The following is a 115,238-nucleotide window of genomic DNA, read 5'->3' on the forward strand; positions in this document are numbered from 1 at the left end:
TGAAAATTCAGGTTCTCAAATATCCGTTCAACTATTTTATCATATTAAAATTAACGCTAATAAGATACACAATACAGCCAGCAAACACATTATTATACCTATAAACGTAAAATATATGTCCTTTCGCCCTTCTAAACGATTATTACATAAATCGTATGCCTCATGCATGGATCTGGAATATGAAAGTGTATATTTTTTTCCAATTGGGTATTTTTTTACCTTAAAATCCTGTCCTAACACAATTCTTTTCTTACATAGCTCATATGGATCATAATACTCAACAATCAGCCTTCCATAGCCATGCATCGCTGTAGCATAACCATTCACTACATCGACAACCGTCCCTTCTATCTGCATATCCTCCATATTGTTCTCACGAATTCGAATTTTCCTCTTTATTTTCCGGAATTGCAGCAATGCAATCCCGCCTAACAACAAAATCGTTGCCTCAATAAATACCCATTCTGATTTACCATGTATATCTGGAATATATCCAAGTTCCATCATTTTTCTTATCATACTGACTATAACTACCAGAAACGATAAAATCTCAAATAATAGTATCCAGTATATTCTCTGCGGATCTTTTTTCAACCGGTATTTTGGATTCACATCCAACACCATTTTGTCAAATTCAGAACCAATCCCTCCCATTTGATTTACCATATCCATAATGGGATCAACCGATCCATCACGTTCTCTTTGTTTGCGTGATCGGATCATCCATATTGTAATAATAATAGCAAATAACATTACCAGAAGGAAAAATCCTGTTTTAATGAAATAAAATACACTCATACTTCATCCTTCTGATATTCTTATTCAAAATACTTCATCATTTCTGCCAGTTCATCCGACACCTTGCTGACATGTCCGGTTGCCGTGTTCATCTGGTCGATTGCTTCGGCAATACTTGTCACATTCGCAGATACTTCCTCGTTACTTGCCGCATTTTCTTCGGAAATCGCACTGAGGTCAGTAATATTGGCTATGATGGACTGCTTGATACCATCAAGCTGCTTTGACTTCTCGCTGATCCGCGTTACTGCCACAATATTGTCACTAATCGTCTTGCTGAGTGTTGCAAAGCTGCTGCATGTTGCAGAGATATCATCCTGCTCTTTTCTGAGCAATGTCTGTACATCATGTACCATACTCACACACTCATTTGATTTCGCAAAGATATTATCAGCCACCTGTTTGATCGTATCCACACCCTCGGCACTCTGCTCTGCCAGCTTCTTGATCTCACTTGCCACAACCGCAAATCCGCTTCCCGACTGTCCGGCACGTGCTGCTTCGATTGATGCATTTAACGCAAGCAGACTTGTCTGTCCGGTAATATCCATAATCAGGTTGACTGCCTCATTGATTGACAGAATCGCCTGGTTTGTCTCTTCAATCTGATTTGTGATCCGCTCAATAATCTCTGCCGACTGGTTTGAGCTGTCCAGTACAGTCTCCATGGACTTGGTTGCTGTGCTGTTCGCCTTGCCCATCTGCTCAGAATTTGCACTTAATACCTGCACATCATTATCGATATCCGTGATTGCATTTCCCATCTCGATGGACTTCGCATTGACATCCTGCACATTATCTGCCAGTGTCACCGCGGTCACAGACAATTCCTCCATCGCCTGACTGATCTGTCCGGCACCCTCATTACTGAAATCAGCGCGCTCATTCAGGGAAGATGTATCCTGCTGCAGATTCACAACATGATCATTTACACTTGTTACAATATTATTCAGTTTTTCCTTAAGTATCTTTGAGGAATCAATCAACGTGTCAATCTCCGCAATTGCCGAAGAGCCTTCCACGTCTTCTGAAATACTTCCGTTCGCAATCCGTTCAATATGTGCTGTTGTCTTCGCCAGTGACTTCCGGATCTTCAACGCAAGGAGAATCAGGGCACCCAGGTATAGAATGCCTATCGCCGCAGAGATCAGTAACAATGTACGCACAAGTCCCTTCTTTGCTGCGTTGACAGTCGCTGTTTTCTCGCCGGCAAATCCCATACCGATCACATCACCGGCATCGGAATACACCGGTGTGTAGTATACATAGTAATCTGCACCTGCAATCTGTACACCATCTGCGTGGTAATCCTTGCCCGCCTGGACAGTTTTCCAGATTGCAGCATCTGCCTTTGTTCCCTCCGGACGGTTTCCATTCTCATCAACAACCGAAGTGATGTATCGTTCATCTCCTTCAAAAAATGTAAGCTCGATATTGTCCTTTTTCAATGAATCGATAAACTCGTAGCTGACATCGTCCCTGCATAAGATGTCTTCGCGGACATCCCACTCAAAGTATTTCTCTACCGAAACCGCACATGCCTTTAGTCTTGCATATGTACTGTCTTCAAGTTCCTGTTCCATTTTTCTTGTAGAATAAATTGTCAGAATCAGAATTGCCGTGAGCAGCGGAACGCTGCCGATCAGGATAATCACCCATAAGATATTTAATCGTTTCCCTTTTGAATTTTTACTAGCTGCCATACATTATCAGAAGATATATAATCTTCTCTCCCCCTTTTCTATGTATTTTCTTTTTATTATACTCGTTTTTTTCGACGGGTTCTATCAAATATTTGAGGTTTTTGTGGTAGCTACTTGCGGGGATTGCAAGTCAACTTATACGGATTATCTGCGAATCTAGCACATGAACCTCCTCTACGCTTCGCTACGGCTCGGTCATCATCAATCCGCCAATAATCGCAACAAAAAAGCTCCAAGAGAATAAATTCTCTGGAGCTTTTTGCATGCGATTGCTCGCAAATTATCTCTTTGAAAACTGTGGTGCACGACGAGCTGCTTTCAAGCCGTACTGAAATTCTTTGATTGCCATTTTCCCTTGATATTCTGGGCTTTTTTGCCCTTTCGGTTCTCGGTTGTCCTATTCCTTAACCACAAAAATAGGTGCTTTTTACTCCTCCGTTTCAAGCTCCAGTCTCTGAAGAATGTCTCTCACAATACCATCATCCTCAAGCAGAGTAATTCCAAAACACTTTTTCCCAGCATCTTTTAAGGAAGCTCCTATATGGTAGGCATTTTTCTTATCTAGGATTAAAAAGCGATCATGAAACACTTTCGTGTACCGCACTTCCAGCGAAGGATACTGGCTATTGAAATTATCAACATCTCCTTGCGATAATTTGGTTCTTTTCAATGTGTACATCACAACAGATACATTCTCATTCTTTTTTGCGAGAAGATTCAGCGTTCCTACATCCACATAGCCATCAATTAAAACGATTTCCTTTTCAGCTTTTTGAATCAGATTAACAATCAGGCTAAAGGCATCATATATCTGGCCGTCAAAAAACACTTTCTGCTTTGATTCCTCATGGTCAGATATATATTCAAATATCTGATCCAATTTTTCATCCGTTTGCTTTTGATATTCCAGTTGTTTTAATTCCACATTACTGATGCGTTCAAAAAGCAGGGCATTATTTGCAATAAATCTCCTCATTTCCACAAATGCGCGCATAATGCCAATGCTTACCTTAATCGCTACTTCGCTATGCAGCACACTCGCCAACATAGAGATTCCCTGCTCTGTAAATACATAAGGAAGTGTCCTACGACCACCATAATTATTTTCGTCCTGCGCAAAACTTGAAATGCCAGTTTGGCATCTCAAGTTTTGATATTCCTCTTTCGTGAGCTGAAAACGAAAATCTTCTGGAAATCTACTAATATTTCTTTTTACCGCTCTATTCAGTGCCCCTGTCTCAACCTGATAAAGAACGGCAAGATCACTATCCAGCATGACCTGCTTGTCTCTAATAACATAAATCATTTTCTCAATCGACGGTTGAACGATTTCAACTAAATCATTTGTAATATCATCCGTCTTTTTTGCTTCTGGTGTAATTTCTGCCATAAATTCTCCCTATAACAACTTGAGATGCCAAACTGGCATTTCAAGTTTGGTAATTTATTATCTATCCTTTGCCAATGCTCGATTTACCACATCAAATAACTCCTCAGGTTTATTGTACTTTACCCTTGCATAGATGTCCATAGTTGTTTTGCTGTTTTCATGTCCTGCAAGGTACTGAACAGTCTTAGGGTCCACTCCTGCATAGAGAAGATTGGTTATGTAAGTGTGCCGAAGCTGATGTGGGGTCACATCAAAATCTATCGTATATTTGATTTTAGGTTGATTCTTCTGTGTCATGCCCAGCGTTGGAGTAACCGTATATTTGATACTCTCCCCATTTACATACTTATAGTAGTTCCGGGGCTTAGTGGAACGGACAACTACATACTGCCATACCCTTTGAAACTGTGAATATGCAAGCGGCTCTCCCTTGCTGTCAGCGATCACATAATTTGATATGGAATTTTCTTTCGCTTCCCGCAGACAATCTACCAAACACTTCGGTATCGGAATATCCCTTTTTGCTGCCGGAGTCTTTAGCACCGTAGAAACCACAGGTCTGTTATGCTCTGACCTCCATGCTCTCCGCACGGATATATACGGAGTAGGTGCGTCCAGGAATACACAATCCCATTGCAGTCCAAGCGCCTCCTCCCGGCGAAGCCCGGAATACAAGCAAATCATAATGAACAAATAGGGAGGCAGCCCCTTGACTGTATCCAGCAACACCTCAACCTGCTGGTCGGTTAATGCGTCTTTCTTCTTCGTTGGCCTTCCGCCCTTTGCAGATATTCCAACACAAGGATTATAGCTAATCAGCTCACTACGCTCTGCCGAGTAAAAAATACATTTGATGAGCATATTTACCGTATTGTATAAGCCCTCCGATTTTTTGGTCAGCGGCACAAGTGCCAGACGAATATCATCTGCGGTCACTTCCTCCATATACATATCACCTAAAGGCTTAATGATATAATTTCTCATGTCAGAGGTATAGCCCTTCATCGTAGCTGAAGATACCTTTGCTGATTGCATTAGCAGCCATTTCTCGCAATACTCAGCAACCGTGGGATGCTTCCGCCGGAAAATAATCTCCTCAACCTGCTTCTTCGCTGCCAGCTGCTTTTCATACAGTTCTTCACAGGTGGACGCATACAAACTGACCTGCTTGCCATCCGCATCCAAAATTCGAGTTCGATAATACAAGGTTCCCTTTCTCGTAACGGTTCCGTACTGCGGAACACTCCTATTTTTCTTTGCCATATTGATTTCCTTTCTTGATAATGAGCGTCGTTTACAACTTACACCCCCGTTTTATCAGAAAGCACGAATTTAATCAAAGATACGGATTAGGGAAAACAAAGAGCGAGACATCCTTGCCTCGCTCTTACTGCTTATGATATTCCATTACTTCTGTGCTTTAGGATCGAACACCATCCCACTGAGCAAATGCGCCACCCATACTTTTAACCAGCTCGTCCGGTCGATTGTATTTGACCTTGGCATAGATGTCCATTGTAATCTTGCTACTCTCATGACCTGCCAGATATTGAACCGTTTTGGGGTCTACCGACGAATGGATCAGGTTCGTGATATATGTGTGCCGAAGCTGATGGGGTGTTACCTCGAAGTCCAGACTGTAAACTACTTTCCCATTATGAGCGGCCTTTTCTCCCAAAACAGGCGTGACCGTATGCCTGACCCTTTTTCCATCTTCATACCGGTAATAACTCCGCTCCTTAACTGTTCTGGTAACGATGTACTGCCAGAGCCGCTTAAACTGCGTGTAGGACAATGGATCGCCATCCCGATTTGGAACAACATACTCCGAAGTGGAATTTGCCTTTGCTTCTCTCAGACAGTCTGCCAAGCAGATGGGGAGAGGAATGTTTCTCTCCGCTGCCTTTGTTTTCAATTCATCAAGAATGACCGGTCGGTTGCTTTCTGTGTGCCATGCCCTTCGTACTGTTAGGTATGGAGTATCCGTATCAAGATATACAGAATCCCATTGCAGGGCGAGGATTTCTTCTCTCCGCAATCCTGCATACAGACCAAGCATCACAAATACATACGGCGGAAGCCCTTGAATGGCATCCAATAAGCGGGCTGCCTGCTCATCTGTCAGAGCTTCTTTTTCTTTCTGCGGAACTCCTCCGCCTTTTGAGGTCAGATAGACTGTTGGATTTTTCTCAATGACCCTGCTTTCCTTTGCTGCCCGGAAAATAGATTTGTAAAGGACAACCACCGACTTATAAACCGAAGCCGATTTTTGGGAAACAGGAACGAGGGCAAGCTGGATGTCATCCAAAGTCACATCCGCCATCCGCATATCTCCCAATTCTTTGATAATGTGCCTTCTGACTTTAGATGTATAGTCGGTCATTGTAGTAGCTCGTACATGAACCGACTGCATCAGCAGCCATTTCTCACAGTAGTCTGCAACGGTGGGAGACTTTCGACAAAATGTATCATTGTCGATCTGCTCCAACGCATTCAGTTCCTTATCATATAATTCTTCAGGTGTCCTTGCATAAAGGGCCACCAATTTTCCATCTGCATCCTGAACTCTTGTCCTGTAATAGTCAAGACCGTTCAGCGTAACTGTACCGTATTGTGGAATCGCTCGTTTTCTATTTGCCAATTCCTCCACCTCCTAAAAAAGATCTCCAGCGCTGTACCTTTGTTTTATCAGGCATCCCTGATTCCATCAAGGATACGGACCTGCTCACGATCTTCCGCGAGGCTTGCGGTAAGTGGTGCTTCTTTCAACAGGCTTTGCCCTGTGCGTACATTTTGCAATATACTCCTGGAGACCTGCCGCAGTAAAATACACACAGCCATTCTGAACATACTGTACATAAGAGATCAGGCCGTTGTTACGGGCGGCATCCAGCGTTGCGATGCTGATTCCTAGGATTTCAGCAGCTTCTTTTCGTGTAATGAGTTTTTCCATAGTCCATATTCCCTCCAATCTGCCAAGGTTATCATCGTGCTTTCAAAATCACATGAATACGCTGGCAGCCGAAACTGCCAGCGCATGGTATCTGATTTTGAATAGAAAATGACCACCTAAGAAAGTAATCGCTTCATATTTTAATATGACTCAATTCTCGTCACATTTGCCACGCAACCCTGACGCTGGGAACATAGCAGGTCTCCGCTGGCGCGGTTGTCATAACTCCGCAGCGTCGTTTTACTCGTGCGCCGCAGGGTTCCCCCCAAGTCTTTAGGAGGCCGTGAGGAAGTATCTTTAAGCCCCCGTGCAGTCCTCGCGCCGGATCTGCCACCATCCGTTTTGTGAAATCGTAGATCGCTCCGAAACAGCTCTATTCATCACCTCCCTGACTGCTCCATCTTCGCGGCGTTCCACACTCGCTCGTACACGGGTTATGTACCTGTTATGCTGTCTATGAAATTGTCAAAGTGCTGTTGAAGGGAGAAAACTTGTCCTTCTATTAACTCTGACAAAAAGAGCAAAAAACGAGCGCACCAAACGAAACTTTTTCAAAAATACTTTGTCAGCTGTTTCAACCCACGCCGGATACTGTCTCGGACACGGCTTGGATCTACACCCTCCGCCGAGGCAATTTCGCTCACACGCATACCCAGGTAATACCGGGCATAGATTCGCTTAGCTTGCTTCTCCGGCAGAGTCATCACAGCGGCATAGAGCTTCTCCCTCAGCTGTTTTTCCTCCAAAATCATTTCTGGTGTCTGAGGTTTCAGCAGGATAGCATTCTCAATACCGTTGTCGCAGTCCAGGGAGTAGTATGCCTTATAGCGATACATTCTCCGGTCATAGGCAGCTTCTGCACGCTCAGCGTCACGGATCGCCTCCAGCACATCTTCGGTTACTTCTACAAAGTGATCGGTTTTATAAATATCGGGATACAGATCCCGGAGATTGACTTTTTTCATCGTGTACCTCCATTTCAATTCACGGGTAGTTAACGGGTGAATCGAATGGAGGCGGAGACCGGCAGCGGTAACAAACCGCTCGTCTATCTAAAAAACGGCAAGCAAAAACGCCAGCTCCCCACAAAGGGATACTGGCGCGACAAGAAAACCTATGATTATACTGGTTTACACAGATTGATAATACCGATATAAAAACATAATGCCCCGGTGGCGGGGCAAGGCTTTTTTTAACTGATGTAACTCATGGGTATTGTGAACCACTAACACAGACATGACGGCATCCTCCTAAAATGCCGCCCCTGCTGATTGCATGAGGGTCGTCGGGTTTCTGCTTTTCGCAAAAAGAAACGGCGGCTCTGTTTTTTCAAAGCCGCCTCAAAAGTGCATAACAATATAGTCACTGTACGACGGCTTTTTTTCTTTTGCCATCGTGCGGCAACTCTTACTCTTTTTCTTATCTTAACAGCTAATTCTCACAGAAATGTCACCAACACACTCCATCTGAATAAAATAATAAGCTGAAACCTCATAAATCTGCGAGGTTTTTCATTTTTAGAAAAGCCGAGAGGGAAGAAACCTCCCGGCTTTCATTCAATTCATACATCCTCTAACCTGTTCTATCGTCTTTGCAAAGACCTCCAGATTTACTCCGAAGTCCTCAGCCGCTCCACCACAGTTCCCTTGTTAAAGAAGTGGAGAACGATCAGCGGAATAACCGCAGCCAACAGCAGATAAAGCACACCAATGACCATAACAGGAACCAATGTAATGTTCAGAGTAAAGAACCACATGGAAGGTCCGTTCAAAGCGCTCTTTAGCACTGTGACTGCCAGGATCGCTGCGACTGCTCCGCCGATAATGTCCGCACCTACGGCATAGTAGATGCCCTCATAGACCATCAGGCGGCGAAGCTGCTTGCCGGTCATACCAATGCTCTGCATGGTGGCAAACTCATGGCGGCGGGTAATGATGTTGGTAATAATCATGTTGGTAAAATTAATCAGGCCTGCAAAGGCCATGATGCAGCCAATCAGACCGCCGATAACCAGAATCATGCTGCGGACCGAATCAAGCTGCTCTTTCAACAGCTTGGTGGAAGTATAGGCAACCGAAGTATTTTCACTCACATAGCTGCTCAAGAATTCTTCCATCTGCGGCTGCAAGGCTTCATCCACATTGAATCCATAAGTCAGCAGCGTGGGAGCGTCATAGATTTCCTTAAATACAGTGTCCGGCAGATATACAAAAGGAGCATCAGCGGCGATGTGCGCCTGGGCGGTGGTACCTGTCGGCGTTTCGGTTTCTGTTCCCACGAGAACCGCTTTTGCAAGAATGGTGCTGGTTTTGACCAGTTCCCCATCCTTGTAGAAGGAAATGCTCTCTCCAACCTGTAACTGATCGGTCAGCGGAGTGTTCCTTGGTTCCTCTGTCAGTTTGTCCATGGGGCAGCCAATAATGACATATTCTCCGGTAGCCATTTTCTGCGTTAGGGTTTCAGCATCTTTTTCGCCTTCAAAAATACGCATATCCGCCCAGAAATTTTCGGAGGCTCCCATCACATTACCAAAATAGCGCCTTTCGGTATCAGAACTGGTGTATAAGCTGTATCCCTGATAGCTTTGATTTACGACGCCTTCTTCCTCATGGAATAGCTCTATGCCGCTTAAATCTTCAAACCCATAGTCAACCAGCACATTTCTATCGTCTTTTGTATTTCGGTAAAGATAGCGTTCATCCTCAACTCCGGGCTGTCCGGCAATCAGATCCACTGCCTGCTGTGAGAGCGTATCTTCATGGTGCTGAACGCTTTCCATTACATTAAATGCGGCGGAGTTATAGACATTAAAATCTGTTCTGGTGACACGGTTTACCCACTTTTCTTCATCAAGGCTTTGCGTCACGATGATGATAGAGTTAAACAGGACAATGCACAGAAGCAGGGAAATAATGATAAACGCTGAACGCCGACGATTGCGCCCCAGGTTGGAAAAGGCCATACGGGACAGCTTTACCCCATTGGTACGCTTGGCACTTCTCTTTTTATAGGCATTCTGCTCGGTGTAGCGGATCGCCTCCAGAGGAGAAATCTTTGCCGCCTTTTTTGCAGGCTTCCGGGTGCTGATAAACACGGTCAGGATTGTAAAGAGAGCGGCAATAACAAAGATCAGAGGCGAGGTCGATACGGATGTACCAACCATAGAGTATTCAAGGTTAATGATCTCTGTTACGATAGGAAGCAGCACCCATCCGGCAAAGAAACCGGCGATCAGACCAATAGGCAGCCCAATCAGCGTGAGCCAGACCGCCTGACGGTTCACAATGCCCTTGATCTGCCGTGTGGAAGTTCCAATCGTCCGCAGCAGACCGTATTGCCGAACATCCTGCATCACGGAAATATCAAAGATATTGTAGATCAGCAGGTATCCGCACACGACAAACATCAGGATAAACACAACGGCGAACACGATAGACTCTGATGAAGTCAATCCTTGGGACATTTGGTTTTCAGAGGCGAGAATGAAATTGTCTGCGCCCATATCCTCTGGATTGCCGCCAATGGAGTAAACGAACTCATTCAACTGCTGCTGAACATTTGCTTTATTCTTCAGCACGACATCAGAAAAAGTAACGCCGGACATTTCATGATCTACCGCATAAGTGTTCTGAACCACATCGGGGTTTTCCTTTATAAACTGCTCTGAAACAGTCGCAACGCTCACAGAGTCATTGCTTGCTTCCCACCAGCCGGAAAGCACCATATCATAATGATAAGTTTTCCCACGCAGTTCAAATTCCAACGGAACCTCTGTGCCGATCTCAGGTTCTACACCCAGCGCCTTCAGCGCCAGATCCGTGGTGGCGATCTCATTCGCTTTCTCCGGTGCAGCTCCGTGAGTAGGCACACAGAAGGTCAGCTCCTGCTGCACACTGTCCGCATAATTGATCTCAATGGAATGGCTGGAAGTATTGCTTGCATAGCCAATGATACGCCGGTGGCCTGCCTGCTCCACAAAATCGCTGTTTACAAGCTGCTCGTACTGTTCCTCCGTCATATATCCTAAAGTGCCATCCGCCTTGCTGCCTTTCTGCATTTGCAGAGAGAGCTGGATGGAGGACGCCATATTGAACGCCAGGGAAGTGATAGAGGTAAATAGGAAAGCAGTAAGGATAATTGCCAACAGTGCAGCCAGATTGCGGACCTTATTCTTCTTAAAATAGCGTTTGGATAGCTTGGTAATCACTTTGGAATTATTGTTGCCAAATAAAATATCATTCATGTTGTTCACCACCTTTGCCTTTATTCATTTACCCGAAGCCGTTCTACGACACTTCGACTGTTAAAGAGCCGGAGTGCGACAACGGGAACGATAAACGCCAGTGCCAAAAACAGAATCAGCATAACCAGCGCCGGGAGCAGAGTCATCTGGAATGTCATCATAATACTGGTTGGACCGTTTTCTACAAAAGCCCTTACCAATGTCATACCAAGCGCCCCCGCAGCCAGTGTACCAGCAATCCCTGCCAGCAACACATAGGAGAAACTTTCAGAAATCATCATCTTTCTGAGTTGTTGGTTCGTCATACCGATACTCTGCATAGTGGCAAACTCATGGCGTCGGGTAATGATATTGGTCATGACCAGATTGATGAAGTTAATCAGGCCCACTAGGGCAAACACCGCACCGATCATTCCGCCAATCAGCAAGACAACATTTTTTATACTGGAAACAGTTGCTTTCATCGTTAAGATAGAGGTATAGGCAACATCTGTATCCTGCGCCAGATAGGTTTCCATCTCCTGCTGGTATTGTTCCTCTACATCGAAGAGGAAACCGTACAAGGTAGGAGTTTCATAAATCTCCTTGAATTTGTTTTCAGCCATAAAAATTTTAGGACCTTCTATTATTTGTGCGATATTTGCACCGCCGCCAGTCATAGTCACATCGCTATGAGTAGCGGCGGCTTTTGCGATAATGGTAAACTCCTCGGTTGGAGTTCCATTTTCATAAAATTGAATGGTATCTCCAACGGATAATCCACAATAACTGGCGGCATCTGCCCCACCAAAGTTACCATGATCGTTATATTCGCCCATTAAAATTACATTGTTACCATTCCAAAGTTTGTCTTTTAAGATAGATAAATCAGTTTCACCTTCGATAATGTCCAGCCGATTGAAAAAGTTTTCCGAAAAGCCAAATACATTTCCGAGGGGGTGGTTATCCGCAGTCAACCCAACAGTATGCCCACCATTTTCTGTTTGGTAAACACCTAAATTGAGGTGTTCCGGCAACATTCGCTGTTCCTTATTTGTGTTATCAACCACATAGGGAGTTCCCCAGTCACAAGAGATATGGTCATCTTCAAAAGTGTTCCGGTACAGGTAGGCTTCGTTTGTGACTCCGGGCTGTTCCTTGATTTCCTCCACTGCCTTCTCTGGAACAGCACTATCATGCCCAAAGTTATCTCCCCATGCAGCTTGAATGACTGGACTATATACTATAAAATCACTTCGGGTCTGGTTTTCGATATAGGCATCTTCGTCAAAGCTGCCGCTGAAGATAAACACCGAGTTCAAGAGGACAATGCTCAAAGTCAGGGAAATCACAATAAAGACTGTCCGGCGCTTATTGCGCTGAAGATTTGCCTTCGCCATGCGGGGAATAACTGCCTCGGAAATTGTCTTTTTTCGCTTTATGGAAACAGTGTCCTGCTCTACATAGCGGATAGCCTCGATAGGTGACACACGAGATGCCTTCTTCACCGATTTTCTGGTACTGATATAAACCGTAAGTCCCGAGAACAGAACCGCTCCTGCGATAATGCCCAAATACGGGAGTGTGCCGACCTCAATGTTTCCTCCGCTGAAATCAACCGCAAATATCTGGAGTACAGCAGGCAGAATACTGCGACCAAGCAATGTGCCCAAAAGCAGACCGAGTGGTGCACCGATCAGGAACAAGTACAGTGCCTGCCGGTTGACCAAACGCTTGATCTGCTGGGAAGTAGTCCCCACAGTCCTCAGCAAGCCGTATTGCCGAATATCATTTGTTACAGCAATCTCAAACACATTGTAGATCAGCAGATACCCACAGAACATGAACAAAATACCGAAAACACCGGCTACCAGCCACATCATAAGACCGCTGTCATTAGAGACAATGGGGTTAGGGGCAACGCGAACTGCATTGTCTGCATTGGCATCATCCGGATTACCGCCGATATTGCGGACAAGCTCTGAAATGCGATCCTTTACCATATAATTATCCCGCATTACTACATCGGCTGTATAAATACCACAGCCAACACGCCCCAAAGCAATATCACTCATCATTTCTGCGTTTTCTTCCAGAAAGGCTTTAGAAACAATGACCGATTCCGATTTTTCATTTGGTGTATCATAAATGCCGGATACGACCATATCAAAATGATAAACCTGATTACTTTGACGAACCTTCAATTCAACAGGAATTTCTGCACCGATTTTTTCTTCAATGTTCAGATCCCTCAGTATGTTGGCAGAGACCAAAACCTCATTTGCCTTTTGAGGGGCAGAGCCTGTGCGCGGCGTCAGCATCCGAATTTCCAACTGGGTATGGTCGGCATAATCGACCTCTGCAACACGCCGGTTTGTGTTGGTCATAATTTCGACTGGTATCCAGCAGCCTACCTTTTCAAACATGGCATTTTCTTTTAACTGCTGGAACTGCTCCTCGGAAAGTCCCTGCACCAGAGCATCCGCAGATGATCCCATCATCTTTGCCATGCTGTATTCCAGCGTTCCACTGGCACCCATGCCAATGGTCAGGACTGCCGTAAAGAGAAAGGTTGTCAGGGCAATCGCAATGACTGCAATCACATTCCGCATTTTATTGCTGCGAAAACTGCGGTTCGCCAGCTTTTTGATGACAGCCTTGTTGTTATTGCCAAATAGAATGTCATTCATAGTCCCGCCCCCCTTTACTGCACGATCTTACCATCCTCGATCCGAATGATGCGGTCGGCAAGCTGGGCGATCTCACTATTATGGGTAATCATCACGAGGGTCTGGTGGAATTTTTGGCTTGTGGTTTTCAGAAGCCCCAGCACATCGGCGCTGGTCTTGCTGTCCAGATTGCCAGTCGGTTCATCAGCCAGGACGATTGCAGGCTTTGACACCAGAGCGCGGGCGATGGCTACACGCTGCTGCTGGCCGCCGGAGAGGTTATTGGGCATATTGTTCAGCTTATCCTCCAGCCCCAGCATCTGGACGACTTCTTTCATAAACTTCTTGTCTACCTTGTTTCCGTCCAGTTCCACAGGCAGCACGATGTTTTCAAAGACATTCAGCACCGGCACCAGATTGTAGTTCTGGAAGATAAAGCCGATCTTTCTTCTGCGGAAAACGGTCAGTTCCTCGTCTTTGAGTTTGGACAGCTCCTTGCCATCCACGACCACCTGGCCGGAGGTAGGTACATCCAATCCGCCGATCATGTTCAGCAGCGTGGATTTACCACTGCCAGAGGTTCCTACGATGGCTACAAATTCTCCCTTTTCAATGGAGAGGGTCACACCATCCAAGGCCCTGGTAATGTTCGGCTCTGCACCATAATATTTTTTCAGTTCAGTCGTTTGCAAAATGCTCATAAAGAACACCATCCTTTCTTTTTGATAAACCCATTGTAACGACCAAACCTCACAGAAATGTCACGAGCCACAAAAAATTTCCGCTAAATTCGGCCCCAAATGTCACAAGTCTGTGACATTTCAATTTTGGGGGCGTGTCGGCGCTACTTTCGGAGCAGGAAAACAGAAAAGGTTGAGCCTTTCCCAACCTCAGATGCCACCCTGATATAACCGCCCTGCAAGGTCACAATCTCACGGGCCAGATATAACCCGATCCCAATACCATCCACATCATGCACCGCATCTTCCCGGTAAAACCGCTTGAAAATCGTCCCCTGGTGCTGCTCTGAAATGCCGATGCCGGTATCTGTAATGTCGATCTTCACATACATTTCCCAGCCATCCACCGTCACACGGATCTGCCCGCCTGCCGGGGTGTATTTCACAGCATTATCCAGAATGTTGAACAGGGCCTCACCTGTCCATTTTCTATCGTGGCACGCATCCAAATGCTCCGGGCATTCTACCTGCACATCTATTTGTTTCTTTTCGGCATTGAGCAAAATCCCGCCCAGGGCAGCGGCAAGGGTATCATAAACCGGCTGCTGTTTTTACTCCAGCGAAATGACTCCCGTTTCCAGACGGGAGGTTTTAATCATGGCCTGCATGAGGAAGTCCAGCTTATCAAGCTGGCTGGCCTGGGCTGTCAGAAATTCCTTTTGCTTCTGCGGGGGAACCTCGTTTTCGAGCAGTGTGTTGTTGATCATCTTCAAGTTGGCAATCGGTGTTTTAACTTGATGGGAGATGTCAGAGATCAGCTCTTGCAGGTCAGCCCGTTCTTTTGCGATGCTGTTTTTATTTTCCTGCATGACCTCGTACAGCCGCCCCAGCCGGTAGTTGATTTTATAGAACAGGCTTTCTTCCTCAACCGTCTGCTTTGGCTGCATATCCCCGGAGAGCATATCATCCATCTGACCACAAAAGGCATCGGAGAACCGGACCAGCTTCCGGCGGATCAACGCCACAAAGCAGATGACGCAGAGCAGCACAAAGAGACTGAACAGGAACACACACCGGACAGCGGTTATATTCCGGGTCAGCAGATAAACAGCGGTGCAGACTGCGCCAACCGCCAGCAGCAACAGCGTTCCCAAAAGAACGCAGGCTTTATTGATGGAGAGTTTCCGCATATTCATTTGAGCGCCCCTCCGATCCACATATAGCCCATGCCGTACACCGTCTTGATGTACTGGCGTCCATCCGTTTCAATTTTATTCCGCACCCGGCTGATAGCCGCAGTCAGGGCGTGTTCATCCACAAAGTTCCCATCGGCATCCCACAGCTTTTCAAGCAGCACCTGCCTTGTCAAAACATTCTGCGGATTTTTGGTCAGGATTTTCAACAACCGGTATTCCAGCGGAGTGAACACCAGCGCCTTACCGGACAGGGAAGCCGTCATCTCCGAGAAATTGATGGACAGCGCACCGTCCTCATAGCTATCACCGCCGCCAGACTGTTTCGCCAGCCGCCCCAGCACTACGGACAGCTTTTTTTGAAAGACGCTCATGGGAAATGGCTTGGTCACATAGTCCTCTGCGCCCAGCTCATAGCCTTTGAGCATATCGCTCTCCATATCATTTGCGGTCAGGAAGATCACCGCCGTGTCCGGCCGGCGCTCCTTTACCTCCCGGCAGAAATCAAAGCCGTTCCCATCCGGTAGGTTTACATCCAGCACGATCAGGTCATAGTCCTGTCTGGTCAGAAAATCACTGGCTGCTGATTTTGTCAGGGCAGAGTTCACAACATAGCCCGCAGCTTCCAGGTTATAGCACAAAGTATTATTCAAAAGTCGGTCATCCTCGACTACTAAAATTCGCATTGTATCACACTCCTTCATTCTTAGTGTAGCATCCAAATGTCACAGAAACCTCACGAGAGAATTATTTTTTTGTATTTTTGAAACGGCGGTCTGCCGGTTTCTCTGCATCCTTGGGAATCAGCCAAATGGTAGCCATCTTCACAGCGCCGGGGATACGCCCTCCGGCGCATAAATAATTGATCTGCCTTGGAGTAACACCCCATTTTTCACTTGCTTCTTTCAGCGTCATATAATCCATATAGTTTCCCTCCAATATGGCTTATTATATTTCTTTCGCTCGAAGAATACAAGGATGCAAATGGGGCGCAAGGCCATGTGCCAGAAGCACTTTGAGACCTTGCGCCCTTTGTTATTCTATCCTAAAAATACTTTGCCAGCTGCTTCAGACCACGCCGGATGCTGTCACGGACACGACTTGGGTCTACACCCTCCGCTACTGCTATCTCGCTCACACGCATACCCAGATAATACCGGGCATAGATCCGCTTGGCCTGCTTCTCCGGCAGGGCCATCACAGCGGCATAAAGCTGCTCCCGCATCTGCTTTTCCTCCAGAAGCATTTCCGGCGTTGCAGGCTTCAGCAGAATTGCATTTTCAATGCCATTATCACAGTCCAGGGAGTAGTGAGCCTTATAGCGATACCTCCTCCTGTCATAGGCAGCTTCCGCACGCTCAGCAGCTTGGATCGTCTCCAGCACATCTTCAGTTACTTCTACAAAGTGATCGGTTTTATAAACATCGGGATACAGATCCCTAAGATTGACTTTTTTCATTATGTACCTCCATTTCGATTCACGGGTGGTTGACGGGTGAACCGAACGGAGGCGGGGAACGGCAACGGTATACTTTGGGAGCTTCCCGGAAAAAGCAGCAATAGAAAACGCCAGCTCTCCATAAAGAGAAACTGGCGCAACAAAAAAACTCATTATTCTGCTGATTTAGATAGAATGATAATGCCGATTGGCAATCAGATTTCCCCGGAGGTGGCGCAAGGCTTTTTTTAGTTGGTGCAGATCATGGATATTATGAAAAAAAGCGAAAATAGACAAGGCGGCATCCTCCTTTATGCCGCCCCTGCTGATTGCATGAGGTCATTGTGTTTCTGCTTAGAGCAAAAAGAAACGGCGGCTCTGAATTTTTCAAAGCCACCGAAAGACAATATTAGGCGTGTTAATAGGTCTGCTTTACGACGGCTTTTTTTCTTTTGCCGTCGTGCGGCAAGTTGTTATTCAATATTCAATTCAATGCTTCCAGTAAAGTCCTCACACGCAATGCCGATATAATTTCCACCATCAGGAAGTGTAATTGTGTCACTATAAGTTCCGGTTGTTTCAATCAAAGTGACTGCTTCATCAGATCCAGAAATCCAAAATACTTTTGCAGTACCTTCCGTAACCTCCAAAGTGCAGTCAATAGACAGCTCCTTACCGGCTTCTCTCTTTATGGAAGTTCCTCCGAACAAATACTCTGTATCTGAAAAATTCTCATAATCAGCCGTATAAGTTCCCGTATAATCATCGATCCCTTTTTCTTTTGTTCCTTCCAAAGATAACTTTCCTGTAAGCTCTATGGCTCCAGCGGACTGAACGATATTATTATAATGATCGAGAATTTCATCTTTTGAACAGCCAGAAAGCATAAAACTTCCCAAAAGGACAAATGCCAATGCTAAAACTATTTTCTTCATGAAATCATCACCAGCCTTTCTTTGGTGCTACCTTTTTGGCCTTTTTCTTTGTTTGGGTTGCTTCTCGCTCTTTCATGCACAAAATCAAGATGGCAGAAATAACGACAGCAAGCACAAGACTGCAAGAACAGGTTCCGATATTCCAGTTGACTGCGGTATCATAGCTACGGTAGCCTACCATTCCGAGACTTGCGGTAATCGGATAAAGGTTTGCTAATGTCATATTTCCTGCGGCAAACATCCCTCCATATCCATAGACAAAAGCAATGATTACACCTACTAAAAAGCTGCTTGCCCTCCGACAAGTAAGAGCGATAATCGGCAGAACCGCAAGATATAAAAAGAAATTAACCGCGGTAATCTGCAAGGTTGCCTTTAGTGCTAAGGAAATTTCAAAGCCGGGAAATCCCACAATCATTTCTGCTATGATTGTAAACAGGCTGCATATCAGCCCGAAAATAATAGACAATACGCCGCACACAATCAATTTCCCGGTCAGCAGTTTCTTAAAAGAGATCGGCACAGTCAGAATATTTTTCAATGTGTCATCCGTCTGCTCACGAGAAATCATATATCCAGCAATTAGGCTGATACACATCGGAAAAATCATGGACATATTGTTTTTGATGACCTGTTCTGTAAGATAGGCGAAATCCCAAACGGAACCATCATTCGCCATAGAGGTAAACAAGGTCAGCAGGACGGATAGGAGCATGAGCGCAACGCCCGCCCAAAGGATATGATACCTTTTCAATTTATAAAATTCTGTTTTTACAATGCGAACCATGTTTATTCCCCCCTCTGCTTATATAATCTGTCAATCAGTAAGAACGAAACTAATGCCATGATCCCAAGAATGAATACAACTTGAAATGTTGAAGGAATTAGCCCTGTCATTTGCTCCAAGTCCATTTTTATTCCATGAGCCGCCATATCTCCCGCACTCCAAAATGTAGTCAGTGGCGTGGGCAGAAGCCATAACATGGTTTTAGGCAGTGTGTCAAACAATGCCGTAGCACTCATGTTCAGAACGCTGTAAAAGACACACAGCAAAATGGAAAAAACATAGGTCTTACTGAAAAAGACAACAAGGACAATCAACGGGAGTGTTCCTGCCGTAATGAAAATTCCTGTTTCAACCGCTAAAAACAATTTATAGCCTATTCCATAAACTTCTAATGTTCCAAATCCGCAAAGAATTGTTACAATGGTAGAAGCCACACAAAAAACAATTCCAAAGAGAAACAGGACAATAATTTTTGCAAGCACCATTTGCGTGCTGGTTACGGGAATTGTACGCAGATTTTTGAATGTGTCGTTGTCGCGTTCCATAAAAAACAGGATAGCGGCAATCACACCGATAATGCAGGGCAGTAAAAACTGAATACCATATCCTAACACCATGTTAAATAGTCCGTCGAAAGCATCTGCCTGATCCGTATATCGCTCCATCATAGAGGGCGTTGTCATCAGATAAGTCAGCGGGATCGGAAACAGGAAAGCCGCCAGAATAATCAGCGGAATAAATTTCTTCCGTTTCAATTTCAAAAATTCGCATTTGATTAGTTTAAGCAATTCCCTCGCCTCCCGTCACACGCTTGAAGTAATCTTCAAGACTTTCCTCACAAGTATGCGCCTCCGATACCTCCAATCCGTTTTCCACAAAGGCAGTTACAATTTTCCCAACAGGCAGATCAAGGTTGTGCAGGCGCAGATTGTGGTCGTCCTGTATGGAAAAATGGTTTTCATGGAAATTTCGTTCCAAAATTCTTGCCGCCTGCGCAGTATCAGAGAGTGTAAACCGGATATGCTTACTGCTTTTTTGCTCCAACTCAGCAAGGCTTTCTTCTTCCAGCAATGCGCCGTGGTCGATAATTCCAATATCGTCAGCCAGCAGGGAAATCTCCGAAAGAATGTGACTGGAAATCAAAATGGTTTTTCCTCTTGCGTCGCAAAGCTCCCGAATAAAGGAGCGTACTTCTGCAATACCGATGGGATCGAGACCGTTGATCGGTTCATCCAAAATTAAAAGTTCCGGATCGTGCATCACGGCAAGGGCAATGGCAAGCCGCTGCTTCATACCAAGAGAATACTGGGAAAAGAGCTTTTTATCTTTGTAAGGCAGTCCTACCAGATCCAGGGCATCTTTGATAGCATGATTGTTTGGTACGCCCCGCAGGGTAGCAAAGATACGCAGGTTCTCTGTGCCGGTCAGATTTGGGTAAAAGCCGGGAGACTCAATCAGACTGCCAATACGGGGCAACAATTTCTTTTCATTCCCCTGCAAGGGCTTTCCCCAGATTTTGACCTCCCCGGAAGTCGGCTTCGTTAAGCCCAACAGCATTTTCATGGTCGTGGTTTTTCCAGCTCCGTTTCTGCCCAGCAGACCGTAAATTCTCCCACGCTTCACATGGATATTTAAGTCAGCCACACTCTTTTGTGAGCCGTATTGCTTCGTCAGATTTTTTGTTTCAATGATTGTATTGATGTCCATATTCAAAACCTCCTGTTCTGTAAGGTATTCTATCATGCCAACCTTGCATTAACCTTGCCGCAACCTTGCATTAACCTTGCAATTTGAAATCCGGCAAAATGACAAAGGCTCCCGCCATAAAGACGGGAACCCGCTTAAATCTCCAAAGGAAAAAGCAACATAAATTCAGTCCCTTTTCCCGGTACGCTTTCAACTGTTATGCTTCCACCCATCTTTTCTACAAGCTGGTGGACAATAGAAAGACCAAGACCGCTGCCTTTCTCAGAGCGTCCTTTATCACACTTATAAAGCCGTTCAAATATGTGTTTCAAATCTTCTTTCTCAATTCCCACTCCATTGTCTGCCAGCAACAATTCCATGTTATTTTCCTTCTTTGACAGGACAATTTTGATTTTGTCCGCATGACTGTGAGCAATTACATTTTGAATGAGATTATTGATGATCCTCATATAGCTGTCCATATCCAATCTTACCCGGACAGGCTGTTCAGGAATATCAATGTCATAATCAACCTGTTTATCCTCAAAAATCGGTATCCAGTCGATCAGGATATTTCTTGTCAGCTCTGCGGCCTCAACACTCTGGATCTCCAAAGCAAACTCGTTGGAATTTAACTTGAACCAGTCAAATAGCACATCAATATATTCTTTCAGATCATGGGCTTTCCGGCGGGCGGTTTCAATATAATCATCCCGGTCTTTTCCTGTGACCAGTCCTTTGTGTGCAGCGTCAAGATACCCAATCAGAGTGGTAAGGGGCGTCCGAACATCATGGGAAAGGCTCGTCATAAGCTGGCGGTTGGTTTCTTCTGTCTGCCGTACCATCGAAAGTCTGCTTTCATAGGACACAACGATCTCATTGATTTCATAGGCAAGAGGGGCTGTCAGTTCATTTGCTGCAGACAAAATACGCCGGTTGCCATTTCCGTTTTTCACATCAACCAGTGCATCAGTCATTTCTGCGATTTGCTTTTTTACGCGCCGAATGAGAACGATGGAAGTCAGCACAGCCACAACAGCAATCCCAATGGACAAGAAAACGATGATTTCCATACTGGCTACACCTCCTTGTTAAAGCGGTAGCCAATCCCTTTGACCGTTTGGATATACTTTGGACTGGAAGGATTGACTTCTAATTTTTTACGAAGCCGGCTGATGATCGCCATGATGTTGCTGTCATCATAGAAATATTCTTCGCCCCAAACTTCCTCATAAATCTGCTGTTTTGTCAAAATTTTTCCCTGATGCTTTGCACAGTACAGGAGCAGATCAAATTCCTTTGGTGGAAGTTCAAAAGTGCCATTTTCCGTCGTAACAGAACGATTTTCAAGGTCAATTTGCAATCCATCAAAATCCAGTTTTTGCACAGCTCCGGCTTGATGATTAAAACGGGTGTAGCGGCGAATGAGGGACGCAATACGGGCAATCAGTTCGTCCATGTCAAACGGTTTTGTCAGATAATCGTCCGCCCCGGCCCGTAAGCCCCGCACTTTAGAAATGCTGTCATTTTTGGATGTAAACATCAAAATCGGCAGGCTGTTTTCTTTGCGGATTTCTTCCAGCGTTTCAAAGCCATCCATGCCGGGCATCATCACATCCAGCACCACAAGCTGATACTCCTGCTCTTTTAATTTCTGCAAGCCCTCTTTTCCGGTATTACAAAAATCAGCTTCAATATGTTCCGATTGTACGCTGCGTTTAATCAAAGCACACAGTTCTCTGTCATCATCTATAATTAAAATTTTATTCATGGCGCAGCTCCTTCCCTTGTTTTGTCCGGCCATCAATCGGCTTCTCCGCAGTTTTAGGGATCAGCCAAACACCAGCCATTTTCACAGCGCCGGGGATACGCCCTCCGGCGCAATAATAGTTTACCCTACGAGGTGTCACGCCCCACTTCTCGGCGGCCTCTTTTAGTGTCATATAGTCCATTTCGCACCTCCACAGAGTACATTATATTTCTCTTACTCGAACAATACAAGTATGTGGAAATATCCCTCTCCAAAATCGGTATAATCAGCCTTGTTGACAAGCACAATAAGGTTATTCCCTTGTGAAAATCAGCACGATAAAATATATTTGAGGTGAATGATTATGCCGATTGATGATTTAACCGCTTTGGGACAAAAAATGCGGGAAGCCCGAAAGAAAAAAGACCTGACACAGCAAGAGCTTTCCGATCTGAGTCATGTATCTGTCAAGCAGATTGCCAACATCGAAAAGGGAAAGATGAATCCGTCTTACTTGATTTTGAAGGCATTGGCAAAGGTGCTGCCGATCTCTCTGGACTCTCTGATCAATCCAGATGTTTCTCCAGAAGATGAGGGAGCCAATCAAATGAAGATGCTTTATTGCAGCTGTCCATCAGAAATGCGTGAAACCCTCTTGCACCATACGCAGGAGACCGCAAAAGAACTAACAGAACTATCCGAGAAATTTGAAACGAATTGAGCCGGTGAGTGAAATTTGACTGTTTCCTCACTGGCTCCTTTCATTTCCGGGTAAAAAGAGGCAAGCAATGCCGGTGTTAATACACACCGACCCGCAGAGTGCAAACTCCCTCCGTGATTTTCCTCTCCGCTTGCTTGTTGAGGGCAGCGCCCCCAAGCCCCTTTGAACACAGAATTTCATTCTGTGGCTACGCGTTCTGCGAACGCTTTTGACCAGGACCAGCTTACCGCTGGCCGTGGTCTTTTTCTTTTTCAACATCCTGTTCTACCTCCATTTTCAGGACCCGATCCACATTGGCCTTTGCCGTCAAAAGCTCCCGCATTTCCTCACGGGAACGCCGGTACTCGGCATAGGTCTTTTTCTTTTCTTCCAGCAATTTCGCGTACTCTGTCTGCAACTCTTTGACCTTGGGCAGCTTCTTGACTCCCATTTCATCAAATGCATTCTTAGCAGCCTGGTGGAGCAGAATTTCTTCCTCATGTTCCTCCCGAAATTTCTTGGAATATCCTGCCTTGCGGTATGCCACATAGACCTCACGGGTCTTGGCATAATTTACGATGTGAGTACGCAGAACAGCAATCTCTGCCATGCGCTTTTCAGCCGCTTTGATCTGCGCCGAAAGCTCATTGTGATGTGCCGTGGCAGCCGCAGCCTTTTCTTCCAAAACCGCATACTCCAGCAGATTGTTCTCTGACAGGTAATTCATTGTCTGCGCCATTTGCTTCAGATTGAAAACCTTAGCCCATCGAGCATACCCAGCACCTTTTCCAGCCTGCAATTTTGCCTGAATGTCCACCAGCAGATTGACCTTCGGCGGCTCTGCCTGTGTGACTGTTTTCTTTCGTGGGGTATGCGCTTTCTTCCCGGAGAGAACTGCCTGCAAATCTTCCAATCCATATCCTTCGCCCAGGCTGTCCATGCGGGCTGCTTTTTCCCAACCGGGGAGCTTCAGGCGATATGATTTTCCGCGCTTTGATACCTCACAGCCGGACTCTTGCAGCAGCCTCAGCAGCTCCTCAAAGTCAGCAGGACTTTGTGATAATGCATTATCAATCGCCACACGAAGCAGCTCTCGGTGAGAGGGCTTTGCCTGATCGCCCAGCCATTTGTTATAGCTCTTTCCGTGAGGTTTCGGGTTCTCTACAATAGACAGTCCGTTTTCAATGCAGATGGTGTCGCTCAACTGACGGACCGCCTTGGTGCTGCCCCAAAAGTTTCGGAATTTCCGGTCATATTCTAAGCTGACCGATGACCAGATAATGTGGTGGAGTAGGGAAGCACCGCCTTGTCACATTGCTGTGATAGGTTTGCGCCACCCTCTCCGGGAACCGTACGTACCCCTCTCGGAGTATACGGCTCTGTTACTGCTCGTTCAGACAAAACTCACTTTTTGTGGATAATACTGCGGTGGCAATCCCTGCACACCACAAGCGTTTTTCTGTGTTTGGCAATCATTGCGATTTCCCACCATTCCTTGCCTTTGAGATTTTTGAGTTTGTTAATGTGGTGAACCTCGTAATGGTCGCTCTCTGTCGTTCCGCATAACTCACAGACCTTTGCTTTCAGCCGGTTTTCAAGGGTATTGACTGCGTATCCGTAGACAACGGCAGCATTGCTGATGTAATCCGTAGCAGGGCCCTTGCCTTTGCAGTCGGCGTAATTTGCGAAGTAACGCCTTTTGTTTCCCTGCTTCGTTTCATAGGGTATACCCCATTTTCCTGTGCCATCATTAAACTTGTCAATGGTTTTGGATAGGCTGGTTTTATGCTTTGAAGCAAGGGTTTTTAAGCAACTGTATTCCATAAGGTAGGCAAGATAGTGCAGCTTGCAAAAGTTGCTTGCCATACCATAATAGTTGCATATTCCTCTTAACTCCGCATTGTATACTGAAACGATTTCTAAGTCTGTGAGCCCAACCAGATATTTCCGATGAACTGGAAACATGGAACCATCTTTCTTCTGTATCGCCACACCTTTAGTGAAAACGAATTGACGGATTTTATCGTTAAGTGGCACCAACAGTTCTACACCCCCATTGAGGGTACGCATTTTTACATGACCGGGGCCACCCCGCTTTATTTTTCCGCTTCTGCGCACACGCACATCATAGCCTAAGAACCTTGCACATTTACTGCTATGGGTTATGAGCGTTTTATCTTCACTGAGTTCCATTTTCAGTGTATCTCCGATAAACTCGGCCAGTTTGCTCTTAATCCATTGACAGTCCTCACGGTTTCCCTTGACTGCTATTAGAAAATCATCCGCATACCGAACATATTTCAGTTTTTTGTCGGTCTGCGCAGTGCAGGGAATGGTCATCAGTTTCTGACGTTTGGGCTTATACTCTGCCAGCACCATTTCCCTTTCCTCACCTGTTACTTTCGTCAAGCGGTGGGATAGCCGTTTGATTTCATTGTGCAGCTCTCGGTATTCAGGTGTGATTTGTCCCACTCCGGGCGTGTCAAATTCGGATTTCAACTTCATTACAAACTTGTCCAATTCATGCAGGTAGATGTTGGCGAGTAGCGGAGAAATGATACCGCCTTGCGGTGTACCGCTGTACGTCTTATGGTACTGCCAATTCTCTAAATATCCTGCTTTTAGGAATTTGTAAATCAGCTTGGTTATCCGAGCGTCCTTGATTTTATTGTTCAGCAAGCCTACAAGAACAGCGTGGTTGATGTTGTCAAAGCAACCTTTGATGTCGCCTTCAACAAACCAACGCGTACCGTTGAACTCCCGTCTCAACTGTTTTAAGGCCGTATGACAACTTCTTTTTGGCCTAAAACCGTGGGAGACATCCAGAAAGATAGGTTCATATACCGCTTCCAGTATCATCCGCAACACTTCCTGCACCAATTTGTCAGTAAAGGTTGGTATACCTAAGGGACGCAGCTTTTTGCGGTTATTCTTCTTCTGGATATAGGTTCGCCTCACCGGCATGGGCTGATAGGTTTCGTCCGCCAATGCTTTGATAATACTATCTATTTTGGCTTCACTGAAACCGTCCGCCGTATCCTCGTTTACTCCTTTTGTTGCCGCACCGTTGTTGGCATACAGGTTTTTGTATGCCACAAAGTAAATGTCAGGACGCAACAGATAGCGATACAGTTTTGTAAATACTTCTTCTTTATTTGCAAGTGAGTTTTGACTGATTCTTGCTAAAATTTCCGTTGTTGGCTTCATGTGAGGTTTTCCTCCCTAATCAACTTCTAATTTTAGTGCGCAATAACTGTGCCCCTTCGCCATGTAAGGGTCATTACCCCTCTCGGACTACTACGAGCACTCCGTACCCATGCAGGATTTTCAGGCTCCAAAGCCATAGCCGCTTTTTCATTCCCCCTTTCGTGCGGCACTCCTGGTTAGGGCATCCCCGGTTAGCAATGAGACTTGGTAAATTCGGATTCTCGGTATCGCTTTCGCTTCGTTACCATAGGTTCCCCTACAGGTTGTACGGAATGATTGATAACCGACAAGCCCACAACCATAACTTGCCTTTTCCGTACCAGAGGTTTCAGGCAATTTTCCTCTATCGGCACATAACAGAAACTGGAAGCTCACGTTCAGTAAATCCAACTTATACCTTATATCCGATTAACATTGCGGTTCAGTCGCACCCGATTGCCTTTAGGTGACTTACCGCTTTCCAGCCGTACTGTGTTCCCGTGTCAGCTTTCGCCTTTCGGTTAGGCTGGTTGTTTCCCGCGTTATCTTACGGGGCAGTACCTCATACTGCTTTTCTCATTGCCCTATCCGGGCGTACATTGTGAATGTGCGATTTGTCTATATGAGTGCAGACCACAAAGGCATGATTGCCCTTGGTAAAACGCTTGGCAAAATCCACACCCAGCCGGTTCGCTTCTTCCGGAGTGATCTCACCGGGGCGGAACGACTGGCGCACATGATAGGCAATCACATCATCCGCACCTCGCACTCGTCCGGTAGCGGCAATGTACTGCCGCTTTGCCAGAAGAAACTCTGCATCCGCAGTCCGGCTGTCACACGCATAGCCGGTAATGAGTCTGCCGTCATCTGTTTTCTTTGGGTTGGCCACATAGTCGATGATGTCACTGATCGCCCGACTTTCTGTGCGGCCCTTGCCGACATGAAGCGGCATGATTCTCGTGGTTGCCATAGGTCAGACCTCCTTCCCGAAAAGAAAACGGCCTGCCATAGCAGACCGCTTTCACTATTCTATAAAACTTTCTTCATCGAAAAAATTGAACTCATCATCTTCTAAGTGTCTTGGTGGAAATCTCATTTCATATTGCTCTTGCGCCAATGCACGGACATCAGGCCGCCTATCCTTTAGTCGATTTTTCAGCCAGGACAACTGTTCTTTCGATAGCCTCCATGGAAGATTCAAAAGACGATTCAGTGTCATCAGTTCAGCCTGCTTTTCTGCTGGTAGCGAAGCACAGGATTTACAAATGTGGGCTGCATGACCTTTGCCTGAAAATTTTTCGTTGGCTTTGTATTCGCCACAAATTTTACAATAGTGTCCATGCTTTTTCATAAGCTGATGCCCTTCTCGCAAAGAACATATAACCTGCGAATTGCTTTCATAATCACATCCCATTCCAAGTCAGAAGCATAAGAAAACTTTTTACGGTATGCCTCCCAAAGTTTTTGCATAACTGAATCATTTTCCACTTCGTCAAAAACTTCTTCAGCCTGGTTAAGATACTTCTCCGATCCCCGTTTATGAGCAGTTGCCAGAAGCGCATCATGTAAAATTTTCAGGTTCAGCGTAGTTCCATGCAGCTGTTCTAAAATGTAAATATCGTAGAAATCTCTCATGCGGGTATTGGTTGTGGCTCTGGTAATAATAGTTTCCAGTTTTTCTGCCAGCACAGTTTCTAAATTATAAGCCCAAATATCAATGGAGCGATCTTCCAACATAAGTTTGAATGAATACCGGACCTCTCTTGGAGTAATTGCATCTCCCGTAGAAATATCAATTTTCAAAGGGGTCACTACACCATCGAATGTTGTACTCATGCTGACACGAATACCTGGATACTCTGCTTCATCCATAATCTCCGAAATACTTTTTAGCTGAAATTTAACACCATCATCAATCGGAACAGTTACGATTGATGAAATTAGATTCTCAATATCCTCCACATTGACATTGGCTCCTTTTATGGTTGCATCCAAATCCATCGTAGAACGAGCATCCAATCCAACCATAGCTGCTACCAACATACCACCCTTCAAGATAAACTTATCACGATATTCAGAAAGAGAAATACGCTCCAAAAAACGCTCCATCATGTAGTTCCTCATTAAAATCTGAGCATCTGCGGATTTTTCTCTGGAAAGGTTTCGTATTAAATCTTTAAGCTGCCTTGCTGTTTTTATCATAAAAGTACCTCCAAATACTGTCGTAAAATTTTTTCCACCTTGAACATCCCAGCATATTGCATTAAAGCTCGCAGGTTCTTATCTTTTCTACGGGCATAAGATTTTAGCGCTCCCTGAAAGGTCTGAATTTCAATTCTGCTGCGGCTTCTGAGCAAATCACAGATCGTCCGCTCCATATCATAAACCGGCACAGTATGCCCGAACGGAGTTTTCGCTGTTGTAAGTCCTACATCATGTAAGTCTGCTTTAATCGTAAAAACTTGAATGCCTTCTGCTTTCATTTTGCTTGGATTGCATCCAGTTTTGACCGTAACTGTATATTCTATTGGCTCACGGTCTGTCAGATCGTGAAAAAATAAAGCTGTTTCATGTGAAAATACTGCTTGTTCAAATCGCAAATGAAGCAGATACATAGCATCCACCCAAGAATCTTTAGACAGATAAATCCCATGTGCGACTCTATCCAAATCTCGTGAACGCACATAATCATAAAATACCGGCTTTGAAATTCCAGAAGATACGACCTGTGATGTTCGCAGCATTCCTTCTTGTTCTGTTAGCATCTGATCCAGCTGTTCAAATTGTCCCATCATATCACTTCCTTTCACACTAATATTATACGCAATATTAGTTCAAAAGTAAAGTCGTTGATATATAGTTCCTCTTTCCAAATTTAACAGACGGTGTTTGGCGGTGTTTGGCATTTTGTGGCTTTGCGTATTTTTTATCCATACACCCAATCCTGAATGGCAAATTTCAAACTCTGCACCTTTCCCAGCAGCCAGATTGCAGCCAGCGGCAGCCCCATCGGGCTAATTAAAAATGCCATAACCAGCAAAATCACACCATTCTGCGGGGAATAGGTAATAAGCACAGCCACACCAAGCAGAGCAATTACCATGCTGAGCAGACCAAGCACCAGACCGGATATGTAGATCAGCCCCATGCAGAGCCAGACAAAAAGCGTCAGCACCAAAATGACCGGTGCAGTTACGATCATCAGCAGGCATTTCAAAATCTTCATTCCAGTTCCTCCTTCCAACGCTCCAGATGCCGTTTGCACAGGGCATCTGCTTCTCTCTCATCATCTTCCGTCACTTCCCGTTTACCTTTGGTCAGTTCAATCTCCAGATAAGTCCGGTAATCATCAGCTAAGAGGTCGAACAGTTCCTTGGGAGTATGGCACACCTCGCCGGTGCAATAGTGAAAGTCCTGGTCAAATTCAACCCTTACACATCCATGACGGCTGATATAAACTTCGGTGGTCTCGTCTGCGGCCAGATAATCCGCAAAAATCTCCAGCACTTTTTCAAAGGTCAGCATCTGTTTTCACTCCTTTGCTCCACTTCTTATTCTACTCATATTATCCGGTACGGACAGGCAAAAGACAAGGATACCGGCAAAAAGAAAAAGCGGAGGGAGATGCGGCGAAGAAACGCCGTTCCTCCCTCCGCAAATGGAGTATCTATCCCTATTATGAAAGTTTGGAAAGCTGGGTAAGGATTTCCTTCACACCCGCCCATAACTGTTCCTGCCGCCGGGATATATCCTCCAAGTCAGCATCATAAACCCGCCCGGTCTCATGCACTTTACGGGTCAGCTGATTCAAGTTATTGCTGCTTCGGCGCATCAGGGAGACCAGCTCCTTCAGCTCCGGCAGTTCCAACTTGACCACATATCCATCCAGTGCCATTTTCCGCAGATAAGCACTCAGATTTTCTGTTCCGTATTGCTGCATCTTTTGATGAATCAGCTCCAGTTCCTCAGCGGACACCCAAAACAAAACCGGAACATCCCGCTTACGCTTTGCCATAGTTATCGTTCCGGCTCCCGTTTCTTTGGGGCAGCAGGCTTATGGGCAGGCAGTTCCTGCTTGAGCTTTTGCAGGACAGAGCCTTTTTCTTTCTCCTGAACAGCCTTTCGAGCCTGTCTTGTAAACAGATCCACCAGTCCCGGATTGACCCGATCCACTATCAGATCAGCACATTGCTGGGAAGTGGCACTATCCTCCGGCATTGGAATGGTCTTTGCCCATGCTTTGTTGTCACGAGAAATCCGCCCATCTGCATCCTTATGCTGAATCGTATTGGCGAGAATAAAGTTCATCCGCTCTGCTCCAAATTCCTCCAAAATCTCTTGCACCGCAGAAGCAGTATCTAGCCTGTTATCCCTATAATGGGCACTGATTGCCTGCTCAATGGAAACTTTGCAGGAAAAATTCGCCTGGTCAGAAAGCCAGTATGCGTCTGTTTCTCCATGCTTAGTCGCGTATGAAGCAGAATGAAGATAAACTACCATGGGATTAAGTTCTTCTGGTTCTTTGCATACCTCATTGGCTCGGCTTTCAATACTGTCTCGGATCACATCCATATAGCCGGTCTCCAGCTTGTCAAAATAGCGGTACACATCCGCCAGCGGCGAGGGAGATTCCAAAAGCGCCTGGGCCTGAGCATCGGTCAGCTCCAGTTCCTCCATCGCCATCACAATGTCCTCACGGACCGTATACTCATAGGTGTGGTGCAGGATTTCTTCCGGGGGCTGGCTTTTCAGCCAGTCCCTGTATTTGTCCTGCTCAGCGGCCATCTTTTCATAAAGAGCCGTATTCAGATCGTTGGTATTCATGTTATCGCACCTCCTCATGCTGTTTTGGTTTCTTGTCTGTACTACGGGGCGGCACCGGGCGTTTCAGATGATCCAGCACCGAAGGCCGTGTGCTTTTGGCAACAGCGGACTCAGTGTGTGCCTGTCCCTGTCCCTTTCCGTCGATGTTGAGCAGGGTATCCAGCTCCACCAGACGGGCGTTTTTGCTTCTCAGTTCTTCTTCATAAAGGAATGGCTTTCCGACTTCCTCCTTTGCGGCAGCCTGCTGCTGACAGAGGTTATCCAGCTGTGCCTTTGCCGCCTCCAGACGCTGGGGCATCTGGGCGAGGGCATTGTCGATACGGGTAAGATTTCCGCGAGGGTCTGCACCAAGGGTTGCCCTGTGGGTCATCTGTCCTTTCAGCAGGAGCGTATATTCCTGTTTCCAAGCGGAAAATTCCACGGACATGGCATAGCCCCGGTAGCTGCCGATCTGCACCGGATCAGAGGTTTTGACCTCCTTGCAGGCATCCAAAAGGGCTGCACCGGCGTTCTCCTTATCGGTCAGCAGGTCTCCACGGATCTCCATACCAGCAAAGCCATCCTCCGGGTGCGGGTGAGCTGCCAAAACCTCCAGGTCAGATTCAAAGCCCTTGATAAAACCCTTGTGCTTTTCAATCTCCTCCGGGAAGTATTTGAGCAGCTGGTCCTCCAGACAATACTGCTTGCTCTGGTGGTCGGCTTTCATCAGCTTCAGGCGGGATACTTCCACATCCAGATCCATACGCTCTTTGATACGGGGGTCTCCGGCACACAAAGCCTTGATTTCAGCAAAGGAAAGCGCCGTTTCGTCCACATCATCGCAGGAGCGCACCGGCGATTTAGAAGTCATGATCTGGGAAATGAATTTCTGCTTATTCTCCACCGTCTGCCAGAGATATGCGTCAAAGGTTCCCTCAGTCACATAACGGTACACATGAACAAGGGGATTCTGGTTGCCCTGGCGCTCGATACGACCCTTGCGCTGGGCGAGGTCTCCCGGTCTCCACGGGCAGTCCAGGTCATGAAGTGCCACCAGACGGTCCTGCACATTGGTGCCTGCGCCCATCTTGGCAGTGCTTCCCATAAGTACACGCACCTGACCGGTACGGACTTTGGAGAACAGCTCCTTTTTCCGCACTTCGGTATTGGCTTCATGGATAAAAGCGATCTGGTCGGCAGGCATCCCCTGGGCAATGAGCTTTTGACGAATATCGTCATATACCGTAAAGGCCGGTTCCTGCTCCGGCAGAGGCACAGCGCTTTCCAGTGCATGAAGCAGTGGATTATCCAGCGTTTTCGCCGCCTTGCTTGCAGGCGCTTTTGCCTGCGGGGTAGAAATGTCGCAGAACACCAGCTGGGTCAGCTTGTCGGCTTCGCCATCCCGCCAGATCTGCATGATGTTCTCTACGCACTGATTGACCTTTGTGCCGGGTTCATCCGGCAGCATCTGGTTGACGATCCTCTGGTCCAGCCCCAGCTTGCGGCCATCCGAGGTAATCTTGAGCATATTGTCCTGAGACGGGTCAACGGTTCCACTGTGTACCAGCGATGCGCGCTCTGAAAGAGCCTTGACCATTTCCTGCTGATGTTCAGTAGGCTGTGCCACGATGTTGTGGTATTCCACCTCCGGGGTGGGGAGATTTAACTGGTCGGCAGTCTTAATGTCGGCCACTTCTTTGAACAGGTTCATCAGTTCAGGCAGGTTAAAGAACTTGCTGAATCTCGTTCTTGCCCGGTAGCCGGTGCCTTCCGGTGCCAGTTCCAATGCTGTGACGGTCTCCCCAAATCGGGAAGCCCAGCAGTCGAAGTGGGTCATGTTCAGCTCTTGCAGGCGTTCATACTGAAGATAACGCTGCATGGTGTAAAGCTCAGTCATGGAGTTGCTGACTGGGGTACCGGTGGCGAAAATTACACCACGGTTTCCGGTGATTTCATCCATATAGCGGCACTTGGCAAACATATCGGAGGATTTCTGCGCATCCGATGTGGATAAGCCTGCCACATTCCGCATTTTGGTGTATAAAAACAGGTTCTTGTAGTTGTGAGCCTCATCCACGAACAGCCGGTCCACACCCAGTTGCTCAAAAGTTACCACATCGTCTTTTCGCCCCTCGGCTTGCAGCTTTTCCAGTCTGGCTTCCAGAGACTTACGGGTACGCTCCAGCTGTTTGACTGTGAACCGCTCGCCGCCGCTGGCCTGCACCTCTGCGATGCCATCGGTAATCTCGTTGATCTGCTCATAGAGAAGCCGTTCCTGACGCTCCCGGCTGATGGGGATACGCTCAAACTGGCTGTGTCCCATGATGATGGCGTCATAGTCACCGGTGGCAATACGGGCGCAGAACTTCTTGCGGTTATGGGTCTCAAAGTCCTTTTTGGTTGTGACTAAGATGTTGGCAGAAGGATAGAGGCGCAGAAACTCCGACGCCCACTGCTCGGTCAAGTGATTTGGAACCACAAAGAGCGATTTCTGGCATAAGCCCAGGCGTTTAGCCTCCATCGCAGAGGCCACCATCTCAAATGTTTTGCCTGCGCCCACTTCGTGTGCCAACAGGGTATTACCGCCATACAGCACATGGGCAATGGCATTCAGCTGATGCTCCCGCAGGGTAATTTCCGGGTTCATGCCGCCAAAAGTGATATGGCTGCCATCATACTCGCGGGGACGGGTGGAGTTCATTTCTTCGTTGTACTGGCGCACCAGAGTCTGGCGGCGCTCCGGGTCTTTCCAGATCCAGTCCTTGAAGGCTTCCCGGATAGCCTGCTGCTTTTGGGCAGCCAGAGTGGTCTCCTTGGCGTTCAGCACGCGGCGCTCTTTTCCATCTGCGTCCTCTATGGTGTCATAGATACGGACATCCCGCAGGTTTAAGCTGTCCTCCAAAATCTTGTAGGCATTGGCACGACTGGTTCCGTAGGTGGTATTGGCAGCTACATCACTATAAGGAACAGAAGTTTTTCCTGTGATCTGCCATTCAGCGGTAAAGGACGAGTAATTGACCTCGATGCTGCGCTGGAGATAGTACGGAGTATGAAAGGTTTCATACATAAACTGCTGGATGTACTCCTTGTCGATCCAGGTAGCGCCCAGACGCACCTCAATTTCCGACGCATCCAGGTCTTTGGGCTGGGCGGCAGTAAGGGCTTCCACATTGACTGCATAAACCGGGTCCTGCTGTGCCGCCCGCTGTGCCTGACGCAGTTTACGGCGTACATTGCCGGAAAGGTATTCATCGGCGGTCACATAATGGGGCGATCCGTCCTGCTCCAGCTGTCCCGGTACACGGAAGATCACGCCTTGCAGTTCTCCGGCCAGTTCTTCTTTTGTTTTTCCGGTCAGCCGGCTCATATAGTCCATATCCACGCAGGCTTTTTCCGAGATGGACACCGCCAGCGCTTCACTTGCCGTATCCACCACAGCCACCGCCTGATGGGGCTTGATGGTCCGTTTGGTGAACATATCCGCCTTGCGTTCCAGCTTTCCATCCTCGTCAATGACTTCCAGCGCACAGAGCAGGTAATAGGAAGAATCATCTGCATAGGCCAGACGGTTTGCACGGTCATTGATGAGACCGTATTTGGCAGAAAAGCTGTCATAGAGCTGGTTCAGTTCCGCCTGCTTCTCCCGAATGGTGCTGTCCGGAACCGCTGCGTCCATCTGAAGATCGATCAGTTCCTGCACACACTCCCGCAGTCCCACAAGACCTTTCACACGGGCTTCGGCGGTAGCGTTGAGGTCAGGGCGCACCATACAGCTGTTTTCCCGGTAGTACACCTGCCCGTCTACAATGGCATAGGAATAGTTCTTCACATTGGGGTCGGCAGGAATGGAGGTGTCGATAGTTTCGCCTTCGCCCAGCTCCGGCAGTTCTGCCTCCTGATAAGTGCCATGAATATACTTCACAGCATCATGCAGCTGGTCGGAAAGTTCCAGTCCCTCGATAGGGTTCACGGTATAGTCCATACCGTGAACGGTGCTTACCGGCTCCTGTCTGCCCAGCACCATTTCCGGGTGGTCGATAAAATACCGGTTGATGGCAAACCCGTCCTCTGTCTGTCCAGTCTGGGTCCATTCCGGCACAATGTCCAGCGGGCGATCCCGCTTTTGGAGGAAGATGATGTCCGATACCACCTCGGCACCGGCATTCTTTTTGAACGCATCATTAGGCAGACGGATAGCTCCCAGCAGCTCGGAGCGCTGGGCAAGATAGCGGCGCACGGTGGAATCCTTGGCATCCATGGTATAGCGGGAGGTTACAAAAGCCACCACACCGCCGGGACGCACCTGGTCGAGTGCTTTGGCGAAAAAGTAGTTGTGAATACTAAAATTCAGCTTGTTGTAGGCTTTGTCATTGACCTGATACTGGCCGAAAGGCACATTGCCGATGGCAAGGTCAAAGAAGTCACGCCTGTCAGTGGTCTCAAAGCCGCCAACTGTGATGTCCGCCTTGGGATAGAGTTGCTTTGCGATGCGCCCGGAAACCGGGTCCAGCTCCACGCCGTACAGACGGCTGTTTCGCATTTCCTCCGGCAGCATACCGAAGAAGTTTCCTACACCCATAGACGGCTCCAGAATATTTCCGGTCTCAAATCCCATACGGCCCACCGCTTCATAGATGGCCTGAATGACCGTAGGGCTGGTGTAATGGGCGTTGAGGGTGGAGCTTCTGGCGGCGGCATATTCCTCCGGTGTCAGCAGCTCTTTCAGCTGGGCATACTCGGAAGCCCATGCCGATTTCTCCGGGTCAAAGGCGTCGGCAAGACCGCCCCAGCCCACATAGCGGGATAGGACTTCCTGCTGTTCCGGCGTTGCCTGTCCGGTGGTTTCCTCCAGGTATTTCAGCAGCTTGATTGCCTCGATATTTGCCTGGAACTTGGCTTTCGGACCGCCTTCACCCAAATGCTCATCGGTAATACGGAAGTTTTGTGCATTGCGGCGCAGGTTTGCCTTGTATTCCTCATAGGAGGCTTCCTCGGCAGCTTTGGCATTGGGGAAGGTCTGCCACTGGCCATTGACCTGAATGGAAACCGGGTGTTCGTCCAGCACTTCCTCAAAGGTTTTCTCCGGCTCTGTCACAGGGGCTGGTGGCTCCGGCTCATTGGTTCGCAGGGTCTGAATAACCACATCATAGGGCAGATTGTTTTTATCGCCCGGATAAACGGCTACGGTCTCGGAATGGAAGGCCGGGGCTTCAGCAACCGGTTCGGAGCGTTCCTGTCCAAAACCGTCCAGCTGGCGGGCATACATCCCGCGCAGCAAAGGCGCAACCTCATCCCAGCGAAAATACAGCACAGCCAGACGCTTTTCCTCTGCGTCCAGGACTTCCAGCTCCATGCCCTGTGCCGTGGTACGGTAATCGGCAATATCGCCGGTCTCCAGATCCAGCGTCTCGATCTCACGGGGATAGGCTCTGCTCAGCCAGTAGGCGATCTCGCTGTTGCTCCTGCCGGATTGCAACAGCGTGGAAACCTGTTTTTTATCCGCTTCATCCATCAGTCCATGAGCCAATACATCCTGCAGGTCCTGATCGGCTTTGTTCGGGTCAACGGGAAGAAACTCGGTATAGTAAGCATTGCGGCGATCTGCACGAAGCAGCTGTTCAAACTGTTCTTTGTGTTCTGCACGGTAGATGGGATACACCATACCGGTGGGCAGAAGCTGCACGGTGTCATCCCGCAGCTCGGTGATCTGATAGGCGTCATCCTCGATATACACGGTATCGCCCACGGCATAGGCCGGGGCGGCAGGGTCATAGGAGGTTCTTTGCGGAGTTGGGCGGCGAACTGCATCATATTCCTCATCGGAAATTGAAACTTCGGAAGTCTGCTCTGTCTCGGCAGCTGCAATCTGCTCTACATCCGACATCACTTGTTGGATAAACGGGTCATTGTCCAGTTTTTCCGGGTCTGCCACCTGACCGTTGACGATCCCTTTTTCCTCCAGGGCTTCCCGGATGGCGATAGGGTCGATGTTGTCAAAACGGTCCTGTTCTTCTTCGGTATAGAACCGGTCCTCCTGAATAAGCTGGGCAAGCCTGCGCTGTACCTTCGGCCAGGGCAGCTGCATTTCCTCCGGGCTTCCCGCACGAGTAATGAACAGGCTGTTGCTGTTACTGCCGCCGTATTCCTGAGCCAGCCATGCAGCGGTATCTTTCTCTCTTGCATGGTCTTTCATATAGCGGACGACAGCGTGTTTACTCTCAATATTGCCGTTCCATGCACAAAGGGCAGTATCAATATCTTCTTGAGAAAGAGGGCGCAGAAGTTCATGGAGCTTTGGATAGGTTTCGTCGATCACTTCCCGGTGCAGACGCTGGCGGAACTCCGGTATATCAGAATAAAGGCGGATCAGCTCCATATCCTTAGAACCAAGGACCGCACGGCGCACAGCAGCATTGCCCTCGATGACAGCATTTTCACGGTCAGAATGACCGCAGGCATTGCAGTATGCGGCATCCTCGGAAATGGCGGCAGTCACCACAGGCTTATATTGCTCGTACATTTCCCGAATTGTAGGGGCTGCGGTTGCTTCTGTATCCCGGAATACTCTGTTCCCGTCTGCACCAAACTCCGCTTCCTGAGCGTTGATGTGCTGTTCCGCTTCATGGTTGATAGAGGGCATGGAATATTCCTGACGCTCCTTGCCGTCCTCCGGTACAGCGGAAATGGTCACATCATGCTTATCACGCAGCTGTTCCACCATCTGCTCCAGCTGATTTGCCGGAAACCCGCACATTTCCACACGGCCACCGCCCGGAATCGCACGGGTAGTGAGATTGATGTTCAGTTCCGCAGCGGCTTCTTTGGCATCCTCACCGTACAGCTCAAAGAAATCGCCCATCTGATACAGAATCATATCATCCGGGTGGCGCACCTTGACACCGTTATATTCCCACACGGCAGAATCCGGCTGCTGGGCTTGGATGGCATCTTCTTCGGCCAGTTCCTTTTCAGCCTGGATTTTATCATACTGCGCCTGTTCCTGTTCGGTAAGATAGCGGCCTTTCTGAACAAGAGAGGTAATGCGCTTGGCAACCTTTTCCCAGTTCAAGTGAACATCCGGGCAGTCCTGCTTTTTATAGTGCACTCCTTTTCCGTCGTGATCTTCGCCGCTGTGTGTTGCGCCGGACAGGGCATGAGAGCGTCCGCCAATGCCATACTCGTCTTTGAGGAATCTCACTTTTTCCTTGTCCGTGTGGTTTTCCATGAAGAACGCATAGATACGGCCTTTTCCTCCGGCGAAACCGCTGCCGCCGGTCATGGCGGCGTCGATCTCATCCTCGGTAATGAAGTGCTGGACGGTTGGCACTTGAGAAAGGTCCGAAGAAAAAGTCCTGCGGGGCAGGTCAAGGTCTTTCAGGTTCTCCCAGATTTCCCTTGGCCTATGGTAGTGAAAGCGCAACAGGTCACGGTCCTGCTGATAGGCAGTCCAGAAGGCGGCGTATTCTTCCTTGAGGGTCTGACGGAAGGCCGGGTCATTCAGCTGCTCCGTCAGGCGGTGGGTCTCCTCCGGGAACCCATTGCCTTTGATCTCTGACAGGCAGGACAAATATCCGGCTTCTCTGGCGTCCTCACTGAGATCGTGATATAGGTTCCAGAACTTTGTGGCAAGAAGGGAGCGTTCATAGCCTGCCGCTTCTGCAAGCTCAACATTGGAGGCAAACTGGCCGCTCTCCAAAAGCTCCCCGATACGCTCTGCGGCGCTCTCCCAGGAAATGACCTGGGCAGACCTGTCATAACGGACAGACTTCCCGTGGGAAAGATGGATACCATCCTCGGCATACCATGCGCTCACACTGCCAAGGCCGTTGCCGCCGTGGTACAGCATTTTCAGTATCTCGGCAATCTCAGCGGTGGTTTTCTTCTTTTCAAAGGCTGCAACCACACGCTCTCTCTGGCGGTCTGTATTGCCGCCCAAACGCAGCACATGGTCGATGTCATTTTGGGCAAAAGAAAAAGCAGAGGATGTATGCGCTACATTCTCTGCTTCATCTATGGATTGGATCTGTTCCGCTTCGGAGAGGAACAGATTTAGGGTCAGCTGTTGATAAGCTCCGCCATCAGGATCTCCTCGGCCTGGGCTTTGCAGGTGTTCATCAGCCCCACCCACTTCATGGGATCGCTGGCTTTCAATTCCTCGGTGGCTCCCGCTTCCTTCGCCAGTCGGGGTATCATCTGCTCCAGTCTGCTCTGGGCGGTCTCGTCGATCTCCAGAAGGTGCGGGTACAGCTTCTCGCTCAGCAACATCTGGTTGTAGAGGATGGGACGGTGTTCTTTCAGGTAGGCTTTCCTCATCCTTCCGTACTTGCCCAGGGGTTTCTCCGGCTGCTGGCTCAGCTTCAGGTCGGGAATCAGATAGTCTCCGTTCTGGATATAGGTCATGGGATTGTTCATCTTGTTTGCTCCTTTCTTGGTTGGCTTCGCGCTCTGCATTTCGGACGGTGACGCCGATCTGCCGCAGCACCTGCTGGTTGATCTGGCTGACCGCTGTTCCCAGCGCCCCGATGGTGGACGGGGTGTTGAAATCAAAGATCGCCATGAAATCTTCGTGGTCGAAGTAGCGTTCCGGCTTCAGTCCGCAGCGGGACATCAAAGCGTAAGTGATACTGACGGTGGCGGCTGCCTTGAACTGCACTCCGATGTTATACTCATCATATTCCTCCAAAAAGGAACCGTCAACGATATAGAAGAAGTCCTGCTGATGCTCCGTCCAGTATTCCTCAGCCAGTTTTCCGGCTACCTCAGTGAGCTGTCCGGCAAGGTCATCACCATAGACATCGTAGGTGCGCTCCAGCATGGCCTGCACCGAATCCAGATGGCGCTCCTCCAGCTGCCATAGCCAGGGAGTGCGGGAATGTTCACGGGTTCCGGTGTCGGAAATGTCAAAGACATAGCGCAGGCGGGGTCTGTCCCCGGAATCGTCCACCAGAGCGATTCCCTTGGAACCGCGCCTTACATACCGGCCCATCTTTTCATTCCACAAATCGTACTCTGCACAGGCGGTGGCGTCCGGTCGCTGGGCGTAGATCATCAGCTGCTCATGGAACGGGTACTTGTAAAGGCGGGAAGCAGTGGTGAGAAACCCTGCCCATTCCTGCCAGCTCCCCGTGAGCTGTGTTGCCACCTTGTCCGCCATCTGTGCATAAAGTTCAGCTTTGGTTGGCATAGTGTTCTGTCCTCCCTTCGGTTTTTGGGTAAAAAGGCGGGGTGGCAATTTGCCACCCCATCCCTGCGGTTATGGTGTTTACTGGTCAAAATCCGGGTACAGCTCCAGCTCTGCAAAGTCCTCATCGGTCATCGCGCAGAGCTTCGTAAGGGCGCTGTCGGTCAGCTCCCTCAGTTCCGTTTCCTCCGGTAATAGCTCGCCGTGCATCTCATGCAGGCTGTCGATCAGCCCGGTGCGACTGCCGGTATTGTAAATGCACATCAGGTTCATTTCCTCAAAAGTAAAGTTTCCCATATCAAATCTCCCTTTCCGCACTCTTTTTGGGTGCCGTCTTTTTGTGTTCTGTTTTGGGCTGGCTTTTCAGCTGATCCACAACGGATTTTTTCTTTTCCCGTTCCTCCCGATGGGTGGCGGCTGCCAGATCCATCAGGGAAATGGGCTGACCGCTTCGGGCCTGCTGTTCCAGCTCTGCCACCGTAGGCTCTTTTGCGCCATTGTTGATGATACCATCAATCATGCCGTAATCGTCCTCCACGGCCATCTCCGCATTTTTCAGCGGATTTTCCGGCAGGAATCCGGGGATCTGGGTAAATCCAACGCTGTCACAGTAATGACAGGATACCTTACCGTCCTGTTTGATCGCAACGATGTCGCTGACGCTCATGGAAGGATGGTGGTAATCTGCCGGATGATCGTTGTTGAACTGATGATAAAGCTGTTCAACAGTAGCCTGCGGAGACTTGCAGGGTTCCAACGGCGCAGTATAGACCAGATCATAGTTTTCACGCTTTACCGTCTGTCCGATGGAGTGAAGCCAGTCCATCCCTTCATAGCGAATGTCACGCAATTCATCGGTATGCTTTACCTGATAGATGGCAAAGCAATCTCTGTTCTGGGAGAGAAATGCCTGTTCTCGTTCCTGCTGATGTTCCTGACGCTCCATGACCTTTTCGTGGAACTGAGGGCTTTTTTCCCATTCCTCACGATCCACACCGAAAAGACCGCCATGATCCATGATTTCCTGCGGGTCAAACACCATGCTCTCCGTATTATCCTCATGCAGCACATAAACCGTCAAACCGGCTGCATCCAGTTCCAGCGCCCGTTCTCTGGTAACAGGGAGCATCCCATCATAGGAGTAGCCGTATTCCTGCATATCCGGTGTGGATACCTGCTCATCCGGCATGGGGTATTCATCCAGTGCCTGCTCCTGTGCTTCCGGCAGCTGGGAAGAAGCAGCCATCTGACTGGCCTCTGCCTGCATCTGCTGATAGGCAGCTTCCTGTAAGGTCTCGATCATAGACAAGGGAGCGTGTCTGAGAGAAGTGCTGTCCAAATCGTTATCATCACAAATCTGGAGAACTGCCTTCATACGGGAAAGCTCCGGTGCGTCCAGCTGTCCTCCATCCAGCTCTTTCATGGATGCAGCATCGTAAAGGGTGTAGTCCCAACCGCTGTCACAGGGCTGGATATGAAGATAAGTGGCATCGTCAATTAGAAACAAAGCCTCCTGCTGGTTGGCATCCGCACCAAGTACCTCCATTTCCGGCATTGCCGCAGCCAGTTCCTGCACCGCTTTCTGTACCAGCGGATGATCACGGTAATAGTCAATGGACTGAATCGTATCCAGATAAATCGTATGCCCGGTCAAAATTGGAAAAGGTCCTTCATAGTCGCTCCCATCTTTCAGCTCAAAGCCAATTCCTTTGATCCCGTTCATCCGCTCTGCCGGGATCTCATGATAAATGCGGACAGCTTCCTCCAAAGACAGGTTATCGTGGTATTCTCCAAGGTTTGGAAACTCCATACACTCTGCTACATAGTAGCGAAGGGGGTTCTCCTTACTGACTGCTTCTTCGGCAGAGATAAGAGCATACTCCTGAATTTCTTCCGGCGAGAGTTTTTCCGGGTATTCCACATAACCAAATGCCTGTACCTTCCCATCCTCGTAGTTTTCCAGTGTTGGTGTGAAATGCACCTTGCAGCCCTCTTGGAAGGGATAAACACCTGCATCAGCCGCCGCTTTTGTGATGTAATATCGAAAGGTCTCGGACTCTTTTTGTATTTCCGGGGTGGCAGTAGCCATTTCTTTTTGGGAGTACAAATCAATCCCACGCTCTTTGCAAATTTCCTTGTAGTGGCGCTCAATGTCAGAGATAAGCTCACATGCTGTCTTATTGATAATTTCCAGGCTGTTTCGCAATTCCTTCAGTTCCTTGCCTTGACTCCAGCTTGCAATATAGCCAAAGCTGTTTTCTCCGGTCTCAATGCCAAAATACTGACAGACCGCATAGGAAATGCTTTCAGCCTCCACTTCCTCTGTGCGGCGGTCTTTCTTCTGCTCCTGCAAAAACTGGGCGAGGGTAGAAAAGCCGCCGGTAAAATTCAGCCCTTCTTCCTCGGTCAACATCAAGTATCCGGTCTCCGGCAGTTCCAGCGGCTCTGTCAGCAGAACGGAACCCGCATGGTTTACCAGCACCTTTTCTTCTACGCTGACCGGCTCTCCGGGGTCATCATCAGAACCGCGCAAGTCATAGCAATAAACACCCTCCGGCAGATTATCACGGGCAATCCGCCCATTAGAGAACAGACCGGGTTTCTCAAACAGCTCGATCTCCTGATATTGCTCGTCATTGGCAATCTGGATCTTTTTCCGGTTATGGAGCTTGCTGTGGGCAATTTCGTGAACCGATGCTGAAACCGTCTGCACCTCGCTCATGCCAAATCGAACCGAAATTCTTGGATTATCAATATAAAAATAACCATCCGTATCATCAGGCATTGCTTCTATGGTAATCGGTACCGGCGAACTGCGGCGCAGGGCTTCCATGAATACATCATAGTTCTCCACCGTACCAGAAAGGGAGGAGGCAAGCTCCGGCAAAGGTTTCCCATCGGTCTGGCTCACATCAAAGACCTTGACCGGACGGAACATAGGGATCTCGATTTCTTTTTCCTCTGTGACGATCTTTCCGTCTTTATCCAAAATCGGAGCCTTGGTATCCGGGTCCAGTTTCTGCTCCTCGATTTTCTTCTTATACGATGTGGGGGCGATGATGGTAATACCATGCTCGCCCTTTTTAACATGACGCTCAAACTGGTCTTTCCACTTATTGTATCCGGCAACCAAAGTGGCGTCCGGCTTCTGCATATAGATGAGCATGGTGTTGTTTACCGAATAGCGGTGGAATCGGGACATGACGGACAGATAGCGCATATACTTTTCGCTCTCAAACAGTTCCTTGATGCCCTGCTCGATGCCATCTGTGATTTCCCTTAACCGCTCTCGGTTGGTCGGTTTGTTCTCAGCCATGATTTTACATCTCCTTTCTAAGTGTGTGATTTCCGCTGTGTGTTCTGCAATCCATGCCTTTTGTTCTTCTTTACTTTCATAAAGGAAAAAGTCCAACAGATATTCCACATAGGCTTTCTTCTGGACTGCTTCCACAAAGCGGAGGTGCGGTTCTTCCTCCGGTGTCCGGGGAGAATGGTCGCTCTCCCACTTTTTCAGCAGATAGTAGTAATCGGACAGTACGCGATAACACCGCTGCCAATCCTCCTGAAACTGCTGTGCCTCGGTTTTCTGTCGGACATACCTCCTGCGGGGAGGGGCCTGACTGTCATAGATCAGGCCGAAGTCCTGTGCCAGTTTCTCTGCCGCTTCTTTGGGAGAGAGAGCAAAGAACTTTGCAGTAAAGTCGATCACATCGCCAGTAGCTCCGCAGCCGAAACAGTAGAAATATTCCTCGTTCAGCTTCATGCTGGGGTTCTTATCATCGTGAAAGGGACAGCAGGCCATACCATTTCGTTTGACCTCGATCCCATAAAACGCTGCTGCTTCTCTGGTGCTGACCGACTGCTTGACTGCTTCAAATACATTCTCTGCCATGTGCCTTTAACTGCTGGACTTTCTCACAGGGGGCTGGTATCCGGCAGCTTTCGCACGCTCACTGGCAGCTTTGCGGCGCTCGGCGCTGTATGGCTCCCGGACTGATACACACCTCTTGGGAACGGTAAAGTTATGAGCGTCCTTTCGGGTGATCTGGTCGGGGTGCTTTTTTGCCAGCAGTTCCAGCTTCTCCATCAGACGGGGATCGTGGGTGTAGACCTCAGCCATTGGTTCCGCCTGGTTATAGAGGAGAATGGTTTCCCGTTCCACTAAAGAGAGCTTCATCGGTTGCCTCCTTTCTGCTGGTTAAATTCCAGCTTGAAGTTGGCGTACTGTCCATCGTCCTCCAAAATCACAGTGGCATCGTAGGTCTTGCCGGTTTTCTCCGAATATAGCCCCGTCACACGGACACGGCCATCTTTCAGCAGCGCAGACACCACAGCCTTGGTCGGCTGTTTTTTCTTGGCAGCCCACCATTTGTTGTTTTTCCAGATTGCAAATTTGCAAGAATCATTCTGACAGAAGAAGCCTTTTTGCAGTTCTGCAACTTCACCGCCACAGCGAGGGCATTTACCCACCACCTCACGGGGCGGGGTGAACAGGTACTCGGTTCCCTTGATGACCTGATAAGTCCCCACCAGATCTTTCAGCATGGTGCTGATCCCATCCAGAAACTCCTCCGGGGCAAGCTGCCCGCGCTCGATCTCGCCCAGGCGGTACTCCCACTCGGCAGTCAGAAGCGGCGATTGCAGCTGTTCCGGCAGAACGGTGATCAGGGAGACTGCATCGTGGGAAGGGAGAAGCTGCACCGTTTTCCTGCTCTTTTTTCGTTCCAGAAAACCGGCAGATACCAGCTTTTCCAAAATACCGGCACGGGTGGCCGGTGTACCCAGACCTTTTCGCTCGGCGTCCTCCGGCATATCCTCTTTTCCGGCAGTCTCCATCGCGGACAATAGGGTGTCCTCCGTAAAGTGCTGGGGCGGACTGCTTTTGCCTTCTTTGACGATTGCCGCAGAAACCGAAAGGGTCTGTCCTTCGGTCAGCTCCGGCAGGGCTTTCTCTGCGCCCTCTTTTTTCGGCTCTGTATCCTTCCTTTTGGCACGGTAAGCGTCCTCCAGTGCTTTCCATCCGGGGTGCTTCACCGTTTTTCCTTTTGTGGTAAACTCCCCACCGGCACACGCTGCAATCACAACGGTTTCCGAATAGATATGGGGCTGGGCTACGGCGCACAGCAGACGCAGGGCCACCAGCTCCAGCACCGCTTTTTCTCCCGCAGGAAGGGCAGAAAGGTCTGCATCCTTGAGATTCCGGGTAGGGATTACTGCGTGGTGGTCAGTTACTTTCTTATCGTTGATGACCGTCTGCGGATCACAGGTAATGGCAATCCCTTTGCGAAACGGCATAGCATTGGCAACCAGATTGACCAGCACCGGCAGGCTGTCTGCCATATCACCGGTCAGATAGCGGCTGTCAGTACGGGGATAGGTGCAGAGCTTCTTTTCATACAGGCTTTGTAGATAGTCCAGGGTCTGCTGGGCTGTAAATCCAAGCAGGCGGTTGGCATCTCTTTGCAAAGTAGTCAGGTCATAGAGGGCAGGCGGCTTTTCGGACTTTTCTTTACACTCCACCTTTTTGATTGTGACAGCTGCACCCTGACAGGCTTCTTTCAGTTGCTCGGCAGCGGTTTTATCCGCCATGCGCTCCCCGGATACGGTAAGACCGGACAGCTCCAGCGCCACGGTATAAAAGGGAACCGGCTTAAAGGTGTCGATCTCAGATTCTCGCTGGACAATAAGCGCCAGCGTTGGGGACATCACGCGCCCGATGTTGAGGGTGCGGTGATACAGCACGGAAAAAAGCCTTGTGGCATTGATCCCCACCAGCCAGTCAGCCTTGGCACGGCAGAGGGCAGCATCCCGAAGTCCGTCATAATCCGCACCGGGGCGCAGGTTTGCAAAGCCCTCCCTTATGGCGGAGTCCTCCATCGAAGAAATCCAGAGCCTTTTCATCGGCTTTTGACAGCCTGCCAGCTCATAGACGCTGCGGAAGATCAGCTCGCCCTCGCGTCCGGCATCACAAGCGTTTACCACCTCCGTCACATCCGGGGCGTTCATCAGCTTTTTGAGAATATCAAACTGCTTTTTCTTATCCTTTCCCACCACCATCTGCCAATGCTCCGGCAGAATAGGCAGGTCATCATATCGCCACTTGGCGTACTTGGGGTCATAGCTGTCTGCGTCTGCAAGACCGGCCAGATGGCCCACGCACCAGCTGACACGCCAGCCACCGCCTTCCAGATACCCGTCCTTACGGGCGGTTGCACCGATTACCGCCGCCAGACTCTGGGCAACGGATGGTTTTTCAGCGATTACTAATTTATGTTGAGCCATGATGGTTCCTCCTCTCCTTGAGCCATCGGGACATTTCCCGGTGGCAGACACCTACGCAGGGGCTTCCATAATTCCCACAGCCATAACAGGGGTGGCTTGGGGGTAAAGAAGGAGGACGGGAAGTTTTCTTCCTGCCCTCCGGCCTGCGTGTCATCATGCGTTCATAGGGACTGTCTGTGAAACGGGTCATTTCACGCTGTCCTCGTCATCATCTTCTGCGCTGCCCCCATCAGCGTCAGGCTCGTCCGACTCCTCATCCTCGGTTTCCCATTCCTCGGAATCGTCCTCGCCATAATCATAATCGTCCAGACTGTCATTGCCCTTGGTCTTAGGCTTATTCTTAATGAGCTTCAAGTAGGCAAATACGCCACCGCCGCCCAGCAGAGCCAGCAGAAGGATCAGGGCAGCCGGGTTCAGTCCGGCAGGCTTTTCCTTTTCCGGCTCCGGTGTTTCTGCCGGAGGTTCCGGTGCTTTGCCCGCACATTTACTCTTATCAGCTGCGCAGACCGGGCAGGCCGTATTGACTGCCCCTGCTTCACATTTTGTTGAACAGCTGCATACCGCAGGCGGCTCCTCTTTGGGTTTTCCATCTTCCATCAGCGCAGCAAGGTCTGCATCGTCCACCTGATTCAGAAAGTGAACGGCGGTCTTTTTGTCCTCATTGGCTCTGTCAATCAGGATGTAAAAATAGTTGCCCGCCTTGGTGGTAACGGTAATGAGCTGCTTATTGCCGCCAAAATCATCCACCAGAGCGGCGTTGCCCTCCGGGGTCAACGGCGGTGCTTCTTCGGTTTCTTCCACCACCACATTGCTGTCATTGGTGGCATCCTCTGCCGGGGGCGGCGCTGCGCCCTGGGCAAAAGCGGGAACGGTAAAGCCCGATGCCAGAACCAGCGTCAGGCAAAGGGCAGAAAGTGTTTGGAGCAGTCGTTTATTCCTCATAGCCGTTTTCCTCCTGTTCGTTGTTGTCATCCCCCATACTTCCGGGAACTGTGCCGCCTGACAGCATGGCGCTCAGCTGGGTCGGGGTCATACGCAGGGCGCGCACCATCTGGACGATCTCCAGATTTTCTGCCTCGGTTTTCTGTGCTTCCAGAGCCTTGAGCTTTTCCTGATGCTCTGCGATCTTCTCGCGGACCTTTGTAATCTCCTGGTCAATGCGTTCAATTTTGTTCTTTGCCATATTAAATTACTCCTTTCCGTAACGCTCTTTCCAAGCATAGTTTCGTCCCAGTCCTTTCACTTTCGTAAGGTTTGGCATAGCACTTTCTTCTATGGCAATCGCTCTCTGATAAAGGGCCGGATACTGTTGCTTTAAGGCTTCAATTTCTTGCTTTTTCATACTTGGGCAGAAAAAACAGGATGATTTACCCGGTAACGGTAGATTTTCTCCCCGAATTACCTTGATGCAATCATCCCTGTTCCAATGCCAATCTTCAATAAGCGGATAGCGGTTCTCGTACTTTTTATCCGCTTCATTGTATTTTCGGGAATGCTCATATCGTTTCCACTCTCCGACATCATATCCGATAAAGCGTGTTACCCGTTCACCACGCTGCCATACTGCACGACAGGGTGGATAGTTATTACAATACTTTTCCTGTGGTCCAATTTTGTGCTTTTGGGAGCATCGCTTGTATCCATAAGCAATAGAAGGGAGTGTACCAGAACGAAGGCATTCCATTTCTAATGTCAGGCGATTACCATTGCGATCAACATTTTTTACAACGGTGATCTGCGGCATACTATGTTCTTTCAGCCATTTGTTCATGTGTTTTATAAATTCATAGGTATGCGGCTGTTCTGCCCCAGTATCAGCAAATGTAATTAAATCCACAGGTATCCCATGTTGATAAAGTCCAATTAAAAGGGCGGCACTGTTTGTGCCGCCTCCAAAAGAAACAATATTCATTTTTCCCTTTCTGAAAATTTCACCAATTCATTAAGCCATAACCCTTGATACTCTGATAATTCAGGTCATAACTCTTGATCTTGCAGGCATCGCCGGAATTTCCCTCCACGGTATAAACACGGCTGCCATCGGTTCCAATGACAATTCCCACATGGTCAGCAGTACCGTCCAAATCCCAATCGAAGAAAATGGCATCACCGGGGGCAATGTTCTCATATCCCCTTGCACCCCATTGTCCGCGGGACTGGAACCAGGGAACCCCCTCCCACTCACAGCCTGCAAAACGCGGTTCGCTTTTTCCAGCCTGGTTGTAGCACCAGGATACGAAGCAGGCGCACCATTCCACCCGGCTGTTAAAACCGTACCAGCTCCAGTAGGGATAACCGCCCACATTGCCCACCTGACTTTTCGCCAGCTCCACCAGTTCAGGGTTGCCGGGGCGTGTGCCGTTAATGAACTGCACACCGGACAAATCTTCAGAGCCGCTGGTATCAGGAGAACCACCGCCAAACAGCAGCGGCTTATTGCCCAGCGTCTGACGATAAACCTGATACATCTCCATCTGCTCTGTGGTCAGTAGCTCCGACGCCACAGCGGAAATGGGCTTGCTGGTGAGTTTCACATTCAGAATGTAATACTCATAGGGGACTTCTTCTGATGTGGTCTCGCCGGTCTCCGGGTCGGTGGAGGTCTCCGTGCGGTAGCGGATCTCCACTTCCTCGGTAAGTGTCAGCTGATACTGTGCTGCAAACACACGCGCCAGCTCTGCCTGAGCGCCTTGACGGGTATATCCCTGCAAGACGGCAGATAGAAATGCCGCCAGCTCATGAGGGTCATGACCGATCATATCCAGGTCATACCGATACTCGTCATACCCTGGGTGACTGTTTTCAATATTGTCGATCTCTGCCTGCAACTGCGCTTCTTTCGCTGCATAGTCCGCTTCCACTGCCAGCATTTCCGGGTCATCTGACGGATAGGTGGTGCCGGAGAGAACGGAACCAATGCTCTGTGCCATCATGGAACAGGAGGACATGGTATTCATCAGCAGACAAACGATGAGAAACAACGCCCCTGCGATCAGAAAACCTTTCTTGTGCCGCATAACGAATGCCCCTGCCTGCTGTGCCTTTTCTTTTACCGTTCTTGCGGCTTTTCCGGTTTTGGAAGCAGCCTGGGCGGTATTTCCGGCAGTCTGTCCGGCGTGTTTGGCGGCGGCATATTGCTTTTTAATGGCCTGCTTTTGCTGCCAGCGGGAAAGAGGATTGCTGGCAAACTGAGGATTTTCCTGCAAAGATTTCTGATACAGGGCATTTACATTTGCCTTTTCCAGTTGGCGCTCTGCCTGGGCTGCTTTGCGGTATGGCTTCAGCTTGTGGCTGCGATAGCCCTCCCGCACCAGATAAGCGCCGGTCTCCACCGCCTCCTCGGACTTGTGGGCGCTTTCCACGCCCACATTGTCCTGTTCTGTTTCCCGAATCTCTTTGTGGAGCTTGCCCGCAACCAGATAGACGGGAGCTTCCTTGACCCCTTGAGAAAGTTTGGAGGGTGGCTTTTTCTTGTCCTCAAAGGTCAGCTTCGAGGTCTTTTTTCCGGTATCCGGGTCAATGACTGTCTGCCTGACCTTTTTCTTTGGGATATTGGCCTGCGCCTTATCTGCTCTGACCGCAGCTTTCTCCGCTTTGCGGATCGGCTTTTCCAGTGCAGGGTCAGAGCGTTCCTCATCGGTAAAGCGCAGACGCGGTTCCTTATTCAAACCATTCTCCCAGCATGAGGGAGGACATCATGTAGTGCAGCTCTGCATAAATGGCCATCCCCACAGGATCTTTGAACATACAGCCGGACAGATAGGCATAAAACTGTGCCACCACATCGGACAGGATCTTCGCCTCTGTTCCTTCCAGAACCAGACCGCCCATGCCTTCCTTAGCACGAATGGCGCTCCAGACCTCTGCCAGACGGATCAGGCCCACCTGACCGGTCTCATTCAGTTCGGCTGCCTGATCTGCCGCCGTGCGGCACTCACTTACCGCATCAGCCATGACCGTGAGCAGCTGGCTGCGCTGGGCATTTACCGCCCTGTCAAAAAACATCAGCGGGTTTTGATTCAAAATGTTGGGGTTCATCATCATTCATCCTCCTTTTTCAGTTCTTGAGGTTTGGTGGTCATAATGCGGTAAAGCTCGGTATTCTTCGGGAAGTGATCCACGAAAGGCAGAATCGTGGAGCCATAAAACAGCAGTCCCTCGCCTTCACCGGAGTGTGTCACATAGCTAAGCTGGTGTGTGGAAATGCCCAGCTGCTTGGCAAGGATCTGACGGTCTCCACCTGCCTGGTTGAGCATATACACGAAGTCGGAGTTTTCAAAGATGTTCTCAACCTCGCGTGAAGAAAGCAGATCTTTCACATTTTGGGTAATCTGATTGTTATTAACAGATGGCTTTTTATCCATCTCTCTGGGGCTTTCGCCCATTTTCATCGGCGTGTCATTTCACGCCCAGCATAGCATATCTTTTTGCCACGGATCATACCGTACCGGCTGGTAATGCGGCCTCGTGGAGCTGTTATATTCTGCTCAAAGCAGGGTCAAGCTCTATGCGTTGCGTGTGACTGTCCTTTTACAGACAGCCTTCCACTCGGATTAGGGCGCTACCCCTTTCCCGATTTCTTCCGCATTGATAATTCTGACCTACTTGCCGGTTTCAGTCAGAACGGCGAAGTCTGCACTTTAAGCGGCTAACAAGTTGCAGACCCAATCACCAGTGGGAATACCGCCCCATTTACGGAATCGCTTCCAGATTTCCACCGTATAGGCGGCGGTCTGTTCCTCCTTCAAAAGCAGGTGCATCTCGTCGATGTAGTAACGGGTGGACTTGTGGGCGGCACGGTTGATGGTAACGCGGTTCCACACCTGATCCTGAACTACCAGCATACCGATTTTCTTGAGCTGCTTGCCCAGTTCCTTGATGTCATAGCAGACAATGCGGTTATTGATGTCCACATTGCTCTGGTGGTTGAACACATTGAGGGAGCCGGTTACATAGATTTCAAGGGCCGTAGCGATATACTGGGCTTCCTTTTCCTCCTGTTCCCGGAGCAGGTTATACAGATCCTCCAGAACCGGCATATTCTCCGGGCGCGGGTCATTCAGGTAAGTCTGATAAACCAGGCGCACACAGCGGTCGATGATGGTTTTTTGCACCGGCTGCAAGCCTTCCTTACCGCCCACGATCAGCTCACACAAGCTGAGAATAAAGTCAGACTTGAGGGACAGCGGGCTTTCATCATCCGAGTAGTCCAGATTCAGGTCCATCGGATTGATATAGTTGGTGGAGGTAGGCGAGATCTTGATGACCTGCCCATGCAGACGCTCCACCAGAGGTGCGTACTCAGCTTCCGGGTCACAGATGATGACATCATCACTGGTAAGCAAAAAACAGTTTGCAATCTCACGCTTGGCGCTGAAGGACTTACCGGAACCCGGCGTACCCAGAATCAGACCGTTTGGGTTTTTCAGCAGCTTTCTGTCCACCATGATGAGGTTGTTGGACAGGGCGTTGATGCCGTAATACAGCGCTTCTTTCCCGTTCTGGAACAGCTCCTGGGTGGTAAACGGCACGAAGATAGCCGTGGAACTGGTGGTCAGCCCCCGCTGGATCTCAATCTGGTTGAGTCCCAGAGGCAGACAGCTCATCAGCCCTTCTTCCTGCTGGAAATCCAATCTGGTCAGCTGGCAGTTATACTTCTGGGCAATAGAGCCTGCCTGAAAGATGTTGTTGCCAAGCTGCCGGGGATTGTCTGCTGTATTCAGCACCAGAAAGGTCAAAAGGAACATTCTCTCGTTTCGGCTCTGCAAATCCTGCAACAGCTTTTTCGCTTCACTGCCGTAGGTGGCAAGGTCAGAGGGAATGATGTCCATGTCGTATCCGGCACGGACTGCTTTTTTCTGTTCCTCGATCTTACTGCGGTCCAGGTCGGTAATCTTACGCTTTACCGTTTTGATGGCTTTTACTTGATCCACCGACTGAATGTGCATACTCACAATGAGCGAGCTTTCCATATCCAGAAAATCAGCCAGCAGACGGTCATTCAGCTCTGGGGCTAAAATCTGCAAAAAAGAAACAGCCCCGTATTTCTTTCCCATACGGAACTGCTTGCCGGTGCGGAACTCAAAGGAGCTTGGTGCGATGAAGTCCTTGGTAGATAGGCCGGAAGGAGCCAGCCAGTCCCATTCAAACTGAAACGGGCGCTGTTCATCCATGTGGAATACTGCATGAAGCTGGGAAAGCCTTTCCTTACCGTCCAGTGTTCTGGCGGCTACGCCAAGACGCTTGAAGTTATTGAGTATATCGGTCTCAATACGCTCCAGACGGGGCTTGGCAGCTTTGATGCTGTCAGCGTCGATACCAAAGGTCAGGTATTTGGTCTTGATGAGACCGTTGTTACCTCTGGCCAGCTGATTTTGCAGCATTGTGGTGTATTCCTCGCGGATACTGTCAAAGGCGTCCCTCTGGGGCGGGATGGAAATGGAGTTAGCAAAGGTCTCCTCCGATGCCGCAAGGTTCAAAAAAGACAGCTGGAAATGAATCGAGCTGTCAAAATAATTGAGGAAATCACACCACCCCTCAAAGATTGCCGTCTTATCTTCGTTTTGGGAGAGCTGATAGTTGATGTCCTGAAACTGGATGGTCTTTGTGTAGTGGCTGTCCGATACGCGGCAGATTCCGTCCGGCCACATCCGTTCATAAGGGATACTGTCCTGCGCAGATTTTCCTTTTTTGTCCGTGCGGTTAGCGCGGGCAATGGCCGCTTCGATCTGCTTCTTATCGGCGCGGGACAGCTTTTTCTTTGTCTTTACCGGCTGCACAGTTTTTTCCTCGGTTTTTCCGAACATCCGATGCAACCATTTTTTTATTGCGGTGAACAATGTCATACACCTCCTTATCAAGCATTTCCTGCCGCTTTAATACGGCATAAAAGTTGTTGGTCTGGTAAGGTCGCTGCTTTGGACGGATCACAGCTACTTTGAGAATGTTGCCGACGATCTTTTCCAGGGGCTGTCCATGCTTTTCATACATTGCCAGCAGGAAGAAGGGCATCATGACCAGCATCATACACATGGCGGCCATGCTGTTTCCCGCAGGCTCACGGAGCAAAAAGAACAGCGGTACGCCTACAAGCGCCCCGGCGGTAAAGCAGACCAGCTGCCTTCGGGTCAGATTGAACATGACCTTGGTTTTGACTTTGGTTAAATCTTTGGGTACGGGTACATAAGCCAATGTGGAAACCTCCTTCCGGTTTAATGCGCCTGAAAGACTGCTTTTGCGAGACTGCCGGTTTTGAACAGCGTAAAGCACAGCAGTACGGTGTAGCCCACGCAGCTCCAGATCGCCATGATGATGTCATCTTCCAGAGCGATGTTCTGCACCAGCACAGCATAAATTGCCACGCAGACGATGATGAGAAACGCCTGAAAGCCCAGCGCCAGCAGGGAGCGGAGGTAGTTCTGCCCCATACCGCCCCATTCCTTGCCCATCATCGCTGCCATCGGAAGCGGCGCAACGGATGTGACAAGTAGGGTAAGAACCCGGTGCCTTGCCATATTGCTATGGCAGGTTTCCGAGAACTTCCCTCCGAACCGGACTTACACCTCTCGATGTATCCGGCTCTCCAGATGTCAGTCTAACTTTCCAGCGTGTAACTTATCGTGACAGTAGACGCAGAGTGCCATTGTCTTACGCTTACGCCCAATCATGGCGATTTCCCATTGTTTTCTGCCACTTAAATCTTTGAGTTTTCGTATATGGTGTATTTCAAGCGGCACATTCTCTGCGCCACACCACTCACACCTGTTTGCTTGCAGTCTTTTTATAAGGCTATTACGCCCATAATTCTCAAAAATTCTTGCTACTATATCAGGATTTCCGCTTTCTACTTTAGTGTCCCGGCGGAACCCATTATTGTAAAACAATACCTTTCCGACCTTGCCGTTTTTCTTCGGATATTCCACAACAAAATCTTTTCCTTGACGGTACTTGCGGATAATTCTGCTGATTCGTGTCCGATATTTTCCAGCAAAGGTTTTGAGCATACTGTATCTCATTACATAGTAGAAGTTATTGAGTACAGACACGTTGTTTGCAAGTCGGTAGTAGTTATACAATCCACGAATTTCTGCGTTGTACTGGTTTAGGATTTCCAAATCGTCCAAGTGCAACAGGCGAGTGCGCCGGACAGGTTCCCAAACCTCTTTGTTTCCATTTTGTTTGTCGTATTTAATCTTGAGGGCATTGTAGGAGAACAGTCGTTTTACCCACTTATCATGGGGAACATAAAGTAAGACTTTTCCATTGTTTACCCGTCTGGTAGCCCCGGTTTTGGTCTTTTTGTTGTGTTCGCCTTTGGCGATTGTGACCTCATATCCCAAGAACTTCGCAGCGTCGTGTCCATGAGTAATCAATGTCTTTTCCTCGGACATTTCCAGATGGAGTTTGTCCCGGATAAAGCAGCCTACATCTTGTTTAATCTGTTCTGCGTCCTCTTTGCTGCCGATAACTCCGATTAAGAAATCATCGGCGTATCGGATATAGCAAAGCCGTTTATAGCTATCGTCCATCTGGTCGCTATACGGCATAGATTTCAGACTACGCCGCAGTTCCCGGATTTCTGCACTTAGACCTTCTTTTTCTTCCTCGCTCATTTTAGAGAGATTTCTTTTAAGCCTTTGTTCTTTCCCCCGGCAGACATCCAGCTTCTTCTTGAACGCAGGATTGATTTTACGGCGGTTTCCGCAGTTGAATTTCTCTGCATACTCTGCCATATAACTGTCCAGTTCGTTCATATAGATGTTTGCAAGGATAGGGCTGATGATGGAGCCTTGCGGAGTGCCGGAATAAGTATTGTGATAATTCCAATCCTCCATATATCCGGCTTTCAAGAACTTCCAGAGCAGACCGATGAAATGTTCGTCTGCAATCCGCTTTCGCAAAATAGCAATCAACACATGATGGTCTACGTTGTCAAAACAGCCCTTTATATCTCCCTCAACGAACCACTTTGTCCCCGTAAAATATTTCTGCACATATTTGAGTGCCGTATGACAGCTTCTGTTTATACGGAAACCGTGGGAATAGTCGCTAAAGGTTGGCTCATAAATACTCTCTAAGATGAGCCGCACCACCTCCTGTGTCAGTTTATCGTCGAATGACGGTATTCCCAGAGGACGCATTTTCCCATTGGATTTCGGGATATACGTTCTCCTTGCCGGGTTAGGCTGATAACTAAAATCCCGCATCTTTTCAATGAGGGCGTTTATCCTTGCCATTCCCATTCCGTCAATGGTTTTGCCGTCTGTTCCGGCTGTCATGTTGCCTGGTTTCGCCTGTATCCGCTGATATGCCAGCAGATAGAATTGTGGATTGTACAGGTTGCGGTATAACCGCTCGTACTTGTAACTCTTGTTACACGCCTTGGATTTTAGGCTTTCCAACACATTTTCAGGACTTCTCATAATGCCTCACGCACCTTTCCTTTTTATGAATTGGTTGACATCCTGCCTCCCTTCGCCATGTAGACGGCTTTCCCGCCCTCAGACTACTACGGAGGCTCCGTTGCCATGCCGGATATTCAGCGTCATCTTTCTTGGGTTTTTACCCCTTGAAATTTATCGCCTTGCGGCATTACGCATAGCCGGATAGTTCCGGCGTTCCGGTTTAGGCAATCTCCAGTTAGACACTTTGGGAAAAGCGTATTGTGATGTCGGTAGTGGGTTTTCGTCCTTTTCCGCTTACTGCGGCTGGCTGTCATAAGTATCGTGCGGTCTGTGTTTACCTGTCACATTCCGCTATGACATACGGCGAATACAACCATCCTGCGCCGCCGGGTCGAGTATCCCGCCTCGGACTGCCCTTAAAGCAGTTTAGCCTTGCTCCTCATTCACAATGTTGCGTCTTGCCGCTCAGTCGTGGGTAGATGGTTTTCCCAACTTGCGATTTTTCCGATACGCTATTGTCCCCCTTGTGGTTTCCCTCCGGGGTAAATCGGATGACGCTAAAGTGACGCTTTTCACGTCTTTGATACTTTTCTTTACCGGCTTGCTAAAGCCGGGTTCCCAAAATGCCCGCACACCGCCTTTGGATGAAAAGCGGCGCTTCTGGACGCGCGGTAGATCTCAATCATACGGCCATAAATGACGATAAAGATACAGATATACAGTGCCCACATAGTAATGCCGATAAAGAGGGACTGGAACCAAAGCCCGAACAGCGGTCCCAGATCCATTTCCATAAGTCTCGGCTCCATATCTGCCAAAACAGAAGAAATGTCTATGGACGCATCCGAACCGATAATTCCTGCTGCCTGTGCTACCACGCTCTGCGCCATATCAAAGACGCCCATCACAATGTTCCATGTGTTGGTAACAAGCAGGATAGCGGCAGCACTCTTGAATACCCACTTGAAAATCATCCAGGTATCCACATCATGCAGGTTGTTCTTGTCTGCAATCATCTGGATCAGGTCTACGGTCATCACAATAGCCAGGATCACGCCTGCAATCGGCACCATGATGGAGTTGGACAGGTTCTCAATCATACTGAAAATACTGCTATTCCATCCCTGCGGTGTCTGTCCTACCTGTACGGATATATCCGCGACTTGTTTGTTTACGCTGTCAAACAGCCCCGAAAGGTTACTCATAATACCGCCCACCAGCATTTCCTTGAGCCATTTGGTGAGGGCATCCAATAAGAAATCCATACGGTGTCAACCTCCTTTCCGCCGCCCCCGCAAAACTGCGGGAGCGGCAAGGATTTCATGCGGGGACGCTTAGACAGAGAACAGCCCGGAAAGCAGGGGCACAAGGACCATGCCGACTACGGCTACACCAGCGCCGGCCATGAGCTGCTTCATGCCCTGTGATTTTGCACCAGGGTTGTCGTTTCCGTAACCTTCCAGCAGGTTGATGACGCCCCAGATACCAAGACCGGCACCGAGCGCGATAACGAGGGTCTGAAGAACGGTAATTGCCTGTTCAAAAAATTCCATATAGTTTGTTAGCCGGAATCTGATTAAAAAATAGGTTTGTCATGTTTCATAGGCATACAAAAGCCGGAACAATCTGCCGCCCGGTTTCCGGGAGCATGATTCCGGCTGTCCTCCTTTTTCATTATTTTTTCTTGCGATTGTCCGCTTTGTACGCCAATGGCCCATAGAGGGCAGGTGCGGCGAATAGATAAGATCACTCCCTTCAAAAGCGGAACGAAGTTAAGCGCCCTTTGTGTCTACTTCATATACATCGCAGACCTCATTGGGCTTAAGTTTCAGCCTTGCGGACAGGAATGCTTCAATATCAAAAGCGTTCTTGTCATCCGCGTCGGCAGTGTACTTGAAATTTGGGTGCTTGGTAATGTCGTACTTATCCGAAAGGAATGGCCGCACACCGCGCAGCTGGAGGATACACTTGCCGCCGTCCATAACGGCAAGCTCATCCTGGCTCATCAGCTCTTTCCCTAATTTTTGATAGTTGAGCGAATGGGAGGTTTCCCTGCCACGGCTCTCTCCGGTGTTGTAGGTGTCGATGGTTTCCTTGCCCAGCACGGCAGCCAGCTCCTTGAGGGTGGTCGGCTCCTTACCGCCCAGAAAGATGGAAGTATCCATGTTGCCGATGATGGTATCCGCATTATCCTTATAGATCGCCTTGAGCTGACTCTGCGCCTGCAACACCAGACAGGCGGAGATCTCACGGCTTCGGATGGTTGCCACCAGCTTTTCCAGCTTAGGGATCTGCCCGATATTGGCGCACTCATCAATGAGACAGCGCACATGAACCGGGAGTCTGCCGCCATACACATCGTCAGCTTTTTCGCAAAGCAGGTTGAAAAGCTGGGTATAACACATGGAGATCAGGAAGTTAAAGCTGTCATCTGTATCACTCATAATGAGGAACAGAGCAGTTTTCCGGTCTCCCAGAGTATCCAGCTCCAACTCGTCATAAGCTGTGACCTCACGCAGCTCTGCAATGTCGAATACGGCAAGGCGCGCACCACAAGAAATAAGAATCGACTTGGCTGTTTTTCCAGCGGCCAGCTTATATTTCTTATACTGGCGCACCGCAAAGTGGTTTGGCTTCTCAGTTTCTAATGCGTCAAACATCAGGTCCACGGGGTTCTTGAACTCCTCGTCATCCTCCCGGACTTCCATGGCGTTGATGAACTCGATGAGGGTGGAAAAGTTCTGCTCCTCCACCGGAGCTTCATAGTGGATATACCCAATCAACGCGCAATACAGCAAGGTCTCTGCTTTGACCCAGAAATCGTCCCCGGCCTTGCCTTCGCCTTTGGTATTGGCAATCAGCGTTGTTACCAGCTTCAAGATGTCCTTTTCGCTGTGAATGTACGAGAAAGGATTGTAGTGCATACTTTTTTTGAAGTTGATGGTATTCAACACCTTAATCCGGTATGGCTCATAGATGACCTTTCCATGCTTGTCCTTCATGGGCTTTCCGTCCTTCCCCAGCTTGGGTGCGCCCCTTTGGAGCATTTTTCCGCACTCCACCAAAATGGTTCCTTTCGGATCGGTGACCACATAAGAACTGTGCATCTGCATCAAATTCGGTTTGAGCCAGAAGCGGGTCTTACCGGAACCGGAGCCGCCGATGACCAGCACATTTTTGTTTCTGGCGGTCTTTGGGTCCTTGGGGCGGCTGTTCATGGTCAGGCTTTCGGTTTTCGTGAGAATGACATTGTTCTGGAACACCGGGTCGATGTAGGCAGCGATGTCCTCACGGGTCCCCCAACGGGCAGAACCATACTCCAGCCCATGCCGGTACTTCTTAGCATTCTTGCTTTTGAGGTACACCGCCAGACGAAGGCCAGCGCCGCAGCACAGTCCCACCAGCAGATCCAACGGATGCAGGCTGGGCCAGAAACTTTGCAGCGCCCCAGGCAGGACAGCAAACAGAGAAAGGAATTTCTCTGAAGCATTTGCCCCCTGAGCCAACCGCCATGCTTCCCCGAAGTTAGTAGCAAACAGCCCCATCAGGAGATAGGGCAGGTTCAGCAAAACGAGCTTTTTGATGTCAAACTGCTTTTTCATCGTTCCAGCTCCTTTCGCTTGGTGCGGTCCACCACGGCATTTTTGACCATCTCTTTGAACTGACTGAGTTTTGCCAGCACAGACGGGCGTTCCGTTTTCTCGGCTTTCTTGACCTTTTTGCTGGTGTACTCGGTAAATGCAGCGGTCAGCGCATCGGCGTCACGGCCCTTGAAAAAGATCAGGTACTTGGGCGGGGAGCTGCTGCGGTCTTTCTTCACCGCATAATCCACACCATATTTCCGGGCGATCTTCTCAAATTCCTTGATGGAAGGGTCTGTGATCTCGATATTGGAGATCCCCTGATTCTGACCAATGAGCTGCTTGACGGTCTGTTTGCCGTGGGGTGTCACAGGGGCGTCACGGCTTCTCTGCTTTTGCAGCTTCTTTTCCTTGCAGTGGGCCATATACTTGCTAATGGCGGCTTTGAGCAGCCTGCCGGTGAACTTTGTTCCGCTGACAACCAGCGTTAAAGTCCTGTTTTCCACTTCTTCCTGCATTTTCATCGCCTCCTTTCCACAAAATGTGCAGGGGTGGTGCATTTATTTCTAAGGCGGGACCACCAGCCGCCGGAGAAGGTATTTCTTCATCGCTCCATCCCGCGGCCCTTTTTCTTTACCGGCTTCTTATCCGGCAGATTCCACTCTTCCCGAAACTCTGCCACACCTTTGGGGTCAAATGCCTTCAACTTCTCCAGATCAAAGGCAACAGCAGAATATTTCCCATAACCGGACTGAACCTGATAGGGAAGCACCTTCCCCAATTTGTTCTCTTTGATAAATCGCAGCAAGTCCTTGCTGATGTCACCGGAAATAAACGCCTCTCCGGGGTCCAGGGAATACCCCGGAAGGTTCACCGTCATATCTGCAAACGGCTCTGCTCCATCTTCTGTATGGGTAATCATGCCGATATAAAGCCGCTGATTATTCGCATACATCCCAAGTTGCAGTGATATGGTTTCTTCTCCATATTCCCACTTAAAGGGTACTTTCTTTTCCTCATTCATATCGGATTCCTCCTATCGTATCTGTTCTTTGTGGTCATAAAACAAATCTCCATTTCTGACCTTTGCGTGGCTGAGAATCTTGATCTGCCCCTTTGCCTGACTGTCCAGAGCTTTTTCATAGCCTATATCTGACAAAAACAGGCGGGTGCGTTCTCCTTTCCAGCCCACCGGGGAGTCATGCGTCAGCACATCAAAAATAATCATGTGCCGCGTGTTCTCCGCAAATCGCTGGAGATCCATGTAGTCATGGCCGTGGTAGTTCTGCGACCCGGCCTTCTGGCGCATTTCCTCCATCAGCTGACCGATTGTTTTGCCTTCCTGCATAAAACCCACTTCCTTTCCGTTCTTATGAGACCAGCAAGATCATCTCCCGTAACTGGGCAAAGTAGAGCTTGCCCTGGGGCGTGACCAGCGTGTAGGAACCGGTATGACCGTGATTGCAGTAGTCTTTGACGCAAAACAACCCTGTATTTTTCACATTGGCATAAGGCAGCACATTGCCGGATGCCGTGCGGTACACAAACCGCCGTTCTATCAGAAAGCGGACAAACCGGCGCTCCGGGACATCCAACTCTTTGGCGGTAGTCCTGAGATTGGTGCTGTGCTTTAAGTCGATGAACAGGTCATAGAAAGCGGCTTTGCCCTCCAGCTGTGCATTTTCCTTACGCAGAGAAATATTCGCTTCACGCTCAGCCAGCAAATCCGAGCAGAGTTTCATCAAAGCCTCTGGTGAAGTGGCTGCCTCCCACAGCTTCTCTTTTGTGAGATAGGCCCCGTGCTTGCGAATAGTAGGCAGAACCTCATCAAACACCCACTGTTCAAACCGCTCTGCCGATGGCAATTTGCTGTGAACGATCAGGCGGTATAGATCGCCTTCGGGGATAAAGAGCATTTCCTGTATCCCGCCCGTAGTAGGGGTACGCCGTTTCAGCGTACCCTTACAGTGCTTAGAAACGGCTTCGTTCGGTCTGGCATATCCCAAAGCTCTGGCTGCATCTGCACCGCAAAACAGGTATTTGCCGTTTTCTTCGACAACCCGGATACTGCCAAACTCCGGATTTTTGAAAATTTCCATCTGGTTCATGTCGTGCCTCCTTTGGCATAATAAAAGACGGCCTTACCAGCCGCCTATGTGCATATCGTGGTTGACCAATGAAGTGTAATGATTGCTCATGGTGGTAGGCGCATTGAACAGCACCGCAAGCAGATACTGCTTCATGTTGTGTACCTGGGTGGTGTTCTTTTGCAGGCAGTCCATGACAAACTCGATGTGTGAGCTGTCCAGCTTCAAAAAGCGGGAACGCACGATCTCGTGAGGGAAGTCTGCCCCGGAGATCCGGATGGTCTTTCTTCTGGCACAGACCGTTTCCACCATCAGCTCTACGATCTCATTCAGGTCATCCAGGTAGAGCGGATAACGCTGCTTCAGGCAGTCATACTCGATATTTTCCAAAATCAATTCCCGATAATTTTCTATCTCTGTGACAGACATCGCATCCCTTCCTTTCCGTTCCGGCGGTTCTGCCGCCGCTGTCTCCCGGAAGGGAATGGAATCGGTACTTGATCCATAAGTAATTGATTTTTCTGTATTTGATTTCTCTATATTTAATTCTGCGGGCTTTTCCATATCCGGTCTTACCATATCCGGGTTTTCCGTATCTGGTGAAACCACATCCGGCGGCAGCATATCCGGCTTCTTTGGCTGTGGCTGCTCATAAATGATGTACTCAGTATCAGTAATACGGCCATTTGCGCCGCGAAGCTGCCTGCGGACAATGTAGCCGGCTGTTTCCAGCTCTTTGAGCGCAGAGCCAATAGCGTCCACACCCTCCTTACAGATGGAAGCCAGCCCTCTGGTCGTGTAATTCCACTCCTCTGGAAGCGACAGGATCATGGAAAGCAGGCCCTTAGATTTTAAGGTCAGCCCTTTATCCTTCAGATGATAATTTGACATAACGGTGTAATCGCGTGTCCGTTGTACGCGGTAGACTGCCATTCACTTCACTCCTTCCTGTGGTCAGGGAATAACAAAAGCCGTTGTCAGTAAAGACACGGCTCAAACTTCATAGAAAACTCCTGGTCTCCCATCAAAGGGATAGCGGCTGATGTCCTCAAAGGCGTCGGCAACCTCCTCCGCTGGATAGTCCTGCCAGTCCCGCTCCCTGACGATATGATGGATAGTGCGGTAACAGGTGGAAAACCTTTCATATGCTGAGCGGTATTTCGTATTCACGCAGGACACCTCCACAAACCGCCCGTCCTCCAAGAGCCATAGTTCCCGGATACAGGAAGCCTCCACTTGTGTGGAATGACTCTGGATAGTTTTTTGGTAAATGCAAAATCCCCGCTGTGGAAACAACTCCGGCCCATAGTAGTTCAGGGAACACTCATGATTTCCTGCGGTCTGGTAGGCAAGAACACTTTCCCCACGATAGCGGACAGACTGCACCACAAGTTCCATGTTCAATCTGGAAAGCGCCCTTTTCCGCTCCTTTTTGTCGGGGAAAAGATAAAGATACGCCGTCCTGATGGCATTGCAGATTTCTTTTTCTCTAAACATCTTATTTCCTCCGTTTTTTCTTTACATCCAGGACATGACCCTCAATTACACGGGCGCACCTTTTGATTTTGATCTCCCTGCGCTGCTGGCTTTGCAGGGCGGCCTGATACCCGTCCTCTGTCAAAAACAGCCTCATTTCATCTCCGTGCCTTCCGTAAGTAGTGCCGGGACGCAGGATGGAAAACTCAATCATCCAGCGGGTGTTATCCCAAAATCTTTCTACGGCGAGAATGTTATGCCCTTTCAGTTCCCTAGCTGAAATATCCTTCATAAGCGGCTCCTTTCATCGTTCCTGATCTCTCTGACGCTTTTTCTGCCATTGTTCCAGCAGCTTGATAATGGTTTCCTGCATCCGAGCCGGAGTGTAGCTCTTGGGGAAATACTTCCGCAGAGTATCAGAAGTAAATGTCACACGATCCAGATCGCTTTTCTTTTCCTCACCCATAATAGCCCTCATCACATCAATAGAGAGATGCCCCTCCTGACTGAACTTCTTGAGCCGCTGGGCTTGGGAAAGAGAAGGGGTAGCCTGTTCACTGTCCATGGCATCCAGCAGGTCTACCTGTTCTTCCTTTTTGAGAAAGGACAGCTCATAGGCAGGGTTCAGGGCAATTTTCTTCTCATCGACCATATCCAGCAGTTCGGGAATTAGTTCTGTCAGACGAATATATCGCTTTACCTGTGATTTGCTATCAGGGCTGTTTTCTGCAATCTTTTCTGCCGCAGTCAACTTCGGCCCAACTTGGGCCGAAGTTAAATCGGTCCTTTCTCCCTGCCGTTTGATAGCCTCCAGCTTCATGCGATAAGCCCAGGCTTTTTCGCTGGGTAAAACATCTTCTCGCTGGATATTCGCGTCTACCATCTCGATGACAGCTTCTTCATCATTCATTTCACGGATAATGACGGGCATATCCTCCAAACCCGCCAACTCGCTGGCACGGTGCCGTCGATGGCCAGAAATAATCTCATATCCGCCCTCCGGGTCAGGACGCACAAGCCCAGGAGTGCGAACACCACGCTGTCTGACGCTATCCAGCGTTTCTAACATTTTGGGATCGTTGTCCTTGACACGGTAGGGCTGTCCAGTAAACGGCACTTCCGTCTGCATTGCCGAATACCCCTTAAAGTAATGAAGCTGCGAGAGCGGAATACGGACGACGCGCTCCTCACCAGCCTGCTGACGCTCCTGCTCGGTAGTAAATAGATCATCTACCGATGCCAGCTCTATTTTTTTCGCGCTGCTTTTCAAGTTTCAACACCTCCTTCGTCAGATTTTTGTAGCCTTCCGCCACCTTTCCGCCGGGATCATGGGCAAAAATGCTTTTTCCCTCGGCGCTGATTTCCTTAGCCCGAACAGAATGGGGGATCTCTGTGCCGAATACTTTGATCTTGCTGCCATAGGTCTCCCGCAGGAGAGCGGAGATCTCTTTGGCAAAGTTGGTTCGACTGTCCACCATCGTCAGCAGGATACCGTCTATCTGGAGCTTGGGGTTAATCTGCCGCTTTACCTTGTTTACCGTGGAGAGCAGCTGTTCCAACCCTTTGGCGGGCAGATACTCCGCCTGAACAGGAATGATAATCCTATTTGCAGCGGCCAGCGCATTGACTGTGAGCATCCCCAGGGAGGGCTGACAGTCGATGAGGATATGGGAATATTGCCCCTTCAGCGTGTCCAAATATTGCCGCAAGATAGTCTCACGGCTCATGGCATTTACCAGAGATACCTCCATACCGGATAACTGGATGTCCGCAGGCATCAGGTCTACGCCCTCTGAGTGGTGCAGGATACCCTCGCCGGGACGGAGAGGCTCATCCATCAGGATACGCTCCATTGCGTCTGACAGCGTAAAGGGCAGCTTGTCCGGCTGGGGATTGCCCAGGCTGATGGTTAGGCTCCCTTGCGGATCTCCGTCGATCAGCAGGACTTTCTTCCCGGCCTGTGCCAGCCCGATTCCCAAGTTGGCACAGGTTGTTGTCTTGCCAACACCGCCTTTCTGGTTGGCGATGGCGATGATTTGCGTGTTCATTGACTTCACCTCATTTCTGATTGTTGCTGTTGCTTCTGGAAATAGAAAAAGCCGCCACTTCAAAATTAACAGTGAAGTGACGGCTCTTTCTATCGCCGGAATACGAGTTCCTGAAATGAAAAAAGCACCCAGTCATTTATACTGCGTGCTACATCAAATTCATATTCAATTATTCAAATTAGGTCAGACTGTGCCAAACTGCCACAACCAAAAACGAGAGGAAAGAGGGACGAAAAACACCCCAAAAATCGGCTCTCGGTTGTCCTATAATTTAACCACTAACCCCTTTTTTACCCCCATTTTTGCCGGTTGTCCTATATTTAACCACTAAAAATTGGGTGAAAACGACTCTCGTTTTGCCAAATTTGGTCAAACCATATCAGCCCGTTTAGATATAGTAAAAGCCCGGAAAACCTTGATTTTCCGGGCTTTTTGAACCATTTTGATACGGTTTGAACAGCAGATTATCTCTTGCTGAACTGAGGCGCGCGACGAGCTGCCTTGAGACCGTACTTCTTTCTTTCCTTCATACGAGGATCTCTTGTAAGGTATCCTGCCTTCTTGAGTGCTGGTCTGTACTCAGCGTCTGCCTCGAGGAGTGCTCTGGAGATACCATGTCTGATAGCACCAGCCTGACCTGTAAATCCGCCACCCTTAACATTTACAAGTACATCGAACTTTCCTTCTGTACCTGTTGCTGCAAATGGCTGCTTAACGATGAGCTTCAATGTATCAAGACCGAAATACTCATCCATGTCTTTCTTATTAATAGTTACCTTACCAGTTCCTGGTACAAGGTAAACTCTTGCGATACTGCTTTTTCTTCTACCTGTTCCGTAAAATCTATTACTATTCTTAGCCACGAACGTTTCCTCCCTTATTAATACTTAATCTCTAATACTTCTGGCTTCTGAGCCTGCTGCTTGTGCTCTGGTCCAGCGTAAACATAAAGCTTCTTGATCATCTGTCTTCCGAGAGGTCCCTTTGGAAGCATGCCCTTAACTGCAAGGTAGATAACATCCTCTGGCTTCTTAGCCATCTTCTCTTTGAGAGTCTGCTCTTTCATACCGCCAACGTAATCAGAATGGTGATAGTAAACCTTCTGATCCATCTTCTTACCTGTTACTTTGATCTTATCAGCATTTACAACTACGATATAGTCACCTGTATCGATGTGTGGTGTAAATGTCGGCTTGTTCTTTCCTCTTAAAATGCTTGCGATCTCTGATGATAAACGACCTAATGTATGTCCTGTAGCATCTACTACATACCACTTTCTTTCAATGTTTGATGGGCTTGCCATAAAGCTCTTCATTGTGGTGTTCCTCCTTAAAATTATTCGAATTGTCCTGCATCATACCCATGCTTTCAAGCCGAAATGTCCGAAACAGCCTGTCCGCACAGTGCCGAATGCGTACTGTACATTGCTTCAAAAGAGTATTCCATGAATCCCGGGGCTATTGGGACGCACTTCACCTGTCTTTTGTCACATTTAGGTATTATATTATACGTGTCCGCGTGTGTCAACGTTTTTTTCAAGAAATGCGTAAATTTTCTACAAATATTCAATTCCAACCAACTGCAGTCCACACGCTTCCGCTTTCGGACCTGCTGCCGCGCGGTCCTTCGCATCGAGAATCTCCTTCACATGCTCCGGCGGATACATGTTCATCCCGCATTTAAGCAATGTACCCATAATGATCCGCACCATATTATATAGGAAACCGGTTCCGCGGATCGTCATAATGATCATCTTGCCCTCTGTGCGGAAGGAAATCTCTGTGACCGTGCGCACCGTTGACTCCACCTGTGTCCGCGGCGTGCAAAATGATTTGAAATCATGTTCTCCGACGAGATACGCTGCTGCCTGCTCCATCTTCGCTACATCAACATTGAAATAACAAAATTTCGAGTAAAGCCGTACGAGCGGGTTCGGAAACTTGTCGTTCCAGATGCGATACTCATACGTCTTGATCGTATCGCAAAACCGCGGATGAAAATCATCCGCCACCTGGCACGATTCCTGAATCCGGATATCGTCCGGCAGCCGCTGGTTCAACGCGAAGCTGATCTTCTCCGGCGGAATCCGTGTCTGCGTATCAAAGACTGCCACATTTCCAAGCGCATGCACCCCGGAATCTGTCCGGCTTGCGCCAATGATCTTGATATCCTCCTGCAACAGCTTCGACAGTTCCCGGTTCAGGACTTCCTCGATTGTAATTCCATTGTCCTGAATCTGCCAGCCACAATAATTTGTCCCGTCATACGCAACGGTTAATTTGATTCGTTTCATGGAGCGAATCTCCTTTCTCTTATATTGTGAAATACACTATTCTATCTCACCACTATATATCATTCAGTAACTATCATCTACTTATCTATCCTACGTTTTAGAACTTCACAATCAACACCACCGACGCAATAACCATCGCCAGCATGCACACATACGCGACCACATCGCGTCTCTCATACACGAGTGGATGCAGCTTCGTCCGTCCTTTGCCGCCCGTATAGCAGCGGCTGTCCATCGCATCGCCCAGATGTCCGGCACGCGAGATTGCATTCTGGAAAAGCGGCAAGATCACTGTCCGAAGCTTCTTTAAACGCACGACCGGATTTCCCTTCTTGAAGTCCGCGCCACGCGCCATCTGCGCCTTCATGATCCGGTCTAACTCTCCAAATAATATCGGTACAAATCGTAGCGCGATCGTGATTCCCATTGCCACACCGCCGCTTAAATGCATGCACTTCTCCATACCGTCCGTCAGTCTCGTCGGTGTCGTCGTATACATCAACAGGCTTGACATCAGAATCAACAACAACATCCGCCAGAACACGAATCCGGCTTTGATCAGTCCCTCCTTCGTGATCGTGAGCACGCCAAGCTTTACCAACGTCGTTCCATGCACGGTAAATGCATTTAATATACTGCAAATTAAAATGAAAATGAACACGCCCTTCGTTCCGCGTATCATCTTGCGCATCGGCACCCGGCTGCACGCCCACACACCGGCAAATACTGTCGTAAGAAACAGAAACAACGGCAGATTCCGATCCAGCAACAGCAGGATAATATATATAATTGTAAATCGAATTTTGACACGGGGATCTATCCGGTGGATCATCGAATCCACGCTATGGTACTGTCCCCATGTGATATCCTTCATCATGTTCCTACCTCTTTTAGACATTCTTATACTACAATATCTATATACGAAATCATCTTCCAACCGCATCCACGATTGCCTGCACCGTCTCCGCAAGCTGCGTATGCTTACATGATACCGGAAGTCCCATGATGCGCAGGCGGATCAACAACTGCATGCAGACCGGAAGCTCACAGAGTGCTTCTGCCAGCGTATCTTCGGATAAACGTCCAGTGCTTCTGTCTCTCATCTGTTCGCCATTCATTTTCGAATGCTTATCACTCGTCATATGCTCCATCTCGCGCAGCCACAACCGGTAAAATACATTCGACGGTGCTCCCTGCTCCAAGATTTTCCCATCCCTCAGATACAATACCTGCTCTGCGTCCTCCACGACCGCATCCGCATCGTGACTGACTACAACCACTGTAATTCCCGCATCCCGGTGTAACGCACGCAGGATCTGCAGCATCTTTTTCTTTCCAACCGGATCAAGCCCTGCCAACGGTTCATCTAAGATCAGGTAATCCGGTTGCATTGCAATCACGCCCGCCAATGCAACACGCCGCTTCTGCCCACCCGACAACTTATCCATCGGCAGATCATAGACATCCTGCGGCAACCCGACAAACTGTATCGCCTCATACGCACGTTTCTCCGCTTCAACCTCACTGATGCCGACATTCCGCGGTCCAAATACTACATCCTCATAAACATTTTTCGCAAACAACTGCTGCTCTGGATATTGGAAGATGAACCCGATTTTCTTACGCAATGCTGCAATATCCGCAGAAGTATCCGTCACTTCCATTCCATCCACATAAATGCTTCCATCCGTCGGTGAAATGAGCGCCGGAATCATCTGCAAAAGCGTCGATTTTCCAGCCCCCGAAGGTCCAATGATTGCCGTATAGCTGCCCTTCTCGATAGAACAACATACATCATTCAAAATCGATTTCTTTCCATATGATAGGTTCACATGTTGAAATACAATCGCCTGCGACAACACTTTCGCTTTCTTATCCACGGATGCAGGCTCCATTGTCTTTTCCTTCAGAAATGCATACGGATGTTCCTTGTATATGCGTTCCGCAATCGCTTCCACGGAAAATAAATCCTTCGTCCGCACGCACCCACGCTCCGCAAGAGCATGTGCAAGCAGCACGGTCATCGGCAGTTCCAATCCAAACTCACGCAGCCTCTCCGGTTGCGCGAAAAGCGCTTCCCGGCTGCCCTTCATAGCAAGCCTTCCCTGATGCATCACGTAAATCCAATCTGCCAGCAGAAGTTCCTCCATCAGATGTGTAATGAGAATAATCGTGATTCCCTGCTTCTGCAGCTCTTTCATCATCTGCAGCACATCCCGCCTGGATTTTGGATCGAGCATACTGGTTGCCTCATCAAGCACGATATACCGCGGCTTCATTGCAAGCACGCCTGCAATCGCAACCTTCTGTTTTCCACCTCCGGATAGCTCTTCGATGCGCATGGATGCCGCAAGCCCTACCTGTGCAAGTGCATCCTCCACCCGCTTCACCAGTTCCTTGTGCGGCACGCTAATATTCTCCGCACCAAAAGCGACATCCTCTTCCACTACACTACCAATCAGCTGATCGTCAGGATTTTGGAACACCATGCCAACCATCTTCCGGATCGGAATGATATTTTCCTCCTGCATTGCATCGAGTCCGCCGATGAGAACCGTACCTTCAATCGGAAGCAACAGGCGGTTTAAGATCTTTGCAAATGTGCTTTTTCCGCTTCCATTCACCCCTGCCACAACGATAAATTCACCTTCTCCTGCATCAAAATTGATTCCGCGGATGGCGTTTACCATCTCCGTCAGATTTCCTTCGTCATCCCGGTCAAAATATTCAAATGTGAGATCTCTGATTTTTATCATGATATCCTATATTCCTGATTGTTTTTCATATTCGCAATAACTATCTTATAACATATCCATTACTATACCATTTTTTCTATGTATGTCGCAATTTTTTCTCAAAAGAATAAAGAAATTTTCACATATTAACACGGAAACATCCATACAATATTTTTTCGTTAAATAAAAATGATTTTTCAGCTTTTCTATGTTATAATTTGTATGAATCTGCTATTATTGTACGAAATGTATGGAATATAGCATTTTCAGACTATTTGTCAGTTATATCTGACATTTATTTTACACACATTGGGAGGGTACATATGGATTTTTCTAATTTTACAAACATTAACGCACGAATTACCGCTTGGGGCGGTATCAAGCAGACTGCATTTAACAAGAAAAAATACGCAGCCGCTGAAGCATCATGGAATTTGCTTTCACCACAGGAGATTGCAATGCTTGACCAGCAGATTCCATATGGCGTGGAAGCGTTCTCTTTCGTTGCAACACCGACAGCAATTCTCGTCTATGAGGCGAAGACGGTGCGCGTAATTCCGATTCGCGATATCATGTGGATCTATGGAAATGTAGTTAAACAGACGATGAATTTTATTCCGACAAGCAAATTTCATACCTTATATCTGCTCGCACGAGATGGTGGAACTTATTCACTTGGCCAGATCACAACCGGTGGTTTCTCCAAGAAAGCGCCGCTTGATGAAGCAGTCGCCCAACTGCAGAACCTGTTATTCCCTTACAGAAAGGGAATTGTATATGGATATTCCGATGAAATCGCGAACTATTTCCAGGGGAACTTCGCCGGAGCTGTCCAGATGGTTGACGCGAAATCTATGGAGCCTTAGACCCACGTCAGGTATTCCATATGCCGGTCTGATTGACAGTCAATGCAATCTCACATAACAGATAAAAAAGGATTAGCTGTATCTATACAGTCAATCCTTTTTCTTTTATATTCATATATTCTCATCAATTATTGCATCGTCTGTATCGGCGGATTCGAGCAAATCACACTAATGAATCGTCGTACTTCCGACGAATTCCGTCGTATCATCCAGATAGGTATAGCCTTCGCCCGCCTCATACTGAATCAGGCAACCAGAGTTATAATACTGCGCAAACAGCACCTTTCCTTCCCCACCATACACAACAATCACGCCCGGACAACCAAATTGTCCGTAGAACGAATCACAATTCATTCCAAGCGGCTCATCCTCGTCGCCCGTAAAATTCAGGAAACGATAGTCGCTTCCATTCTCCGCATTCAATTCTTCCAACACCTTTTGTGCAAAATAATACTCCAACGCATTTGCATCGGTAATGCCATTTGCACTTTTATTCTGTGCCCGGCTGATCATATAATTCGTGAGTACACCACATCGCTGTGCATTCCCTTCGTCATCCGTATATGTCTTATCTAGATTCATCTCATGATCTTCCGCATAACTGGAAAGCATGCCTGTCTCAACCGCCGAGACAATCGTCCGAAGTTCCTCCATCGCATTTGATGCTCTGGCTTTCCTAATGTAACGAATAACCGTCAGACCGATTGCACCCGCGAGCACCGCCATGATTGCAATTGCAATAATCAATTCAACCAGTGTGAAACCTGCATTGTCTGAATTATTTCTCCATTTTTTCATACCCTTACCCCGCATATATCAAACTTTTCATAACTAAAGTCATCATATCATCATATGCACGGCAAGGCAAACGTATTTCCATAAAATGCTTGACGAAAAATTACAATTCTCCGCCTATTACAATCCCTTTGGCATCTGTCCCATGTCCGATCTGCTTCGTGACCGCAATCGGCATTGTTTTTCTCACATACTTCTTCACAAGTTGCACAATATCCGGCATGCACTGCTTTGCTTCCATCTCCGTAAATGTTCCAAGCAGGATACCCGCGATCTGCTCAAATGCACCAATCTGCTGCAACTGGCTCAGATAGGTTTCCATTCGTGCTACTGTTCCGGACCGACTCTCCAGAAGTAGAATCTTCCCATTCAGATCTGGCATATACGCCGTCCCAGACAGCTTTAAGAAACAACGGATATTTCCTCCGACAATGATTCCATGCATCTCCGTCCCCTGTACATAATGATAATCGATCCGGTACAACGCATCACCACCCTCACACAGGACATCTCGCACATCCGTCATCTGCTGCTTGCGCTCCTTATAGAGCACATTTCTTATCTGATACAACACCCCTGTCTGCCCGGTCTTCGCGTAGATTGCATTTAATATAGTCGTCAGATCACTGTATCCCCAGAACTGCTTATCCATCTTTGCAATCACGCTATAATCCAGATACGGCAGGATTCCATTCGCGATATCTCCACCGGATATGTCGCAGATTGCGTCAATCGTATCATCCAAGTAAAAATCCATTACTGCCTTCGCACGTTCTTCTGCCGTTCCACTCGCCACACCATCACGCGCATACAGAAATGGGCTGATCACACTCTCAATCCCCATGTCTGCCAGTATCCGATGCAATTCCTCAATCTCACCTTCGTATGCCCGATTGAATCCATCTGAACAGCACACAATTCCGATTTTTCTCGTCATAATTATTCTCCATGAAAAAATAAACGGGCTGCCTTTCGACAACCCGTCTGGTTTTATATAGATTAAACTAACTCAAGAATAACCTTCATAGCACCGTCACCACGACGCTCGCCAATCTTAACGATACGTGTGTAACCACCCTTGCGGCTAGCATACTTTGCAGCATACTCGTCGAAGAGCTTAGCTGTAAGGTCTACCTTCTTTGTAGCAGCTTTCTTTCCTGCAGCATCTGTAGGAACCTCAACTACCGGGTAGAGAACCTTAAGCATCTGACGTCTAGCGTGCAGTCTGGAAGGCTGATCCTTCTTAACTGTCTTCTCAACTTCGTCGTACTGTGTAACCTTCTTACCATCTACAACTTCCTTGATACGCTTGCCATCTTTGTCCTTCTTAGCAACCTTAGCAGTTACCTTGATCTCGTCGAAGTTATCCTTCTCCTTAACAGCAAGTGTGATAAGGTGCTCAGCGATCTTACGAACTTCCTTCGCTCTAGCCTCTGTTGTCTCAATCTTTCCATGATAGAGAAGCTGTGTTACCTGATTACGAAGTAATGCGATTCTCTGATCAGACTTTTTACCAAGTTTTCTATACATTGCCATTTTAATTTTCCTCCTTACCCTTTCGGGTCTTCACTTTGCTTACTAATCCTTCGGCTTAAGTGGATATTATTCATCACCAGTACGAAGCGACAAACCAAGTTCTTTTAATTTAGCATAAACTTCATCGAGAGACTTACGACCAAGGTTACGAACCTTCATCATATCGTCCGGAGTCTTATTTGTCAATTCTTCAACTGTATTAATACCTGCTCTCTTCAAGCAGTTATAAGAACGAACGGAAAGCTCCAGTTCGTCGATACTCATCTCAAGTACCTTTTCCTTCTGATCGTCTTCCTTCTCTACCATAACGTCAACAGACTTAGCATTCTCTGAAAGATCGATGAAGAGATTCAAATGCTCACTGAGCACCTTTGCTGCAAGGCTGACTGCCTCATCTGGTGCCAATGTACCATTTGTAAATACATCAAGTGTAAGCTTGTCATAATCTGTAACCTGTCCGACACGTGTGTTCTGAACTGTCAGATTTACACGCTCCACAGGTGTATAGATAGAATCAACAGCGATTGCATCAATAGATGAATCAAGACCTTTGTTCTTGTCAGATCCAACGTAACCTCTGCCGTTTGTGATCAGAAGCTCCATCTCCAACTTTGCTTCCGGACCGCTCAAATTTGCGATTACCAAATCCGGATTCAAAATCTCAAGATCTGCATCTACCTGAATATCACCAGCCGTCACAACCTTATCACCTGAAGCATCAATATATGCAACCTTAGGCTCATTTGTTGTAGAATTGTTCTTGATGCAGAGATCCTTGATATTCATCACGATCTCTGTCACATCTTCCTTTACACCTGGAAGAGATGAGAACTCATGCAGAACGCCCTTAATCTTAACCTGACTAACTGCAGTTCCCGGAAGAGATGATAACATAATTCTACGAAGAGAATTACCAAGTGTAATACCATAGCCTCTTTCCAATGGCTCTACTACAAACTTACCATATTTGTTATCGTCTGAAATCTCTGCGATTTCAATTCTAGGTTTTTCAAATTCAAACACTACTGACCCTCCTTCTGGATAACTGGTGTTACTTAGCTACAAACCCTTTACTTACGCGAATTACTTAGAGTACAACTCGACGATAAGTGTATCGTTTACAGGTACGTCAATCTGCTCTCTGAGTGGAAGCTCCTTAACAGTTCCTGTCAATGTCTCAACGTCTGACTCCATCCAAGCTGGAGTAACAACGCCTGCGTTTGCCTCTACGATATTCTTAAATCCCTGAAGAGACTTGCTCTTCTCTTTGATTTCAATCTTATCACCAGCACTGATTCTGTATGAAGGAATATTTACGCACTTGCCATTAACCAATACATGCTTGTGATCAACGATCTGTCTGGCCTCACGTCTTGTTCTTGCAAATCCCATACGGAAAACTACGTTATCCAGTCTGGACTCAAGAAGGATCATAAGGTTTGGTCCTGTAAGACCTGGCATACGCTCTGCCTTTACATACAAGTTACGGAAAGGCTTCTCAAGCATACCATAAATAAACTTAGCCTTCTGCTTCTCACGAAGCTGTAATCCGTACTCACTTACTTTTCTGTTTGCTCTAGTCAATTTTCTTCTTGACTTCTTATTTACACCGAGAACGACTGGATCCATATCTAAGGATCTACATCTCTTGAGAATAGGTGTTCTATCTACTGCCATTATCATGTACCTCCTTATTATTAGACTCTTCTTCTCTTTGGTGGACGACATCCGTTATGTGGAACTGGAGTTACGTCTCTGATACTTAATACTTCCAAACCGCAGGCTGCGAGTGCACGGATAGCTGCCTCTCTACCTGAACCTGGTCCCTTAACCATAACATCTACTGACTTCAATCCATAAGGAAGAGCTGCCTTTGTAGCTGTCTCTGCTGCCATCTGTGCAGCATATGGTGTAGACTTTCTGGAACCTCTGAATCCAAGTCCACCTGCACTTGCCCAAGATAATGCATTACCTTCGGCATCTGTCAATGTAACGATTGTATTGTTAAAAGATGACTGAATATGAGCCTGTCCACGATCAACATTCTTTCTAACACGCTTCTTAGCCACTTTCTTAGTAGTAACTTTCTTAGCCATTAACCTGAACCTCCATTACTTCTTCTTATTTGCTACTGTTTTCTTAGGACCCTTACGAGTTCTTGCATTTGTCTTTGTCTTCTGTCCACGAACAGGTAATCCTCTTCTGTGACGGATACCACGGTAGCAACCGATTTCCTGTAAACGCTTAATGTTAAGAGCTACTTCTCTACGCAGATCACCTTCTACGACCTGAGTTTCGTTGATAACTTCGCTGAGTCTCTTAACCTCATCGTCAGTCAGATCACGAACTCTAGTGTCCGGATTTACGTTTGCTTCTTTCAGAATTCTTGTAGCTGATGTTCTTCCTATACCATAGATATAGGTAAGTCCGATTTCGATTCGCTTTTCTCTTGGTAAATCAACACCTGAAATACGAGCCATTCTTGTTATACCTCCGTAAAATAACTTAATGAAACAATTTTTGACACATGCTATGTGTCCAGCCGCTTTTATCAACTCCAGCCAAGAGCTGATGTCCGTTGTCGTCCACCCGAATACCGGCGTGGCGTCAATCGAAGTTGGTATGTAATGTGGAATACCATTACACGCACAAATACAAGGCATAGTTATAGATGGGCTATCATCCTACATACCTTGTTCCAACTGTCCTGTCAGATTGTAAGACCTAATGTCTAACAATGACCCATGTTCTATCATAAATGGCATTTATGACATACGCGAACATGAATTAACCCTGACGCTGTTTGTGCTTTGGATTTTCGCAGATTATACGAATACTGCCTTTTCTTTTAATGACTTTGCACTTATCGCAAATTGGTTTAACTGATGCTCTAACCTTCATTAAAATACTCTCCTTTCCAAAAAGTCCGCTACGAAAACCTATGATACCATTTTCCATAGCGAAATGCAAGTGAAAATGTAAATTTATTTTGCTCTCCAGGTGATTCTTCCTTTTGTAAGATCATATGGAGATAAAACCACGGTTACTTTGTCGCCCGGAAGGATTTTAATGTAATTCATTCTGAGCTTTCCACTGATATGGGCAAGTACCTTCAACCCATTCTCTAATTCTACCTGAAACATTGCGTTTGGAAGCTTCTCCAATACGGTTCCTTCCATTTCGATTTCGTCTGCCTTTGGCATATCATATCCTCCTTAATTTATTGATCTATATTATAATTCCAATCCCTCTGCACGTGATAAGATCTCTGGATCTCCCTCAGTTATCAGTACTGTATTTTCATAATGTGCGGAACGTGAGCCATCCATGGTAACGACTGTCCAGTCATCATTCAGCCAGCCAACCTGATAGCTTCCAATGTTGATCATCGGTTCAATCGCTATGACCATCCCCGGTTTTAACTTCGGGCCTTTGAACAGCTTCGGGTAATTCGGCACATTTGGTTCCTCATGGAGATGTGCGCCGACACCGTGTCCAACCAGATCACGGACAGCAGAATACCCTCTTTTCGTAACATACCCAAAAACCGCTTTGGATATATCATTTATATGATTGCCCGCCCGGCACTGTGCAAGCCCTTCAAAAAAGCTTTGCTTCGTTACCTCGATCAATTGCACCGATTCGGAATCGATCGTTCCGACACCATACGTTCTTGCAGCATCCGAGTGATATCCTTTGTATATAACTCCGGCATCGAGGCTTACGATATCGCCTTCCTGCAAAATCCGTTCTTTAGACGGTATGCCGTGTACAACCTCATCATTGACTGAGACACAGATGGACGCCGGATAGCCCTGATAATTCAGGAACGATGGTTCGCATCCGCAGCTTCGGATAAAATCCTCACCGCACTTGTCTATCTCATATGTGGATATGCCCGGTTTTATAATTTTCTTCAATTCCTCATGCGTTTTGGCGAGAATCTCTCCCGCCTTACGCATAAGCTCTATCTCATGTTCTGTTTTGATTATGATCGCCATTTTGAACTCCGATACAGATATTAACCTAAAATAGCTACAATCGCATCAAATACGTCCTTCATATCCTTTGTTCCGTCTACCTCTGCGATGACGCCCTTCTTTGTATAGAAGTCGATCAGTGGCTGTGTCTGCTCATGGTAAACCTTCAAACGGTTCAGGACTGTCTCCGGCTTGTCGTCGTCACGAAGGATCAGGTCTGCACCACAAGTATCGCACTTACCCTCAACCTTAGTTGGGTTGTATACGATATGATAGGTTGCACCACATCCTACACATGCGCGTCTGCCGGACATTCTATTTACAATGTTTTCATCTGGGACTTCCACGTTGACTGCATAGTCGATCTTCTCGCCATTTGCAGCAAGAGCAGCGTCAAGTGCCTCTGCCTGCGGAATGGTTCTTGGGAATCCGTCAAGGATGTAACCGTTCTTGCAGTCATCTGCCTTGAAACGATCCATGATCAGGTCTACAACCAGCTCATCTGGAACAAGTAATCCCTTGTCCATGTATTCCTTTGCCTTTGCGCCAAGCTCTGTACCGTTCTTGATATTGGCACGGAAGATATCTCCAGTCGAAATGTGTGGAATTCCGTACTTCTCAGCTAACATCTTTGCCTGCGTTCCCTTACCTGCACCAGGTGCGCCTAACATAATAATCTTCAAATTATTGTCCCTCCATACTTTTCTTTTCTATGCTTTTTGTTTCCGCAAAATTTATTTCCCTATAACTAGGAATAGGAATGTACCCATAGGATACACTCCTGCTTCCTTTTATTGACATTAATCATTCAAGAATCCTGAATAATTTCGTACAATCATCTTAGACTCGATCTGATCAATCGTCTCAAGAACTACACCTACGATAATGATGAGTGAGGTTCCGCCGAACGATACGTCCGCACCAAACATTCCGTTGAAGAAGATTGGGATGACCGCAACGATCAACAGACCAACCGCACCGATAAATACGATGTAATTCAGTATTTTATTTAAGTAATCCTGTGTCGGCTTACCAGGACGGATACCTGGAATAAATCCACCGCTCTTCTTTAAGTTGTTCGCTACTTCCATCGGGTTAAATGTTACCGATGTATAGAAATATGCGAAGAATACAACCAACAGGATGTATATAATCAGACCTACACTTGCCCATGGATATGCAGGGTTAAACCAGTAATTCGAATTCATACCTCTTAAAATCTTTGCCCATACACCGCTGGTGTTGATATTAAACAAATTCACAACAACCATTGGTACGGAAAGAATGGAAGAAGCGAAGATAACCGGGATAACGCTTGATGTGTTGACCTTCAGAGGAATATGACTCTGCTGTCCGCCCATCATTCTTCTTCCCTGTACCTTCTGTGCATGCTGTACCGGAATCTTTCTGACTCCGCCCTGTAACAAAACAACCAAAATTGTTGTTACAAGTATAACCGCCAGAATAATCGCACCTGCGATTACCTGATCTACAATATCCTGACCCTTCATGAACTTTGTATATAAGTCCGAAAAATCACTTGGCATTCTGGATACGATGTTTATCAACAGGATAATAGAAATACCGTTGCCAACACCTTTTTCCGTCACACGCTCACCAAGCCACATAACAAAGGCACTACCTGTTGTCAATGTAATGATAACAAGCAGATATCCAAGTGGTCCGGTTACTGTCATATAATGTCCACGGTCGAAACCAATGACAAGTCCGAGACTCTCGATTACTGCTAAAAAGATTGTTACATATCTTGTGATAGCTGTAATCTTCTTTCTTCCGTCCTCACCATCCTTCTGCATCTCCTCCAATGCTGGAATCGCAATAGTAAGAAGCTGGATGATAATGGAAGAAGTAATATATGGTGTTACATTCAATGCAAAAATAGACATCTGTGTGAAGGAACCACCGGTGAACGAGCTCAGGAAGCTGTTTGCATCACCGAGCGCGCTCTCCAAATATTCCTTGATTGCGACTGTATTCAGTCCCGGTACCGGGATCAACGAACCAAAACGGATGACTATCAGGACAAAGAATGTAAAGAGTAATCCCATACGGATCTCTTTGACCTTAAAAGCGTCACGTAAGGTTTTGAACATACTAAATCACCTCTGCTTTTCCACCAAGAGCTTCGATCTTCTCTGCAGCGGCCTTACTGAATGCATTCGCCTTAACAGTAAGCTTTTTAGTCAACTCTCCATTTCCTAAAATCTTAACACCATCTCTAGGGTTCTTTACAACACCTGCCTCGATCAATGAAGCTACAGATACTTCTGCGCCATCTTCAAATCTCTCGAGAACTGAAAGGTTGATTGCAACGATTTCCTTATGATTTCTGCTTGTGAATCCTCTCTTAGGGATTCTTCTGTAAAGTGGCATCTGTCCACCTTCAAAGCCTGGTCTTGGAGCTCCAGAACGAGCCTTCTGACCCTTGTGGCCCTTACCGGCAGTCTTACCATTTCCTGAACCATGTCCACGGCCTCTTCTGAAGCTATCGCTTGATACAGCGCCTTCAGCTGGCTTTAAACTTGATAAATTCATGACTGTTCCTCCTTCTAACAAAATTAAGCTTCTTCTACTTTTACTAAGTGACGAACCTGCTGTACCATTCCCATTGTAGCATCATTGTTTGGAAGTTCAACAGTCTTATGCATCTTTGTAAGACCAAGTGCTTTCACAGTTGCTCTATGCTTAGGAATTGCACCAATTGGTGACTTTACTAATGTTACTTTTACCTTATCTGCCATCTCAAATTACCTCCTTAGTTAAGAATCTCGTCTAAAGACTTACCACGGAGTTTTGCAATCTCTTCTGGGGACTTAATTGCCTTAAGACCCTCGATTGTAGCAAGAACAACATTCTGCTTGTTGTTAGAGCCGAGAGACTTTGTACGGATGTTCTTGTATCCTGCAAGCTCCAATACCTTACGAGCAGGACCACCAGCGATGATACCAGTACCTTCTGGTGAAGACTTCAGCAGAACGCTTGCGCTGCCGAACTTACCTGTATAATCATATGGAATACTTCCATTCTCATTGATATCAACTTTTACAAGTTTCTTGATTGCATCCTCTTTTGCCTTGCGGATTGCCTCAGGGACCTCAGCTGCCTTACCTAAGCCGGCACCTACGTGTCCGTTCTTATCTCCGACAACTACAAGAGCAGCAAATCTCATGTTACGTCCACCTTTTACAACCTTGGTGACACGCTTAATGTTTACTACGCTATCTTCCAATTCTAAATTAGAAGCATCGATAATTTCACGTTTCATGTGTTGTTCTCCTCCCTATTAGAATTCAAGACCAGCTTCTCTAGCAGCATCTGCTAAAGCCTGAATCTTACCCTGATATATAAAACCGCCTCTGTCAAAGACTACTTCCTTGATGCCTGCGTCAAGTGCCTTCTGTGCAATTACCTTGCCAAGATAAGCAGCTGCTGCTACATCATTTGTCTTCTCTAACTGATCCTTTACGTCCTTCTGAACTGTTGAAGCTGACACTAAAGTGTTACCAACTGTATCGTCAATAATCTGAGCGTACATATGATTATTACTTCTGAATACAGCAAGTCTTGGTCTTTCAGCAGTGCCGCTAAAACGGTTACGAACTCTTAAATGCTTCTTAATACGAATAGCACTTCTTGATTCCTTTTTAATCATATCTTTTCACTCCCTTATTATTTCTTACCAGTCTTACCAACTTTACGTCTGATAACTTCATCAACGTACTTGATACCCTTGCCCTTATATGGTTCTGGGGCTCTCTTCTCACGGATTTCGGCAGCATACTGGCCAACCTTTTCCTTGTCGATACCGCTAACAGTGATCTTGTTACCATCAACAGTTGTTGTGATTCCATCTGGATCAACCATCTCAACTGGATGTGAGTAACCAAGTGCAAGGTTCAGCTTGTTACCCTGCTTAGCTGCTCTGTAACCAACACCATTAACTTCCAAAACCTTTGTATAACCCTCAGTTACACCGATTACCATGTTGTGAATGAGAGTTCTTGTAAGACCATGAAGTGAACGCATCTTCTTCAAGTCGTTTGGTCTGTTTACGAGGATCTCTTCGCCTTCCTGCTTGATCTCCATCTCTGCTGGAAGTACTCTCTCAAGAGTTCCCTTTGGTCCCTTTACAGTCACCTTATTATTTTCTGCTATCTCAACAGTTACGCCTGCCGGAATAGCGATAGGCATTCTTCCGATTCGTGACATTTCGCCTTGTCCTCCTTAATTATTCTCTTGTGGAAAATCCCGACTTACCATACGAAAGCCAGTACTTCTCCACCAACATTTTCTTTTCTAGCTTCCTTATCTGTTAATACACCCTTATTTGTAGAGATGATTGCTGTACCGAGGCCACCGAGTACCTTTGGAAGCTCATCCTTTGATGCATATACACGAAGACCAGGCTTAGAGATTCTCTTAAGACCTGTAAGGATCTTCTCGTTCTTGTTTGCACCATACTTAAGTGTAATCTTGATTGTCTTGAAGTTTCCTTCCTCAACAACGTCAACTGCCTTGACATAACCTTCCTTGAGGAGAATGTCTGCAATCGCCAGCTTCATCTTAGAAGCAGGTATATCTACTGTATCATGTTTTGCAGTATTTGCGTTACGGATTCTTGTAAGCATATCTGCAATTGGATCGCTCATTGACATAGCTTTGTTTCCTCCTTATTCTTCTTCACTCTTACCAGCTTGACTTCTTAACGCCTGGTATCTGTCCCTTGTATGCTAACTCACGGAAACATACTCTACAAATTCCATATTTTCTCAAAACTGAATGTGGACGACCACAAATCTTGCAACGAGTGTACTCTCTGGTAGAAAACTTCTGAGGACGCTGCTGCTTAACCTTCATAGATGTTTTAGCCATAGTTCATTTCCTCCTACTTCTTAAATGGCATACCGAACAAAGTCAATAACTCACGAGCTTCCTCATCTGTCTCAGCCGTGGTAACGAAGATGATATCCATACCTCTTACCTTATCAACCTTATCGTACTCGATTTCAGGGAAAATAAGCTGCTCCTTGATACCTAATGCGTAGTTACCTCTACCATCAAAAGCATCCGGATTTACACCTCTAAAGTCACGTACTCGTGGAAGTGCAAGGTTTACAAGTCTGTCTGTAAACTCATACATCTTCTCACCACGAAGTGTTACCTTACATCCGATTGGCATACCTTCTCTTAACTTGAAGTTCGCTACGGACTTCTTAGCACGTGTTACAACTGCCTTCTGACCTGTGATTGTCTCAAGATCCTTGATTGCAGTATCTAAAACCTTTGCGTTTTCCTTTGCTTCTCCAACGCCCATGTTGATAACGATCTTATCAAGCTTTGGAATCTGCATTACATTCTTATATCCAAACTTCTTAACCATAGCATCTTTAATTTCGTTGCTATATAAATCTTTAAGTCTGCTCAAAATCTTCTGCCTCCTTCCCTATATTAATCGATAACTTCTGTCTTGCCATCGATCTTGGCTACTCTGACCTTATCCTTCTTCTCACCCTGGAAGCCAACGCGAACTGGCTTACCCTTGTAGAGATACATAACGTTTGAAAGGTCGATAGGAGCTTCCTTATCAATGATTCCGCCCTGCTGGTTCTGCATGCTTGGCTTGCTGTGCTTGTGAACGATGTTTACGCCCTCAACAAGAACCTTGTTGTTCTTAGCATCAACAGATAATACCTTACCTTCTTTGCCCTTATCCTTACCGGCAATGACCTGAACCATATCGTCTTTTTTAATCTTCATAGTTGCCATCGTCGCTACCTCCTATAATACTTCTGGTGCAAGAGACACGATCTTCATGAACTTCTTGTCTCTCAATTCTCTAGCGACAGGTCCAAAAATACGTGTTCCTCTTGGATTACCGTCATCCTTAATAATAACTGCTGCGTTCTCATCAAACTTGATGTAGGAACCGTCCTTACGACGAGCACCCTTCTTAGAACGTACAACTACGGCTTTCACAACATCACCTTTTTTTACAACTCCGCCTGGTGTTGCGTCTTTAACTGAGGCAACGATGACATCACCGATATTTGCATATCTTCTTGTAGAACCGCCTAATACACGAATGCAGAGGATTTCCTTAGCACCTGTGTTATCAGCAACTCTAAGTCTTGTTTCCTGCTGTACCATTTTGTCTGCGCCTCCTTACTTAGCCTTCTCGATAATCTCGACAAGTCTCCATCTCTTATCCTTTGACAAAGGTCTTGTCTCCATTACTCTTACTCTATCGCCAACTTTACACTCATTATTCTCATCATGTGCCTTGAGCTTGTAAGTTCTCTTTACAATCTTACCGTAAAGAGGATGCTTTACATTATCAACGATTGACACAACGATTGTCTTGTCCATCTTATCACTTGTAACTAAACCTACACGTGTTTTTCTCAGATTTCTGTCCACAATATGTTCCTCCTTTTACGATAATTATGCGTTCGCCTTCTGAGCGATCACTGTCTGAATTCTGGCAATGTTCTTACGAACAACCTTAATTCTGCTTGTATTCTCAAGCTGGTTAGTGGCGTTCTGGAATCTCAAGTTGAATAATTCCTTCTTAGCAGCTACTAACTCGCTCTGCAACTCTTCCAGAGACTTTGCGTTTAATTCGTTCTTATAATCCTTAAGCTTCACCGCCATTAACCTCCTTGTCTAAATCTGCTTTTGATACGATCTTACACTTTACAGGCAGCTTGTGTGTAGCGAGACGAAGGGCTTCCTTTGCTGTCTCTTCTGGCACACCAGCGATCTCAAACATAACTCTGCCTGGCTTAACAACTGCTACCCAGTACTCCAGAGCACCCTTACCAGAACCCATACGAGTTTCAGCAGGCTTTGCTGTTACCGGCTTATCTGGGAAAATCTTGATCCAGACTTTACCATTACGCTTTACATATCTTGTCATAGCGATACGGGCAGCCTCGATCTGGTTGGATTTGATCCAAGCAGGCTCAAGAGCTACGATACCATATTCACCGTTTGTAATCTTATTTCCACGAAGCGCCTTACCAGCCATAGTGCCTCTGAACTGCTTACGACGCTTTACTCTCTTAGGCATTAACATTATTTATCGCTCCCTTCCTTGTTTCCTTTAGTAGGAAGTACTTCACCGTGGTAAACCCATACCTTAACACCAACTTTACCATAAGTTGTGTTTGCCTCAGCAAAACCATAATCGATGTTAGCACGAAGAGTCTGAAGAGGAATCTTACCCTCTGTATAGAACTCTGTTCTAGCCATATCTGCACCGCCAAGACGTCCTGAACAGCAAGCCTTGATACCAAGTGCGCCCATCTTCATTGTTCTGCTCATGCAAGACTTCATAGCACGTCTGAATGAGATACGGTTCTCAAGCTGCTGTGCAATGTTCTCTGCTACTAACTGTGCATCAAGATCCGGCTTCTTAATCTCCTTGATGTCGATGAAAAGCTTCTTAGAAGTAAGCTTCTGAAGCTTAGCCTTGATCTCGTTGATTCCAGCGCCGCCCTTTCCGATTACTACACCAGGCTTAGCTGTATATAAGTTTACTCTTACCTTATCAGCTGTTCTCTCGATCTCGATCTTAGAGATGTTTGCTGAATAAAGCTCTTTCTTTAAAAACTCACGAATCTTATAGTCCTCAACAAGGTTATCTGAGAATTCTCCGTCCTTGGTATCAGCATACCACTTTGAATCCCAATCCTTGATGATTCCGACTCTTAAACCATGTGGATTAACTTTCTGTCCCATTGCTTACCTCCTATCTTGCATCCAGCACAACAGTGATGTGGCTTGTTCTCTTCTCGATTCTGTAAGCTCTACCCTGTGCTCTCGGCTGAATTCTCTTCATTGTTGGTCCTTTGTTTGCATAACACTCAGCGATGTAAAGGTCTTCTACCTTCATACCGTTGTTGTTCTCTGCATTCGCAATAGCGGACTTCAATAACTTCTCAATTACCTTTGATGCATAACGATTGTTGTAAGCAAGAATACCAAGTGCTGAAGTTACATCCTTGCCTCTGATCGCATCTAATACGAAACATGCCTTTGTTACTGATACTCTAGCGTATGAAACAGTAGCCTTAGGTCTTGTATCCTTATTCTCATTTCTGAGTCTCTTAATCTGGGATCTATGTCCTTTTGCCATGAATGTGTCCTCCTTTCGACTTATCTCTTCTTACCCTTCTTCTCATCCTTGCCATGTCCTCTGTATGTTCTTGTTGCAACGAACTCACCGAGCTTATGGCCAACCATATCCTCAGTTACATATACAGGCACATGCTTTCTTCCATCATATACAGCGATTGTATGACCAACGAATGATGGGAAGATTGTTGAACGACGTGACCATGTCTTAATGACGTCCTTCTTGTTGTCAGCGTTCATAGCATCTATCTTCTTTAACAAATAACCATCTGCAAATGGTCCTTTCTTTAATGAACGAGCCATAACTTACCTCCTTACTTAACGTTCTTACCGTCTCTTGTTCTTACAATGTACTTGTTAGACTGCTTGTTCTTCTTTCTGGTCTTAAGTCCCAGTGCCGGCTTACCCCAAGGAGTAGATGGGCCAGAACGACCGATCGGTGCTCTACCTTCACCACCACCATGTGGGTGATCGTTCGGGTTCATAACAGAACCACGTACTGTTGGGCGGACACCCATGTGACGCTTACGTCCTGCTTTACCGATGTTAACAAGTCCGTGCTCGATATTACCAACCTGACCGATTGTTGCACGGCAAACGATAGGAACCATTCTCATTTCGCCGGATGGAAGTCTGAGTGTTGCATACTTGCCTTCCTTTGCCATGAGCTGAGCGGAGTTACCTGCGGAACGTACAAACTGTGCGCCCTTTCCAGGATAAAGCTCAATGTTGTGAATCTCAGTACCAACTGGGATGTTCTCAAGTGGTAAGCAGTTACCAATCTTGATTTCTGCATTTGCACCATTCATAAGCTCGTCGCCAACCTTAAGTCCAACTGGAGCAATGATATATGCCTTCTCACCGTCTGCATAGTGAAGCAGTGCGATGTTTGCTGTTCTATTTGGATCGTACTCGATTGCAGCTACCTTAGCAGGGATATCATCTTTTCTTCTCTTGAAGTCGATCATTCTGTACTTCTGTCTGTTTCCGCCGCCGTGATGTCTTACTGTAATCTTACCCTGATTGTTACGTCCTGCAGTCTTATCCTTCTTTGCAAGAAGTGATTTCTCTGGAGTGCTCTTTGTGATCTCCACGAAATCAAGACCTGTCATATTCCTTCTGGAAGGTGTATATGGGTTATATGTCTTAATTCCCATTTTAGTTCTCCTTTCGAATCTCAATTTATTATCGTGCTTTTATTGCACATAGCTTTTAATCTTAAAGACCTTCGAACAATTCGATATCTGCGCTCTCAGCTGTAAGCTGAACGATTGCCTTCTTAGTCTTTGCTGTCTTGCCGTAAGTCATACCACGTCTCTTAGTCTTACCATCCTGATTCAATGTGTTGACCTTAGCAACCTTTGCTCCCTCGAACATCTTCTCTACAGCTTCCTTAACCTGAGCCTTGGTAGCTTCTGGATGAACAAGGAAAGTGTACTTCTTCTCAGCCATAGCGTTCATACTCTTCTCTGTAAGAACCGGCTTAAGGATAACGTCATAATATTTGATATCTGCCATTATGCATACACCTCCTCGATTGCTGCTACTGCATCCTTTGTGATTACGAGTGAATCATACTTAAGAATGTCATATACGTTGATTGAGTTTGTCATAGTTGTCTTAACTGTTGGGATGTTTCTAGCTGAAAGAACAACCTTCTCATCCTTATCCTTTGTTACAACCAAAGCCTTAGGTGCTTTTAAGTTGTCAAGGATCTGAGCAAACTTAGATGTCTTGATCTCATCAAGCTTGAACTCATCAACTACGATAAGCTTAGAATCCTGAACCTTTGATGTGAGTGCAGACTTGATAGCGATCTGCTTCTCTCTCTTGTTCATCTTCATAGAGTAATCTCTTGGCTTTGGTGCAAATACAACACCACCGCCTGTCCACTGTGGAGATCTTGTAGAACCCTGTCTTGCATGACCTGTTCCCTTCTGTCTCCAAGGCTTTCTTCCGCCACCAGATACTTCAGAACGTGTCTTTGCGCTCTGTGTACCCTGACGACCGTTTGCTAACTGGCTTACAACTGCCAGATGTACTAAATGCTCATTTATCTCAACACCGAATACGTTGTCGTTAAGCTCAAGCTTATCTACTTCTTTACCTTCGATGTTATAAACTGCTACTGTTGCCATCTAATGATCCTCCTTCCTGAAAGCCCGGCTTATTTGCCAGTCTTTACTGTTTCCTTAATCATTACTAATGATTTCTTTGGTCCAGGTACGGCACCCTTCACCAAAATTACGTTGTTCTCTACATCTATCTTAACAATCTCAAGGTTCTGTACTGTAACTCTTACATTACCCATATGTCCAGGCATCTTCTTACCCTTGAATACTCTACCTGGTGTAGTTGCAGAACCGTTGGAACCTGCATGACGATGATACTTAGAACCATGAGCGGAAGGACCAGACTTCATACCGAATCTCTTGATACCGCCTGCGTATCCCTTACCCTTTGACTTTGCAGTAACATCAATCTTGTCACCCTCTGCAAAGATATCAGCCTTGATCTCATCACCTGCGTTGTAATCAGCTACGTTCTCAAGTCTGAACTCACGAACGAACTTCTTAGGTGTTGTGCCAGCCTTCTTGAAGTGGCCAACCTCTGCCTTACCAGCGCCATGTGGGTTTCTGATTACTTTCTTTCCAGAAACATCCTTTGTTGTTACTCTTTCTTTCTTTTCGCCGAAACCAACCTGTACTGCATCGTAACCGTCGTTATCAACTGTTTTTACCTGAGTTACAACACATGGTCCAGCCTGTAAAACTGTTACTGGTGTTAAAACACCGTCTTCGTTGAAGATTTGAGTCATTCCGACTTTTGTTGCTAAAATAGCCTTCTTCATGAAATTTTTCCTCCTAATTTTAATTCACAGCGGATTGCCGGAGCAATCATTCTAAATTCGCTTTCGCGTAATTAGGTACTGCAATAAACATTTTGATTGATGAATTACTTCATCTTTACATTAACATATACACCAGCTGAAACATCAAGCTTCTGAAGAGCATCGATTGTCTTCTGTGATGGTGTAAGTACATCAATGAGTCTCTTGTGAGTTCTCTGCTCGAACTGTTCTCTGGAATCCTTATACTTATGAACAGCTCTGAGGATTGTGATCTTCTCAACCTTTGTAGGCATTGGAACAGGACCTGAAACCTTTGCTCCTGTACTCTTGATCGTCTCGATGATCTGCTTTGCAGCCTGATCGATTAACTTGTGATCGTACGCCTTCAATGTGATTCTCATTACTTGACTTGCCATAAAAAAAGCCGCCTCCTTTTCGCACTTTTTGTAGTACGACAAGTGGTGACTGTACAACTTTCCCGTGTGTTTCTTATCTTATCTCACACCAAGGTGTTTCAGATATCTTCACACGTCATCTCTGGCATTGCCAGATGGTTATTGAGTACAGTGACTTGTCGCCAGTTATCGTTAATTGACATTCGCTCCACGAAAAACCTATGTCATGCATAGCAACCTTCGCTTCTACGCTATCAATGTCACAGCAAGGGTTATTATACTCAATACCACCTGTAAATGCAAGAGTTTTTTTTATTTTTTTGTATTTTTTTCGATACGCTGGTATTGTCTGCCAGATTCCGTATCTTTTTGATATTTTTGTGTGTTTCTTCTATAATAATGTCTGTTATGAATACGGATTGTTGTCTGTATTCTGTCCCGGTGTATATGGAACACTTGGTGCACCATCCGGTGTCTGGTTGTAAGTCTGATTTGGTGCCTGTCCATATCCTGCATCCGGTGTCTGGTTATATGCCTGTCCAGTGACTGGATTTACCACACCTGCATCATATGGCTGTCCGGTTACCGGATTCACATACGGATTGCCCGGCTGTCCCATCGCCGGTGTTGCATTTGTATAAGCAAGATTCTTCTCATTCTTAATCTGTTTGTTAATCTTTGCGAATGCAATTATACAGAGCACGCCGATTGCCAGAGCGCCAAGCACGATCATCCAGCCAAAAAATCTTGTCTGCGTAGCATCGACTGCAACCGTATAATAATCGCAGTAATCTGCAATGCCGGATGACGCCAGTGCATCTCTGTAATAGCCTTCGATTTCCGGATCCAGTGTACGAATCTGTCCTTCGATTGCAATTGCATCGCTGAAGTTTGCATTATCATCATTTGCAAGCTCGTCTAACTTCTTAATCGTTTTCTTGTTCTTCACGGTAAGTACGATAATCTTCGCATCCGTAATATCATCCATGTTATCATCACCAAGTACGATCGCGTAATGCTGTTCCTTGCCTGCCGGGATAATGCCATTGATGTAATGCTTTGTCTCTGCGAAGTTACCAAGTACAAGGTAACTGTCTGTTCTTACGTGATCGTCCTTCTGCGGGCGGACATTGGCTGCAATCTCATTCAAATCTTTTGCTTTGCCTCCAAGCAGATAATCCATGTCCCCGATGAAGCACATGATTGCCAGCAGCACGAAAATAATTCCGACGATCAGGCTGACGATTGCACCGCCTTTTTTGTTCTCTTTCTTTGGTTTCATAATTTTTCCTCCTCTTCCCTCTCTTTTACTTTAGTAGATTATATATAGAAGGAACGATGTGCATCTCCTCGCACATGCGTTCAACTTCCTGTAAACTGCGCTCCCGTTTTTCTTTCGGGATTGCAGATTTTACAGCACGTATCAACAGATTCTTCGGTGAATGTGCAAAATCCACAAACTCCAGAATCTGTGTCTTGTACCCACGGTACGTTAGCATATTGGCACGTATCGCATCCGTCGCAAGTGCCGCCATACGTTCTTTGATGATGCCATATTCCATCATCGGTGCCAGCAATTCGCTTTCGATCTGTCCGTTTACTTCATGCTGGCAGCACGGCACAGATAAAATATATTTTGCATTCCACTGTACAGCGTTGAACAACGCATAATCAGTCGCCGTATCGCACGCATGCAATGTCACAACCATGTCAACCGGCATTTTCGTCTTATAGCCGTTGATATCTCCAAGTTCAAAATGCAGATGGTCATAGCCGTACTTCTCCGCCGTCTCATTGCAGTGTTTTATCACATCCGCTTTCAGATCCAGTCCGATGATTTCCGCCTTTTTCTTTCGGATTTCTACTATATAATAATAGAGGACAAAGGTGAGATAGGATTTGCCGCATCCGAAATCAAGAATATAGATTTCATCCTTTGTTTCATTTTTCAGCACATCATCAACAAGCTCCACGAAGCGATTGATCTGTTTGTACTTGTCATACATGGAACGGACAACCTTTCCCTCTTTCGTGAATATCCCCATATCCACAAGTGGCGGAACTGTCATGCCCTCCTGTAAAATATAATTCTTCTTCCGGTTGTGTTCGCCCCGGCGGCTGTTCATCTTATCTGCCAGGTCCGCTACATCGCTGCCGCTTGTCTTCGCCAGTTTTGATGTTCCCGACTGTTTTGCCGGAAGTCTGGTTGCGTTCGTCAGCAGTTTGCCTTTCTTCGTCATCTTAAAACTATATTCTTTTTCTTCTGTGAATATATTCATCTGGCACAGATGCTCCGGGAAATGCACAAGCAGCTTGTCTGCAAGTTCCTCTACATCAACATTTTCCTGAAAGACCTGCTTTTCCGTGTACGCCGCAATCTGGCAAAGTTCTTTCCCACGCACAGTCGTCCATGTGACTTCCACTTTTCGATATTGATATGTCTTATCCAGCCGGTTACTCACGATGATCCGCGTCATCTGCGGAAGCAGCCGCTCGATCTGTTCTTTTATTTTCTCCATAGCAAGCCTCTTTTTCCCATATATGGCTTTATTATATCCGACCACTCTACATGTTTCAACTGTATTTTTCTTTAAATACAAGAAAACGCGCCGGCTTGTGCCGACGCGTTTTGCGGGGGAGAAGAATTGGTTGTTGAAACCAATGTATATTACTCAGCAGCTATAGCTGCTGTCTTGATAATGAATTTTGTCACACCGGCTGTGTTGTCTGACTTTCCACCGAAGCTGTCATACTCGGTTGCTGCTTCCATTGCTGCCTGCAGTCTCTCAACAGAATCCTTCACATCGCCGTTGTATGCGCTGATCATCTTCTTGATTGCCTCATTGTTCAAAGTTACAAGGCTCTCATTCAAGGTACCTGCGCCATCTGCTACCTGTGATGCGCCATCTGCCAGTGTCACAGCACCATCCTTCAACTGTCCGGCACCACTTGCCAATGCATTTGCGCCACTTACCAACTGGCTGATACCATTCTTCAATGCTGGTATCGAGCCTGCCAGAGTTGATGTTCCCTGTGCCAGTGCATTTGCGCCGCTTACTAAGCTGTAACCATTTGCCTGTGTTGCTTCGATCTGGGAAGCAATCGTTGCCTTTGCTGTCTCAGCGCCCTGTACGGCTGCCTGACCGGCTGCCTGAGAAGCTGCCTGTGTGGCTGCTGACTTACATGCATCTACAACGGACTGACCGATGGCTGCCTTGCCGCCTTCTGCAAGAGATGTGGTTGTTTGCTGCGCCATCTGCTTGAATGCGCCCTGTACACTTGCAGCAACTCCTGCTTGCAGTTCTGCATTCTGAAGCGCACCATTATATGCCTGATTAAACGCCGTCTGATAATCCAGATTATATGCCTGCATCAATTTTGGAGCATTCTCCGTAGCATATTCCATCGCCTTGGATGAAAGTGCTGCATTATAAAATGCTGTATATGCGTCAGAATTAATGTATGCCTGCGCAATCTGATCCGTTGCATTACTCATACTTGTTGTGTAATTGTTTACTGCTGAATTATAAATATAATTGTATGTGTCCGTTCCTGCTGCGAACTGTGCTTCCACGCTTGCAGAAACCTGTGAAGCTGCCTGCTTTGCGACAGCAGCCTGCTCTTCTTCTGTCATCTTTGTGTTAACGGCTGTATCCAGTGTATTGACACCTGCTGCGATTGCCTGTGCACTCTGGTTGATTACGCTGACGCCATTTGAAAGATCTCCAGAGGAACTTGACAGGCTTTCCATACCTGCCTTCAGGCTTCCGGCACCGGATGTCAGATCACCCATCTTATCTGCCAATGTACCTGCGCCATCGGATACCTGTGTTGCTCCATCGGAAAGCTCACCAGAACCATCTGCTAACTGATCACCAGCACTGCTCAGGCTGTCTGTCAGCTTATCGAGGTCTGTCAGATCCACGCCGCCGGAGAAATTCATCTCAGAGCCATTGACAAGCAGTGTCACTGTCATATCCAGTGAGAAGTCTGTCACATCTGCACTCACCTCTACATATTCCGGAATCTCTGTATCCAGATCTGCGGCTGCATCCTTTACGCCATCATCCAGTCCAGGAATTGCATAACCGACAACGATATTGCTCTCACCCTGTGCGAGGTATTTACCATTTGTAACCTGAATATTCTTGAAGTTGTCGCCAAGCACCATGCCGGATACTGCAACGAATGGTACGGAGATATCCTCGTCCTTGCCATTTACTTCCTTCGTTACTGTTTCGTTGCTTGTATAATCCAGACGAATCTTTACCTTACCACTCTTACCTGCCAGGTCTTCTGGAGAAATTTCATTTCCATCCAGATAATAAGTTGCCTTCACAGAGACCGGAAGCTCCTTATCCGTTGTTCCCTGATAGCTGATCTCATTTCCGGCAGCATCCCATGTGATCTTGTTGCCGTTCTGTGTAAATGTCTCGTCGCCCTTGACATTTACGATATCCTTCAGATCGGTTGTATCTTCAATCTTGTCGCTCTTGTCACGGTTCTTCAATGTCTCATTGACTAAGATGTTATCGACATCGCCATTTGCCTTAGCAAATACATAAACGGTCTCGTCCTTGTCGACATCCTTCTCTGTCATATTTACATTTTCAGCGAGCGTATCTGCCAGCTCATCCGTATTCATGACTGTCGTTGCGTCGGTATCGCTTGCCTTATCATCTCCGGCAAGGTATTCCTTGTCATACTTTGTCACATCTGTACTGCCTGTGATTCCGGCTACGCAGGAAGCCACTGCCAGTGAAACAGCTCCGGCAGAACCTGCGATATACTTTGTCGTTTTCTTCCATTCTTTCTTATTTAAACGCTTCATAACGTATTCTCCTTTCGAAATGCTTTCCAACCTGATTACTGTTCGATCTGTTTTTCTTTGTTTCGGAAGCCTGCGCTTGTATGAATGATGACCTTATCGAAGATCATAAACATCGTTGGCAGCAACAGAATAACAACTACCATACTGATTAACGCACCGCGTGCCATCAATGTACACAGAGAGCTGATCATATCAATATTTGAATAAAGGCCAACACCGAATGTCGCTGCAAAGAAGCTCAACGCACTGACAACGATTGACTGTACAGAACCCTGCATTGCCTCGATCACTGCTTCCTTCTTCTCTGCGCCATGATATCTCGCACGTTTATATTTGTTCGTCATCAGGATCGCATAGTCAACGGTCGCACCAAGCTGTATCGTTCCGATTACGATTGACGCGATAAACGGAAGTGTCGTCTTGGTATACGTTGGAATACCCATGTTGATGAAAATCGCAAACTCAATGACGGATACCAATATAATTGGAAGCGTAATAGACTTGAATACGATTGCGATAATAATGAAGATCACGCCGATGGATACCGCACTAACCATCTTGAAATCCTCATCGGTAATATCAATCAGATCCTTTGTACAAGGTGCTTCACCGATCAGCATACCAGTCTCATCATATTCCTTTACAATCTTCTTTAATGTATCACACTGTGCATTGACCTCATCCGAAGCAACTGCATATTCGGACATGATCAACATCATCTTATAGTCGCCACTCTCAAATACATCTACGATATCACTTGGAAGCATAGACTTTGGAATCGTCGTTCCGATCACGCTGTCCAGACTCAGTACCGCATTGACACCGTCGACCTGTTCCATCTCTTTTGTCATCTTCACAACATCTTTGCTTGAAGTATCCTTATTTAAAAGTACCATGTGAGTTGCACCCATGTGATACTGTTCTTCCAGCTTGTCGTTCGCTGTGATACTCTCCAAGCTCTTCGGCAGTGTACCTGCCAGATCATAATATACGGTATTATGTGTATATCCATAAATGGCTGGGCCAATCAGGATAAAGAACAGGATAATAAATATGTAGAAATGATTTACTACCCATTTCGATATTCTGGAGAGATCCGGCAAAATAACCTTATGCTTTGTCTTCTCGATTGCCTTGTCGAAAATCAAAACCATAGATGGCAATACGGTTACACAACAGATAACTCCAAATACAACACCCTTTGCCATAACCACACCAAGATCCATACCAAGTGTGAAGCTCATGAAGCAAAGTGCGATAAATCCGGCTACGGTTGTGATGGAACTACCAACAACAGATGAAATCGTGTTGGAAATTGCATGTGCCATCGCACGGTTCTTATCACCCGGATATACCTGCTGCTTCTCTTCGTAGCTGTGCCACAGGAAGATCGAGTAATCCATCGTAACGCCTAACTGCAAAACCGCCGCCAGTGCCTGTGTCACGTAGGAGATTTCTCCCTTGATCACGTTCGTACCTAAGTTATAAACAATCGCCATACCTATACTCAACAGGAAGAAAACCGGGATGATAGCGGAATCCATCGCAAGCGCCAGAACGATCGTCGAAAGAATAACCGCGATCAATACATAGATCGGTGTTTCTTTGTTGGAGAGGTTCTTCGTATCTGTAACGACTGCAGACATACCTGAGAGGAAGCACTGCTTGTTCATAACCTTACGCAGGCTTTCGATCGCTTCCATTGTCTCATCTGCAGAAATGGAATTCGGATACAAGACAAACATGATTGTCGAATCTGCATCCTTATTTACAAATACATCCTTGATGCTGTCCGGAAGTAAATCGATCGGAACGGACAAGTCCATGAAGGAGTCATACCATAAAACATCCTTGACTCCCTCGACCTTGCACATTTCCTTACGCATAGCAGATATGTCTTTGTCTGACATACCTTCTACCACGCACACGGAAAATGCACCGGTACCAAATTCGTCCACCATGATCTCCTGACCTTTCATCGTCTCGATGTCGTCCGGAAGATAATTTAAAATGTCGTAGTTTACACGAGTGTGAAAATATCCAAATGCTGACGGAATCAAAAGCAGGACTGCTATCACCAGAATCAGTACTTTGTGTTTCACTACCCATTTACCAAAATGAATCACGAGTCATCCACCTTTCTTTCTTCTTTTTATTCTCTCATCTTCATTGCACCCCTATAATAAAAAAAGGATTGAATATATTGAATATTCAATCCAAGTTGTTTGTTTGTGTTTTCTATACATAAATCTAAATGTGTTTATTTTGCTATACATTCATAAATTTTATGTATAGACTATACTAACTCATTCAAGACATCCATCATCGAAGACTTTGTCAGATACTTGTAAACCTCTGACAGATCCTTCGGCGAGATCATATAATCACGTTTAATCCACGCAATCGCTACATAGCACATCGAGTTCGCGTAGTATTCTGCAATAATCTGACGATCAAGCCATGTGTATTTGTGGCTTTTGCCCTGTTTCTTCTGATCGATAATCTCTAACAGAAGCTTCGACACTTCGCTACGCGCAATACTCTCAAAAGAGTTCTGTCCATCGATACACACCGCCCGCTCATAAAAAGCACGCTCATTCTGCATGCTTGAAAAAAGCAATGTCAAACCTTCCTGTATCATATCGTTTAACAGGAGCGGCTTGATTGGTTCGAGCAGATCATGCCGTACAATGTATTCAAGCAGTGCATATTTGTCTGCAAAATGATTGTAAAATGTCGGTCGGATCACACCTGCCTTGTCTGTGATATCCTTGATGGTGATCTTCTCCATCGGTGCCTTGCACAGAAGCTCCTTGAAGCTTGCTGCAAGCAGATCGTCGGTATTTCCTTTTTTTCCTCTTTGCTGCATAACGTTCCTTCTTTCTTCACAGCTACATCAACGGGGCTACTAACCGGAGCAGGCTCTGTCCGAACAATTTCAGGCGGCTCGTCTCCCGGATCTTCTCCTTTGTCACTTCATCACACTTCGCCAGTGTGTCCATATAATCTTCCTTGATCTCATAAATTGAGCTGCAATTAAACATCCATACACCACACTCAAAATGCAGATACAGACTCCGGTAATCGAAGTTGATCGTACCGACCGTTGCCACCTTATCGTCCACAACGACAGTCTTCGCATGGATAAAGCCCGGCGTATACTGGAAGATCCGCACTCCTGCTTCGATCAACTGGTAGTAATATGACTGGGTTACCAGATACACCAGCTTCTTATCCGGGATACCCGGCGTAATGATGCGCACATCAATTCCGCTTTTTGCCGCAAGTGTCAACGCTGTCACCATCTCATTATCAATAATCAGATACGGTGTTGTGATATAGACATAATGCTTTGCCTTGTTGATCATGTTCAGATAGATATTCTCTCCGACAATCTCATTATCCACCGGCGTGTCGCCATACGGCTGAATGTATCCATCCGAGAAGAATGCCATATCCTGATATTTCTCTGGTGAATACGACGAATAATCATCTTTCTCGCCGGTCAGCATCAACCATGTCTGCAAGAACATCAGCGTCAGGTTCCAGACAGCCTCGCCCTTCAGCATGATACCGGTATCCTTCCAATGTCCAAACCGTGATTTCTTGTTGATATATTCATCCGCCAGATTGATACCGCCGGTAAATCCGACATAACCATCAATGACCGTAATCTTCCGGTGGTCACGGTTGTTCTGTCTCAAGTTAAAGACTGGACCAATCGGGTTAAACGCTGCAACCTTGATTCCCTTCTCCTTCATATCCTTGATGAATCGGGAAGGAATCCACATAGAGCATCCAAAATCATCATAGATCAGACGCACATCCACGCCCTCTTTTGCTTTCCGCTCCATGATTTCCAAGATCGTATCCCACATCTCGCCCTGCTTGATGATAAAATACTCCATAAATATAAAATGATTTGCATTGTTTAATTCTTCCACAAGCTTCGCAAAATTATCCTCGCCAAGCGGGAAATAACGCACAGCGGTATTCTTATACACCGGATAACCTGCAGTCTTGGAAATATACGTCGACTGCACACTCGCACTCTGACTCAGCTTCCGGATCTCCCGCTGCCGGCTCTTATCACTCGGCATATACTGAAATGTATCGAGATGATTCTTCTGCGCATCCCGGATAAACTTCATACGGGTTCGGTTACCAGCAATCGCGATATACAGCACACCGCCTAAGATCGGCGTTACCATCATAAGCAGAATCCACGTCAGCTTATACGCGGGGTTTTCTGGCTTATTGACGATATATAGCACAACCGTCGCCGAAATCAAAATCGCCAGCGTTTTCCAGTAAAACATGTAGTTCTTGGCAATTCCATATAGAAATACCCAGAAAAGGATCTGCAGGATCAGGGTAAATACAACAATCGCGATCTTCGTGATATAAATGGATTTAGATTTGTTCTGTCGTCCATATCGCGGTTTGTCATGTTCATGTTCATGTCCGCTACACGTCGTTTCCTGAACCGTTTCCTGTTCTGTTTTCTCTTCCATTGTCTTCTCTGTCTCCTGCAATCTGTCTTTTCCTTCTTTCTCTCTATGTTGACAGTACATGTCAACGAATCGTTACAATGGTTGTTTACATCACATTCTAACTACTCTGCACTCCAGCGTCCTGACGCGCCACAAGGAAGGATCAGTCCTGTCTCTTTCACCGGAAGTCCAATCTCCTGCGACTCCACATGTCCGCCGAATTTCTTTCCTACCTCGGTAGAAATCATATAAGTAAGCACCGCCGGAGCCAGTCCGGTTGTATATGAATTCACTAAAAAGAATAACGGATTATCCGACAAAAGCTGACTTGCCAGTGCGATAAATGGATGGATTTTCTCCTCCAGCTTCCAGATCTCACCCTTTGGTCCTCTGCCATAAGATGGCGGGTCCATGATGATGCCGTCATAATGATTGCCACGGCGGATCTCCCGCTCCACGAACTTCACACAATCATCAACCAGCCAGCGGATTGGTGCATCTTCAAGTCCGGATGCCACCGCATTTTCCTTGCCCCATGTCACCATACCCTTTGATGCATCGACATGTGTGACCTTAGCGCCCGCCTTCGCTGCTGCCAGTGTCGCACCGCCGGTATAGGCAAACAGATTCAGCACCTTGATCTCACGGTTTGCATTTCGTATCTTCTCACTAAACCAGTCCCAGTTCACCGCCTGCTCTGGGAAAAGTCCAGTATGTTTGAAGGTAAATGGTTTCAAATGAAAGGTCAGATCTTTGTAATTGATGCTCCACTGCTTCGGCAGATCGAAGAATTCCCATTCTCCACCGCCCTTGTTACTGCGGTGATAATGTCCATTCAGCTTTTTCCATGCCGGGTTCTTTCTTGGAAGATCCCACAACACCTGCGGGTCCGGACGAAGCAAAATATAATCGCCCCATCGTTCCAGTTTTTCTCCCTTTGAACAATCTATAATCTCATATTCTTTCCACTGATCGGCTACCCACATATACTTTTAGTCCCTTTCGTCTATTTTCTTATACATTGCGTTCTAATTTTATACAAGCAATACTAACACACCCAACTTTCCAACGCAAGAATGAAAGTCCCGTTTTTGTCATGAAATACAGATAAAAAAAGACAGTTTGCACATTTTGTACATGCAAACTGTCGTAATTTTCTTACCAATCACGCTTCTCGATTGGAATATATTCTTTGTGATGACCAACGAATTTGTACGCTGGACGGATAATCTTGCCCTTATTTACCAACTCCTCGATCCGGTGTGCAGACCAGCCAGAGATACGGGAGATTGCAAAGATCGGTGTAAAGATCTCGATTGGCAGCTTCAACATTGTATAAACAAATCCGCTGTAGAAATCAACATTCGCGCAAACCGTCTTGAATGTACGGCGATGCTCGCTGATCAGCTTCGCTGCGATACGCTCAACTCTGTCATACAGTGCAAACTCATCCTGCAAGCCTTTCTCCTCGGAAAGCTTCTTCGCATACTTCTTCAGGATTACCGCTCTTGGATCGGACTCACTATAAACCGCGTGTCCCATACCATAGATCAGTCCAGAATGGTCGAAGCCCTTCTTGTCAAGGAGTCCCTGCAGATACTCGGAAATCTCATCCTCGTTCTCCCAATCCTTGACATGCATCTTCATATCATCGAACATCTGCTGTACCTTGATGTTCGCGCCACCATGCTTCGGTCCCTTCAGAGAGCCAAGGGAAGCAGCGACGGTCGAATACGTATCCGTTCCTGTCGATGTCAATACATGTGTCGTAAAGGTTGAGTTGTTACCACCACCATGCTCCGCATGGATAACCAGACAGACATCCAGAACCTTTGCTTCCAGTGCGGTGTATTTACCATCGGTACGAAGCAGACGCAGGATGTTCTCTGCGGTTGAAAGTTCTTTCTTCGGTCTGTGGATAACTAAGCTCTTATCAAGATAATAGTGTCTGTATGCCTGATAACCGTACGCCGCCATAACCGGAAACTGTGCGATCAGCTGCAGACACTGCATCAGTACATTTTTGATATCCAGATTGTTCGGATCTGGATCGTAAGTATATAAGGTCAGAACACACTTCTGCAGGACATTCATCATGTCACGGCTCGGTGCCTTCATGATAACGTCACGGTTGAAGCTCTCTGGCAGCTGGCGAAGCTCACCAAGCACCTCCTTGAAACAGTCAAGCTGTTCCTGACTTGGCAGATCACCAAACAAAAGCAGATATGTCGTCTCTTCAAAACCATACTGGCTGTTGCGGAAGCCCTGTACGAGCTGCTGTACTTCATATCCTTGGAAATAAAGCTCTCCAGGAATTGGCACACGGTGTCCATCCACAACGCTAAATCCCATAACGTCGGACACTTCTGTAAGTCCGGTCAGTACGCCTCGTCCGTTGGAGTCTCGAAGTCCCCGCTTTACGTTGTACTCTTCGTAGAGATTTAAGTCAATCTTTCCGGAGTCATTACAAAAACGTACATATTCATCTAGTATCTGGTCAAATTTCAAATCTGACATAACCTCAACTCCTATCTTATTCGATCTCTTTGCTCATAGTAAAAGTGTAGTCTGTTATCTTTCCTGTATCCGGATCCGCATAAGCACTTATGCTGATATAATGATCGCCCTCATAGTAATATACATAGTAGGAAATGAAATATGTATATTCGTCCTTAGAGAAATCATCGCCCAGATCGCCATACACCGACTCAATCTTACTTCCATCATCGCCCATCGAAATACCGCCTGGGAACGTGATGTTACTTGTATAATAATCCGCTTCTACTCCGATTTCAGAGATATATCCATACTTTGGCAGAATGGCATTGCCGGTGAAGTTCTCCAGCTTGATGCTGAGCTTCTCGCCGTTTTTCTCCATGTAAGTGCTCTCGTAGTTCTTACCACCGATATAGTCGGAAACGGAAGTATCCAGTGTCCATCCGTCTTTCTCCAGTTCCGTAAATGGAACCGGAAGTACATAATTTTTGTCTCCAATTGTAATAATACCATCAAATCGGTCAGCACTTGCACCACCCGGTGCCACATACTGATCGTTGATTGCCGGTGCATCCATACTCAGATCTGCAACCGAAGTTGCGCCCTCTGGCATTTTGGAATTGATCAACCGGATGGAGATCAGATTTTTCTCCGGTGTCACATCAAAATCCATACCATCTTTCTCGTCATCTCCTGCATAATCAATGGATACATAAGTTCCGCTTCCATCAGAATACTCATTTTCACTCCGGTATTCCGGTGCACCATATGCAGTCTTGATATCACTCTCTGTCGATTCAAACAGCTTGATTCCATTTGCTAACTCGATTGTAAAGTCATCTTTATATTTTCCGGATTTGGAGCTAAATGAGAATCCAACAACATAACAGTCATTGATCTCCGCCTCATTGACACCCGGATTGGCTACGATCACCGTCAGCTGTGCACGATCCGTATAACTTGTGATATAATCCCAGTCACCCGATGCCACCTTCACAGTCGCGCTGTCTGTCTGCCAGCCCTTTGATTTCCACTCTGAATATGGAAGTGGAAACTGGTAGATCGTACCATCGATGTTCGCAGTATAATCTCTCCATGAATCAGACAGTTCCGTCGGCCATACATAGTCGCCTACACCACTTACATCTGTCTCCGTCGTCGCTTCCGTTGTGTTCTCTGTCGTCGCATCTGTCGCACTGGCTGCTTCTGTTGTCTCAGCCGGCTGTTCTGTCGTCGTTGCATCGTTATCTTTTTTCTTTCCTCCGCCTAGGATCAGAACCAACCCTACAATCAGTGCCACAACTGCTGCCGCAATCCCTGCGATCAACCCAATCTTCTTTTTATTTTTTCCAGATGCGGTATCGTTCTGTCCCGGTGCCAGATGCATCGACTGCATCGATGCAGACATCGAACTATTTCCGTTTCCAGATGCGGTATATGGATTTGCCTGCGGCATTGCATTGCCCGCTGTAACCGGTCCACTTCCATACAGATCTGTGAGCAACTGTCCAATATCCTGATAACGTTCCGGTGCCTTTACCGCAAGTCCTTTTCGAAGCACTGTCTCTGTCCGCTCGGATACGGAGATGCCTTTCTTCGAAGGATCTACATAAGTGTCCTCCTCCATACGTTCCACGCCGTTTGGTGGAACCTCACCGGTGAGCATCTTATACATCGTCGCACAGAGACTGTAGATATCCGTCCAAGGTCCCTGTTTTCCCTTCGCATAATACTGCTCTGGTGGTGCGTAACCATGCTTTAAAATCACAGTATAGGTCTTGTCAGTCTCTGCGGACTGTCCGCGTACCGAACCAAAATCAATCAGCTTGATCTTGCCTTCGTTATCAACCATGATATTATCCGGGCTGATATCCCGGTGTACCAATCCATTTTTATGTACTTCATACAGAGATTCAAATACCGGTTTCATCAAAGCAAGTACGGTCGCTTCATCCAGCTTTCCGCCCATGCCCTTAAGATAATGCTTCAGATCCACACCATTGATATATTCCATAACGATATATCCGGTGCCATTTTCATAGAAGAAATCCTTCACGGATACGATACCCTGTAACTGATAGAACTTCGAGAGATTCCGTGCCTCTTCTACATATCGTTTTAAACCCTTGTCATATATTTCTTTCTTACTATCCAGTGTTGATACGATCGTTGTCGTCATCGCATCTCTCTGTGCAAAGCTTTCCGGATAATACTCCTTGATCGCGATATACGTCTGCAGATTCAAATCCCAGCCAATGTATGTAATCCCAAAACCGCCCATGCCAATCACACGGCCGATCATATATTTCCCCTGTAAAACTGTAAACGGACGCAAGCAGTTTGGCTTTTCTTCATAGCCACTCACATCGAACCCGCAATATGGACAGACATCTTCTCCCTGTCCAAGGGCTTGCATACAATTCGGGCACTTATCATATCTATTCTGCATCGTATCCCTCTCCCTAATCTCTGTTAATCTGTGTCATTTTTTACACATATGTTAGAATTATACCAAAAATACTACTTTCCTACAAGTTTTTTCAGATTTCTATGATGTATTTTTCAAACGCATTGACAACTTTTGTATTCTTATATTCTGAAATCCGTTTGAAATCTCTTCCATAATTGATATGCACGTGTCCATGTGCAAACAACAGTGGCTCATACTCATCCAAAATCTGATAAAACGCCTGAAAGCCAGTGTGTGGCAGATCCGTGCTGTCATTCAGTTCAAATGCCGGTGAATGCGTGATCAGAATATCCAGACCACCAGCCTTCTTGATCTTCCTTCGCAACTTGCGCACACGTTTCTTCATTTCATCCTCGGTGAACTGATACATCCCGAAATTATAGCACATACTTCCACCAAGTCCCGCGATCCGAACACCCTCATGCACATATACATCATCATCGATACAGATGCAGCCATCCGGTGGCGTCTCGTCATAGCAGGCATCATGATTGCCATGCACATACAGAATTGGCACCTTCGCAAATGTCGCCATGAAAGACAGGAACTGCGGAGCCAGATCGCCACAGGAAATAATCAGATCGATCCCCTCTAATTTACTTTTCTCAAAATAATCCCAATAATACTTGGACTCTTCGTCTGCAAGTAACAAAATCTTCATTTATCTTAGTCCTCGTCCTTTACCTCTTTTTGTTCGGCATCTGCTTTCGCCTCATCCTTGACACCCTTCTGCTCGACAATGGATTTCGCCTCATCCTTCATATCCTCGACATCTGGAATCTCGCCCTCTACGTTATCCACCAGCCAGTTCATCAACATGATCTCCTCCGGTGTCATGATCTCCTCGTCCTCGTTCTTGATCGTATGATCCTGCGCCCGGAGCACACCATAGAACGGATGGAAGCTGTTCTCACGGATCAGTTTGCCGATAATTCCGACTAACTGTTTCGTGCCTTCAGGCACCTTGTTCGAACAAATGATATCAACGACCTCTGCAGAAAGGCCCCACCAATAATTGATTGCCTTTGTCTTCACAGCATCATCCTGCTTGATTGCACCATTTACCACACTCTCAATCAGTTTCGCATAAAATTCGCCCCACTGATATAGCGGGAATGCGAGGTTGATTGTTTCATCCCCTTCGATATGATATAAGCCATACCGGCGGTTATGTGAATTCGGCTTGATCATAACCTGATCGGAAATGTATTCGATTCCATTTTCCTCGAATTCACGAAGTACATTCTCCCGCGTATTTCCCTTCACGGTCGTCCATTCGAGATAGACCTTCGCATATGGATTCACCATGCGCGCACCAAGCGCAAATGCATTGATGTTCGCAGTCATACCGACGATCGGATAGTCCGCCACATAGCCGATCTTTCCATTCTTTGACAATGCACCCGCGATCATGCCCGCGAGGAATTTCACTTCATAAAGTCTCGCGTAATAGGTGCTGATAACCTTATGAGACGTGTTCAGTGAGCAGTTCATAATCGTGGCTTCCGGATGATTGACCGCCACCTTCACGCTCGCACTGATGAGCTGTGGTGTCGTTGTGAAAATGATTGACACGCCCATCGCGATCAGGTCCTCCATCGCCGATATCGCCTCTTCCTCGGATGCGATATTGTGCACCTTCAGTGTTTTGATCGTATCCGGATAATGCTCATCCAAATATAATCGTCCAAGCTCGTGTCCATACAGCCATTCGGATTCCTGTGGATCCTTGTTGAAAACGAACGCTACCATCACCTTCTTCGGTGTCGAGCTTCGGAAATAATCCATCAGCTTCTTACGTCCGAGCTTCGTCGGCTCCATATGCAGTTCCACTTCCCTGCCTTTGGACTCAATCAGGAACTCATCCCACAGGAGCTTAATCTTCTCCTTCATCTCCGCTTCGGTCATATTCTTTACAGCTTCGTATCCGTAGATGTCAATAAAGATCAGCAATGTGTCGCTGTTGGTCAGCGGCAGCTTATCGCCGCCAAGTGCCTTGAATGACACACAGAACCGATGGTTCGCAGAGCCAAAATCAAGCTTCTGCTCATCTGTCCATTCCGCATCAGGATCTGGACTCGTCAGCTCCAACAGACGGCGGAAACATCCTTCCTGTGAAAACCAGATATAGTTGATTTCTGTCAGCTTGTAAAAATCCATGAATTCATAATAGATCTTCACCTGCAGATCATCCGTTTTCTTCGGAATCTTCCGTGTCACCTGTGCCGGGATTGTAACCGCATCAAAATATTTCATCACGGATACACGCTTATTTCCCTCTACGACATAGAATTTATTCATATATTCGTAAACCTTGATCGGATCACGAATTCCCTCTTCGATCTGGCTGTCACACAGTGCCGACCATTTGGCACCAAATTCTGTCTTATAATCAAGCAGTGGCATGAAGTTGTTCGCAAATGCGTATGTTCTTCCGACATTGCTCGTTCCAACGATACGGTCAAGTGGAATCTGAACGATACCCAGTGACATCTCGCCCACGATATCCACGCCCTCTAATATTTCATCCAAAACCGGAAGGTATTCATTCTCGCCCTTGGAAACCGCATTTTTAAATGCTTTCAGTCCTAATTTCTGTGCTTTTTCGTATTCTACATATGACATAATCGATTCACCTCGTCTCTCATATTACAACGTAATTGTTTTCGTCTCTTAAGTCTTTGTTTGCATACTTGGTTATTATTATATGCGGTTTCTGCATATTATACAAGAGATTTTCCCCTGACAGCGGGGATATTCGACACGGACGCTTTCTGTGGGGTGATGGTTCTGTTCCGGGACCGCTTCCGCTTAGTTGCTCCGAGTAGCGGTACTAAATTCGCGCACGCGCTCATTAAGTACCGACTGTCGCAAATGTCCCTGCACAGAATCCATCATCCCACACAGAAAGCTGTGCATGATCCGCGAAAAGCCCCGCTGTCCTCGCCACGCCCGAAGCCAATTGGGGCTTTGTGGCTGATTTCCCAGCTTTTCGCCCAATTCACTTGCTTCCCTTTAGCTTCCGGTTGGGGGATTCTTCCGGTTTTACGACTTTTCCCCAAAAAAGACATAAAAAAGGGCTGCCTAAAAGGGCAGCCCTGAAAAGTTCTTATAGAGTTTTCTAAGAATTAGCAAACACCCTGTGCAAGCATAGCGTTTACAACCTTCTCGAAACCAGCGATGTTAGCACCGGCTACATAGTCAGCGTTTCCGCCAACGGTTGCATTGTATCTCTTAGCAGCATCAGAAATGTTAGCGTAGATTGTCTCCATGATTCCCTTAAGCTTTCCATCAACTTCCTCGAATGTCCAAGAAAGTCTCTCAGAGTTCTGGCTCATCTCAAGTGCAGAGGTAGCAACACCACCTGCATTTGCAGCCTTACCACCTACGAAGAGAACACCATTCTCCTGAAGGTACTTTGTAGCTTCCAATGTTGTAGGCATGTTAGCACCCTCTGTTACAGAGATAACGCCGTTTGCTACAAGCATCTTAGCATCGTCAAGGTTCAACTCGTTCTGAGTTGCACATGGAAGAGCAAGGTCACACTTAACAGACCATACACCATGATCATCTGCGTTCTTCTTCTCATGATACTGAGCAGATGGACGAGCTGCAGCGTACTCTGTAAGACGTGCTCTCTTAACTTCCTTAACCTCCTTCAGAAGGTCAACGTCGATTCCTTCTGGATCGTAGATCCAACCTGTAGAATCAGAACATGTTACACACTTCGCACCAAGCTGATGTGCCTTCTGGATTGCGTAGATTGCTACGTTACCAGCACCAGATACTGCACAAGTCTTGCCAGCGATATCGATATCGTGATCCTTCAGAAGTGCACTTGTAAGGTATAATAAACCATATCCTGTAGCTTCTGTACGAGCAAGTGAACCACCATATGTAAGTCCCTTACCTGTAAGAACGCCTTCGAACATTCCACGGATTCTCTTGTACTGACCGAACATGAAGCCGATCTCTCTTGCGCCTGTTCCGATGTCACCGGCAGGTACATCGACATCAGCACCGATATATTTGCAAAGCTCTGTCATAAAGCTCTGGCAGAATGCCATGATCTCACGGTCTGACTTGCCCTTTGGATCAAAGTCAGAACCACCCTTACCACCACCGATTGGAAGTGTTGTAAGTGAGTTCTTTAATACCTGCTCAAAACCTAAGAACTTGATGATACCAAGGTTTACGGATGGGTGAAGTCTAATACCACCCTTGTAAGGTCCGATTGCATTGTTGAACTGTACACGGAAACCTCTATTTACCTGAACCTGACCATTGTCATCTACCCATGGAACACGGAACATGAGCTGTCTGTCTGGCTCTGTAATTCTCTCAAGAATTGCATTCTTCTTGTATAATTCCTCGTTCGCATCGATACATGGTCTAAGAGACTCAAGTACTTCTGTTACTGCCTGTAAAAATTCTGGCTGATCTGCATTTTTCTTTCGTACTACCTCGAGTACCTCGTCAACATATGACATAGTAAATTTCCCCCTAGGAATTAAATATTTCGGCTTTTTTCAACCGATAGGCACATTATAATACTAAAGCAAAGGATTGTAAAGAAAAAACTTTAGATTCTTTCGTGAAATTTTTTTTCACTTAAAAATCCTTTGTCTATTTGCCTATTTATCGGTTTTCTCAGATTCCGGATTTTCTGATGCCTTGGCATGAGACTCGAAATCTCTGCCATCCACCTTCCAGTACCGGCATCTGTGCTTCACGCATGTTGAGAATACAATCTGTGTCTTTGTCTTACCAAACTTCTGCAACTCGCCTACGAAATGATCCAGCTCGGTTGTTGTTGGGAAACGGACCTCGATCAGCATAGAGAAATCGCCTGTCACGCAGTTACATTCTACGACATTCAATACGCCGTCAATGTACTCGTTGAACTCTTCACGCTGCTCCGGCTGTACCTCCAGATTGATAAATGCTTTGATATAATGTCCCATGGCTTCTGGGTTCAGTCTCGTTGTAAATCCTTCCAGCACGCCCTCCTGCAACATACGGTCAATACGTGCGCCAACGGCTGTCGGAGACAGAAATACCTGCTCTGCAATTTCCTTCAAAGATGCTCTTGCATTTCCCTGCAGGATATCTAAGATCTTACCGTCAATCTTATCCAGTCGATAATATACCAACTCTCTTTTTTCCATTTTTGTAATCCTCCTAATTCAGGCACGCAGAATTTCCTCTGACCGCCATATGCTGTACATTATACCACTTATTTCGCAACTTGAGAATCCTTTGTGAAATATTATTTTTGATTTTAATTGTCAAGTGTTACACTTTTTTCGTGTAGGCGAGACAAATCCATCCAGCACCACTTTTCAGTTTTCCCCATTTCTGCCCGGATACTGTCTTTTCAGCCACGATCGTGTACACGCCCTTGTCACGGATTACCCCGGTTACTGTATGTGCGACTCCCGCATCCTTGCGGATATTCAAGCCGTTCGCCGTTACCTTCACCTTATAACCGCTTGTGTTTCCAGTAGCCGGTGCAGGCGTCTTCGTTCCAGATGCACCATTTGGTTTGCTTGTTGTGTCTGTTTTCCCAGCCGTATCCGCAATTCCGAGTGTTGCAAGGATTCCACGGGCATACGCCTCACCAAATGCGAGGCATTCTGCATCGGTATCTGCCTGCGCCGCATCCGCTTTGTTATCTACAAATACACCCTCGCAGATGACTGCCGGACATATCGTACTCCGGATAAATCCGAAATAGTCGCGTCCATAAGAATTCTTCTTTGTCTTCAAGCCCCGACTGTTCTGCCCGATCTTCACAACTTCTTTCTCAATGTTCTGTGCAAGCTCCTTTCCTTTGCCGCCGACTACACTGTGGAAGATCTCGAAGCCATCCCCACCACCAGCGTTATTGTGGATATCCAGCGCGAGATCCGGTGCAAATGCATTACAGCGGTCGATCTTTGATACCAGCTTATCGGTCACATCCCCCGTTCGTGAAATGCGGGTGTCAATGCCCCTTGCCTGCAGGTAATCGTAGCAGGCTCTCGCCATCTTCAGATTCACGTCCTTCTCCACGAGATAGCCGACGGCACCGGGGTCGGTACCGCCATGTCCTACACCAATAAATACGCGTGCCATATTGTTCCCTCCAAATATTTTTTTGAAACTTCGAATTTTATCGCAACTTCCGTTGGATATATGTATTTTCATCGCAGACGCGCTCTCGCTCACTTCCGCATGTAACGGTACTAAATTCGCAGGATCAGTCAACAAATTGACTTCCCTGCTTATTAAGTACCGACATGCTCCAATGGTCTGCTTATGAATAATACATATACCCAACTCACATTGCGAAATATCTGGTCGAAGTTTCTAATATACTATATGCAAGTACGGGAACATTGGCACGCAAACCTTGTGTAGCGCGGGCGCATTTATAAATAAGATAAACTGAAAAAAGACTGCAGCGCAGATACGCTGCAGTCTTTGAATTGATGTTTTTGTTTTAAGTTAGAATTGTGGTTCTTACAGTTCCTCGCCGTTTGTCTCGATCACATGCTTATACCAGTCGAAGGAGTCCTTCTTGTAGCGGTTGAGTGTTCCGCTGTTTTCGTCCTCCTCGCGGTCAACATAGACAAATCCGTACCGCTTCTGGTAACCATTCAGCCAGCTCAGCAGGTCGGTATAAGACCATGTACAGTAAGCAAGTACGCGGCAGCCGTCATCGCAAGCTTTTTTAAGTTCTTCGATATGACGCTTCAGGTAATCGATACGATATGGATCATGAATCTTTCCATCCTCGAACTTATCGAACGCACCCAGACCATTTTCAGAAATCACGATTGGGAGATCATAACGGGAAGTAATCTCACGGCAGCACATACGGATGCCCATCGGATCGATCGTCCAATCCCAATCTGTAGTAGGAAGGAACTGATTGGAAGGATTCTTGAAGAGTCCAGGCACGCCCTGTACCTTTGCAGTTCCCTTCTTTCCGGTCGTATTCATCTCGTGCGATGCGCCAACACCATCGATTGGGTTGTATTCTACAACCGTAGTCTGATAATAATTTACACCCATAAAATCAACCTTGGCTGCAGCTTCCTTCAGGATTTCTGCATCTCCCGCTTCCATCTGTGGAGCAACATCTCTACTTTCCAGATATGCCATTGCAGCGCGCGGATATCTACCATATGCGTATACATCCATCCAGTAATAGTTCTTCAGATCATCATAATCTGCTTTTGCCATCGCATTTTCCGGATGACAGTCAATCGCGTAAGATGGTCCATATGCAAATGAAGATCCAACCAATGCTTCCGGATGTAATTTCTTCAAAGCAAGTACACTCTTAGCATGTGCCATAAATGCATGATGATTTACCTGATAGAACAGCTTCTCCTCATCGATCTTTCCTGGTGGGTGCATACCTCCCATCCAGCCCAGACCGGTAAATACATTCTGCTCATTCATGATGATCCAATGCTTTACACGATCGCCAAAATGCTCAAACAAGATTGTTGCATAGCGAACAAAGTCATCTACAATCTGGCGGCTTTCCCAACCATGATACTGGTCTTCCAGTGCCTGTGGCATATCCCAATGATAGACTGTAACCATAGGAACAATGTTATTTGCCAAAAGCTCATTGATCAAATCATCGTAGAACTTCAAGCCTTTCTCATTCACCTCACCATTTCCATCCGGGATAATACGTGACCACGCGATGGAAAAACGATAGGTTTTAAGCCCCATCTCTGCCATCAGCCTGACATCCTCTTTATACATATGATAATGATCAACCGCCTTGTCACCGGTTGTACCCTGGAAAGTCTTACCCGGAATACGTACAAACTTGTCCCAGTTTGACATTCCCTTTCCATCTTCATTCCAGGCACCCTCTACCTGATATGCAGCAGATGCACTGCCCCATAAGAAATCAGCAGGGAAGCCTTTTGATTTTTCAAAATACATTGCGTTCCTCCTTGTCGATTTATAATTTGAATATATTCATACCGTCATCCAGTTCCTGCGCTGCCTGACGCATCGCTGTTGATTTGCCGGAAATATCTTCCATGATTGCACCAACCTCTGTTGCGGATGCAGATGTCTGCTCGGTTCCGGCTGCATTTGCCTCTGCAATGGATGTCAGGTTCTGCACGATTCCTACAACCTTTTCTCTTGCATCATTCAGTCGGGTTGTATGCTCCGAAATGCGGTTGATTCCTTCGATTGACTGTTCAACCCCTGACTGTACCTGTTCAAATGCGCTCTCCGTCTGTTCCACATGGTCACTCTGTGTATGCATGATTTCCTTCACGCCATACATCGTCTCCACTGCCTTTTCTGCATCACGCAGCAGTTCCTGTACGATTTCTTCGATATGCGTCGCTGACTCATTTGTCTGCTCCGCAAGCTTCTGGATTTCACTTGCAACAACACCAAAGCCCTTGCCCTGCTCACCGGCTCTCGCCGCCTCAATACTGGCATTTAATGCAAGCAGATTCGTCTCCTCCGCAATGGATGTGATCAGATGTGTTGCCTCACTAATCTTCATGGCTGCTTCATTCGTTGTATTCGTCTGTTCCGCAATTATGTCAATATGCTCCTCAGCACGTGCATTGACCTTCTCTAATGCCTGCAAAATGTCGGAAGCCTGCGAAGTACATTCCTGCATCTCCTGTGCAAATGCAAGCAGCTTCTCCACCTCGTCGCTCGTCTCCTGCACCATGTTGCCCATCTCCACAACATGCTCTTCTGCGCGCTGTGTCTCACCTGCCTGTGTCGTTGCACCTTCCGCAATATCATTGACCGCCTGTTCCACCTGTTCCATCGTCGTCGATGTCTCCGTGGCATCTGAGTCCAGTACATTAGCAGCGTCCATGACCTGCGCGCTCTTCTCCTTGATATTCTCTACCACACCCTTCAAAGACTGTGTCAGATAGTCAAGGCTTCGTCCCATGCGTCCGATCTCATCCCTACGGTTTGCCAGTCTGGTCTGAATCTCATTCTTCGTCAGATCCATATCTCCGACCTTCACCGTCAGTTCAGAAACCTCATTCATAGGCTTGACAATAATATGCGCAAATACAGATCCGATCGTTGCAACAATCAACAGCTCAAGTAATACGATAATTCCGATTTTTCCTTCTACCTTCCGGATACTGCTGAATACATCGTCATAATCGGCAGTTACTACCATGATAAAATCCTGTGTATCATTCACATAGATACCGGCATACTTGTCTGCACCCTTAAATTCATATTTAACAACTTCATTTTCAACCTTCTCACCTTTGGCAATCTTGGCAACCGCATCACTGACCACCTTGTTCTCCACCGGCTTGCCGATCTTATCTGCAGTTGGATGATACAACATCGTACCATCGCCGCTGACTACATATATGTAGCTGCTTTCGACTCCTTCCACCTGAACGCCTGCAAGTATCGAAGCCAGATGCTCGCCGGAAAGCGCGTCATCACCATCCGTGTCCAGCTCATTGTCCAGCATAACGCCATAAGCTCTGGAAAGATCACGCATATATCCACGTGTGACTGAACCGATTTCCTCTTTCGTAGAAGAAATAAACAGTGCGCAAGCAAATCCTCCCGTTACGAAAGCAAAAAATGCCATCGCCAATAACATCTTCAGACGCACAGAATGTAAAAAATTAACCTTTTTGTGTTCCATATACCGAAACCTCCTGTAACAAAAATACTATTTATATTTTACCACTTTTTGCGTCAGGATTCAATCATAAGAACACGAAAGACCGCTCATTCGATCCGCGGTCTTTCTGTCTTTTTATATTCATTTATTCTTTCATTGGAAGTCGCTCGTTTCCAATCACAACCAGCTCCACCTGTGAGATATCAATCGGCATAGTAAACTCTATTACAAAGTCGATCTGTTGCCGTTCCTGATCGTAATCCTGCGATCCTCCTGCCTCAAAATCAAATCCTCCAATATACGTTCCATCTTTCATCTTGATTTTGATGTACTCATGCAGAGAGAAATCTCCAACACTTGTAAATTTCAGCATCCGTTCACTTAACGTTGCTTCCACAATCTTCGCAGAATTGCTGCAATCCAGCGTGCCCGGTTCAAATTTGCTTTCCTGCAATGCGAATTCCAGTGTCCAGTCTGCTTCCTCAATCAAAACAGTATCGGAATACAGTGCCTCCAGATCCGCCTCATTCCGGTCTGCGTATTTTGGATCGTTTTTATCAATGTGCGTCGTCTCACCATTTAAACCATCAAATTTCATTGTAAGCACATCCCCCTCCTCGAGCTCCATGCCATCCGGAATCAGGTAAATGCTGTCGTACATCCGCTGATTTTCTTTCAGATCACTTTCTTCTCCGAGAATCAGAGACGATGTCTCTTCCAGTTTCTGATCTCCGTAATAGAGGTCGCCCCCTCGCATCCGGAAATCCACATCATACATTTCTGCGTCATAATCCGGGTAGGTCACAGTCCAGATCACATCCACCATATCGCCGGTTGTGATCGCCTTCTCAATCTCAAATGTCAATTTCGTCTCTGCATTTGTAATAACCTTCAATCCATTCGGATAATCCTCTTCAATATATTCCCGTTCCACGTACTGTTCTGGCACTTCTTCCGTCTGCTCATTATGGAAGAATTTATCTAGCAAGCCTTCTGAGTTTGCGTAAGCAATTCCCCCGGATAATACCACTCCTCCAATCAGAGCCGCCGCAATTGTCCGCCATACATGTTTTTTTCGATTGTCATGAAGCTTCGTCCGTACCCTCCGGATACATGCAGCTGTTTCCATCTCTGGAAATTCCATATATTCTTCCTCTGAATGAACCTGATTTAAAACCTCGTATATCTCCATCATACATGTTCCTCCAATCTTCCATGATTTTTTCGCACTTTCTTCTTTGCTCTGGAAACTTTGCTGTAAATCGTAGAGCTGGACACACCATATTCCTTCGCCAATACATCCACATCATCTTCCTCTGCATAATAGCGTAACAATATCTGACGCTCTTCTTCCTTCAGTCCTTCCAGAAGCTTTTCTGTCTCCGTGGATATTTCCTGTTCCAGCGTATCAATTCGGTCGTTTCTCGCTAACTTGCTCTCGTAATTCGATACATCCTCTTCCATACATGTCCGGCTGTATCTGCGCAGATAATCAATCGAACGGAACCGCGCAATGGAAATAATCCAGTTTCTGAAACTTCCCTTTGCCGCATCAAACCGCTCAATATGCTCCCACACATCCAGAAAGACATCGTCCATGCACTCTTCCATTTCCTCTGGAAGTCCCGCAAGGTTATGATTCACCGCAGCTTTCACATAGCCGCCATATTCACGGATGACATACTCCAGAGCCTTTTCATTTCGTCTTTTTAATTTCTCTACAAAATTCTTTTGCGTAATAATTTGTTTCACCCCCGTATCAGTCTGAAGATATCTTCACTTTATTATCCGATCGTTTCTCCTGTTTTCTTGCAAAGAATAAGTAATTTCTGCACACCTTTTGCACACCTAGACGATTTTCGAGCAACAAAAAACGGTGGAACCCTTAATTCTACAAGGTTTCCACCGTTTAAGTTATATGCCGGCAACCGGAATCGAACCGGTACGGGAGATTAGTCCCGCAGGATTTTAAGTCCTGTGCGTCTGCCAGTTCCGCCATGCCGGCAAATTTGAACAACGCTTATGCAGTTGTAAGCGACCCGGATGGGGTTCGAACCCACGACCTCCGCCGTGACAGGGCGGCGCTCTAACCAGCTGAGCCACCAGGCCAAAAGTGGACGTTCAGGGACTCGAACCCGGGACCGATCGGTTATGAGCCGATTGCTCTAACCAGCTGAGCTAAACGTCCGTATTGTCGATATACCTGTATACCCACAACATACATCAATATGAAACTTTATAGCTTCGTATCTAATGTACAAAGCCGATGATCGGACTCGAACCGATAACCTGCTGATTACAAATCAGCTGCTCTGCCAATTGAGCCACATCGGCGTATATATTTATCAGCTGATTTGTAATCAGCTGCTCTGCATGCGACCAACTCACTTCGTTCGTTGATCTTAGTGAATTGAGCCACATCGGCGTATATTATATATACCTATCTGATTATTCAGATAAAAGGACCCTCTTTTGAGAATCCTTTTCAGTGACCCCAACGGGAATCGAACCCGTGTTACCGCCGTGAAAGGGCGATGTCTTAACCGCTTGACCATGGGGCCTTAAAAAAACTCCCCGAGTAGGGCTCGAACCTACAACAACTCGGTTAACAGCCGAGTGCTCTACCATTGAGCTATCGAGGATTATATAAGATACAATATAGCATGTACCTTCAGAACTTCATACAAAGATCTTATATCTAACCTCTTAACAAATCATCTTTCCGTTCTCAAAACCTCT

The 115,238-nt window shown here is 46.9% G+C and carries 112 protein-coding genes, 6 tRNA genes and 9 pseudogenes; 4 read left to right on the forward strand and 123 right to left on the reverse strand.

From position 1 onward, the window contains the following. Positions 1-39 precede the first annotated feature (39 nt). From AAAT93_RS09955 to AAAT93_RS10020, 14 genes and pseudogenes are all read right to left on the reverse strand, one after another. The gene (locus tag AAAT93_RS09955; RefSeq protein ID WP_021984662.1) at positions 40-798 is read right to left on the reverse strand and encodes a hypothetical protein; all 759 of its coding nucleotides are present in this window, start codon (positions 796-798) and stop codon (positions 40-42) included. A 20-nt stretch (positions 799-818) separates the two neighbouring features. Then, positions 819-2,501: a methyl-accepting chemotaxis protein gene (locus AAAT93_RS09960; RefSeq protein ID WP_117781323.1), complete on the reverse strand. Its 1,683-nt coding sequence runs from the start codon at positions 2,499-2,501 to the stop codon at positions 819-821. A 427-nt stretch (positions 2,502-2,928) separates the two neighbouring features. Next, positions 2,929-3,891, reverse strand: a complete 963-nt coding sequence (locus AAAT93_RS09965) for an ORF6N domain-containing protein (protein ID WP_195328162.1) — start codon at positions 3,889-3,891, stop codon at positions 2,929-2,931. A 57-nt stretch (positions 3,892-3,948) separates the two neighbouring features. Continuing rightward, a complete protein-coding gene (locus AAAT93_RS09970) occupies positions 3,949-5,154 on the reverse strand; it encodes a tyrosine-type recombinase/integrase (RefSeq protein ID WP_227573373.1) in 1,206 nt (401 codons plus the stop codon). A gap of 157 nt (positions 5,155-5,311) precedes the next feature. Further along, the gene (locus AAAT93_RS09975; protein ID WP_227573374.1) at positions 5,312-6,532 is read right to left on the reverse strand and encodes a tyrosine-type recombinase/integrase; all 1,221 of its coding nucleotides are present in this window, start codon (positions 6,530-6,532) and stop codon (positions 5,312-5,314) included. An 84-nt stretch (positions 6,533-6,616) separates the two neighbouring features. Beyond that, positions 6,617-6,844: a helix-turn-helix domain-containing protein gene (locus AAAT93_RS09980; protein ID WP_002570947.1), complete on the reverse strand. Its 228-nt coding sequence runs from the start codon at positions 6,842-6,844 to the stop codon at positions 6,617-6,619. Positions 6,845-7,395: 551 nt separating this feature from the next. Then, positions 7,396-7,809, reverse strand: coding sequence for a sigma-70 family RNA polymerase sigma factor (locus AAAT93_RS09985; protein WP_227573375.1), 414 nt, complete (start codon positions 7,807-7,809; stop codon positions 7,396-7,398). A 644-nt stretch (positions 7,810-8,453) separates the two neighbouring features. Next, positions 8,454-11,087, reverse strand: coding sequence for an ABC transporter permease (locus AAAT93_RS09990; protein WP_227573376.1), 2,634 nt, complete (start codon positions 11,085-11,087; stop codon positions 8,454-8,456). A gap of 20 nt (positions 11,088-11,107) precedes the next feature. Beyond that, on the reverse strand, positions 11,108-13,756 hold the full coding sequence (locus AAAT93_RS09995; protein ID WP_227573377.1) for an ABC transporter permease: 2,649 nt from the start codon (positions 13,754-13,756) through the stop codon (positions 11,108-11,110). Between the two features lie 14 nt (positions 13,757-13,770). Beyond that, a complete protein-coding gene (locus AAAT93_RS10000; RefSeq protein WP_195328155.1) occupies positions 13,771-14,436 on the reverse strand; it encodes an ABC transporter ATP-binding protein in 666 nt (221 codons plus the stop codon). Between the two features lie 143 nt (positions 14,437-14,579). Next, positions 14,580-15,611, reverse strand: a pseudogene (locus AAAT93_RS10005) (sensor histidine kinase). Then, positions 15,608-16,294, reverse strand: coding sequence for a response regulator transcription factor (locus AAAT93_RS10010; protein ID WP_227573378.1), 687 nt, complete (start codon positions 16,292-16,294; stop codon positions 15,608-15,610). The pseudogene AAAT93_RS10005 and the gene AAAT93_RS10010 overlap by 4 nt, the downstream one beginning before the upstream one ends. A gap of 61 nt (positions 16,295-16,355) precedes the next feature. Beyond that, positions 16,356-16,532, reverse strand: a complete 177-nt coding sequence (locus AAAT93_RS10015; protein ID WP_002594731.1) for a DNA-binding protein — start codon at positions 16,530-16,532, stop codon at positions 16,356-16,358. Between the two features lie 121 nt (positions 16,533-16,653). Then, positions 16,654-17,067 carry an RNA polymerase sigma factor gene (locus tag AAAT93_RS10020; RefSeq protein ID WP_227573379.1) on the reverse strand — a complete coding sequence of 138 codons (414 nt, stop codon included), beginning with the start codon at positions 17,065-17,067 and terminating at the stop codon, positions 16,654-16,656. Between the two features lie 36 nt (positions 17,068-17,103). Between AAAT93_RS10020 and AAAT93_RS10025 the strand changes: the two genes are divergently transcribed. Next, the gene (locus AAAT93_RS10025; RefSeq protein ID WP_227573380.1) at positions 17,104-17,298 is read left to right on the forward strand and encodes a hypothetical protein; all 195 of its coding nucleotides are present in this window, start codon (positions 17,104-17,106) and stop codon (positions 17,296-17,298) included. Between the two features lie 221 nt (positions 17,299-17,519). On the opposite strand, the gene AAAT93_RS10030 is transcribed toward AAAT93_RS10025, so the two are convergent. The 7 genes from AAAT93_RS10030 to AAAT93_RS10060 form a co-directional block, all read right to left on the reverse strand. Continuing rightward, the gene (locus AAAT93_RS10030; RefSeq protein WP_227573381.1) at positions 17,520-17,981 is read right to left on the reverse strand and encodes a hypothetical protein; all 462 of its coding nucleotides are present in this window, start codon (positions 17,979-17,981) and stop codon (positions 17,520-17,522) included. Between the two features lie 7 nt (positions 17,982-17,988). Continuing rightward, the gene (locus AAAT93_RS10035) at positions 17,989-18,768 is read right to left on the reverse strand and encodes an ABC transporter permease (protein WP_227573382.1); all 780 of its coding nucleotides are present in this window, start codon (positions 18,766-18,768) and stop codon (positions 17,989-17,991) included. Between the two features lie 2 nt (positions 18,769-18,770). After that, a complete protein-coding gene (locus AAAT93_RS10040; RefSeq protein WP_054328123.1) occupies positions 18,771-19,556 on the reverse strand; it encodes an ABC transporter permease in 786 nt (261 codons plus the stop codon). Beyond that, positions 19,549-20,475, reverse strand: a complete 927-nt coding sequence (locus AAAT93_RS10045; RefSeq protein WP_195328151.1) for an ABC transporter ATP-binding protein — start codon at positions 20,473-20,475, stop codon at positions 19,549-19,551. Before AAAT93_RS10045 ends, AAAT93_RS10040 begins: the two co-directional genes overlap by 8 nt. A gap of 134 nt (positions 20,476-20,609) precedes the next feature. Continuing rightward, positions 20,610-21,527, reverse strand: coding sequence for a sensor histidine kinase (locus tag AAAT93_RS10050; RefSeq protein ID WP_227573383.1), 918 nt, complete (start codon positions 21,525-21,527; stop codon positions 20,610-20,612). A 5-nt stretch (positions 21,528-21,532) separates the two neighbouring features. Further along, positions 21,533-22,225 (reverse strand): response regulator transcription factor, encoded by a 693-nt coding sequence (locus AAAT93_RS10055; RefSeq protein ID WP_007037412.1) that lies wholly within the window; start codon positions 22,223-22,225, stop codon positions 21,533-21,535. After that, positions 22,218-22,406 (reverse strand): helix-turn-helix domain-containing protein, encoded by a 189-nt coding sequence (locus tag AAAT93_RS10060; protein ID WP_054328120.1) that lies wholly within the window; start codon positions 22,404-22,406, stop codon positions 22,218-22,220. The genes AAAT93_RS10055 and AAAT93_RS10060 overlap by 8 nt, the downstream gene beginning before the upstream one ends. A 162-nt stretch (positions 22,407-22,568) precedes the next feature. Here AAAT93_RS10060 and AAAT93_RS10065 point away from each other — a divergent pair, with 162 nt between their 5' ends. Then, complete coding sequence (locus AAAT93_RS10065; RefSeq protein WP_227573384.1) at positions 22,569-22,925, forward strand: helix-turn-helix domain-containing protein; 357 nt, start codon at positions 22,569-22,571, stop codon at positions 22,923-22,925. A gap of 223 nt (positions 22,926-23,148) precedes the next feature. Here the strand turns inward: AAAT93_RS10065 and AAAT93_RS10070 are convergent. From AAAT93_RS10070 to AAAT93_RS10125, 13 genes and pseudogenes are all read right to left on the reverse strand, one after another. Next, a pseudogene (locus AAAT93_RS10070) lies at positions 23,149-24,192 on the reverse strand (relaxase/mobilization nuclease domain-containing protein); the annotation flags it as partial. Between the two features lie 116 nt (positions 24,193-24,308). Then, positions 24,309-26,111: a reverse transcriptase domain-containing protein gene (locus tag AAAT93_RS10075; protein WP_227573385.1), complete on the reverse strand. Its 1,803-nt coding sequence runs from the start codon at positions 26,109-26,111 to the stop codon at positions 24,309-24,311. Between the two features lie 577 nt (positions 26,112-26,688). After that, positions 26,689-27,060 (reverse strand): annotated as a pseudogene (locus AAAT93_RS10080) (relaxase/mobilization nuclease domain-containing protein); the annotation flags it as partial. 54 nt (positions 27,061-27,114) lie between these two features. Next, the gene (locus AAAT93_RS10085; protein WP_227573386.1) at positions 27,115-27,441 is read right to left on the reverse strand and encodes a hypothetical protein; all 327 of its coding nucleotides are present in this window, start codon (positions 27,439-27,441) and stop codon (positions 27,115-27,117) included. Next, positions 27,438-28,292 (reverse strand): nucleotidyl transferase AbiEii/AbiGii toxin family protein, encoded by an 855-nt coding sequence (locus tag AAAT93_RS10090; protein ID WP_227573387.1) that lies wholly within the window; start codon positions 28,290-28,292, stop codon positions 27,438-27,440. Before AAAT93_RS10090 ends, AAAT93_RS10085 begins: the two co-directional genes overlap by 4 nt. Beyond that, positions 28,289-28,882 (reverse strand): type IV toxin-antitoxin system AbiEi family antitoxin domain-containing protein, encoded by a 594-nt coding sequence (locus AAAT93_RS10095; protein ID WP_431834929.1) that lies wholly within the window; start codon positions 28,880-28,882, stop codon positions 28,289-28,291. The genes AAAT93_RS10090 and AAAT93_RS10095 overlap by 4 nt, the downstream gene beginning before the upstream one ends. 134 nt (positions 28,883-29,016) lie before the next feature. Continuing rightward, complete coding sequence (locus AAAT93_RS10100; RefSeq protein WP_227573388.1) at positions 29,017-29,316, reverse strand: CD1845 family protein; 300 nt, start codon at positions 29,314-29,316, stop codon at positions 29,017-29,019. Continuing rightward, positions 29,313-29,615 (reverse strand): hypothetical protein, encoded by a 303-nt coding sequence (locus AAAT93_RS10105; RefSeq protein WP_227573389.1) that lies wholly within the window; start codon positions 29,613-29,615, stop codon positions 29,313-29,315. The genes AAAT93_RS10100 and AAAT93_RS10105 overlap by 4 nt, the downstream gene beginning before the upstream one ends. 151 nt (positions 29,616-29,766) lie before the next feature. Further along, positions 29,767-30,105, reverse strand: coding sequence for a plasmid mobilization protein (locus AAAT93_RS10110; RefSeq protein WP_227573390.1), 339 nt, complete (start codon positions 30,103-30,105; stop codon positions 29,767-29,769). A gap of 2 nt (positions 30,106-30,107) precedes the next feature. Next, complete coding sequence (locus AAAT93_RS10115) at positions 30,108-30,914, reverse strand: DUF3848 domain-containing protein (RefSeq protein WP_227573391.1); 807 nt, start codon at positions 30,912-30,914, stop codon at positions 30,108-30,110. A gap of 1 nt (position 30,915) precedes the next feature. Next, a pseudogene (locus tag AAAT93_RS10120) lies at positions 30,916-37,443 on the reverse strand (SNF2-related protein); the annotation flags it as partial. A gap of 189 nt (positions 37,444-37,632) precedes the next feature. Next, positions 37,633-38,739, reverse strand: a pseudogene (locus AAAT93_RS13660) (SNF2-related protein); the annotation flags it as partial. A gap of 209 nt (positions 38,740-38,948) precedes the next feature. After that, positions 38,949-39,293 (reverse strand): TnpV protein, encoded by a 345-nt coding sequence (locus tag AAAT93_RS10125; protein WP_431834928.1) that lies wholly within the window; start codon positions 39,291-39,293, stop codon positions 38,949-38,951. On the opposite strand from AAAT93_RS10125, the gene AAAT93_RS10130 reads away from it, so the two are divergent. Continuing rightward, positions 39,292-39,750 (forward strand): hypothetical protein, encoded by a 459-nt coding sequence (locus AAAT93_RS10130; protein ID WP_227573394.1) that lies wholly within the window; start codon positions 39,292-39,294, stop codon positions 39,748-39,750. The genes AAAT93_RS10125 and AAAT93_RS10130 overlap by 2 nt on opposite strands. A 405-nt stretch (positions 39,751-40,155) precedes the next feature. On the opposite strand, the gene AAAT93_RS10135 is transcribed toward AAAT93_RS10130, so the two are convergent. The 32 genes and pseudogenes from AAAT93_RS10135 to AAAT93_RS10290 form a co-directional block, all read right to left on the reverse strand. Beyond that, complete coding sequence (locus AAAT93_RS10135; protein ID WP_227573395.1) at positions 40,156-40,371, reverse strand: transposon-transfer assisting family protein; 216 nt, start codon at positions 40,369-40,371, stop codon at positions 40,156-40,158. A 1-nt stretch (position 40,372) separates the two neighbouring features. After that, the gene (locus AAAT93_RS10140; protein ID WP_227573396.1) at positions 40,373-43,966 is read right to left on the reverse strand and encodes an LPD28 domain-containing protein; all 3,594 of its coding nucleotides are present in this window, start codon (positions 43,964-43,966) and stop codon (positions 40,373-40,375) included. A gap of 6 nt (positions 43,967-43,972) precedes the next feature. Then, positions 43,973-44,251, reverse strand: coding sequence for a hypothetical protein (locus AAAT93_RS10145; RefSeq protein WP_002570998.1), 279 nt, complete (start codon positions 44,249-44,251; stop codon positions 43,973-43,975). Next, entirely contained in the window at positions 44,248-46,356 is a 2,109-nt protein-coding gene (locus AAAT93_RS10150) for a type IA DNA topoisomerase (RefSeq protein ID WP_227573397.1), read from the reverse strand. The genes AAAT93_RS10145 and AAAT93_RS10150 overlap by 4 nt, the downstream gene beginning before the upstream one ends. Beyond that, positions 46,343-46,546, reverse strand: a complete 204-nt coding sequence (locus tag AAAT93_RS10155) for a hypothetical protein (protein WP_227573398.1) — start codon at positions 46,544-46,546, stop codon at positions 46,343-46,345. The genes AAAT93_RS10150 and AAAT93_RS10155 overlap by 14 nt, the downstream gene beginning before the upstream one ends. Further along, on the reverse strand, positions 46,543-47,298 hold the full coding sequence (locus AAAT93_RS10160) for a DUF4366 domain-containing protein (protein WP_227573399.1): 756 nt from the start codon (positions 47,296-47,298) through the stop codon (positions 46,543-46,545). Before AAAT93_RS10160 ends, AAAT93_RS10155 begins: the two co-directional genes overlap by 4 nt. Then, positions 47,288-47,539, reverse strand: coding sequence for a DUF4315 family protein (locus tag AAAT93_RS10165; RefSeq protein WP_227573400.1), 252 nt, complete (start codon positions 47,537-47,539; stop codon positions 47,288-47,290). The genes AAAT93_RS10160 and AAAT93_RS10165 overlap by 11 nt, the downstream gene beginning before the upstream one ends. 6 nt (positions 47,540-47,545) lie before the next feature. Continuing rightward, positions 47,546-48,268 carry a phosphoadenosine phosphosulfate reductase family protein gene (locus AAAT93_RS10170; RefSeq protein ID WP_227573401.1) on the reverse strand — a complete coding sequence of 241 codons (723 nt, stop codon included), beginning with the start codon at positions 48,266-48,268 and terminating at the stop codon, positions 47,546-47,548. A 19-nt stretch (positions 48,269-48,287) separates the two neighbouring features. Beyond that, positions 48,288-50,024 carry a CD1108 family mobile element protein gene (locus AAAT93_RS10175; RefSeq protein WP_227573402.1) on the reverse strand — a complete coding sequence of 579 codons (1,737 nt, stop codon included), beginning with the start codon at positions 50,022-50,024 and terminating at the stop codon, positions 48,288-48,290. Next, positions 50,017-50,397, reverse strand: a complete 381-nt coding sequence (locus tag AAAT93_RS10180) for a DUF3851 domain-containing protein (protein ID WP_431834927.1) — start codon at positions 50,395-50,397, stop codon at positions 50,017-50,019. The genes AAAT93_RS10175 and AAAT93_RS10180 overlap by 8 nt, the downstream gene beginning before the upstream one ends. Beyond that, a pseudogene (locus AAAT93_RS10185) lies at positions 50,397-50,687 on the reverse strand (hypothetical protein); the annotation flags it as partial. The gene AAAT93_RS10180 and the pseudogene AAAT93_RS10185, both read right to left, overlap by 1 nt. A 339-nt stretch (positions 50,688-51,026) precedes the next feature. Beyond that, positions 51,027-53,135, reverse strand: a pseudogene (locus AAAT93_RS10190) (VirB4-like conjugal transfer ATPase, CD1110 family); the annotation flags it as partial. After that, a complete protein-coding gene (locus AAAT93_RS10195) occupies positions 53,092-53,547 on the reverse strand; it encodes a PrgI family mobile element protein (protein WP_227573404.1) in 456 nt (151 codons plus the stop codon). The pseudogene AAAT93_RS10190 and the gene AAAT93_RS10195, both read right to left, overlap by 44 nt. A gap of 20 nt (positions 53,548-53,567) precedes the next feature. After that, positions 53,568-53,843, reverse strand: a pseudogene (locus AAAT93_RS10200) (VirB6/TrbL-like conjugal transfer protein, CD1112 family); the annotation flags it as partial. Between the two features lie 102 nt (positions 53,844-53,945). Further along, on the reverse strand, positions 53,946-55,778 hold the full coding sequence (locus AAAT93_RS10205; protein WP_227573405.1) for a reverse transcriptase domain-containing protein: 1,833 nt from the start codon (positions 55,776-55,778) through the stop codon (positions 53,946-53,948). A 608-nt stretch (positions 55,779-56,386) separates the two neighbouring features. Continuing rightward, positions 56,387-57,025, reverse strand: a pseudogene (locus AAAT93_RS10210) (VirB6/TrbL-like conjugal transfer protein, CD1112 family); the annotation flags it as partial. Positions 57,026-57,094: 69 nt separating this feature from the next. After that, positions 57,095-57,313, reverse strand: a complete 219-nt coding sequence (locus AAAT93_RS10215; RefSeq protein WP_227573406.1) for a Maff2 family mobile element protein — start codon at positions 57,311-57,313, stop codon at positions 57,095-57,097. 219 nt (positions 57,314-57,532) lie between these two features. Further along, positions 57,533-59,362: a VirD4-like conjugal transfer protein, CD1115 family gene (locus tag AAAT93_RS10220; protein ID WP_227573407.1), complete on the reverse strand. Its 1,830-nt coding sequence runs from the start codon at positions 59,360-59,362 to the stop codon at positions 57,533-57,535. Further along, positions 59,359-59,859, reverse strand: a complete 501-nt coding sequence (locus AAAT93_RS10225) for a PcfB family protein (protein WP_002570687.1) — start codon at positions 59,857-59,859, stop codon at positions 59,359-59,361. Before AAAT93_RS10225 ends, AAAT93_RS10220 begins: the two co-directional genes overlap by 4 nt. A gap of 86 nt (positions 59,860-59,945) precedes the next feature. Further along, on the reverse strand, positions 59,946-60,365 hold the full coding sequence (locus tag AAAT93_RS10230) for a DUF4313 domain-containing protein (RefSeq protein WP_008982214.1): 420 nt from the start codon (positions 60,363-60,365) through the stop codon (positions 59,946-59,948). Positions 60,366-60,377: 12 nt separating this feature from the next. Continuing rightward, positions 60,378-60,689 (reverse strand): DUF5720 family protein, encoded by a 312-nt coding sequence (locus tag AAAT93_RS10235; RefSeq protein ID WP_227573408.1) that lies wholly within the window; start codon positions 60,687-60,689, stop codon positions 60,378-60,380. Positions 60,690-60,711: 22 nt separating this feature from the next. Continuing rightward, the gene (locus tag AAAT93_RS10240; protein ID WP_227573409.1) at positions 60,712-61,449 is read right to left on the reverse strand and encodes a BRO family protein; all 738 of its coding nucleotides are present in this window, start codon (positions 61,447-61,449) and stop codon (positions 60,712-60,714) included. Positions 61,450-61,482: 33 nt separating this feature from the next. Further along, the gene (locus AAAT93_RS10245; protein WP_227573410.1) at positions 61,483-62,361 is read right to left on the reverse strand and encodes a DUF6017 domain-containing protein; all 879 of its coding nucleotides are present in this window, start codon (positions 62,359-62,361) and stop codon (positions 61,483-61,485) included. Between the two features lie 60 nt (positions 62,362-62,421). Beyond that, entirely contained in the window at positions 62,422-62,925 is a 504-nt protein-coding gene (locus AAAT93_RS10250) for a hypothetical protein (protein ID WP_227573411.1), read from the reverse strand. A 1-nt stretch (position 62,926) separates the two neighbouring features. Then, complete coding sequence (locus AAAT93_RS10255) at positions 62,927-63,196, reverse strand: DUF5720 family protein (protein ID WP_109625046.1); 270 nt, start codon at positions 63,194-63,196, stop codon at positions 62,927-62,929. A 12-nt stretch (positions 63,197-63,208) separates the two neighbouring features. Then, positions 63,209-64,174, reverse strand: a complete 966-nt coding sequence (locus tag AAAT93_RS10260) for a ParB/RepB/Spo0J family partition protein (protein ID WP_227573412.1) — start codon at positions 64,172-64,174, stop codon at positions 63,209-63,211. Next, complete coding sequence (locus AAAT93_RS10265; RefSeq protein ID WP_227573413.1) at positions 64,131-64,952, reverse strand: ParA family protein; 822 nt, start codon at positions 64,950-64,952, stop codon at positions 64,131-64,133. The genes AAAT93_RS10260 and AAAT93_RS10265 overlap by 44 nt, the downstream gene beginning before the upstream one ends. Positions 64,953-65,416: 464 nt before the next feature. Then, positions 65,417-65,815: a 30S ribosomal protein S9 gene (rpsI, locus tag AAAT93_RS10270; RefSeq protein WP_021984664.1), complete on the reverse strand. Its 399-nt coding sequence runs from the start codon at positions 65,813-65,815 to the stop codon at positions 65,417-65,419. Positions 65,816-65,832: 17 nt separating this feature from the next. Further along, positions 65,833-66,267 (reverse strand): 50S ribosomal protein L13, encoded by a 435-nt coding sequence (rplM, locus tag AAAT93_RS10275; protein WP_021984665.1) that lies wholly within the window; start codon positions 66,265-66,267, stop codon positions 65,833-65,835. Between the two features lie 240 nt (positions 66,268-66,507). Beyond that, on the reverse strand, positions 66,508-67,245 hold the full coding sequence (truA, locus tag AAAT93_RS10280) for a tRNA pseudouridine(38-40) synthase TruA (RefSeq protein ID WP_118546158.1): 738 nt from the start codon (positions 67,243-67,245) through the stop codon (positions 66,508-66,510). A gap of 97 nt (positions 67,246-67,342) precedes the next feature. After that, positions 67,343-68,122 carry an energy-coupling factor transporter transmembrane component T family protein gene (locus tag AAAT93_RS10285; protein WP_227573415.1) on the reverse strand — a complete coding sequence of 260 codons (780 nt, stop codon included), beginning with the start codon at positions 68,120-68,122 and terminating at the stop codon, positions 67,343-67,345. A 49-nt stretch (positions 68,123-68,171) separates the two neighbouring features. Beyond that, positions 68,172-70,001, reverse strand: coding sequence for an ABC transporter ATP-binding protein (locus AAAT93_RS10290; RefSeq protein ID WP_227573416.1), 1,830 nt, complete (start codon positions 69,999-70,001; stop codon positions 68,172-68,174). A 302-nt stretch (positions 70,002-70,303) separates the two neighbouring features. Here AAAT93_RS10290 and AAAT93_RS10295 point away from each other — a divergent pair, with 302 nt between their 5' ends. Further along, positions 70,304-70,846, forward strand: a complete 543-nt coding sequence (locus AAAT93_RS10295) for a hypothetical protein (protein WP_021984669.1) — start codon at positions 70,304-70,306, stop codon at positions 70,844-70,846. A gap of 168 nt (positions 70,847-71,014) precedes the next feature. Here the strand turns inward: AAAT93_RS10295 and AAAT93_RS10300 are convergent, their stop codons facing one another. The 57 genes from AAAT93_RS10300 to AAAT93_RS10580 form a co-directional block, all read right to left on the reverse strand. Beyond that, positions 71,015-71,644, reverse strand: coding sequence for a type II secretion system protein (locus tag AAAT93_RS10300; protein WP_181985602.1), 630 nt, complete (start codon positions 71,642-71,644; stop codon positions 71,015-71,017). 100 nt (positions 71,645-71,744) lie between these two features. Then, on the reverse strand, positions 71,745-72,578 hold the full coding sequence (locus tag AAAT93_RS10305; protein ID WP_021984671.1) for an LD-carboxypeptidase: 834 nt from the start codon (positions 72,576-72,578) through the stop codon (positions 71,745-71,747). Positions 72,579-72,640: 62 nt separating this feature from the next. Next, a complete protein-coding gene (locus AAAT93_RS10310; protein ID WP_021984672.1) occupies positions 72,641-73,177 on the reverse strand; it encodes a bL17 family ribosomal protein in 537 nt (178 codons plus the stop codon). Between the two features lie 66 nt (positions 73,178-73,243). Continuing rightward, positions 73,244-74,200: a DNA-directed RNA polymerase subunit alpha gene (locus AAAT93_RS10315; protein WP_021984673.1), complete on the reverse strand. Its 957-nt coding sequence runs from the start codon at positions 74,198-74,200 to the stop codon at positions 73,244-73,246. A 60-nt stretch (positions 74,201-74,260) separates the two neighbouring features. Then, positions 74,261-74,854 carry a 30S ribosomal protein S4 gene (gene rpsD / locus AAAT93_RS10320; RefSeq protein ID WP_021984674.1) on the reverse strand — a complete coding sequence of 198 codons (594 nt, stop codon included), beginning with the start codon at positions 74,852-74,854 and terminating at the stop codon, positions 74,261-74,263. Positions 74,855-74,874: 20 nt separating this feature from the next. Further along, on the reverse strand, positions 74,875-75,273 hold the full coding sequence (rpsK, locus tag AAAT93_RS10325) for a 30S ribosomal protein S11 (RefSeq protein ID WP_021984675.1): 399 nt from the start codon (positions 75,271-75,273) through the stop codon (positions 74,875-74,877). A gap of 15 nt (positions 75,274-75,288) precedes the next feature. Continuing rightward, entirely contained in the window at positions 75,289-75,657 is a 369-nt protein-coding gene (rpsM, locus tag AAAT93_RS10330; protein ID WP_021984676.1) for a 30S ribosomal protein S13, read from the reverse strand. A gap of 307 nt (positions 75,658-75,964) precedes the next feature. Beyond that, positions 75,965-76,078 carry a 50S ribosomal protein L36 gene (gene rpmJ / locus AAAT93_RS10335; protein ID WP_117781418.1) on the reverse strand — a complete coding sequence of 38 codons (114 nt, stop codon included), beginning with the start codon at positions 76,076-76,078 and terminating at the stop codon, positions 75,965-75,967. 83 nt (positions 76,079-76,161) lie between these two features. Beyond that, a complete protein-coding gene (gene infA / locus AAAT93_RS10340; RefSeq protein WP_021984677.1) occupies positions 76,162-76,380 on the reverse strand; it encodes a translation initiation factor IF-1 in 219 nt (72 codons plus the stop codon). A 30-nt stretch (positions 76,381-76,410) separates the two neighbouring features. Continuing rightward, on the reverse strand, positions 76,411-77,178 hold the full coding sequence (gene map, locus AAAT93_RS10345; protein ID WP_021984678.1) for a type I methionyl aminopeptidase: 768 nt from the start codon (positions 77,176-77,178) through the stop codon (positions 76,411-76,413). Positions 77,179-77,198: 20 nt separating this feature from the next. Beyond that, positions 77,199-77,840, reverse strand: a complete 642-nt coding sequence (locus AAAT93_RS10350) for an adenylate kinase (protein WP_021984679.1) — start codon at positions 77,838-77,840, stop codon at positions 77,199-77,201. Between the two features lie 117 nt (positions 77,841-77,957). After that, the gene (gene secY, locus AAAT93_RS10355) at positions 77,958-79,271 is read right to left on the reverse strand and encodes a preprotein translocase subunit SecY (RefSeq protein WP_021984680.1); all 1,314 of its coding nucleotides are present in this window, start codon (positions 79,269-79,271) and stop codon (positions 77,958-77,960) included. A gap of 1 nt (position 79,272) precedes the next feature. Further along, positions 79,273-79,713, reverse strand: coding sequence for a 50S ribosomal protein L15 (gene rplO, locus AAAT93_RS10360; RefSeq protein WP_021984681.1), 441 nt, complete (start codon positions 79,711-79,713; stop codon positions 79,273-79,275). Between the two features lie 23 nt (positions 79,714-79,736). Next, positions 79,737-79,919, reverse strand: a complete 183-nt coding sequence (gene rpmD, locus AAAT93_RS10365; RefSeq protein WP_021984682.1) for a 50S ribosomal protein L30 — start codon at positions 79,917-79,919, stop codon at positions 79,737-79,739. A gap of 14 nt (positions 79,920-79,933) precedes the next feature. Further along, positions 79,934-80,443 (reverse strand): 30S ribosomal protein S5, encoded by a 510-nt coding sequence (gene rpsE / locus AAAT93_RS10370; protein ID WP_021984683.1) that lies wholly within the window; start codon positions 80,441-80,443, stop codon positions 79,934-79,936. An 18-nt stretch (positions 80,444-80,461) separates the two neighbouring features. Continuing rightward, positions 80,462-80,830, reverse strand: a complete 369-nt coding sequence (gene rplR, locus AAAT93_RS10375; protein ID WP_021984684.1) for a 50S ribosomal protein L18 — start codon at positions 80,828-80,830, stop codon at positions 80,462-80,464. 17 nt (positions 80,831-80,847) lie between these two features. Then, a complete protein-coding gene (gene rplF / locus AAAT93_RS10380; RefSeq protein WP_021984685.1) occupies positions 80,848-81,387 on the reverse strand; it encodes a 50S ribosomal protein L6 in 540 nt (179 codons plus the stop codon). 44 nt (positions 81,388-81,431) lie between these two features. After that, a complete protein-coding gene (gene rpsH, locus AAAT93_RS10385; protein ID WP_021984686.1) occupies positions 81,432-81,833 on the reverse strand; it encodes a 30S ribosomal protein S8 in 402 nt (133 codons plus the stop codon). 31 nt (positions 81,834-81,864) lie between these two features. Continuing rightward, on the reverse strand, positions 81,865-82,050 hold the full coding sequence (locus AAAT93_RS10390; protein ID WP_021984687.1) for a type Z 30S ribosomal protein S14: 186 nt from the start codon (positions 82,048-82,050) through the stop codon (positions 81,865-81,867). 13 nt (positions 82,051-82,063) lie between these two features. After that, positions 82,064-82,603: a 50S ribosomal protein L5 gene (gene rplE / locus AAAT93_RS10395; protein ID WP_021984688.1), complete on the reverse strand. Its 540-nt coding sequence runs from the start codon at positions 82,601-82,603 to the stop codon at positions 82,064-82,066. A gap of 23 nt (positions 82,604-82,626) precedes the next feature. Further along, positions 82,627-82,944: a 50S ribosomal protein L24 gene (gene rplX, locus AAAT93_RS10400; protein ID WP_021984689.1), complete on the reverse strand. Its 318-nt coding sequence runs from the start codon at positions 82,942-82,944 to the stop codon at positions 82,627-82,629. Between the two features lie 12 nt (positions 82,945-82,956). After that, the gene (gene rplN / locus AAAT93_RS10405; RefSeq protein WP_021984690.1) at positions 82,957-83,325 is read right to left on the reverse strand and encodes a 50S ribosomal protein L14; all 369 of its coding nucleotides are present in this window, start codon (positions 83,323-83,325) and stop codon (positions 82,957-82,959) included. 15 nt (positions 83,326-83,340) lie between these two features. Then, positions 83,341-83,598 carry a 30S ribosomal protein S17 gene (rpsQ, locus tag AAAT93_RS10410; RefSeq protein WP_177982119.1) on the reverse strand — a complete coding sequence of 86 codons (258 nt, stop codon included), beginning with the start codon at positions 83,596-83,598 and terminating at the stop codon, positions 83,341-83,343. A gap of 21 nt (positions 83,599-83,619) precedes the next feature. After that, complete coding sequence (gene rpmC / locus AAAT93_RS10415; RefSeq protein ID WP_021984692.1) at positions 83,620-83,829, reverse strand: 50S ribosomal protein L29; 210 nt, start codon at positions 83,827-83,829, stop codon at positions 83,620-83,622. Continuing rightward, the gene (rplP, locus tag AAAT93_RS10420) at positions 83,813-84,253 is read right to left on the reverse strand and encodes a 50S ribosomal protein L16 (RefSeq protein ID WP_021984693.1); all 441 of its coding nucleotides are present in this window, start codon (positions 84,251-84,253) and stop codon (positions 83,813-83,815) included. Before rplP ends, rpmC begins: the two co-directional genes overlap by 17 nt. Further along, a complete protein-coding gene (gene rpsC / locus AAAT93_RS10425; protein WP_021984694.1) occupies positions 84,253-84,918 on the reverse strand; it encodes a 30S ribosomal protein S3 in 666 nt (221 codons plus the stop codon). The genes rplP and rpsC overlap by 1 nt, the downstream gene beginning before the upstream one ends. 10 nt (positions 84,919-84,928) lie before the next feature. Further along, the gene (gene rplV / locus AAAT93_RS10430) at positions 84,929-85,315 is read right to left on the reverse strand and encodes a 50S ribosomal protein L22 (protein WP_021984695.1); all 387 of its coding nucleotides are present in this window, start codon (positions 85,313-85,315) and stop codon (positions 84,929-84,931) included. A 20-nt stretch (positions 85,316-85,335) separates the two neighbouring features. Beyond that, complete coding sequence (rpsS, locus tag AAAT93_RS10435) at positions 85,336-85,617, reverse strand: 30S ribosomal protein S19 (RefSeq protein WP_021984696.1); 282 nt, start codon at positions 85,615-85,617, stop codon at positions 85,336-85,338. 11 nt (positions 85,618-85,628) lie between these two features. Next, positions 85,629-86,471: a 50S ribosomal protein L2 gene (gene rplB, locus AAAT93_RS10440; protein WP_021984697.1), complete on the reverse strand. Its 843-nt coding sequence runs from the start codon at positions 86,469-86,471 to the stop codon at positions 85,629-85,631. Between the two features lie 61 nt (positions 86,472-86,532). Then, positions 86,533-86,832 carry a 50S ribosomal protein L23 gene (gene rplW / locus AAAT93_RS10445; protein ID WP_021984698.1) on the reverse strand — a complete coding sequence of 100 codons (300 nt, stop codon included), beginning with the start codon at positions 86,830-86,832 and terminating at the stop codon, positions 86,533-86,535. Continuing rightward, complete coding sequence (rplD, locus tag AAAT93_RS10450; protein WP_021984699.1) at positions 86,832-87,452, reverse strand: 50S ribosomal protein L4; 621 nt, start codon at positions 87,450-87,452, stop codon at positions 86,832-86,834. The genes rplW and rplD overlap by 1 nt, the downstream gene beginning before the upstream one ends. Before the next feature lie 29 nt (positions 87,453-87,481). Continuing rightward, positions 87,482-88,165 (reverse strand): 50S ribosomal protein L3, encoded by a 684-nt coding sequence (gene rplC / locus AAAT93_RS10455; RefSeq protein ID WP_021984700.1) that lies wholly within the window; start codon positions 88,163-88,165, stop codon positions 87,482-87,484. 104 nt (positions 88,166-88,269) lie between these two features. Then, positions 88,270-88,581: a 30S ribosomal protein S10 gene (rpsJ, locus tag AAAT93_RS10460; RefSeq protein ID WP_021984701.1), complete on the reverse strand. Its 312-nt coding sequence runs from the start codon at positions 88,579-88,581 to the stop codon at positions 88,270-88,272. A 385-nt stretch (positions 88,582-88,966) separates the two neighbouring features. Continuing rightward, positions 88,967-89,842 (reverse strand): DUF6709 family protein, encoded by an 876-nt coding sequence (locus AAAT93_RS10465; protein ID WP_021984702.1) that lies wholly within the window; start codon positions 89,840-89,842, stop codon positions 88,967-88,969. Positions 89,843-89,867: 25 nt separating this feature from the next. After that, positions 89,868-91,079 (reverse strand): class I SAM-dependent methyltransferase, encoded by a 1,212-nt coding sequence (locus AAAT93_RS10470; RefSeq protein ID WP_021984703.1) that lies wholly within the window; start codon positions 91,077-91,079, stop codon positions 89,868-89,870. Positions 91,080-91,228: 149 nt separating this feature from the next. After that, positions 91,229-93,391: a hypothetical protein gene (locus tag AAAT93_RS10475; protein WP_021984704.1), complete on the reverse strand. Its 2,163-nt coding sequence runs from the start codon at positions 93,389-93,391 to the stop codon at positions 91,229-91,231. Positions 93,392-93,426: 35 nt separating this feature from the next. Continuing rightward, positions 93,427-95,517 (reverse strand): efflux RND transporter permease subunit, encoded by a 2,091-nt coding sequence (locus AAAT93_RS10480; RefSeq protein ID WP_021984705.1) that lies wholly within the window; start codon positions 95,515-95,517, stop codon positions 93,427-93,429. Between the two features lie 170 nt (positions 95,518-95,687). Next, complete coding sequence (locus AAAT93_RS10485; protein ID WP_021984706.1) at positions 95,688-96,260, reverse strand: TetR/AcrR family transcriptional regulator C-terminal domain-containing protein; 573 nt, start codon at positions 96,258-96,260, stop codon at positions 95,688-95,690. 22 nt (positions 96,261-96,282) lie between these two features. Next, a complete protein-coding gene (cls, locus tag AAAT93_RS10490) occupies positions 96,283-97,905 on the reverse strand; it encodes a cardiolipin synthase (RefSeq protein WP_021984707.1) in 1,623 nt (540 codons plus the stop codon). Between the two features lie 101 nt (positions 97,906-98,006). Beyond that, on the reverse strand, positions 98,007-98,870 hold the full coding sequence (locus tag AAAT93_RS10495; RefSeq protein WP_021984708.1) for a class I SAM-dependent methyltransferase: 864 nt from the start codon (positions 98,868-98,870) through the stop codon (positions 98,007-98,009). 172 nt (positions 98,871-99,042) lie between these two features. Then, positions 99,043-100,401 (reverse strand): citrate/2-methylcitrate synthase, encoded by a 1,359-nt coding sequence (locus AAAT93_RS10500; protein ID WP_021984709.1) that lies wholly within the window; start codon positions 100,399-100,401, stop codon positions 99,043-99,045. A 16-nt stretch (positions 100,402-100,417) separates the two neighbouring features. Further along, the gene (locus AAAT93_RS10505) at positions 100,418-102,829 is read right to left on the reverse strand and encodes a serine/threonine protein kinase (RefSeq protein ID WP_021984710.1); all 2,412 of its coding nucleotides are present in this window, start codon (positions 102,827-102,829) and stop codon (positions 100,418-100,420) included. Positions 102,830-102,920: 91 nt separating this feature from the next. Further along, a complete protein-coding gene (locus AAAT93_RS10510) occupies positions 102,921-103,511 on the reverse strand; it encodes a metallophosphoesterase family protein (RefSeq protein WP_021984711.1) in 591 nt (196 codons plus the stop codon). A 5-nt stretch (positions 103,512-103,516) separates the two neighbouring features. Next, positions 103,517-105,475, reverse strand: a complete 1,959-nt coding sequence (locus AAAT93_RS10515) for a BMP family ABC transporter substrate-binding protein (protein ID WP_021984712.1) — start codon at positions 105,473-105,475, stop codon at positions 103,517-103,519. Positions 105,476-105,978: 503 nt separating this feature from the next. After that, positions 105,979-107,340 carry an NADP-specific glutamate dehydrogenase gene (gene gdhA, locus AAAT93_RS10520; RefSeq protein ID WP_177981907.1) on the reverse strand — a complete coding sequence of 454 codons (1,362 nt, stop codon included), beginning with the start codon at positions 107,338-107,340 and terminating at the stop codon, positions 105,979-105,981. Positions 107,341-107,484: 144 nt separating this feature from the next. Continuing rightward, on the reverse strand, positions 107,485-108,018 hold the full coding sequence (locus tag AAAT93_RS10525) for an Lrp/AsnC family transcriptional regulator (RefSeq protein WP_117781405.1): 534 nt from the start codon (positions 108,016-108,018) through the stop codon (positions 107,485-107,487). Positions 108,019-108,145: 127 nt separating this feature from the next. Then, positions 108,146-108,967: an N-acetylmuramoyl-L-alanine amidase gene (locus AAAT93_RS10530; RefSeq protein ID WP_227573417.1), complete on the reverse strand. Its 822-nt coding sequence runs from the start codon at positions 108,965-108,967 to the stop codon at positions 108,146-108,148. Between the two features lie 387 nt (positions 108,968-109,354). Then, a complete protein-coding gene (locus tag AAAT93_RS10535) occupies positions 109,355-110,803 on the reverse strand; it encodes a glycoside hydrolase family 1 protein (RefSeq protein ID WP_195541478.1) in 1,449 nt (482 codons plus the stop codon). Positions 110,804-110,822: 19 nt separating this feature from the next. Continuing rightward, positions 110,823-112,520, reverse strand: coding sequence for a methyl-accepting chemotaxis protein (locus AAAT93_RS10540; RefSeq protein ID WP_195541477.1), 1,698 nt, complete (start codon positions 112,518-112,520; stop codon positions 110,823-110,825). Between the two features lie 124 nt (positions 112,521-112,644). Further along, positions 112,645-113,694: a hypothetical protein gene (locus AAAT93_RS10545; protein ID WP_021984728.1), complete on the reverse strand. Its 1,050-nt coding sequence runs from the start codon at positions 113,692-113,694 to the stop codon at positions 112,645-112,647. Beyond that, positions 113,691-114,251: a sigma-70 family RNA polymerase sigma factor gene (locus tag AAAT93_RS10550; RefSeq protein WP_118671383.1), complete on the reverse strand. Its 561-nt coding sequence runs from the start codon at positions 114,249-114,251 to the stop codon at positions 113,691-113,693. The genes AAAT93_RS10545 and AAAT93_RS10550 overlap by 4 nt, the downstream gene beginning before the upstream one ends. Positions 114,252-114,418: 167 nt before the next feature. Next, positions 114,419-114,504: transfer RNA gene (locus AAAT93_RS10555), tRNA-Leu, on the reverse strand. A 30-nt stretch (positions 114,505-114,534) separates the two neighbouring features. Continuing rightward, positions 114,535-114,608: transfer RNA gene (locus tag AAAT93_RS10560), tRNA-Asp, on the reverse strand. A gap of 5 nt (positions 114,609-114,613) precedes the next feature. Continuing rightward, positions 114,614-114,687 (reverse strand) — tRNA-Ile (locus tag AAAT93_RS10565). A 73-nt stretch (positions 114,688-114,760) separates the two neighbouring features. Next, positions 114,761-114,833 (reverse strand) — tRNA-Thr (locus AAAT93_RS10570). 155 nt (positions 114,834-114,988) lie between these two features. Next, positions 114,989-115,060, reverse strand: a tRNA-Glu gene (locus AAAT93_RS10575). A 9-nt stretch (positions 115,061-115,069) separates the two neighbouring features. Beyond that, a tRNA-Asn gene (locus AAAT93_RS10580) sits at positions 115,070-115,141 on the reverse strand. Positions 115,142-115,238: the final 97 nt, after the last annotated feature.

The sequence above is a fragment of the Coprococcus hominis (ex Arizal et al. 2022) genome (assembly GCF_040094675.1).
GTDB classification, from domain to species: Bacteria; Bacillota; Clostridia; order Lachnospirales; family Lachnospiraceae; genus Coprococcus_C; species Coprococcus_C hominis.

Excerpts from the sequence above, each read along its gene's own strand:
- AAAT93_RS10535 (WP_195541478.1), bottom strand. The coding sequence starts at position 110,803 with ATGTATTTTGAAAAATCAAAAGGCTTCCCTGCTGATTTCTTATGGGGC.
- AAAT93_RS10155 (WP_227573398.1), bottom strand. The coding sequence starts at position 46,546 with ATGACCCGTTTCACAGACAGTCCCTATGAACGCATGATGACACGCAGG.
- AAAT93_RS10135 (WP_227573395.1), bottom strand. The coding sequence starts at position 40,371 with ATGGGAAACTTTACTTTTGAGGAAATGAACCTGATGTGCATTTACAAT.
- AAAT93_RS10475 (WP_021984704.1), bottom strand. The coding sequence starts at position 93,391 with ATGAAGCGTTTAAATAAGAAAGAATGGAAGAAAACGACAAAGTATATC.
- AAAT93_RS10145 (WP_002570998.1), bottom strand. The coding sequence starts at position 44,251 with ATGAAGCTCTCTTTAGTGGAACGGGAAACCATTCTCCTCTATAACCAG.
- AAAT93_RS10105 (WP_227573389.1), bottom strand. The coding sequence starts at position 29,615 with ATGCTGACCTTTGAAAAAGTGCTGGAGATTTTTGCGGATTATCTGGCC.
- rplC (WP_021984700.1), bottom strand. The coding sequence starts at position 88,165 with ATGAAGAAGGCTATTTTAGCAACAAAAGTCGGAATGACTCAAATCTTC.
- rpsM (WP_021984676.1), bottom strand. The coding sequence starts at position 75,657 with ATGGCTCGTATTTCAGGTGTTGATTTACCAAGAGAAAAGCGAATCGAA.
- AAAT93_RS10390 (WP_021984687.1), bottom strand. The coding sequence starts at position 82,050 with ATGGCTAAAACATCTATGAAGGTTAAGCAGCAGCGTCCTCAGAAGTTT.
- AAAT93_RS10265 (WP_227573413.1), bottom strand. The coding sequence starts at position 64,952 with ATGAACACGCAAATCATCGCCATCGCCAACCAGAAAGGCGGTGTTGGC.
- truA (WP_118546158.1), bottom strand. The coding sequence starts at position 67,245 with ATGAAACGAATCAAATTAACCGTTGCGTATGACGGGACAAATTATTGT.
- AAAT93_RS10140 (WP_227573396.1), bottom strand. The coding sequence starts at position 43,966 with ATGGCAGAGAATGTATTTGAAGCAGTCAAGCAGTCGGTCAGCACCAGA.
- AAAT93_RS10245 (WP_227573410.1), bottom strand. The coding sequence starts at position 62,361 with ATGGCAGTCTACCGCGTACAACGGACACGCGATTACACCGTTATGTCA.
- AAAT93_RS10125 (WP_431834928.1), bottom strand. The coding sequence starts at position 39,293 with ATGACCTATATCCAGAACGGAGACTATCTGATTCCCGACCTGAAGCTG.
- AAAT93_RS10235 (WP_227573408.1), bottom strand. The coding sequence starts at position 60,689 with ATGCAGGAAGGCAAAACAATCGGTCAGCTGATGGAGGAAATGCGCCAG.
- rplF (WP_021984685.1), bottom strand. The coding sequence starts at position 81,387 with ATGTCACGAATCGGAAGAATGCCTATCGCTATTCCGGCAGGCGTAACT.
- AAAT93_RS10300 (WP_181985602.1), bottom strand. The coding sequence starts at position 71,644 with ATGAAAAAATGGAGAAATAATTCAGACAATGCAGGTTTCACACTGGTT.
- AAAT93_RS09990 (WP_227573376.1), bottom strand. The coding sequence starts at position 11,087 with ATGAATGATATTTTATTTGGCAACAATAATTCCAAAGTGATTACCAAG.
- AAAT93_RS10220 (WP_227573407.1), bottom strand. The coding sequence starts at position 59,362 with ATGAAAAAGCAGTTTGACATCAAAAAGCTCGTTTTGCTGAACCTGCCC.
- AAAT93_RS10045 (WP_195328151.1), bottom strand. The coding sequence starts at position 20,475 with ATGGACATCAATACAATCATTGAAACAAAAAATCTGACGAAGCAATAC.
- AAAT93_RS10545 (WP_021984728.1), bottom strand. The coding sequence starts at position 113,694 with ATGATGGAGATATACGAGGTTTTAAATCAGGTTCATTCAGAGGAAGAA.
- AAAT93_RS09970 (WP_227573373.1), bottom strand. The coding sequence starts at position 5,154 with ATGGCAAAGAAAAATAGGAGTGTTCCGCAGTACGGAACCGTTACGAGA.
- gdhA (WP_177981907.1), bottom strand. The coding sequence starts at position 107,340 with ATGTCATATGTTGACGAGGTACTCGAGGTAGTACGAAAGAAAAATGCA.
- AAAT93_RS10485 (WP_021984706.1), bottom strand. The coding sequence starts at position 96,260 with ATGCAGCAAAGAGGAAAAAAAGGAAATACCGACGATCTGCTTGCAGCA.
- AAAT93_RS10095 (WP_431834929.1), bottom strand. The coding sequence starts at position 28,882 with ATGGGACAATTTGAACAGCTGGATCAGATGCTAACAGAACAAGAAGGA.
- AAAT93_RS10085 (WP_227573386.1), bottom strand. The coding sequence starts at position 27,441 with ATGAAAAAGCATGGACACTATTGTAAAATTTGTGGCGAATACAAAGCC.
- rpmD (WP_021984682.1), bottom strand. The coding sequence starts at position 79,919 with ATGGCAGATAAGGTAAAAGTAACATTAGTAAAGTCACCAATTGGTGCA.
- rplW (WP_021984698.1), bottom strand. The coding sequence starts at position 86,832 with ATGGCAGATATCAAATATTATGACGTTATCCTTAAGCCGGTTCTTACA.
- AAAT93_RS09980 (WP_002570947.1), bottom strand. The coding sequence starts at position 6,844 with ATGGAAAAACTCATTACACGAAAAGAAGCTGCTGAAATCCTAGGAATC.
- rpsH (WP_021984686.1), bottom strand. The coding sequence starts at position 81,833 with ATGTCAATGAGCGATCCAATTGCAGATATGCTTACAAGAATCCGTAAC.
- rplO (WP_021984681.1), bottom strand. The coding sequence starts at position 79,713 with ATGAATTTATCAAGTTTAAAGCCAGCTGAAGGCGCTGTATCAAGCGAT.
- AAAT93_RS10035 (WP_227573382.1), bottom strand. The coding sequence starts at position 18,768 with ATGGTTCGCATTGTAAAAACAGAATTTTATAAATTGAAAAGGTATCAT.
- AAAT93_RS10515 (WP_021984712.1), bottom strand. The coding sequence starts at position 105,475 with ATGTCATATGTAGAATACGAAAAAGCACAGAAATTAGGACTGAAAGCA.
- AAAT93_RS10055 (WP_007037412.1), bottom strand. The coding sequence starts at position 22,225 with ATGAATAAAATTTTAATTATAGATGATGACAGAGAACTGTGTGCTTTG.
- AAAT93_RS09955 (WP_021984662.1), bottom strand. The coding sequence starts at position 798 with ATGAGTGTATTTTATTTCATTAAAACAGGATTTTTCCTTCTGGTAATG.
- AAAT93_RS10015 (WP_002594731.1), bottom strand. The coding sequence starts at position 16,532 with ATGGATTATATGACGCTGAAAGAAGCAAGTGAAAAATGGGGTGTTACT.
- AAAT93_RS10505 (WP_021984710.1), bottom strand. The coding sequence starts at position 102,829 with ATGCAGAATAGATATGATAAGTGCCCGAATTGTATGCAAGCCCTTGGA.
- AAAT93_RS10510 (WP_021984711.1), bottom strand. The coding sequence starts at position 103,511 with ATGAAGATTTTGTTACTTGCAGACGAAGAGTCCAAGTATTATTGGGAT.
- AAAT93_RS10090 (WP_227573387.1), bottom strand. The coding sequence starts at position 28,292 with ATGATAAAAACAGCAAGGCAGCTTAAAGATTTAATACGAAACCTTTCC.
- AAAT93_RS09965 (WP_195328162.1), bottom strand. The coding sequence starts at position 3,891 with ATGGCAGAAATTACACCAGAAGCAAAAAAGACGGATGATATTACAAAT.
- AAAT93_RS10225 (WP_002570687.1), bottom strand. The coding sequence starts at position 59,859 with ATGCAGGAAGAAGTGGAAAACAGGACTTTAACGCTGGTTGTCAGCGGA.
- AAAT93_RS10250 (WP_227573411.1), bottom strand. The coding sequence starts at position 62,925 with ATGTTTAGAGAAAAAGAAATCTGCAATGCCATCAGGACGGCGTATCTT.
- AAAT93_RS10065 (WP_227573384.1), top strand. The coding sequence starts at position 22,569 with ATGCCGATTGATGATTTAACCGCTTTGGGACAAAAAATGCGGGAAGCC.
- AAAT93_RS10010 (WP_227573378.1), bottom strand. The coding sequence starts at position 16,294 with ATGCGAATTTTAGTAGTCGAGGATGACCGACTTTTGAATAATACTTTG.
- AAAT93_RS10500 (WP_021984709.1), bottom strand. The coding sequence starts at position 100,401 with ATGTCAGATTTGAAATTTGACCAGATACTAGATGAATATGTACGTTTT.
- AAAT93_RS10100 (WP_227573388.1), bottom strand. The coding sequence starts at position 29,316 with ATGAAGATTTTGAAATGCCTGCTGATGATCGTAACTGCACCGGTCATT.
- AAAT93_RS10060 (WP_054328120.1), bottom strand. The coding sequence starts at position 22,406 with ATGGACTATATGACACTAAAAGAGGCCGCCGAGAAGTGGGGCGTGACA.
- rplV (WP_021984695.1), bottom strand. The coding sequence starts at position 85,315 with ATGGCAAAAGGACATAGATCCCAGATTAAGAGACTCAGAAATGAGAAT.
- AAAT93_RS10110 (WP_227573390.1), bottom strand. The coding sequence starts at position 30,105 with ATGGCAAAGCGTAAGCGGGATGTTCCGGTTTTGTTTTGGGTGTCCGCT.
- rplP (WP_021984693.1), bottom strand. The coding sequence starts at position 84,253 with ATGTTAATGCCTAAGAGAGTAAAGCGTCGTAAGCAGTTCAGAGGCACT.
- AAAT93_RS10285 (WP_227573415.1), bottom strand. The coding sequence starts at position 68,122 with ATGATGAAGGATATCACATGGGGACAGTACCATAGCGTGGATTCGATG.
- AAAT93_RS10310 (WP_021984672.1), bottom strand. The coding sequence starts at position 73,177 with ATGGCAATGTATAGAAAACTTGGTAAAAAGTCTGATCAGAGAATCGCA.
- rplN (WP_021984690.1), bottom strand. The coding sequence starts at position 83,325 with ATGGTACAGCAGGAAACAAGACTTAGAGTTGCTGATAACACAGGTGCT.
- rpsD (WP_021984674.1), bottom strand. The coding sequence starts at position 74,854 with ATGGCAGTAGATAGAACACCTATTCTCAAGAGATGTAGATCCTTAGAT.
- rpmC (WP_021984692.1), bottom strand. The coding sequence starts at position 83,829 with ATGGCGGTGAAGCTTAAGGATTATAAGAACGAATTAAACGCAAAGTCT.
- AAAT93_RS10170 (WP_227573401.1), bottom strand. The coding sequence starts at position 48,268 with ATGAATATTGTTTCTTTTGGAGGCGGCACAAACAGTGCCGCCCTTTTA.
- AAAT93_RS10130 (WP_227573394.1), top strand. The coding sequence starts at position 39,292 with ATGGGATTGTTCATCTTGTTTGCTCCTTTCTTGGTTGGCTTCGCGCTC.
- rpsC (WP_021984694.1), bottom strand. The coding sequence starts at position 84,918 with ATGGGACAGAAAGTTAATCCACATGGTTTAAGAGTCGGAATCATCAAG.
- rpsS (WP_021984696.1), bottom strand. The coding sequence starts at position 85,617 with ATGGCTCGTTCATTAAAGAAAGGACCATTTGCAGATGGTTATTTGTTA.
- rpsE (WP_021984683.1), bottom strand. The coding sequence starts at position 80,443 with ATGAAACGTGAAATTATCGATGCTTCTAATTTAGAATTGGAAGATAGC.
- AAAT93_RS10295 (WP_021984669.1), top strand. The coding sequence starts at position 70,304 with ATGGATTTTTCTAATTTTACAAACATTAACGCACGAATTACCGCTTGG.
- AAAT93_RS10150 (WP_227573397.1), bottom strand. The coding sequence starts at position 46,356 with ATGGCTCAACATAAATTAGTAATCGCTGAAAAACCATCCGTTGCCCAG.
- rplM (WP_021984665.1), bottom strand. The coding sequence starts at position 66,267 with ATGAAGAGCTTTATGGCAAGCCCATCAAACATTGAAAGAAAGTGGTAT.
- rpmJ (WP_117781418.1), bottom strand. The coding sequence starts at position 76,078 with ATGAAGGTTAGAGCATCAGTTAAACCAATTTGCGATAAGTGCAAAGTC.
- AAAT93_RS10305 (WP_021984671.1), bottom strand. The coding sequence starts at position 72,578 with ATGACGAGAAAAATCGGAATTGTGTGCTGTTCAGATGGATTCAATCGG.
- AAAT93_RS10530 (WP_227573417.1), bottom strand. The coding sequence starts at position 108,967 with ATGGCACGCGTATTTATTGGTGTAGGACATGGCGGTACCGACCCCGGT.
- AAAT93_RS10470 (WP_021984703.1), bottom strand. The coding sequence starts at position 91,079 with ATGGAGAAAATAAAAGAACAGATCGAGCGGCTGCTTCCGCAGATGACG.
- AAAT93_RS10465 (WP_021984702.1), bottom strand. The coding sequence starts at position 89,842 with ATGAAACCAAAGAAAGAGAACAAAAAAGGCGGTGCAATCGTCAGCCTG.
- rplB (WP_021984697.1), bottom strand. The coding sequence starts at position 86,471 with ATGGGAATTAAGACATATAACCCATATACACCTTCCAGAAGGAATATG.
- infA (WP_021984677.1), bottom strand. The coding sequence starts at position 76,380 with ATGCCAAAGGCAGACGAAATCGAAATGGAAGGAACCGTATTGGAGAAG.
- AAAT93_RS09960 (WP_117781323.1), bottom strand. The coding sequence starts at position 2,501 with ATGGCAGCTAGTAAAAATTCAAAAGGGAAACGATTAAATATCTTATGG.
- rpsJ (WP_021984701.1), bottom strand. The coding sequence starts at position 88,581 with ATGGCAAGTCAAGTAATGAGAATCACATTGAAGGCGTACGATCACAAG.
- AAAT93_RS10075 (WP_227573385.1), bottom strand. The coding sequence starts at position 26,111 with ATGAAGCCAACAACGGAAATTTTAGCAAGAATCAGTCAAAACTCACTT.
- cls (WP_021984707.1), bottom strand. The coding sequence starts at position 97,905 with ATGGAAGAGAAAACAGAACAGGAAACGGTTCAGGAAACGACGTGTAGC.
- AAAT93_RS09985 (WP_227573375.1), bottom strand. The coding sequence starts at position 7,809 with ATGAAAAAAGTCAATCTCCGGGATCTGTATCCCGATATTTATAAAACC.
- rplX (WP_021984689.1), bottom strand. The coding sequence starts at position 82,944 with ATGGCAACTATGAAGATTAAAAAAGACGATATGGTTCAGGTCATTGCC.
- AAAT93_RS10525 (WP_117781405.1), bottom strand. The coding sequence starts at position 108,018 with ATGGAAAAAAGAGAGTTGGTATATTATCGACTGGATAAGATTGACGGT.
- AAAT93_RS10540 (WP_195541477.1), bottom strand. The coding sequence starts at position 112,520 with ATGGAACACAAAAAGGTTAATTTTTTACATTCTGTGCGTCTGAAGATG.
- AAAT93_RS10050 (WP_227573383.1), bottom strand. The coding sequence starts at position 21,527 with ATGGAAATCATCGTTTTCTTGTCCATTGGGATTGCTGTTGTGGCTGTG.
- AAAT93_RS10215 (WP_227573406.1), bottom strand. The coding sequence starts at position 57,313 with ATGGAATTTTTTGAACAGGCAATTACCGTTCTTCAGACCCTCGTTATC.
- AAAT93_RS10290 (WP_227573416.1), bottom strand. The coding sequence starts at position 70,001 with ATGATAAAAATCAGAGATCTCACATTTGAATATTTTGACCGGGATGAC.
- AAAT93_RS10205 (WP_227573405.1), bottom strand. The coding sequence starts at position 55,778 with ATGAGAAGTCCTGAAAATGTGTTGGAAAGCCTAAAATCCAAGGCGTGT.
- AAAT93_RS10160 (WP_227573399.1), bottom strand. The coding sequence starts at position 47,298 with ATGAGGAATAAACGACTGCTCCAAACACTTTCTGCCCTTTGCCTGACG.
- AAAT93_RS10230 (WP_008982214.1), bottom strand. The coding sequence starts at position 60,365 with ATGAATGAGGAAAAGAAAGTACCCTTTAAGTGGGAATATGGAGAAGAA.
- AAAT93_RS10165 (WP_227573400.1), bottom strand. The coding sequence starts at position 47,539 with ATGGCAAAGAACAAAATTGAACGCATTGACCAGGAGATTACAAAGGTC.
- AAAT93_RS10020 (WP_227573379.1), bottom strand. The coding sequence starts at position 17,067 with ATGAAAAAAGTCAATCTTAGGGATCTGTATCCCGATGTTTATAAAACC.
- AAAT93_RS10240 (WP_227573409.1), bottom strand. The coding sequence starts at position 61,449 with ATGAACCAGATGGAAATTTTCAAAAATCCGGAGTTTGGCAGTATCCGG.
- AAAT93_RS10000 (WP_195328155.1), bottom strand. The coding sequence starts at position 14,436 with ATGAGCATTTTGCAAACGACTGAACTGAAAAAATATTATGGTGCAGAG.
- rplD (WP_021984699.1), bottom strand. The coding sequence starts at position 87,452 with ATGGCAACAGTAGCAGTTTATAACATCGAAGGTAAAGAAGTAGATAAG.
- rplR (WP_021984684.1), bottom strand. The coding sequence starts at position 80,830 with ATGATTAAAAAGGAATCAAGAAGTGCTATTCGTATTAAGAAGCATTTA.
- AAAT93_RS10180 (WP_431834927.1), bottom strand. The coding sequence starts at position 50,397 with ATGATGAACCCCAACATTTTGAATCAAAACCCGCTGATGTTTTTTGAC.
- rpsK (WP_021984675.1), bottom strand. The coding sequence starts at position 75,273 with ATGGCTAAGAAAGTTACTACTAAGAAAGTGGCTAAGAAGCGTGTTAGA.
- map (WP_021984678.1), bottom strand. The coding sequence starts at position 77,178 with ATGGCGATCATAATCAAAACAGAACATGAGATAGAGCTTATGCGTAAG.
- AAAT93_RS10495 (WP_021984708.1), bottom strand. The coding sequence starts at position 98,870 with ATGTGGGTAGCCGATCAGTGGAAAGAATATGAGATTATAGATTGTTCA.
- secY (WP_021984680.1), bottom strand. The coding sequence starts at position 79,271 with ATGTTCAAAACCTTACGTGACGCTTTTAAGGTCAAAGAGATCCGTATG.
- AAAT93_RS09995 (WP_227573377.1), bottom strand. The coding sequence starts at position 13,756 with ATGAATGACATTCTATTTGGCAATAACAACAAGGCTGTCATCAAAAAG.
- AAAT93_RS10030 (WP_227573381.1), bottom strand. The coding sequence starts at position 17,981 with ATGAAGAAAATAGTTTTAGCATTGGCATTTGTCCTTTTGGGAAGTTTT.
- AAAT93_RS10115 (WP_227573391.1), bottom strand. The coding sequence starts at position 30,914 with ATGAATACCAACGATCTGAATACGGCTCTTTATGAAAAGATGGCCGCT.
- AAAT93_RS10255 (WP_109625046.1), bottom strand. The coding sequence starts at position 63,196 with ATGAAGGATATTTCAGCTAGGGAACTGAAAGGGCATAACATTCTCGCC.